This is a genomic window from Kitasatospora sp. NBC_01560, from assembly GCF_045208415.1.
Taxonomy (GTDB): Bacteria; Actinomycetota; Actinomycetes; order Streptomycetales; family Streptomycetaceae; genus Kitasatospora.
Genome location: NZ_CP109364.1, coordinates 7363203 through 7478545, shown reverse-complemented (window position 1 = coordinate 7478545; position 115343 = coordinate 7363203). Strand labels below are relative to the sequence as shown.

Sequence of the window (115343 nt, the reverse complement as noted above, 5' to 3'; positions counted from 1 at the left end):
AGCACGTCGGTGTGCGGGGGGATGTGGTCACTGGTGATCTTGCCGCCGGAGACCATGGTGAGCCGCGCCGACGTCACGTCGTCGGTGAGCGTGCGGCCGTTCGGGTAGGCGGCGGGGCGGGACCGGTCGTAGCGCAGGACGTCGGGCAGGACGAGCTTGAGCGTCTCGGTGGCCGCCTCGGTGGTGTAGTCCCCGGTGTGCTGGAGGACGGCCGTCCACGGCTCCCGGTACTTCGCCCAGTCGTCCGCCGGCTCGCCCGTGTTGTACGCGTCCTTGACCTCCTCCGCGTTGAAGTACGCGGTGAGGAAGGGGTGGGCGCCCCGGTCGACGGAGAGCAACTGGCCGTCCACGTGCAGGCTGACCCGGGCCCAGACGCCGATCGTCGGCTCCGGACCGAGCTCGGCGTCCGGCACTTCGAGGGCGATGCCGAACACGTTGGCCTCGGCCATCGCGTCCTTGCCCGTCCAGGTGAAGTTGTTGACGATCCCTTCGAGGTCGGCGAAGAACGGATCGCTGCGCAGCCCCACCGAGAGCTTGTACCCGCCCGCCGCCACGACGTCCGGCGCGTCGCCGAAGGCCACCGGCACGTCGGCGAAGAGCACGTCGCCCGTCGCCTCGTGCTTCTGGGCCGCCTCACCGGTGGCGCGGTGCACGGTGACCGTCTGGCCACCGGTGTGCGGGGCCGAGAAGGTGAACGAGTAGGCGACGTCCGCGCGGTCGTCCCCGTCGCTGTCGACGTTGATCCGGTAGACGGCGTCCGGGTGGAACTCGGCCGCCTGGGTGGGCGCGTACGGGTTCACGTTCATGATGAGGACCGTCCGGCCCGAGGCGTCCGAGGCCGGGAACGCGAAGACGTCGGTCAGGTCGAGCCGGGCGTCACCGCGCGGCGAGCGGAGATTCGGACCACTGAGGTGGTGGGACATGCGCTGCGCTACCTCGTCTCTGCGTACCCCCCATGGGTGACGGGCCCAGTGGTACCAGCGCGACCGGTACAGCGGGGGGAGGCCACCCGTACAGCACGCGGCCGTCCGCCGATTGGCGGACGGCCGGGAGGTGCGCGCGGGGCAGGCTTCAGACGGAGCGGACGGAACCCGCGAAGTCCACGAACGCCTGCCAGGCGGAGGGGGTGAAGGTGAGGTGCGGGCCGCTCTTGTCCTTGGAGTCACGGACGAGGACGGCGGCGGTCGAGGGGGCGACCTCGACGCAGGCGGTACCCTCGTTGCCGCTGTAGCTGCTCTTGTGCCAGGCGATCTCGACGCACTCGGTGCCCTCGTTGCCGCTGTAGCTGCTCTTGAACCACGCCAGCTCAGTCATGCTCACCGCTCTCCCAGCATCTTCTCGATCAAAGCCAGGGACTCCCTCAGGCCCAGCGCCTGAGCCCTGATGCTGCTGTACCGTGCGGCCATGATACGGACCTCCTCGGGGTCAGTGATCAACCTGTTGACGTGCTGCACCTCCACGAACGCAACCTGCGACCTCCCCTTGGGCGTCAGGAGCGTGAACGAGCCGCCCATGCCGGCATGCTGCGTTCTGTCCAACGGCATCACTTGTAGCTCCAGTCCCCTCATCTCACCGACCTTGAGCAAGTGGCGCAGCTGCTCCTCATGCACCTCCCAGCCACCCATCGGACGCCGAAGCACACTTTCGTCGACGACCCAACTCATCATCGGCAGGGGCGAACGCGTCAAGACCTCCTGACGGGCCATCCGAGCTGCCACCCATTTCTCGACCACATCATCGGGGAGGACGGGCTTTCGCATCTCGTAGAGAGCACGTGCATGCGCTTCGGTCTGCAGCAGCCCCGGGACATCGAGCGTGCTGTAGTTGTGGATCTCCACGGATTGCGCTTCCTCAGCGGTGAAAGCCTTCGACCACGCCGGGTGCCGCGTGCTGACCCTCACCTTTGCTTTCATCACATCCGGCGCCATGGCCTTCAAGATGCCTCCAGCGCCCAGGAGTTCATCCACAGCTTCCAGGAATTCCACTCTCGGGGTCCGCCGTCCGCGCTCCACCGAACTCACGTGATCCTCGCCGTACCCCAGCCTTTCGGCCATCTCACGCTGCGTCATGCCGACGCGTTCGCGCAGCAGCTTCACCACCTTCCCCACCGCGCTGTAGAACTCGGCGACGCCCTCCGACCCCTCCGGCAGCTCGCCGTCCTCGAAGGCCGCCCGCTCGTTCCCGCCCATGAAGTCCTCCCCTTCCGCACCCGGCCGCGCTGTTCGACCGGTTGATCCGCACCGACCCGACCCGCCAACGCTTCGACGCACGGCCGGGTGCCGGGCCGGCGGTTCGAGCTGTCGCTCGCGCTCACCGCCGGACCGGACGGCCGGGCCCTGCTGCGGATCGAGGTCTCGGACTGCCGGGGCGACCGTCACCCCCGGCTGCCGGCCGCCTGCGGGGCCGACTCCCAGTCGGGGCGCGGCCTCGTCCTGGTCGACGCCCTGGCCGATCGCTGGGGCAGCGTGCCCCGTAGCCCCGGCGCCAAGACCGTCTGGGCCGAACTCGACCTGCCCGCCCACCCGTTCCCCCATGCCGCCTGAGCCCCGCCGGCACCCGCGGGCGGCCGCCGCCGCCTACACCGTGCTTCCGCTCGCCCTCCTGCTGGCCCTGGTCGCCTGGGCACTCCCGCTGATCACCCGGCACCACCCCGTCCACCGTCCCCCGTCCACCGGCCCGTCCGCCACGACCACCGCCCCCACCCACCCGTGACCTGTGGATCCCGCCGAGCCCGCTGGTCCTGGCCCTTCAGGAGGACGCCAGGACATGGCGGTCGCGGCTCGCACCGAAGGCCGCGACGGTCTGTGCGACGAGCACGGCGAGCAGAACGGCGACCGGCAGGGACCATCCCCCGCTCGCGGAGTGCAGCAGGCCGAGACCGAGCGGGCCGAGGCAGGCGATGAGGTAGCCGATCCCCTGGGCCATCGTCGAGAGCCGGCCGGTGTGGTGCGCGTCGGGCGAGCGGGCGACGATGTAGCCGAGGGCGAGACCGATGGCGAGGCCCTGGCCCAGTCCGAGGGCGGTCATCCAGAGGTAGGCGCCCGACTCGGGAGACGTGAGCAGGCCGACGAAGCCGGTGGCGCACAGCAGGGCGGCCGCCAGGGGCGGGACGAAGGCCGGGCGCAGAGGCTGCTGCAGCCAGGGGGCCGCGAAGGATGCGGCCATGCCGGGGAAGCTGGAGAAGGAGAGCATCCACCCGGCCCGGCTGTCGCTCATGCCGTGGTCCTGAAGGAGCGTCGGCAGCCAGGCGAGGATCGCGTAGTAGCCGAGGGACTGCAGGCCCATGTACAGCGTCACCGCCCAGGCGGTTCGGTCGCGCCACAGCGCCCCGAGTCCCGGTGCGGGTGCGGGTGCGGGTGCCGGTGCCGGTGCGGGTGCGGGTGCAGCGGCATCGGCTCCTCCTCGGTTCACCGGCTCCTGTCGCCGGCGGTTCGGGAAACGCCGCTCCGGCACCAGCAGTTCGGGAAGCCAGGCGAGCGCGGCGACGAGGGACGGGACCGCCCCCAGCGCGAGCACCTGCCGCCAGCCCCAGCCGGTGGCCGACTCCAGCGGGACGACCACGCCCGCGGCGAGTGCGGCTCCGCCGGACAGGGCCAGGGAGTAGCAGCCGAGCATCAGCCCGGAGCGGCCGGCGAAGTCGTGCTTGATGAGCTGCGGCATCAGGACGTTGCCGACCGCGATCGCCACACCGGCGATCAGGGTGCCGCCGAACAGGGCGAACACTCCCGGGACCGACCGCAGCACAATGCCGCCGGTCAACGCGAGCAGCGCGTACCACAGCAGGTGGTGGGGTCCGAAGCGGCGGGTCAGCCGGGGTGCGAGGAACGCGAACGCCCCGAAGCAGACGACCGGCACCGTCGAGAGGGCTCCGCCGCCGAACGACGAGAGGTGTTCGTCGTGCTCGACCTCCGTGAGCAGGGGGGACAGGGACGCGACGGCGATGCGCAGGTTCAGCGCAGCCAGGCTGAACGCGAAAGCGGCTCGTACCGTGCGCGCCCCGGCCGGTCCGGGAAGGGACGGCTGCCGGGACGCCGACGGGCGGGCCGCTGGGGCCTGATGGGTCACTGGGCTGTTCATGCCGTCCACTCTCGGGCGGGGCCGGGATGGCGGGCTACCGATAGGATGCCAATCCATGAGGGAAACCCGCCATCTTGATCCCGCGGAACGCGGTCGCATCGTCCTGGCGCACGGGCAGCGGCTGCCCACCCACGCCCACGACCGCGGCCACCTGGTCCATCCGGCCACCGGCGTGCTGTCCGTGACCACCGCCGGGGGCACGTGGATCGCCCCGCCGACCCGGGTGGCATGGACTCCCGCGGCCTTCGAGCACCACCACACCGCGCACGGCAACGCGGACATGCGGATTCTGTTCCTGTCCGACGCACTCGCCGCCCGGCTGCCCGCGCACCCCGCCGTGCTCACCGTCTCCGGGCTCGCCCGCGAGGCCCTGCTCGCCCTCACGGCCGAGGAGGCGGCCACCGGCGTCGGCCGGGCACCGGAGGCGGTCGACCGGCTGCACGCGGTCGTCGTCGACGAGCTCACCGCGGCGCCCGAGCAGCCGCTGCACCTGCCCGAGCCGGCCGACGACCGGCTCCGGGCGCTGACCGGCATCCTCTGCGCCGACCCCGCCAATCAGCAGACCCTCGCCGAGCTCGGCGCGCGCGTCGGGGCGAGCGAGCGCACGCTCAGCCGGCTCTTCGGGCAGGAACTCCGGATGAGCTTCCACCAGTGGCGCACCCAGCTCCGCATCCACCACGCGCTCACCCGGCTCGCCGCGGGGAAGTCCGTCACCGACACCGCTCTCGCCTGCGGCTGGGCCAATCCGACGACGTTCATCGAGGCCTTCGCCGCTCTCGTCGGCGAGACCCCCGGCCGCTACCGCCACCGTCAACTCCCCACCGGGGGCGGCTAGGAAGCCGCACCGAGCAGGACGCGCAGCCCGGCAGTGTCGATGACGTGGGCCCGGGTCGGGAGGACGCGGCGGAGCAGGACGTCGTGGACTTCGGCGTCCGGGTCGGCGATGCCGTCGGACAGGACGTGGATCCGGTAGTCGCGGTCGGCCGCGTCGAGGACGGTGGACAGGACGACGCCGCCGGTACTGATGCCGGCGACGACCAGCGTGGTGATGCCGCGCTCGCGCAGCTGCCGGTCGAGGTCGGTGGTGGACAGGGCTCCGAAGCGGGTCTTGCGCACCACGATGTCGCCGTCCCGGGGCACCAGGCGCTCGTGCACCGCGGTAGCCGCGTCCTCGTGGTGCATGGCCCGGTAGTGGGCCACCGGGGCGAAGGCCTTGTTGGCCGGCGGGATCGCGTCCCAGTCGGCCTCGGTGAAGCCGACGCGGACGTGGGCGACGGTGCCACCGTGGGCGCGTACGTCGGCGACGGCCCCGGCCACCCGGCCGAGCAGGGCTTCGCCGTCCGGCTCCGCGGGCAGCAGCGCCAGGATCGCGGGCTGGAAGTCCAGGACGAGAAGGGCGGTGCGCGCGGGGTCGAGTGCGGGGGTGGTGGTCACTCGGGGGTTCTCCTTGCTCGGTGGTGGCCGGTCGGCGTGGACGCGGCCGGCGGACCGGGTGGGGGCTCGGGGCAGCACGGGCGGGGTGAGGTGTGGTGCGTCACGGGTGGCTGGGGGCGGGTTCGGGTTCCGGTTCGGCCTCGGGCTTCGGCTTCGGCTTCGGCTGGGGCAGGCGTCGTCCGTGGCGGGGCAGGAGCAGCAGCGGGGTCGCCAGCAGGAGCACGCCCGCCAGGCCGATGGCCGTCCGCAGGCCGAGCAGACCGCCCAGCACCCCCCACGCGGCGGTCAGCAGCGCGGTCGTGGCCCTGGTCGTCACCGCCCAGGCGGAGAGCGTGCGGGCGACCCGGTCGGCCGGGGTGCGTTCGAGGCGGTAGGTGGTGCAGACGGGGTTGAAGACGGCGCAGCAGAAGATCAGCCCCAGCTCGATGCCGATCACCTGGACCAGCCCTGCGGTGCCCGCCCCCACGAAGGCCAGTCCGACCGGCCAGAGGGCGCGCAGCGCGCCGGACCGGAGGAGGACGGGGTGCTGTCCGAACCGGGTGACGAGCGGTCGGGCCAGCCGGGCGCCGAGCAGCCCGCCGATCGCGGGCGCGGCGAAGGCGAGGCCGTACTGCCAGGGCGCGAAGCCGAGCCGGCCGAGCAGCAGGACGGTCAGCAGCGGCTGGGTCGCCATGAGCAGACCGTTGAACAGGGCGGTGTTGACGAACAGCGGGCGAAGCGTCGCGTCGGCGAGGATGAACCGCCAGCCGTCGAGGACGTCCCCGGCCCGCATCCTCGGGGCCTCCCGGGGCGCGGGCGGCGGCTCGCTCCGGCCGGTCGCGCGGATGCCCAGGGCCGACAGCAGGTAGCTGACCGCGTCGGCCGCGACCGTCACCACCGGCCCGAGGAGCCCGATCGCCGCGCCGCCCAGCGGCGGGCCGACGATCGTCGTCGTCCAGGCCGTGGCTTCGTACCGGGCACTGGCGACGAGCAGGCCATCGGCCGGCAGCAGTGACTTCAGGTAGGCGCCGGACGCGGCGCGGAAGGTGATGTCGGCCGCCGCGACGACGACCGAGACCAGCAGGAGCTGGAGGAGGGTGAGCCCGCCGAGCGCGTACGCGACGGGGACGGTCAGCAGCGCCGCGCACCTCACCGCGTCCATCGCGATCAGCACCGGCCGCTTGCGGCGGAACTCCACCCACGGGCCGAGCGGCACCGCCACCACCGCGCCCACCGCGGCCCCGACGGAGGCGAGCGCGGCGACCGCAGCCGGCCCGGCGTGCAGCACCCGGACGGCGATCAGCGGGAACGCGCCGAAGGCGAGCCAGCTGCCGAGCTCGCTCGTCCCGTACGCCGCCCAGAGCCACCCGAACGGCCGCCCCAGCCGGTGCCTGCTCCTGCTGCCGGCCACCAGGCCACCTCCCACCCGTACAACCAATGAGCAACTCGGAGCATCAAAGCGGGCGCACCAGCCCGGCAGCAAACAACCGAGGAGGCCGTACGACACAACCACGGGTTGTACCCCTACGCTGTCCGCATGGATCTCGACACCGTCCGGACCTTCGTGGCCGCCGCCGACGCGGGGCAGTTCCAGGAGGCCGCCGCCGAGCTGGCCGTTACCCAGCAGGCCGTCTCCAAGCGCATCGCCGCCCTGGAGCGCCACCTCGGCGTCCGCCTGTTCACCCGCACCCCGCGCGGCGCCGCGCTCACCATCGACGGTCAGGCGTTCCTGCCCCACGCGCGCGAGCTGCTGCGCGTCGCCGAGCGGGCGGCAACCTCCGTGCGCCCCGGCCGGCGCCCGCTGCGCGTCGACGTCCTCACCTCGCGCAGCGCGCAGTCCGGCCTGATGCGCGACTTCCACCGCGCGCACCCCGACGTCGAGCTCGACGTGGTGATGCTCTTCGACATCGAAGCGGCCGTCGAGGCCATCCGCTCCGGTGCGATCGACGCGTCGTTCCGGGCCGTCGCCGCGCCCGGCCGACCCCTCCCCGAGGACGTCGCGTCCGCCCGGGTGCTCGACGAGCCGCTCCAGCTCCTCACCGGCCCCGCCCATGCCCTCGCGGCCGCACGGTCGGTCTCCCTCGCCGAACTCGCGAGCCACCGCATCTGGATGCCCGGCCTCACCCCCGGCACCGAGTGGACGGCCTACTACGACGACCTCGTCGCCGCGTACGGTCTGACCATCGAGGCGACCGGCCCCAACTTCGGCTCCGACGCCCTGCTCGACACCATCGCCGACACCCCGGCCCTCGCCACCTTCATGGGCGCGCATACCCGCCTCATCTGGCCCGCCGGCCACGGCCTGCGCCGCATCCCGGTGACCGACCCCACGCCGGTCTACCCGCACTCGCTGCTCTGGCAGCGCGACAACCCGCACCCCGCCCTGGCCACCCTCCGCACCCACCTGGCGACGTCGGCACCGGGCCACGGTGCGGCCGGGGCGTGGGTGCCGGGCTGGGTGCTGCCGGACTGAGGGCGGCGGGCCCGAACGGGCTGCCGACAGCGGTGCTCCACCGTCAGCAGTGCTTCAGCGCCTCGGTGATGTACGGGTCGGCGGACCGGTAGGAGAACGTCCGCACGGGCGCGGCCTGGGCCTTCTCCGCCGCGTCGGCGAGCGCCTGGTGCGCACTGTCGGCGAGGGCTGCCGCGTCAGCCAGCTCCCGGGCCGCGCCGAGCCGGTTCATCACCGAGTCCGCGGCTGCCTGCCCGGCCCGGTCGGCGGAGTCGGTCGGCACTTCCGGCAACGGGCGCGGGAGGCCCTGCAGCACCGCGCACGCGGCCCGCGCGTCCTCCGAGCCCTTCGCCGACCCGCCCGAGGAGCAGGCCGAGCAGGCCAGCAGCACGACCAGTACGGCGGCAGCAGCAGCCTTCTTCACGGTTCCCCCCAGTAGGCCCGGTCCCCTCCGCCGAGGCCTCGGACCATCGGACCCGAGGGCCAGGCGCGCGACAACAGCGCAAGGGTGACCACCCGGGGGCGCGAAGTCAAGGCCGCGTCCCACCAACGTCATTGACATGACGTCAGCTCACCGGCGGGCGGCCGGTCCCGGGAGGTGGCCACGGGCCGGCGCCACGACCTCCGGGGGCGGGCCCTGCCGCACCTTCGCGACCGCGCCGGACACCGTGGCGACCACCCTCGCCGACCGTGCTATTTTTTGGTGAGCAATCGTTCAACTACGGAGGCCGGGATGGGGCGCAAACAGCTCTGGGACCAGGACGAGGTGCTGGCCTCGGCCATGCGGCTCTTCCGCCACCGCGGGTACCTCGGCGCCTCCCTGCGGGACATCGAGGAGGCCACCGGCGTGCACCCGGGCAGCCTGTACCGGACGTTCCGCAACAAGGACGGCCTCTTCCACGCCGCCCTGGACGCGTACAACGAGAAGGTCGTGCAGGGCCGGGTCCGCACCCACCTGCTGGAACCGGCGGACCCACTGGCCGGCATCCGCGCGTTCTTCACCACCGCGATCGAGACCGGCCCCGAGCCCGACCCGGGCTGCCTCCTCACCAACACCGCCGTCGAGTCCTTCGCCCTCCCCCAGACCGCCGCCGACGTGCACCACGGCCTGGCGGCCATCCGAGGCGGCTTCGCGGACGCGCTGACCCGCGCCGGGCGGCGCGGCGACACCCCGCCGGACCTCGACACCGAGGCCACCGCGGCCCACCTGCTCGCGCTCTACCAGGGCCTGCTGGTGCTCGTCCGGGCCGGCCTCCCCCGCACCACTCTGCACAGCGTCACCGACGGCGCGATGGCGTCGATCGGCTCCCTGAGAACCTCACGAAAGCAGGACGACCATGAGTGACACCCAGCAGCTGTGGAACGACTACGCCGCCTGCTGGTCGGCCGACCCCGCCGACCGGCCCGCCGCCCTCGCCGCCGTCGCGGTGGACGAGGTGGCCTACCGCGACCCCGGCACCGAGGTCGGCAGCCTGACCGAACTCGCCGCCTACATGGCCGGCTTCACCGGCGCCTTCCCCGGCCACCGGTTCCGCATCGACGAGGTGCTGGAGCACCACGACCGCTCCCTCGCCCGCTGGACCCAGCTCGACCCGCAGGGCGGAACGGCGTCGACCGGCATCAGCACCGCTCGCCACCACCAGGACGGCCGCCTCAGCGACATCACCGGGTTCTTCCTCCCGGCCTAGCCGCACGGCGCAGCAGGCGGGCGGCGGCGCGGCGGCATGGCGGCGCGGCGGCAGGATGTGGACAGGGCGCAGCCTGGTTCGTGACGGTCCGCCCCCTTGGCCCCCTCCCGCCCGCTCCCTACGATGGGGCGGACTCGACGTCGGACCGGGCGTCGGATCCCGAGGCAGGGGTGGTGGCGTCGGTGACACGATCGTTGGGCGGCAGAGTGGTCTGGCTGGTGCTGGCGGGCCTGGCTGCCGCCACGGCCTGTACGTCCTCCGGCGCGCCGCAGCCCGCCTCGGCCGACAGCGGCGAGACGGCGTGCTCCGTGCTGCGGCGGATCCCCGATCCGTTCCCCGACCTGCCGACGGGCGGCGCGACCGGCACCCCGTACGACCTCAACGCCCACCGCCTCGCCGCCGCCAGACTCCTGGCAGCCGACGCCGCCGGCACCGACGCCGCCCGCCGGCCGCTCGCCGATGCCCTCGAAGGTGCGTTCCGGGCCCTGACGCAGTCCCAGGAGATGTCCGAGGGGCAGACGCATCTGGCCGAGGCCCGCCGCCACTGCTGAACGGGCGGCCGGGGGCCGTCCGGTCGGTCTTGCCGAACCGGCTGCGCAGGCCTCGGCCGGCCCCGCACAATGACCAAGGCCGGAGAGATCACCTTCCGGCGTGGGGGGCGTGGCCGAGTAGGGGGCGGTAATGACGTACGCGGAATCCAACGGCGGCGCGGGGGGACTGCTCGCCTTGTGCTTCGGGGTCTTCACGGCGGTGCTGGGTGGCCTCCTGGCCACGAACTGGCATGGCTTCGCCGCGCGGTTCCTGCCCGACGCCAGGACGCCGGATGCGGGGCAGCGGCAGATCCCACCGTGGCGCCGGGCGCCCGGGCCCCGGGGCGAGGCCGCCGTGCCGGTACTGCTCCGCGTACTCGGAGGATTCTTCGCCGTCGCCGGCGCCGTCATCACGGTGGTCGGCATCTCCCTCCTCGCCCATGGCGACGCGGGTTCGCTGTTCACGCGCGGCCGGCAGCCCGAGGGCGTCACCGCGTTCATCTACCCCGCGTTCGCCGTGCTCTGGTTGATCCGGTTCTGGCGCCCCGGCGGCCTGTCCGCCGCCGCCTTCGCCGACGGCGGCTCCGGCCGCCGCCTCGCTGCCGCCCTCGGTACGGTGTGCATCGTCGGCTTCGCTCTCCTGTGGTACGAGGGGTTCACCGGGCTGACCTCCCTCACGTTCCTCGTCGGGGTGTCGTGCTTCCTGTGGCTGGCGTTCTCGCGCAGCCGCCCTGCCGGCGCTGCCGACGCCGCGGACCGGGCCCGCCGGGGAGAGTCCGACTCCTGACCGGCGCCGACACCGGAGCCTTCTCGCCCGCCGCCACCCGATCGGGGCGGCGGCGGCATCCCCGCCGACCGCGCACCGAACGTCAACCCTGTTGTCGTAGTCTCCGATGCCCTAGGCTGCCCGGCATGACGGAGCGCGTGGTCCCCGAACCCGACCGGCGACGCCGGCGGCCGACCAAGCAGGGCACCGTCCTGTCCGAGCAGGTCATCGTGGATACCGCCCTGCGGCTGATCGGCCAGCACGGCGCCGCCGCGCTCACCGTCCGCCGCCTCGGAGCCGCCCTCGGCGCCGACCCGAGCGCCGTGTACCGCTACTTCCACAACACCGACGACCTCATGCTGGCCGTCGCCGACGAACTCATCGGTCGCGCCCAGCAGGGCCTGCGGCTCACCGGCGACTGGCAGGCCGACCTCCGTGAGATCGGCACCCGCATCCACACCGCCTACCTGGCGCACCCGCAGGCCGCCCAACTCGCCGCCCACCGCACCACCGGACGGGACCACGAGACGCGCGCCGTCGAGACCATCGTCGGCGTCCTGCGCACCGCCGGCTTCCCCGACCCCGACGCCGTCCGCGTCTACCACGCCTTCGTCGACCAGGCCCTCGCCTTCGCCGGCCAGGACGCCGCCGCCCTCGCCCTGCCCGCCCCCGCCCGCGCCGCCGACCTCGCCGTCTGGCGCATGCGCTACGCCCGCCTCGGCGCCGACACCCACCCCCACATCGCCGCCACCGCCGAGCTGCTGATCGCCGACATGGACCGCAGCGGCTACCCCTTCGCCCTCGACCTCCTCCTGGAGGCCGCCGCCGCGCGGCTCGCGGCCCTGCGCCCGGACGTCACGCCGTCCTGACTCCAGCCTCGGTGGTGGCCGCGGCCCCCGGGAGCTTCTTCAGGAAGCTCTCCAGCTCGGGACGGGAGTGCGACGAGACGTTCAGCCGCAGCGGCCGGGCCCGGCCGGGGAGCTTCAGGAACAGCGCGTTCCAGACCTTCCCCCGCTTCACCTCGTGCACCAGGCCACCCGCCTCCCCCAGCGGGACGACGGCGACCAGCTCGGACGGCGCACTCTTCGTCCGCGGCCCACGGTGCACGTACACCGCGCGGTCCGTGACCGTGACGAAGTACGCGTGCTGCACCAGCATCCCGAGCAACCCGATCGCCCCCATCAGGTACTGACTGGGCCCGTCGATCGCCAGCAGTACCAGCCGCGGCCGCTCGGTCGGGTCGATCTTCAGCACCGCCCGCCGGGCCTGCGACTGGAGGTTGAGCTTCTTCTCCGACATAGCTTTTCCTGCCCCTTCGGCACCTGTGCCCCCGTGTCCCCGTGGGCATCGCAGGAGACCCTAGCGACCACACAGGCCACCCCCACACCCGGGGCGGCCTGCACAAACACCCGCCCACCGGGAGCGGGGCCACCCGCGGCGAACCGATCAGAGCGCCTTGACGAGGGACTTCACGGGAGAAGGAACATAGCTGAACCAGAGCTCAGCCTCACCGTCGTGCGACAAGTAGGCCACCCAAAAACTGCACCGCCCACGCCCGTCGTTCCTTGCCGCATCGATCCGAACACCATCGCCCGCATCCGTGACGTATTCCTTCGCCCAACTCCCCCCGACCAGGACCACCGGGTCAGCCACGGCCCCTGAAGTACCACCGCAGACACTCACCGGGAGCTGCGAGCCGCCGACCGTCCCGTCGGGCTTCAATTCCAGAAAAAATGATCCGTTCCGCCATGTCCCCTCCGGATCGGGCGTACCGGCATGCCCCACGACCCACCATGCGACCCCGGCCACACCGACCACGATCAGCGCCGAAACCGCCGACAACACCGTCTTCCACCTGGAAGCCACCAACTCTCCATCCCCCGCCGCACTTTCGCTCCCGTGACGGGAGAAGACCGCCGACCACAGCACAGCGCAGGGGCCGCTCCAGGCCGCGCCCGCCCCGACGAACTACGCCTTCGAGAACCACCGATCCTCGCTCCCCCGTGGCTGGGCGCCCAAACCGGCCACCTGCCCCTTGCGTTGCTCCTGCAAGAAGATCTGACAGTCCCGACCTACGTTGTAGCCCCGAAGGGTGACGAAGACCCCCGGCCCGGCGTCATCCACACTCCCGGCCTTCCAAGTCCCCTGGTACTCACCGAGCGGATCGGCGGCCACCACCGGAACCTTCGAGCAGAAGTAGCCGTCGAGCCGCACCTCCCCGAGGCTCCCGCCCTCCCGCAACTCGATCACCTCGTCCCGCGCAGCCCAGCGGCCCACGTAGTCCTTCGCCGCCGGCCCCGGCCTGAGCTTGACGTACGTGGTCACCCCGACAATCAGCAGGAGGCCCACCACCAGGACCACCCCCTCGCGCGACCTCAAAAAGTCCTTCACCCGCATGACTCCTGACTCCTCGAAACAGCCGGGACCGGACCGACAACTCGACCGGTCCGGCCCCGCGCAACTGTGCACCGGCGGGTTCGCCCGTGGATCAGACGGATACCGAGGGGGCGGTCGTGCTGCCAGCGGGAGCGTCGTGGCGGTCGCCGAAGGCGACGGGGGTGACGGGGGTGACGGTGAAGGTGGCCGCGCTGCCGGTGCAGTCGGTGAAGGTGAGGCTGTGACAGTTCGTGCCTGGCACACCTCGCCTGCCCGGGCGTCCGCCCTCAGGAATTAGGTCTCGCCCCCCGGCCGCAGGCTCCTCCCATCCGTCGCATTCCTCCACCCTCGGCCGAACCCATGACTGCCAACGACAGCACGGGCGCAAGGCCGATGCCAAGCCGCGCCCGTCCCGACCAACTACGCCTTCGAGAACCACCGCTGCTCGCTCCCCCGCGGCTGGGCGCCCAGACGGGCCACTTGCCCCTTACGTTGCTCCTCAAGGAAGATCTGGCAGTCCCGACCTTCGTCGTAGCCCCGAAGGGTGACGAAGACCCCCGGCCCGGCGTCGTCCACGCTCCCGACCTTCCAGGTCCCCTGGTACTCACCGAGCGGATCGGCGGCCGCCACCGGAACCTTCGAGCAGAAGTAACCGTCGAGCCGCACCTCCCCGAGCCTCCCGTCCTCCCGCAACTCGATCACCTCGTCCCGCGCGGCCCAGCGGCCCACGTAGTCCTTCGCTTCCGGCCCTCCCGGCCTGAGCTTGACGTACGTGGTCACCCCGACAATCAGTAGGAGGCCCACCACCAGGACCACCCCCTCACGCGACTTCAGAAAGTCCTTCACCGCCATGGCTCCTGATTCCTCGAAACGGCGGAGACCGGACCGACGCTTCGACCGGTCCGGTCCCGCACAGCTGTGTACCGGCGTTCATCACTCCGGCTTGAAGTCGTCCCTGCGGCCGTAGTCGCCATTCCTGATGTCCGACCGGACGGTTTCCAGGATGAACTGCAAGGTCGCCTCCTCGCTGTGACTGTCCCGGTACTTGACGGCCTCAACACCAATGTTGCGACCTCGGGCGTTGTTCAGCAGGTCGGTCAGGTGGTCACGATAGTTGGCGTCGGTCAGGTCGGGTGGAGATCCGAAGGCCTCATGCGCGGTCGCCCAGGCCTTGGCCTGCCTCGCGCCCTGCTCGTAGGCAAGCCGCGCCTGCCACATAAGGTGCCGGAAAGAGTTGACCCTGTCGTCCTCGTCTGGCACGTCGGGGTACTCCTGGTTCTGCATCCTACCGGCCCACTCCTCAATGCCCTTCGCCTGCATGCACCCTTCGTACCCGATACCGATGCAGACGTCGAACTCCGCCGAGTTCGCCTTGTTGTACTTGTACGTCGTCTGGCCCCCGCTCAATGAGGTCGGGTAGGGCGATTCCGCGAGGTACTCCTTCTCAAGTTCCAGGCCCCGGGCACGACGTACCTGCTTCATCGCCTTCTCCATGTCCTCCGTCCTCATCGGGCCGCCGGTCGCCCAGGTCCTCATGATTCGCTCGTGTTGCTCGAACTTCTGGTAACCGGCCTGCCGAATCGGTTCCGCGGCGTTGGTCTCCGCAACGATCCTGTCGTAGTTCCGGCCGTCCCCCTCGATCTTGGTTCCCATGTGTGAGCACTTGGCCATCCCGCTCGCGCACTCCTCAAGCGCCATACCTGTGGGGTCGGTCTTGTTGACTGGGTTGTTGTTGCTGTACACGTATGCGTTCCACTGCTGCGGGTCCTTGGGAAGGATCAGTGGATCCGGGCTGAGGAAGCGGCCGGTGGTGGGTTGGTACTGGCGGGCGCCGAGGTTGGTGAATCCGGTGGCGTCGTCCTTGAGGCCGCCGACGTAGCCCTTGTCGCCGGCCCAGGTGGTGGCGAGGGAGCCGGGGCCGCGGGTGGCTCCGAAGGGGTCGGATGCGCGGCGGGACTCGTCCAAGGTGTCGGAATCGATGGACAGACTGTTGGTGCCGTGGTGGTCGGAGAACTGGTAGCTGAGCTTGGTCGGGCCCTGGCGGACCAGGGTAATGCCGCCGGGGATGCTGTAGTAGCGGGCGCCGGTGCTGGCCCCGGTGCTTGTGTCGTAGGTGAGTTCGTCACCACCACCGAGGTTGACCGTCACCTTGCCGGGGTTCCGGCGCACCAGTTGGTTACCCTCGGCGTCGTACACGTACGTCGTGGTGGCGGTGCCCTGGGTGAGCGAGGCGAGCTTGCCCTCGACGTCCCAGGCGAGCGTGGTGCTGTTGGCGGCGTCAGTGGCGTTCCAGGTGGGGGTGCCGAACTTCGCCACCCAGCCCGGCGTGTAGACGATGAACTTGCCGTCGTCCTGGATCACCGCGAAGTAGCCGCTGTTGTTGCCGACCCAGGTCTTGGAGGACCAGAGCGGCACCCGCTGCGGGTCGTAGACGACGAAGTTGCCGTCGTCCTGCATGGTCGCCCAAGCGCCGGGGTGGTTCTGCGTGTTGGTGGACCAGAGGGCCTGGCCGGTGCGCAGCGAGCTGAGGACCAGGTTGCCGTCGGACTGCATGGCGAACTGGACGCTGTTGGAGCGCACCGACTCACCGGACTTGAGGACGAAGCCGGCACCCAGGGTCTTGAAGCCGCTTGGGTTGTTGATCTTCGTGGTGTTGCCCGCTGCGTCATACTGGTCGGTGCCCGGCGAAGCAGCGGTGGCGCCGTAGGTGTACTTGCCGGTCGCTAGCGCGTGCGGGCCGCCCGTACCACCACCCGTACCAGCCGCGGTGGTCGGCGTGTTGCGGGCACCCACGGCCGGGAACGTCTGGTCGGTCCTCAGATCCTTGGTCGGGTCGCCGGCCGGATCACGGTTGACCAGCTTGGTGCGGTTGCCGGTCAGGTCGTAGCCGTACTCCTGCCAGTAGGCCGCGCTGCCTCCGACGGTCGTTTTGGCGGGCGCGACCGCGCCGCCGGTCGGAGTCGAGTTCGCACAGGCACCCTGGCCGGCGAGCGACGGGGTGGGCTGGTTCAGCTGTCCGGTGTCGCTCCATGCCGTGGTGAGCCGGCCGAGGTAGTCGTAGGTGAAGCACTGCAGGTCGGTCGCGCTCGGGGTGTTGTTCGGGATCGAGCGGATCGCGGTGACCTGCCCCGCCTGGTTGTAGGCGTAGGTGGTGTTCTGGACGGTGCCGGTGGTGGCGGTCTGCTTGTCGATGTACTGGGTCAACAGGCGGGAGGTCGACTCGTCGTAGGTGTTGGTCGCGACTATCTGGGTGCCCCACGGGTTCATCGTGGAGCGGATGTTGCGCCCGTAGGCGTCCCAGTCGGCCTGCCGGAGGTAGGTGACCCCGGCCCCGGACATGTCATTGAGGGTGCCGCTGACCTCGTAGTTGTAGCTGATGTACTCGTCCGCCAGGTCGCCGGCGGCAGCCCGGCCCTCGGTCGCGATCGCGCCGCTGATCGGGTTGTAGTAGGCGTAGTACTCGAAGGTCGCCTGCCCGCTCCGGCCGATCTCGCTGCCAGGGATCGAAACGGTGCTCCTCTTCGGCCGGTAGGCGATGTCGAGTTCAGTGACCGCCTTGGTGTAGGCGTTGCCGCTCGCACCGGTCACGTAGCGGGTCGAGCTGGTGGCCTGCCCCTTGGCGAGGGTGTCGTAGGTGTAACCGGTCAGCTGGTTCGCCGGGGTCACCGTGCCGCTGTAGGTACCGGTCTTGCGTCCGAGCAGGTCGTAGGTGATCGCGACCGTCTGGTTGCGCGCGTCGGTCGTGGACGCGAGGCGGCCCGCGCTGTCGTAGCCGCGGGTCGAGACGCCGGTGTCCGGGTCGTCCGCCCGCACCTGGCGGCCACGCTGGTCGTAGCCGTAACTCCAGGTGTTCCCCGCGGCGTCCACCCGGGTAGCGGTCTGGCCGCCCGGGGTGAACGTGTAGGTGATGACGTCGGCGTCGGTCGGGCTACCGGTGGCTGTGGCCGTCCTGTACTGCCACAGCTGGGTGGTGCGGCCGCGGGCGTCGGTGACGGCGCTGGTAGCGGTGGCTCCGGTCGGCGGGGTCACGTCGGTCCGGTCGGCGCCCGGGTAGGCGGTGGTCGTAGCGTTCTGGAACACGCCCAGCGCGATGAACTGGGTACTGGTCGGCCTGCCACGGCCGTCGAAGACGGTGTACGTCTGGTTCGGAACCATCGCGGCGTCCGGCCGCCACCGCGCGGTGGTCGGGCCGGTCGTGTCCTCGTAGTAGGTGTTGTAGAGCCGGTTGGCCCGACCGAGCGAGTCGTAGAGTGTATCGGTCACCATGCGGCCGTGGTAGCTGGACACCGCAGGCATACTCTGCGTCTGCACCACGCGGCCGAGGCCGTCCATGATCTGCGTCGACACCGCGTACGTTTCGTCCGGCCGCAAGGTCCTGCTGGTGATCGTCGACGGCGATGAGGTGCCGTTCACGGCGTAGTCGTACGTGAAGCTCGCGGTTGCGCCGGTATCGCGGCCGGGGATCCAGACCGCCTTCAGCCGGCCGAGGGCGTCGTAGGACTGCGTGGCCTTCCGGTCGTTGGGGTCGGTCGTGGTGATCGGCAGACCTCGCGCGGGGTTCAGGGTGACGGTGGTGTTCCGCCACGCACCCGCGTCGGGGGCGCCCGCCGGCGCCGCCGTTCCTGTCACCGTCCGGTCGGGCAGCTCACCAGCGGCGGGAGAACCGTACGTGGTGGTCACCACGGCACCGTTGGGGTTGGCGGTGTCGGTGACCGTGGGGTCGGTGGCGGTCACGGCCCGGCCGTAGGAATCGAAGGTCGCGGTACCAGTGGTCGTGTACTGGGCCGTGCCCGCCGCGTCGTAGCGGTCGAGTGATTGTGCCCCGGTCGGCTCTGCCTTGTCCCCGGCGGTGCCGAAGGCCTGGCCGTCGTAGAGGGTGCGGACACCGGAGACGGTGTTCGCCGCCGTCGGCGTCGCCGTGCAGGCGCTGCTGCCGGAGACGGTGAGCACCTCACTCACCAGGCCCGTCAGCTGGGGGTTACCGGCGGTCGCGTACTTGGTGCGCGCACACACGTCAGGTGTGCCGTCGGCCGTGCTGAGCGAGGTGAGCACGCGGTTGGCGTACGCCGGATCGCTGATCGTCGTGGTGGCCGTGGTCCGCCAGCCGCTGGTAGTCCGGGCCTTGGCCACGGTGCTGGTCTTCGTCGCCGGGTACTGCGCCAGCAGGTCGGGCAGTCCGGTCCGCTTGTGGGTGGCCGTGGTGTACGGGTCGCTGCTGGTGTTGACGGTGTAGGCGTCCGGCTCCGCGGCCTCGGCCTTCGGATAGCTGTCGGTCTCCAGGACCCGGCCCGAGAGCCAGCCGGAGTCAGGCTTGCTGCCGCTCATCGGTCCGGCCACGGTGGCCGGCTTGGCCTGGTTGTTGGCCTTGTAGTCGCCGTCCATGCCCTGGTAGTAGCTGGTGGACGTCTTGATCTGCTCGCCGTCCTTGCCCGAGCCTGCGACAGCGGTGACCGAGGCGTAGCCGTGGAACTGGTCCCAGGTACGGGAGTCGGCCTCGGTGAGTGCGCCGTCGTTGCGGTGCCACGCGGCGTCGCCGTAGGTGTAGTTGGTGGTCTGCGCCAGCGCGCCCGTGATCAGATTCGCGTTCGGGTCCACCGAGACGGACGCCACCGGGTAGCGGAGGAACCAGTCGTCCACCATGCCCTGCACGCCGGTGTCGTACCACTTCACGTTGTAGCAGCTCAGCGCGTTGTTGTCGGCCGAGGCCGGCATCAGGCCGGTCGTCCGCCGGCACGAGTTCTCGCCGTACTTGACGGTGATCGTGCCGCCCGTCTCGGTGGTGATCAGGTTGATCCGGGGGCGGGTGTAGGCGGGCCGCGCCGGTACCAGGCCGTCGACGCGGTTCGCCAGCATCTGGTCGGCGAAGGTCACGGGCTTGAGTTCGGTCTCGGTCTGGTTGTTGAACGTGTCCTTGCCGAAGCGCTGGACGCTCTGCAGCCACGGGATCTTCGTGTTCTCGGACACCCCTGAGTTGGCGGGCGTCTTGAACACGTGCGTCAGGACGTAGCTGTCCACCGGACGGTAGGAGCCTCCGGAGCGCACCTTGGTGGTGATCTTGTTCAGCCACTTGGCCGACCAGAAACTCGGTGCGGTGTTGGCGCAGGCCCCCTGCGCCGCGCACTGCTTGTCCAGCGGCACGTCCGGCCAGTTGGCCGCGTTCGCACTCGTCCGCTGCGACTCGACGCAGAGGGTGTCATTGGTCAGGCACCGCTCACCGGTCTCGAACTCGATCGACGAGGCCGACCGGTAGCTCCCTCCGGCAGCCAACTGGTCCGAGAGCGTCTGACCGTAGGCGATCGAGGCGATCGAGCCGCTCCGGGTGTAGAGCTCGTTGGCGCCCGCCCCGGGGTTCTGGCCACCGCCGCGCGCGTAGTAGTTGGTCTCCGGCGCGTAGGTGTACGTCGTGAGGTTCTTGTGCGGGTCGACGACGTAGTCGAGGTTCCACCGCCACGCCATCTGGCACCACGAGCCCTTGCCCTTGGCACTGTCGTAGCAGGGGTCACCGGAATTGGGTGAGTAGACCGGCACGGTCCAGGCCGACTTGGTCTCCGGCCCGGTCGTGGTCGGGGTGCCGTCGGCAGCCGGCAGGTGGTTCAGGCCGAAGTAGTAGACGGTTCCGGAGGTGTCGGTAACCTTGAGGTAGGTGTTGTTCCTGGTCCCGTTCGTGGCACCGGTCAGGAACTCGACCTTCGTGCCGTCGTCGTTCTTCAACCGCCAGGTGCACTTGGACTGTTCGTCCGCGGCGTTGCCGCTCGCGCACGACGCGTCGTGCGGCACCAGCTCGCCGGAGTGTCCGCCGAGGGAGAGCGTCAGGTTCGCCCCGCCCCAGCACTGGTCGCCGGAGCCCGCGATCCCCGCCTTGCTGCATGGCTTGTACGAGCGCTCCACGAAGCCGGAACTCAGATCCCAGCCGTCGCCGACCCAGGACGCCTGCGCGTTGGTGGAGGAGGTCCTGCCGTCCACCGACGCGGAGTCGTAGCCCAGTGCAATCTGCGGCGCCGCGCCACCCAGTGTGGGGGGCGACTGGATCGGATAGTTGTACGTGAACGAGCCCGAGGAGCTCCCCGCCGTCCAAGCCTGACTCGGCGACAGAGAGGTCGCGCTGTACGTCCCGAGTGAGCCGCCGTTGGCGGCCTGCGCGGCCAGCACGATCGCGGGCGCCGACGCCGCGCCGGCCGACTTCGACTCGGCCTTGGACGCCTGTACCGGAAGATCGACGTCGGCGACCAGCCGCTTGGCCTCGGCGTCGTAGTGCGAGGGCACCGGTGTCGGGGTGAGGCAGCCGGGCCCGTCCGGTGTGGTCAGCGAGCACGCCGGAAACGACACGAGTGTCGCCCGCTCCGCGAAGTCCCCTCCGAAGCCGGCACTCTCAAGATCGAGGCCGACCCGCACCCTCCCGGGGCCGCCCTGGTCGGCGCGCGACAGCGAGACCACCGGGCCCTGCGCACCGGCAGCGGCCGCCACGCTCGGCGCGGCGACCTCCACCCGCAGCTGCGAGGCCGCGGACTCCCCCACCCCGGCCTCCGGTGCCACCGGCGCCAGCCAGGCCGGAAGGTCACCGGCCCGCTTCGACGCGCCGGCGGCCGGCTCCTGGACCGCTGCGCCCTGCGCGGCCGCCCGGGAGGACTTGGCCCCCGGTGCCGGTGGCGCGTCCAGTACCACCAGTGCCGCGCCCGTCGCCGCCTTGACCGGCGTCTTCGGCGGCAGCCAGTTCGGCGAACCCGTCTTCGGCGCTTCCGCCTTGGGCACGTCCTTCTGACCGGACACCGACTTCGTCCTCTGCAACGGGGCACCCGGCGGCGACCAGATCTTGTCGGCGTCCTTGCCCTTCCCCCCGGCGGGGGCCGCTATTGCAGGCACGGCGGGCGCCACCAGAGCCCCCAGCAGAGCCAACGAGCTCACCAGGGCGACGCGTGATCTCCGCCGTAACCCCGGCGGGGCCGCCCCCCGTCCGATGAGCCAGGACATGCTTGAACGACGAGCGGACATCGGTTACCCCCCACAGGTCGCCGCACCTCGGTCGGATGCGGACGGACGGCTCTGCGCCGGACCTTACGGCCCGATGGCACCTCACCGGAGGGGTTTTTCGCGCCCACAGCGAATGTGATCCACGCAACTCGCAAGGCAAAGCGGTCAAGCCCTTTGCAAATCGGGACAACCGTACGAATTAAGTGAGTTGACGAACCGCTCGGCCCTGAGCGAGCTTTCTGGCAAGCCCTGCACGCCTCCGAACCGGACTGACCGCGTGCGGCCGATTAGAACCCGTGGGGGGATCTCGTCATGCCTGCTGCTCCACCCGGAGCCCGCACAACCACCCGGCACCGACCGCGACACCCGTCTCGACGGGCCGCGCTCGCCGCTGCCGCCACGCTCGCCATCGTGCTGTCGTCCGCGGCACCGGCCGCGTTCGCCGACACCGCACCGACCGCACCTGCCGTCCCGCCCGGCTTGGCCGAGACCATGGCCAGGGCCGACGCCGCGCACGCCAACGACAAACCGCCCGCCACACCCGTCGAGAAGGCCCTCGACCAGGCAAGGGCCACCGGCAAGCCGGTTCCCGTACCGGAACTGACCGACGAGTTCAGTGAGACGGTCGCCACTCCACAGGGCCACCTCGCCCGCAGCCAGCACCCCGAGCAGCAACGCATCAGGCTGAACGGCGCCTGGACTGCTCTCGACGCCAGCCTCGTCACAGACCCGGCCGGTGGGTACCGGCCCAAGGCCTCCGCCGCGGGGGTGCACCTCTCCGCGGGCGGGCCGGGCCCGCTCGCCACCCTCACCAGCGAGGACGGCCGCACCCTCACCATCGACTCACCGTTCCCGCTCACGGTCGCGACCGTGGATGCCGGCGGCAACGGCCTGCTCTACCCCGAGGTCGCTCCCGGGATCGACCTCAAGTCCACCGTCACCAAACAGGGCGGTCTCAGCACCGTCCTGATCGTCAAGACTCCCGAGGCCGCGTCGAACCCGAAGCTCAGGACCGTCCACTTCGGGACGGCCACCAAGGGTGTCACGCTCAAGGCCGACGCGGAGCACAACCTCACAGCCACCGCCGACGACGGCACCGTCCGCTGGCACGCCCCCGCACCCCAGATGTGGGACAGCTCCAAGGACGCCACCGCTCCTTCCGCCACCGGCTCACCCGCCGCGGCCGACACCAAGCCCGCAGCCGGTGGAGCGGCCGCCCAAGCCGCCCCGGCGCAGGCGGACGCCGGCGCTCCGGCCCCACCGAAGAGCACGGTCGCCACGGACAGCACCACCGACAACCCCGGCAAGGGAGCCAAGGTCGCGGTCATGCCGACCACTGCCACGGCCGAGGGCGTCGACCTGACCACAGATCAGGACATCCTCCGTACCGGCCAGGGGCCCTGGTTCATCGACCCCGGCTGGATCTACGAGACCCGCAGCGGCAGCGCCTGGACCTGGACCCAGTCCGGTTACCCGGGCAAGGCCAACATCGGGTCCACGGTCGACAACGGCGGCGGGCAGTACGCCCGCCCCGGCGTCGGCTACCAGGGCTACCTGTCCACCAAGGGTGTCGAACGCTCCTACTTCCAGCTCGACACCCGCGGCTTCGCCGGCACGCACGTCAACAAGGCGACCCTGTCCCTGTGGGAGTACGAGTCCTCGGACTGGTCCTGCACCACCAAGTACTGGCTGGACGCTTACCTCACCGGGCCCATCAGCAACAGCACCACCTGGAGCAACCCACCCGGCATCGTGGGCGGCCGACTCGGCGAGGCCCAAGTGGCCGGCTCGGGGCAGAACGGCTGCCACGACAACGTCCAGTTCAACTACGACGTCACCGCCGCCTACCAGACCTACTCGGGCGACCACGACGCGCTCACGTTCGGCGTCTTCGCGCGCGACGAGAGCAACGCGATGGGCTTCAAGCGGCTGACCTACAACCCCGTCGTCGTCGTCGAGTACGACCGGCAGCCGACACCGCCGACCAACCCGTACGTCTCCCCCAGCCCCGGCACCACGTTCCCGTGGGCCGACAACCAGGGCTGCGACGGTTCGTCGATCGGCTGGCTGAGCGCGGGCAGCAACTTCAACGGAGCCGTCACGCTGAACGCCACCGTCCACAGCCCGGTCCAGAACGACCTGTACATGTGGACGCACATCTGGGACTACAGCCTCCCGAACTGGCCCGTCGTCGACGAGGGCTACTCCACGGCAGTGGCGCGGGACACCACAGCATCGTTCAACGTCAGGTCCGACGTGATCAAGGACGGTCACGTGTACGGCTGGGGCGCCCACTCGGCCGATCGGCTGGAAGGCGTCGGCATGTCCGGCTCGGCGCCGAACTGCCGGTTCGGTGTCGACCTGACACCGCCGACCCTGACCGTTCCCAACGTCTCGCGGGTCTTCTCCGACGCCGAGCTCACCGACCAGTACCCGCCGTCCGGGAACGGCCAGGTCACCAAGAAGCGCACAGGCGAATGGGGCATCGTCCCGTTCACCGCGGTCGACACCCCCGCCGACAACGGCACCGCCTCCGGCATCGCCTGCGCCCGCTGGTCCTGGGACCCGAACTTCGCGGACGCCCAGGGACAGGACTGGATCTGCGGTGGCCGGCTGCCCGGCAACGGAGTCCCCGTCCTGCCCAACCGCTGGGGCACCAATATCGTCTACCTCCAGGTCATGGACCAGGCGCGCAACTTCTCGCCGAAGGCCCAGTACGCCTTCTACGTACCGTGGAACCCCGATGGCCCTCCGCCGGTATTCGGGGACATGACCGGGGACTCCGCACCCGACATCCTCACTGCCGACCAGGCAGGTAACCTTCGCACCTACACGGTGCCCGGGAACCCGCTCGCCAAGAGCCCACCGATCACGCTCGTCTCCGACTCCAGGGACGCCCCGGACGGCCTGAGTTGGGCGAACGCCCAGATCACCCACCGCGGCACCCTGACCGGCGGCAACCACATCGACGATGTCATCGCGCACGCCCCGGCATCCCCCAAGATGTACGTCTACGGCAACCCGGGCAACGACGGCTACTACGGCCATGTCGGCAAGAAGGTCGAGCTCGCAAAGCCCAGCTGCACGGTACGCACCGCGGACCCGGTGACCGGAATCCCGGCTGAGGACTGTGCCTGGTACGGCGCGTCCGACTACAACGCGGCCGACTGGTCGAAGACTCTGCGGATCGCCGCACTCGGCGACCCCGTCAACACCAATCTCACCACCGCGCTGAAGTTCAAGAACAAGACCGGCCTCCTCACCATCGAGAGCACCAACAACGGTACGGACGCGGCGCTCTGGTACTATCCGGCGACGGCGGGCAACTTCCTCGGCAAACCTGTCCGGCTGTCCGCGTCTGGCTGGAAGGACAAGGAACTACTCAGCCCCGGTGACTGGGCCAAGCAGGGCCACCCCGGCCTGTGGGCCCGCAACCTGCAGCCGGCTCCCGACGGCGCCCAGGGAGACCTTCGCGCCTACACCTTCACCACCGGCACGGTCGTTTCCACCACACGCGAGGGCGTCCCCGAGAAGGACCCCTCCAACAAGGCCCTCTACGTACCGACGCTCACCCAGATGTCGGGCGGCCTGAAGATCGACAACATTCCCGTGGACGGCTGGCCGGTGCTCGGCTCCGACGGCGACCTTACCGGCAACGGGTCCCCAACCCTCTGGGGCAAGCGCCTCGATGGCCAGATCGACCTCTGGTGGGGCCAGACCACCAATCCCGGAACCGCCAACCCCGGCTTCACCTGGCAGGTCGGCCCCGAGCGGGTCGCCGACACCGCGATCAACCCGCTCTGGTGGAGCCTGGACGGCAAGCCCACCACTGACGGCAAGCCCCTCGACAGCAGCGCCGCCGACCCGCTCTACCCGACGGCCTTCACTCGCACCGCCGACCACAACGGTGTGGCCGACCGGGCGACGGTCTTCACCGGTTCGACTCTCTACCGGAGCTCCAACCGGGCACCTCTCAACACCGCCAAGAGCTACAGCGTCGCTGCCTGGGTGAAGATCAACAACACCAACGGCTTCCAGACCGCCGTCTCACTGGCCGGCAATGAGCGCAGCCCGTTCTACCTTCAGTTCTCCAAGGCGTTCGGCGCCTCCGGCCGCTGGTCCTTCACCATGGCCGCCAGCGACCAGTACAACACCGGCGCCTACTACTCCGCCGTCGACGACAACGAACCACAGGTCGGGGGCTGGACCCACCTGGTCGGCGTGTACAACGCGGAGACGCGGACAGCCACCCTGTACGTCAACGGCCGCGCCGCCGGCGCCACCGTCGTGCCGCAGGTCTGGAACACCAACGGCACCGTCGTCATCGGTGGCGAGACGACCAGCAACTACCCCGGCCCGGACAGCCGGCTGAACGGTGCGATCGGCGACGTACGGATCTATCCCTACGCGTTCACCGACCAGCAGGCCAACGCCATTGCCACCAGCGGCTCCCGCGTACAGATCCACAGCGCCCAGAACACCGGCAAGTGCATGGACGACATGGGTGGCGCCGTCGGGACCCTCGCCACCGTCTACGACTGCTGGAACGGCGACTCCCAGCACCTCACGCTGACCTCCGACAACCGGATCAAGGTCCGTGGCAGCGAGGACCGCTGCCTCGGCCTCAGTGACAAGCCCGGCAGGGCGGGATCCAGGATCCAGATCCAGACCTGCGGCAGCGACCTCGGGCAGATCTGGGAGCGCCGCAGTGACGGCACCCTCTACAACCCGGAGAGCGCCGGGTGCCTGGAGATCCCCGGCTGGAACACGACCAACGGATCCACCCTGGGCATCTGGAACTGCAACGGCACCGACAGTGCCAACCAGCGCTGGTTCCTCCAGGCCCAGACGACGTCCTGAACCACTGAGGTCGTCACACGTCGGTGCCCCCGAGCAATGGCTCGGGGGCACCGGCGCGTTCGCCTGTGGATCAGACGGATGCCGAGGGGGCGGTCGTGCTGCCGGCGGGGGCGCCGAGGGTGTGTTCGGCCTTGGCGACGGCGGCGCGGTAGTAGACGGAGGCCAGTTGGGAGGAGTCACTGTCGCGCTGGAAGAAGCCGTAGGCCATCGCGGTGGGGCCGAAGCGTTCGACGGCGAGGTAGCCGTTGAGTTGGACGCCCGCGAGGTTGCCGTCGAGGCGGACGGCGGGGGCGTCGTGGCGGTCGCCGAGGGCGACGGGGGTGACGGTGAAGGTGACGGCGCTGCCGGTGCCGTCGGTGAAGGTGAGGCTGTGGCAGTCGGTGAACGCGTCGGTGACGGTGGCGAAGTCCGCGGTCAGCTTGGCCGGGTCCTCCGCGGTGAGCGATTCGGTGACCATCGGGTTGCCGCCGGGGCCGTCGAACTCGGCTTCCTGGTGCGGGGATTGCGAAGCGGCGGTGCTCTGGCGGTTCAGCAGGGCGCGCAGCGCGTCGCAGCCCGCCACCGGGGAGGCGCCGTCGCTCGGCGAGGGGCTCGCGTCGGCGGGGACTTCGGTGAAGTCCGGGCCGAGTTCGGCGGCGGTGAGCAGGGCCGCCTTCAGCTGGTCGGCCGTGGGCAGTTGCTCCGCCGGGACGGGCTGGACGGTGATGGCCCGGGGAGGGGCCGCCGAGCCGGCGGCGATGTCGGCCGCGCCGAGGGTGACGACGGTGGCCACGGCCGCGGCGCCGAGCGCGAGGAGAGACCGCGAGCGGTGCATGCGGGCCCCCGATCAGGAGTCGGACAGGGACAGGCACCCAGTGTCGCACCGGGGCTGCCCAGCCGCCCGCCCGCACAGCATCACCGCAGGTCAGGATGGGTTCGACTGCTCCATGGACAGTGCGGCGAGGGTCTCGGTGAGCCACTCCACCCAGAACGTCTCCAGCCCGATCCCGGCCCGCAGCACGGCGTGCTGGAGCCGGTTCTCCCCGGCCGCCCGCCCGGGCGGGAAGTCCCGCTGCTCGATCTCCAGGTAGTCGGCCAACTGCGCCCGGTGCAGTGCGAGATGGCGGGCCAGATCGGCGTCGAGTCCGGCCGTGCCGACCACGGCGGCGGCCCGCAGGCGCAGCAGCAGCGGCTCACGGATGCTCTTGGGCTCGCCGGCGGCGGCCGTCCACCGTTCGAGTTCGGCGCGGCCGGCGGGCAGGACGTCGTACTCCTTCTTCTGTCCGCGCACCGGGCCGGGCTGCGGGAGCGTGCGGATCAGGCCGGCGGTCTCCAGGCGGCCGAGCTCGCGGTAGATCTGCTGGTGGGTGGCGGACCAGAAGAAGCCGATCGACTTGTCGAACCGCCGGGTCAGCTCCAGCCCCGAGGACGGCTTCTCCAGCAGAGCGGTGAGGATGGCGTGCGGCAGTGACATGGGCCGATCCTAGGGCGCGCGGGCCGCTCAAGTAGTCCACAAAAAGGTAATCCGATTCGGAACCTTTGCATGCGCCGAGGAGTTGGACCGGTCATGACCCAGCGACCAGGCCCCCGCGCCCTCTCCGACCAGGCCCTGTCCGACCTGCTCGGCGCCCAGCAGTTCGGCACCCTCGCCTCCGTCAAGCGCAGCGGCCACCCCCACCTCACCACCATGCTCTACCGGTGGGACCCTGCCGAGCGGATCGTGCGGTTCTCCACCACCGCCGACCGCGTCAAGGTCGGCCACCTCCGCCGCGACCCCCGCGCCGCCCTCCACGTCCAGGGCCCCGACCCCTTCTCCTTCGCCGTCGCCGAGGGCGAGGCCGACGTCTCCGAACCGACCGCCACCCCTGGCGACGCCGTCGGCCGGGAACTGCTCGCCATGCTCCCCCCGGAGCTCCGCCCCGAGGACCCGCACGCATTCCTCGCCGACCAGGTCACCGAGCGCCGCCTGGTGATCCGCCTCCGCGTCCAACGGCTCTACGGCACCGCCCTGGACATCAGCGGCTGAGCCCGCTGCCGACCGGCGGCGGCCGGCCGAGCCCGACCACCCCGGGCAACGCCGGTCGGATACCGGTGCGGGAGCGGGAAGTCGGCGGGCCCGACTTCCCGCTCCCACACCCGAACTGCCGGGCCGCCGGGCCGCGTCGGTCCGTGGCGTGGGCCAACCGGCTGCCGGCGTAGGCGCGTTCGACGCGTCCCCGGCCGATGCCGGGCCGCGCCCGCCCCGGCGAACTACGCCCTCGCGAACCACCGTTCCGCACTGCCCCGCGGCTGGGCGCCCAGGCCGTCCACCTGCCCCTTGCGCTCCTCCTGCAGGAAGATCTGGCAGTCCTTACCGTCGTCGTAGTTCCGAAGGGTGACGAAGACCCCGGGCCCGGCGTCGTCCACGCTCCCGGCCTTCCACGTCCCCTGGTACTCACCGAGCGGATCGGCCGCCGCCACCGGAGCCTTCAGGCAGAAGTAGCCATCGAGCCGCACCTCGCCGAGCCCCCCGCCCTCCCGCAGCTCGATCACCTCGTCCCGCGCGGCCCAACGGCCCACGTAGTCCCTCACCTCCGGCCCCGGCCTCAGCTTCAGATACGCGGTGCCCCCGACGATCAGCAGGAGACCCACCACCAGGACCACCCCCTCGCGCGACTTCAGAAAGTCCCTCACCGCCATGGCTCCTGAGTCCTCGAACGGCCGGGACCGGACCGGCACTTCTACCGGCTCGGTCCCGCACAGCTGTGCACCGGCGCTCGTCGCTCCGGCAAGAGGTCACCCTGCGGGCGCAGTGGTCACGATAGTTGCAGTCGGCCGGGGTCGGGCGGAGATCCCGAGGCCTCATGCACGGCGCGGCCGCCACGGCCGCAGCGCCGTCGCGCCCGGCGGTGGCTCGGGGCGGCGGCGCTGCGGTGGGAGGGCCAGGAATCAGAGGGTGGCGGCGAGTTCGGTGCCCTGCTTGATGGCGCGCTTGGCGTCGAGCTCGGCCGCGATGTCGGCGCCGCCGATGAGGTGGGGGGTGAGACCGAGGGCGCGCAGGGCGGTGTCGAGGTCGCGGCGCGGCTCCTGGCCGGTGCAGAGGACGACGGTGTCGACGGGGATCAGCTGGCGTTCGCCGTCGATGACGACGTGCAGGCCGGCGTCGTCGACGAGTTCGTAGCTGACGCCCGGGACCATCACGACGCCGCGGTGCTTGAGTTCGGTGCGGTGGATCCAGCCGGTGGTCTTGCCGAGGCCGGCGCCGACCTTGGTGGTCTTGCGCTGGAGCAGGTGGACGCTGCGCGGGGGCTTGGGCGGCTCGGGGCGGGTGAGGCCGCCGCGGCTGCGGTACTCCGGATCGATGCCCCACTTGCGGTGGAAGACGGGCGGGTTGAGGCTGGCGGCGTCGCCCTGGTCGGTGAGGTACTCGGCGACGTCGAAGCCGATGCCGCCGGCGCCGAGGATGGCGACGCGGTCGCCGACGGGTGCGCCGTCGCGCAGCACGTCGAGGTAGCCGAGGACCTTCGGGTGGTCGACGCCGGGCAGGTCGGTGGGGGTGCGCGGGGTGACGCCGGTGGCGAGGACGAGTTCGTCGAAGCCCTCGGCGGCGAGCTGTCCGGCCTCGACCACCGCGCCGAGCCGCAGCTCGACGGCCAGCTCGGCCAGCCGGGTGCGGTAGTAGCGCAGGGTCTCGTCGAACTCCTCCTTGCCGGGGATCCGCCGGGCGATGTTCAGCTGTCCGCCGACGGTGTCGGCGGCGTCGAACAGCGTGACGGCGTGGCCGCGTTCGGCGGCGGAGACGGCGAAGGCGAGGCCGGCCGGGCCGGCGCCGACGACGCCGATCCGCTTGCGCAACCTGGTGGGGGCGAGGACGAGCTCGGTCTCGTGGCAGGCGCGCGGGTTGACCAGGCAGGAGGTGATCTTCCCGCTGAAGGTGTGGTCCAGGCAGGCCTGGTTGCAGCCGATGCAGGTGTTGATGGACGCGGCGCGGTCGTCGCGGGCCTTGGCGACGAAGTCGGGGTCGGCGAGCAGCGGGCGGGCGAGCGAGACCAGGTCGGCGTTGCCCTCGGCGAGCAACTTCTCGGCGATCTCGGGGGTGTTGATGCGGTTGACGGCGACCAGGGGCACGCCGACCGAGCCCATCAGCTTCTTGGTCACCCAGGCGTAGGCGCCGCGCGGCACCGAGGTGGCGATGGTGGGGATGCGCGCCTCGTGCCAGCCGATGCCGGTGTTGATGACGGTGGCACCGGCCGCCTCGACGGCCTGGGCGAGCTGCACGACCTCGCCGAGGGTGGAGCCGCCGGGGACGAGGTCGAGCATGGAGAGGCGGTAGATCAGGATGAAGTCGGTGCCGACCCGCTCGCGGACGCGGCGGACGATCTCGACGGGGAAGCGCATCCGGTTCTCGTACGCGCCGCCCCACTCGTCCTCGCGCCGGTTGGTGGCGGCGGCGATGAACTCGTTGATCAGGTAGCCCTCGGAGCCCATGATCTCGACGCCGTCGTAGCCGGCCCGGTGGGCGAGGGCGGCGCAGCGGACGAAGTCCTCGATGGTCTGCTCGACCTGCTCGGCGGTGAGCTCGTTCGGCACGAAGGGGCTGATCGGGGCCTGGAGGGCGCTCGGGGCGACCAGGCCGGGGTGGTAGGCGTAGCGGCCGAAGTGCAGGATCTGCAGGGCGATCCGGCCGCCGGCGGCGTGGACGGCGTCGGTGACGACGCGGTGCCGGTCGGCCTCCTCCTCCGTGGTGAGCATGGCGCCGCCGTCCCAGGGGCGGCCGGCCTCGTTGGGGGCGATGCCGCCGGTGACGATGAGGCCGACGCCGCCGCGGGCGCGCTCGGCGTAGAAGGCGGCCATCCGCTCGAAGCCGCCGGGCGCCTCCTCCAGGCCGACGTGCATCGAGCCCATGATCACGCGGTTGGGGAGGGTGGTGAAGCCCAGGTCGAGCGGGCTCAGCAGGTGCGGGTAGGGCGGCTGGAGGTCGGTGCTCATCGGGCGTCTCCTGGGCGGGCGGCGGGCGCGATCGGCGGGCGGCGCGTGGTTACTCCACGGTAGGCGAGGGGATCGGGGTTATGCAACCAGTTGCATAAGGGGCCGCGTCACCGGACCGGTTCGGGGTCGGGTCGCACACGGCGGCACCGGGGGCCGGGCGACCCCCGGCCGCGGCGGACCGCCGGGGGAATGCGGGGCCACCGGGGATCGCGAGGCCCCGGGAAGCGCGGGGATCACGGGGATCGCGGGGGCCCGAATGGCACTGACGGTGCATCAGCCCGCGGCGTATGGTCGTTCCCGAACGGGGCCGCCGCAGGAGCGGCCCCGGGAGAGGGGACGATCGTGCGGGGTGGATCGATCGCCGTGGTCGGCGGCAGCATCGCGGGGTGCGCCTTCGCCCGCGCGGCGGCGCGCAACGGCGCGGAGCAGGTCGTGGTGCTCGAACGCAGCCCCGGCCGGCTGGAGGACCGGGGCGTGGGGCTCTGCGTCGTGCTGGACCGGTACGCCGAACTCGTCCGGGCCGGCCACCTCGACGACGGCATCCCGCACCACCCGCTCACCGAGCGGCACTGGCTGACCCGCGAGCCCGGCGGGGCCGGCGGGCCGCGGGGCCGCACCCTCTGGGCCCAGCCGCTGCCCATGCACGCGTTCCACTGGGGCGTGCTCTGGCAGTCACTGCGCGAACGCGCCCCGGCCGGCGTCGAGTTCCGGACGGGCAGCACCGTCACGGCGGTCGACGGGGGCACGGACGGCAGCAAGGACGGGGGCCGGAAGGGCGGCGAGGACAGGGGCGGCCGCAGCGACCGAGCCCGGGTGCGGACCGCGGACGGACAGCAGGCGGAGTACGACCTGGTGGTGGGTGCGGACGGCCACCGCTCGGTGGTCCGCGCCGCTGTCTGCCCCGAGGCGCGCCCCGAGTACGCCGGGTACGTCTGCTGGCGCGGCAGCTTCGACGCCGGGCTCCTGGACGGGCTGCCCGGCGGGGCGGCCCGCTGGCCCGAGCACGAGGTGATCACCGTCTGCTACCCGGGCGGGCAGGTCGTGCTCTACCGCATCCCCGGTCCGACGCCCGGCTCCACCCAGGTCAACTGGGTCTTCTACGCACCCACGCCCGGCTGGCTCCGCCCGGCCGACGGCGGGCCGGACAGCACCCCGACCGGTGGGCCGGACGGCACCGGCCACGTCGCGGCCGATCCCGGCGGCATCCCGGCCGGCTCGCTCGACCCCGCCCGCTTCGGCGAGCTGGCCGCGCTCGCCGAACGGCACCTGCCCCCGTACTGGGCGGGGGTGGTCGGCCTGACGCCGGTCGGGCGGACCTTCCTCCAGCCCATTCAGGACCTGGCCGCCCCACGCCTCGGCGCGGGCCGCCTGCTGCTGGCGGGCGACGCGGCCACGCTCGTCCGCCCGCACAACACCAGCGGTGCGGCCAAGGCGCTCCAGGACGCCTGCGCCTTCGAGGAGGCCTGGAAGGCCTCCGACACGGTGGCCGGCCTGCTCGCGGCGTACGACCGGGAACGCGGCGCGGCCGGCCGTGCACTGGTGGACCTGGGCCGCCGCCTCGGGCGGGCCCAGGTCACCGGGGCGCCGGACTGGTCGGTGATGGACGGGCCGGCGATGACCGCCTGGTGGCGCGAGCAGCTGGCCGGCACGGGAGGGTTCGGCGGCCTGGCCCTCACCCACCCGCCGGCCGCCGAACCCTCCGGTGCCGCCTGACCCTCCCGTGCCGGCGGGGCCGGCAGTCAGCCGACCGGGCAGCCGACCGTCAGACGTTGACGCCGTAGTCGGTGGCGATGCCGCGCAGGCCGGAGGCGTAGCCCTGGCCGATGGCGCGGAACTTCCACTCGGCGCCGTTGCGGTACAGCTCGCCGAAGACCATCGCGGTCTCGGTCGAGGCGTCCTCGGTCAGGTCGTACCGGGCGATCTCCTGGCCGTTGGCCTGGTTGACGACCCGGATGAAGGCGTTGCGGACCTGCCCGAAGCTCTGCAGGCGCGCGTCGGCGTCGTAGATCGACACCGGGAACACCACCTTGGCCACGTCGGCCGGCACGCCGGCGAGGTCGACCTTGATCTGCTCGTCGTCGCCGTCGCCGCCACCGGTGAGGTTGTCACCGCTGTGCTCGACCGAACCGTCGGGGCTGCGAAGGTTGTTGAAGAAGACGAAGTGCTGGTCCGACACCACCTTGCCGAGCGCGTTGCAGAGCAGCGCGCTGGCGTCCAGGTCGTAGTCGGCGCCGGTGGTGGTCCGCACGTCCCAGCCGAGTCCGACGATGACGGCGGTCAGGCCCGGTGCCTCCTTGGTCAGCGAGACGTTGCCACCCTTGGCCAGTGAAACTCCCACGTTGCCCTCCTCGGCTGCTCTCCCTGGAAATGAATCTACAACACTGTAGAGATCACGAGAATCCACCCGGAACGGTTCCCGCCACCTGCCACCCGCCGTCGGCGCCCCCGCACCGGCCCGGCTACGCGGCCGCCAGCAACTCGGCGACGTGCGGCGGCAGCAGGCAGGCCTGCCGGGCCAGCAGCTCGACGAAGGCCGCCGTCAGCGGATCCGGCCTGGTGCGGGTGTACGCGGCCAGCGGGCGCCGGACCGGCGGCTCGGGGCGGCGGATCACCCCGTCGAAGCCCGGCGGGACGAGGTTGGCGGGCACCAGCGCGGGCCCCAGCCCCGCGGCGGCCAGCAGCGGCGCCGCCGCCGTCTGCTCGGTCCGCACCGCCGCCCGCGGCCGGAACCCGGCCTCGGCGCAGACGCCGTCCAGGAGGTCGGCCAGGCCGTTGCCGGGCGCGTAGTGCACCCAGTCGTGCCCCGCCAGCTCGGCCAGGGCCACCGGCCGCCCGGCCAGCAGTTCGCCGTCCGCCGGCAGTTCGCCGTCCGCCGGCAGTTCGCCGTCCGCCGGCAGTTCGCCGTCCGCCGGCAGTTCGCCGTCCGCGGGCAGGGCGAGGTCCGCGGGCAGGGCGAGGACGAACTCCTCCACCCCGAGCTCCCGGATCGGCCCGTCCCAGTCCGGCGGCGGAGTGCCGATGGCGACGTCCGCCTGGCCCGCCACCGTCGCGGCCCGCAGCTCGTCGTTGTGGGCGTACTCCCGCAGGCGGATCCGCACCTGCGGGTGGAGCGCGCGCCAGGCCCGGAGCACCGGCGGCAGGACGCCCAGGCTGATCGAGTAGACGGTGGCCACCTCCAGTTCGCCGCCCGCCAGCCCGGCCGCGGAGCGGGCGGCGGCGCGCAGCCGCTCGGCGTCGGCAAGCGCGGCCCGGGCGTGCGGGAGGACGGCCCGCCCCATCGGGGTGAGTCGCACGGCGCGCGGCAGCCGCTCCAGCAGGGCGCCGCCGACGGCCTTCTCCAGTGCGCGCACCTGGTGCGAGAGCGCGGGCTGGGTCACGTGCAGGAGCTCGGCGGCGCGGGTGAAGGAGCCGGTGTCGACGACGGCGACCAGGTATTCGAGCTGTCGGAGCGTAGGCATGCAGAGAGTTTATGGGTCAGGGAGAAAACAAGCCTTGGACGCATCCTTGCTGGTCGTCGGAGGGTGGTGTCAACACCGCCCCTTCGCCTCCCCGGAGCGCTTCATGACCGCCACGCCCCCCGCCACCGCTACCGCCCTCGACACCACCGCCGACACCTCGCTCGCCGGACGGCGCGTCGTCGTGGTGGGCGCCGGCTCGAACACCGGCCGCGCGCTGGCCCGCGCCGCCTCCGCCGCCGGCGCCGAACTCGTCCTGGCCGGCCCCGACCCGCGCAAGCTCGAATGGACGGCCGGCGAGCTCGCCGGCCCGGTCCGGGTCGTCCCCGTCGACCTCGCCGACGAGGCCTCCGTCGCCGCCCTCGCCGCCACGACCGGCCGCTTCGACCACCTCGTGTCGACCGCTGCCATGCCCGCCAACGGCCCGCTCGCCGATCTCGAACTCGCCGACGTCCACCGCGCGTTCGCCGCCAAGGTGTACGGCCCGCTGCTGCTCGCCAAGCACCTGGCCGGCCAGGCCGTCACCGACGGCCCGGACGGCGCCTCGTTCACCTTCTTCTCCGGCGTCGCCGCCTGGCGCCCCGCCCCCGCCCGCACCGTGATGGCCACCACCAACGGTGCGCTCGCCTTCCTGGTGCAGGCGCTCGCCGTCGAGATCGCCCCGGTCCGGGTGAACGCCGTCTCGCCCGGCATCGTCGACAGCGGCGCCTGGGACGGCATGGGCGCCGACAAGGCCCCGTTCCTGCGCAGCGTCGCCGAACGCAACCCGGCCCGCCGCGTCGGCACCACGGAGGACCTCGTCCGCGCCGTCCGCTTCGCGATGGCCAGCCCGTTCGTCACCGGTACCGTCCTGCACGTGGACGGCGGCGGCCGCCTGGCGTGAGGCGCGCGGGCGAAGCGACAGGAGCCGGGCGGGCGCGGGCGAACCGACGGAGGCCGGGCGGGCGCGGCCGGGCGGGGGCTGGGACACTGACCGTGCGGGCGAACTCCCCGCACGGGAGGTCCCATGCGCCAGCGGCACAGCTTCCACCTCGACCAGGGCGACCACTCCGTCACGGTGAACGTCCGCTCGGGCTGGATCACCGAGACCGAGGTGCTCGTGGACGGCCGGGAGTGCGCCTTCCACCGCGTCCGCGGACACGGCGCCTACCCGCTCACGCTGGCCGCCGAACTGGCCACGGACCTCGCCGCGGAACCGCCCGTGCCGCTCTCCGTCCGGCTGGAGCGCACGGGCGCGCCGGAGCACCCGCTCGCCTGCACCCTGGAGCTGGCCGGCGCCGTCCGCCCGATGCCGGAGCGCGTCACCCGCTGAGCGGGGGCCGGGGGCGTTCCCGGGCCGGCCCGGCAGCCCCGCCCGGCACGCCCCGCCCGGCTCAGGCCCGTTCGCAGCCCGCCAGCGCCTCCCCGACGATCTCCTCGACGGCGGCCCGGGCCCGTTCGGCGTCCTCCGCCACCAGGCCGATCCTGGTCCGGCGGTGGAGCACGTCGTCGGCGTCCAGGGCGCCTTCGTGCGTGACGGCGTAGGCGATCTCGGCGCGGGTGACGTCGATGCCCTGCGCGACCGGCCGGGCCTCCCCCGCGGCCAGCACCTCGCGGGCCGCACCACCGTGCCGGGCCAGCAGCGAGGCGGGCACCTCGCCGGCGGCCACCGGGCGGCTGTCGCCGTGGGCGGGGGCGCCGACCAGCGGCAGGCGGGCCGTCCAGCAGCCGCGGGCCGACAGGCCGCGCAGCCGGACGGCGGTGTCCACCGCGTCCTCGGCCATCCGCCGGTACGTGGTGAGCTTGCCGCCGACCACGGTGATCACCCCGGACGGGGACTCCAGCACGGCGTGCTGCCGGGAGAGGTCGGCGGTGGCACCGTCGCCGGTGTCGATCAGCGGCCGCAGTCCGGCGTACGCGCCGCGGACGTCCGCCCTGGTCAGCGCCGTCTCCAGGGCGGCGTTGACGGTGTCGAGGAGGAATCCGATCTCCGTGTCGGTGGGCTGCGGCTCGTCCGGGATCGGGCCGGGTGCGTCCTCGTCGGTGAGGCCGATCGCGACCCGGCCGAGCTGCTGCGGCAGCGCGAAGACGAACCGGCTGGTGGAGCCGGGCACGGGCACGGTGAGCGCGGCCGCCGGGTGGCCGAGGGCCGCGGCGTCCACCACCAGGTGGGTGCCGCGGCTGGGCCGCAGCCGGATCGATGCGTCGACCTCGCCCGCCCAGACGCCGGTGGCGTTGACCACGGCGCGGGCGCCGAGAGTGAGGGACTGCCCGGTGCGGGTGTCGGTCAGCCGGGCCGAGCCGCCGGTGACCTGCTCCGCCCGCACGCCGGTCAGCACGGTCGCACCGTACTGCGCGGCCGTCCGGGCCAGCGCGACCACCAGCCGGGCGTCGTCGACGAGTTGGCCGTCGTGCGCGACGAGTGCACCGGCCAGGCCCGCCGTGCGGACGCCGGGCACCAGCTGACGGGCGCGGGCGGCGTCGACGCGGCGCATCCGGGGCAGCACCGCGGCCGGGGTGCCGGCGCTCAGCCGCAGCGCGTCACCGGCGACGAACCCGGCCCGGACCAGCGAGGCCTGCCCGCGGCGCAGCAACCCCGGGAGAAGCGGGACGAGTTGGGGCAGCGGGCGGACGAGGTGCGGAGCGGTGCGGGTCATCAGCACGCCGCGCTCGACGGCGCTCTCCCGGGCCACGCCGACCCGCCCGGAGGCGAGGTAGCGCAGACCGCCGTGGACCAGCTTGGAGCTCCACCGGCTCGTCCCGAAGGCAAGGTCGCGGGCCTCCACCAGCACGGTGCGCAGCCCGCGCGAGGCCGCGTCCAGGGCGACCCCGGCGCCGGTCACCCCGCCGCCGATCACCAGCAGGTCGACGCTCGGGGCACCGGCGAGCGCGTCGAGCTCCCATGCGCGCCGCCCGGCGTCGAGTCGGGTGGTTCCGGCGAAGGGCCCGGCGGTGCTGTTCATGGCGCGAGGTGTCCGTTCGTCAGGGCGTGGCGGCGGCCGAGGGCTCCGGCCGCCACGGCGCGGGGTACCGGTTTCCGTGGGCGAGGTGTCCGTTCACGGTGCGAGGCCGTCCGTTCACGGCGCGGGGCATCCGTTCACAGTGCGAGGCCGTTCACGGCGCAGGCCGTCCGTTCACGGTGCGAGGTATCCGTTCAGGGCCCGGGCCAGTTCGCGCCGCCAGGCAGCCTCGGGGAGCAGCGCGGCGACCATGCGGGACGACTGCACGGTGGACTGGGCGATCAGCAGCACCATCGCGGCCAGTTCGGCCGGTGCTCCCGCCCGTACCGAGCCGTGCTCCTGTCCCTGCTCGATGCCGGCCTCCAGGGCCTCCAGCAGGCCGCGCTGGCTGGTGCCGAGCCGTTCGACGACGTACTCGAAGAGCGTGTCGGAGTCGGCCGAGCGCAGCAGCGCGCCGAGCACCGGGTGGTCGCGCAGCCTGACGGCGACCTCGACCACGCCCTCGACGAAGGCCTCCCGGTCCCCGCCGGTGAGCGTGACCGTCTCCTGGGTGGCGCGGATCTCGCGGGTGAGCAGCGCCCCGATCACCGCCCGGACGTCCGGCCAGCGCCGGTAGACGGTCGGGCGGCTGACCCCGGCGCGGCGGGCGATCTCGGCCAACTGGGTCCGGCGCACGCCGAGATGGACGATCAGCTCGGCGGCGGCGTCGAGGATCGCGTCGTCGGTGCTGCGGGGCTCCGGCACGTCGTCATGGACGTTACTACTTGACATGATGTGTGAAACTGTAACGCATGGCACCTGAGAAGCAAGCGGGACCGGCCGGCGCCGCGTTGCCGCTCCCCCCGATGAAGTGGGACGCCTGGGGCGACCCGGACCTCGCCAAGGAGCTGTCCGCCGACATCAAGGCCCTGCTCGCCGCCGCCCTCGGCGTCACCGGCGACGCGGCCCCCGGCCCGGCCGCCGACGAGGTCGTCCTGCGGCCCTCGGCCCTGACCGAGGCGGACCTCGACGCCCTCGCCGCGATCGTCGGCGAGGCCCACCTGAGCGCGGCCGATGCCGACCGCCTCCCCCGGGCCGGCGGCAAGTCCACCCCCGACCTGCTGCGCCGCCGCAGCCGCGAGCCGCAGGACGCGCCCGACGCCGTCGTGCTGCCCGGCAGCGAGGACGAGATCGCCGCCCTGCTCGCGCTCTGCGCCGAACGCCGGATCGCTGTCGTCCCGTTCGGCGGCGGCACCAGCGTGGTGGGCGGTCTGGACCCGGAGCGCGGCGCGTTCGCCGCCGTCGTCTCGCTCGACCTGCGCCGCTTCGACCGGCTGCTCGACGTCGACGCCGTCTCCGGCGAGGCCGTCCTCGGCGCCGGGCTGACCGGCCCCGCGGCGGAGGAGCTGCTCGCCGAGCACGGCCTCGAACTCGGGCACTACCCGCAGAGCTTCCGCTTCGCCACCATCGGCGGCTTCGCGGCCACCCGCTCCTCCGGCCAGGACTCGGCCGGCCACGGGCGGTTCGACGAGATGGTGCGCGGCCTGCGCGTCGTCACCCCCGCCGGTGTCCTCGACCTCGGCCGCGCCCCCGCCTCCGCCGCCGGCCCCGACCTGCGCGAGCTGTTCCTCGGCTCGGAGGGCACGCTCGGCGTGATCACCGCCGTCCGCGTGCGCGTCCACCCGGTGCCCGCCGTGAAGGCGTACGAGGCCTGGTCCTTCCCCGACTTCGCCACCGGCGCGGCCGCCCTGCGCACGGTCGAGCAGCAGGAGACCGGTCCGACCGTGATCCGGCTCTCCGACGAGGCCGAGACCATGGTCAACCTGGCCATGACGGAGAAGATCGGCGGCGAGCCCGCCGTCACCGGCTGCCTCGGCGTCACCGTCTTCGAGGGCACCGCCGACCAGGTCGCCGACCGGCACCGGTCGACCCGCGCCGCCCTGCTCGCGGCCGGGGCCACCTCGCTCGGCGAGGCACCCGCCCGGGCCTGGGAGCACGGCCGGTTCAACGCGCCGTACCTGCGCGACTCGCTGCTCGCCGCCGGCGCGCTCTGCGAGACCCTGGAGACGGCCACGGACTGGCGACGCCTCGCCGACCTGCGCCTCGCCGTCACCACCGCGCTCACCACGGCCCTGCCCGGGGCGCTCGTGCTCTGCCACATCTCGCACGTCTACCCGACCGGCGCCTCGCTCTACTTCACCGTGGTCGCCGCCCTCGGCGAGGACCCGCTGCCCCGCTGGGGCGCCGCCAAGCGCGCCGCCTGCGACGCGATCGTGGCGACCGGCGGCACCATCACCCACCACCACGCCGTCGGCGCCGACCACCGCCCGTGGATGACCGACGAGATCGGCGACCTCGGCGTCCGCATCCTGCGCGCGGTCAAGGCCGAACTCGACCCGGCGGGCATCCTCAACCCCGGCAAGCTGATCCCGTGAGCGAGCGGAGAACCATCGCCCGGGTCGTTCTCCTCACCAACCCGGCCGCGGCCGCCGGCCACGCCGAACCGGCGGCCCGCCGCGCCGCCGACCGGCTGCGCGCGCTCGGCGTCGAGGTCGACGAACAGGCCGGATCCTCGGCGCAGGAGTCGCTCGGCCTGGCCCGCACGGCCGTCTCCGCCGGCTCCTGCGACGCGCTCGTGGTGGTCGGCGGGGACGGCATGATCAACCTCGGCCTGCAGGCGGCGGCCGGCACCGGCGTCCCCCTGGGCGTCGTTCCGGCCGGCACCGGCAACGACCACGCCCGCGCCTACGGGCTGCCGCGCGACACCCCCGAGGCCGCGGCCGAGGTCGTCGCCGCCGGGCACACCCGCGCGGTCGACCTCGGGCGGGTCACGTCGGCCGACGGGACGGAGCGGTGGTTCGGCTCCGTCCTCGCCAGCGGCTTCGACTCGCTGGTCAGCGACCGCACCAACCGGCTCCGCTGGCCCCGCGGCCGGATGCGCTACAACCTCGCCATCCTGGTCGAGTTCGCCAACCTCCGCCCGCTGCCGTTCCGGATCACCCTCGCCGACGGGACGGTGATCGAACGCGACCTCACGCTCGCCGCCGTCGGCAACACCAGCAGCTACGGCGGCGGCATGCTCATCTGCCCCGCCGCCGACCCCGCCGACGGCCTGCTCGACGTCACCCTCGTCGACGCCATGCCCCGGCTGCGGATCGCCCGCTTCTTCCCCACCCTGTTCAAGGGGACGCACGTGGCGCGCTCCGAGGTCACGACGTACCGCACGGCGGGCCTGCGGATCGAGTCGGCGGGCATCACCGCGTACGCGGACGGCGAGTTCATGGCCGCCCTGCCGATCGACGTCTCGGTGGCCCCGCAGGCCCTCCAACTGCTCGCCCCGGCCTGACCGACCACCCGGGCGGGGCGGCGTACGCGGCGGCCCCGCCCGGAGGGGTGGATCGATGATCGGATCAAGTGCAGCCAGTTTCCCGCGTCGTGATGCACCAACAGCTCCAGCCTCAGTAGACTCCGGCCTCGACTTCGTACATCCGCAGGCCATTTGGGGGGCGCTGTGAACGTGCAGATTTCGGTCACGGGGGAACGGACCGCCACGGAGGCCGAATCCCTCGCCGACTGGCTCCGGGGGGAACCGGGCCTGACCGGCGTCACCCTGACCGGCGCCGCGCCCGCCCGCGGCGAACTCGGCTCCGTCCTCGATCTCGTGACCGTCGCGGTCGGCGCCGGCGGCGCCGTCTCCGTGCTCGCCGCCTCGCTGCGCACCTGGTTCGCCCAGCCCAAGCGCAGCGACATCCGCCTGAAGGTCCGCCGGCCCGACGGCGAGACGGTCGAGCTCGACGCCAAGCGCGTCCGCGGCAAGGACCTCAAGGAGCTGGAGGCCGTCCTGCGCCAGGTCCTCGACCGTGACGAGGCCGGACAGGAGTAACGTGCGCCTCCCGGATCCCCAACGGTCCCGGATCGTCCTGATCGGCGCGGGCAGCTACGCCGACCCGCAACTGCCCGACCTCGACGCCGTCCGGCGGACGATCACCGACCTCGCCGCCCAGTTCACCGACCCGGCGCACGGCCTCGTCCCCGACCACCACTGCACCGTCCTGCTCGACGACGGCGACATCCGCACCGTCGGCCGCCGGCTGCGCGCCGCCACGCAGGAGGCCGAGGACCTCCTGCTCGTCTACTACGCCGGGCACGGCCTCGTCGCCGGGCGTCGCCACGACCTCTACCTCGCCCTGCCCGACAGCGAGTTCGAGGCACCGGAGTTCGGCTCGCTGGAGTACGACAAGCTGCGCAGCGCCGTCCTCGACAGCCCCGCCGCCGCCAAGCTCATCGTCCTCGACTGCTGCTTCTCCGGCCGCGTGGTCACCGACTCGATGGCGGGCGGCGGGGACGGCGACCAGCTCAACCGCCTTGGAGTGGAGGGGACGTACGTCCTCACCTCCGCCCAGCGCGACCAAGTCGCCCTCTCCCTCCCCGGGGAGGCCCACACCGCCTTCTCCGGGCGGCTGATCCGCCTGCTCCGCGAAGGCGTGGTCGGCGGCCCCGAACTCCTCACCGTCGACGACCTGTACCGCCGGCTCACCGCCACCATGACCGCCGAGGGCCTGCCCGTCCCTCTCAACCGCGCCACTCGGACGGCCAGCCTGATCGCCCTCGGCACCAACCGCGCCTACGCGGCGGCAGCCGGCCCGGAACTGCGCAAGCGCGTGATCGTCGCCGTCGGGCAGGGCAGGTCCGGTGACTGGCACGGCGCTTCGGACCAACTGCGGAGCATCCTCGACGAGCAGACCCGCATCCTCGGCGCCGAACACGAGGACACCCTGCGCAGCCGGCAGTGGCTCGCGCACAGCCTCGGCGGCGCCGGCGACCCGGCCGAGGCCGCCCGGCTGCTGCGACTGCTCCTCCCCGACCAGCTGCGCCTGCTCGGCCCCGACCACAAGGACACCCTGCGCACCCGCCAGTTCCTCGCCGTCAACCTCGGCGAGGCGGGCCACCGGGACGAGGCGGTCGCCATGCTGCGCATCCTGCTCGCCGACCGCAGCCGCGTCCTGGGCCCCGAGGACACCCACACCATGCGCACCCGCCACCTGCTCGCCCGCAACCTGACCCTGACCGGGGCGGTGGACGAAGCGGAGGCACTGCTGCGGCAGTTGGTGACGGAGCGGGAACGACTCCTCGGTGTCGACCACGAGCACACCGCACGGACGCGGGCGGACCTGGCAGAGATCGACCGGAACAGCGCGGGGGAAAGCCGTGTTTGAGAGGTTCACCGAAGGCGCTCGGCAGGTTGTCGTCCTGGCTCAGGAGGAAGCCCGGAGGCTCAACCACAACTACCTCGGCACCGAACACCTCCTCCTGGGCATGCTCCACGAGGGTGCAGGCGTAGCCGCCGAAGCTCTGGGGAGCAGCGGGATTTCCCTCCAGGCCGTTCGTGAGAAGGTCGAGGAGATCATCGGACTGGGCCAGGAGGCCCCGGCCGCATTATTGCCCTTCACCCCACGGGCGAAGAAGGTCCTGGAGCTGTCGCTCCGCGAGATGACGCAGGCCGGCCGCAGCCACATCGGCACCGAACACCTCCTGCTCGGCCTGATCCGCGAGGGCGAGGGCGTCGCCGCCCAGGTCCTGCTCAGACTCGGTGCCGACTTCAAGCGGGTGCACGGGGAAGTGATGCAGATCCTCGCGCGCCCCGTCACCGAGCCCTCCCCTCCACCGCCCTCCCGGACTCCGCTCCTGGACCGCCTCGGTCGCGACCTCACCCACGACGCCGCCGCCCAGCAACTCTTCCCCGTCGTCGGGCGGACAGCAGAGATCGAGCAGATCGCCCTGACCCTTTCCCGGCGGAGGCGGAACGTCCCGCTGCTGGTCGGCGATCCCGGGGTGGGAAAGGCCAGCGTGATTGCCGGGTTGGCCCACGCCGTCGCCGCCGGCACGGCGCCGGTCGTCGTCGCCGGCCGTCCGGTGCACTCGCTCGACGTCGGCGCGCTGTTCACCGACCCCCAGTACCACGGCCGCTTCGCGGAGGTGATCACCGGCCTGCTCACCGAACTCCGGCACACCACCGGCATCGTCCTCTTCCTCGACAACGCCCTGACCCTCCTGCACACCCCCGACGGCCGGGCCGAGGCGCTGGCCTTCTTCCGGCCCGTGCTCGGCACCCCGGGTGTCTCCGTCATCGCGGCCTGCACCACCTCGGAGTACCGTCGCCGGGAGCCGGCCCCGGGGCTCGACGACCACCTCCAAGTTCTGGAGATCGGCGAGCTGTCAGCCGACGAGGTACAGGAAGTCCTCGCCCGAACACGCCCCCGCCTGGAGAGTCACCACGGCGTGGCGATCACCGACGAGGCGCTCCGGGCCGCCGCCGAGCTGGCCCGGGAGCACCTGACCGGCCAGACCCTGCCCGGGTCGGCCATCGACCTGCTCGACCAGGCCGGCGCGGTGGCGGGAGCCCGCCCGGTCGTCCGCCAGACGGACCCGTTCGCCCAGGAGTACATGCAGCAGCTCGCCGAGCGCCGGCGCTACCTCGACTCGGCCACGGCCTCCCAGGACCTCGTGCTGGCACGCCACTACGCGGACGAGATCCAGCAGCTTGTCACCGCCCTGGCCGAACACCGCCGCCGATCCACGCCGGACAGCCGGCAGGTGACCGCCGCCGAGGTGGCGGAGGCCCTCAGCGCGTACGCCGGTCTGCCCAGCACCCTGGCGCCCCCCAGCCCTCCTCGCCCCCGACAGCCCCAACCCGGCCCGCACGACCCCTCGGTCTGGTCGATGAGCTGATCCCCCGGACGCACTTCCTCAAGAACGGGTAATGAGGGGAAAACCGCCGTGACCTCGGGGAATCCGATCCACTAGGGTGACCGCTCGGGCAGCCGGGGCCGATCGTGGCCGCCGTCGACACGCCCTCCCAGCTCACTCATCTTCCTGACGGGGAACCACCACTTTGGCTCTCAAGACCCGCATAGCCGCCGCCCTCCTCGGCGCCGGCCTCGCCCTCACCGTCGGCGTGCCCGGTGCCGGCGCCGACGCCTACCACCCGGCCGGTATGCCGAACGTCATCACCCTCGGCAGCACCACCGGCCCGCACTGCCTGGAGGTCGCCGGCTGGAGCGCCGACAACGGTGCGGCCACCCAGATGTGGTCCTGCCACGGCGGCGCCAACCAGAACTGGAGCCTGGTGGGCGGCTCGCTCGTCAATGCGAGCAGCGGCAAGTGCCTGGAGATCGGCGGCTGGAGCACCGACAACGGCGCACTCTCCCAGCAGTGGGACTGCAACGGCGGCGCCAACCAGAAGTGGATCTGGACGTACATCCCGGGCTCCGGCTACACCCTGCGCAACGCCGCGAGCGGCAAGTGCCTGGACCTCCCCGGCTCGCAGAACACCAACGGCGTCCGCGTCCAGCAGTGGGACTGCTGGAACGGCAACAACCAGATCTGGGCCGGCTTCGCGGCTGGTCAGGGCTGGCCCCCGGTCGACTACTGATGCCGCCCGGGGCAACTCCTGCCCCGCGGTGACGTGACGCGCCGTCCGGGCGATGCCCCGGACGGCGCCGTCGCCTCAGGGCCCGCCGGGCCGCTCACCGGCCCGCCGGTTCACCAGCCGCGCTGTCGGCCCACCGTGGCCTGCAGGCGGCGGACTTCGGCGATGAGCCGGGGGACGTCCGCGCGGGCGGCGGCGATGAATTCGAGGTCCGCGTGGAGCCGCGGATCCCGTGACGGCACCGCGTCGCCCTCGACGAAGCGGCGGAGGTACATCTCGTCCTCCACGTCCGACGCGGGCTGCACCTGGATGAAGCTCTCGCCGCCGATGCCCTGCCCTTCGAGCCAGGCTTGCCACGGCCCCGGGGCGGCCGCGGCCGCACGCCGCTCCATCGCGGTCAACTCGTCCTCGGTCAGCGGACCGTCAGCAGTCATGCCGTGATCCTCCCGTGACCGCCGCCGAATGTCCACGGCCTCCCCCGGCCACCCCGCCCACCGTGCCGGGCAGGCAGGTGGGCGGGGTGACGAGGAGGCGACGGGCAGCTGTACGGCAGCTCAGGCCGGACGTACCGAGACGAGGTGCGCCCGGCCGTTCAGCGCGACGGAGAGGGCCAGGCCGCCGTCCCGTCCCATCACGCGGGCCGCACGATCGACGGCGCCGGGCCCGGAGAGGACGTGCCCGAAGGCGTCGTACTGGACGGCGCCGAGCGGGAGCATCCGGAGCAAGTCCCAGACGGCGCCGAGTGCGTCGTTGAGGCGGCCGAAGGTCGCCGGGGCGGTGATGCCCTCGATCTCGACGACCACCGCGCCGGCCGGTTCGGGCCGCCGCGGCCTCGGCGGCAGCTCCACGGGCGCCCGGTCGCTCCCCGCAGGCTCGACGACGCACCAGACCAGCTTGCCGATGGCGTCCGGCCGGGGATCCGCCCCCCAGGCGGCGGACAGCCGGTCGACCAGCCAGAGCCCCCGCCCGGACTCCTCGCCGTCGGACGGCTCGCGGAGCACGGGCCGGACGGCGCTCGCGTCGTGGACCTCGATGCGGAGGCGGTCCCCGGTGAGGAGGAAGCGCGTCCGGATCAACCGGTCACGGGGCACGCAGGCGTGGTGCACCGCGTTGGAGCAGTTGCGTTACCTGACCACCGCCGCCGAGCACTCGAACATCAATCTGCGGATCCTGCCGGAGGCCTCGGAGGTCCATGCCGCACTGTTCGGCCCCGTCGCGATCCTCAGCTTCCCGGAATCGACCGAGTCCGACGTGGCCTACGTGGACAGCCTCCGCAGCACGCTCTACATCGAGGAGCCCGGCGAGGTCTTCAAGTACTCCGAGCTCTTCCGGCGTGCCCTGGCGGAATCCCTGCCCCGCGCGGAGTCGATCACAGTCCTCCAGCGCATCGCGAAGGAGATGTGAATCATGGCAAGCACCGAAAGTCCCAACCCTCGCTCCTGGCACAAGTCGAGCTACTCCGGTGCACAGAGCAACTGCGTCGAGGTGTCCGACGGGCTCGGCCACGCGATACCCGTCCGCGACTCGAAGGACCCGGCGGGGCCGGTGCTCCTCTTCGAGCGCGCGGCGTGGGCGGCCTTCGTCCGGGGCCTGAGGGCCGGCGACTTCGCGACCGGCTGAGCCGGGCGGGCCCCGCGACCCGTCACGGGGCGGACGAGGTCGGGACCCTGACCTCAGGTGCCCGGGACTCCGGGCGAAGCAGCATGGATGCATCCGCAGGACGCGTTCCCACCGACCGGGGACCTGTCCGGAAAGGAGACACCATGGCAATCGTGGGTCAGTCCAACTGGCGCTACTGCAACAAGTGCTTCGGTCTCTGGTTCAACGGGAACCCGACGAACGGCTTCTGTCCGGCCGGCGGCTCGCACAGCTCCTCGGGCAGCTTCGACTACCTGCTGGCGGCGAACGACCTCAGGGGCGTCGCAGCCGCGGACACCGAGGAGGCCTCGGCGGGCGACGCCGGCTGACGCGGAGGCCCGTCGAGTCGAACCGCGTGACCGGGAACCCCGGGCCGGATTCCCCGGCCCGGGGTTCCCGGTCTCCGCCGCCGGCTCGCCACCGGCCGGAGCCGGTGCCCGAGGTCAGCGGGGGCTGAGGAGGCAGAACTCGTTGCCCTCCGGGTCGGCCAGGACGGTCCAGGAGATCGCGGACTGGTCGATACCGGGGTCGGTGGCGCCCAGCGCGCGCAGACGGGCTGCCTCTGCCGCTACGTCGTCACCGCGGTAGGGAGCGACATCGAGGTGGACGCGGTTCCAGCCGCTCTTGGTGTCGGGGGTGCGAATGAACTCCAAGTAAGGGCCGATGCCCTGGGCGGAGCGCAAGCTCGCGTGGTCGTCGGCGACCTCGTGCAGCGTCCAGTCCATCGCCTCGTCCCAGAACCGGGCCATTCCCCGCGGGTCGGTGCAGTCGACCACCACCGCGGCGATCGGCCCGGTGTCCTGGTAGACCGGGCGGGGCTCCAGGACGCAGAACTCGTTGCCCTCCGGGTCGGCCATCACCGTCCAGGGGACGTCGCCCTGACCCACGTCGGCGAGCGTCGCGCCGAGGTCCTTCAGGCGCGCGACCAGCTCCGCCTGATGGGCGGTCGAGGTGGTGGCCAGATCGAGGTGCACCCGGTTCTTCACCGTCTTGGGTTCCGGCCGGGCGATGATGTCGATGCACACGGCCACGGGGTCGGGGTAGGAGAAACCTACCGGTTCGAGGTTGGTCACACCGGGGCCCTCGCTGTCGACACCCCAGCCGAGCGCCTCCGCCCAGAACCGGCCGAGCGCGGAGTCGTCCTGGGCCTTCATGTTGATCTGCACGAGTCTTGTTGCCATGCGCAGATCATAGAAGCCGCCGCCGGCCCCGGGCCTCCGGTGATGCCGTGAGGAGCGCGGCCGGGGCGGGCGACGTGCTGACGGGGGGAACGGCCACGCCCTGCCCGGTCCTGGACGGGGACCGGGCAGGGCGCGTCGGGCAGGGGCTGCCCGGGAGGGTGGCTCAGCCCTTCGGGGTGGCCGACGGGAGGGCGCCGGTCAGCAGCGGCCACTCGCGGTGGAACGGCGGGAGGGGGAGCTTGCCCTCCACGATCGGGGTACCGAAGACCTTCAGGTGCGCGGAGAGCGCACCGTTCAGGTCGACGCCGCCGAGCAGGGCCCAGCTGCCCTGCAGCTGCGGCGTGCCGCCGGGGACGTCGACGGCGAGCGAACCGTCCGCCTGCGCGCGCAGGTAGGGGGCGACGGTGGCCTCGACGCCGACCGCGTCGTAGAGGCCGACGCTGACCTCGGCGGCGAGAGCGGCGCGGACGGCGGCCTTGCCGGAGAGGCGGACGTGCACCGGCGACACCTTGGTGTCGGCCGCGTCGGTGGACGACGTCCAGCCGCGGCCGCCGGTGTAGTCGGCGTGGACGGCCCAGGTGCCGGTGATCTCCTGTTCGGCCTCGACGTGCACCTTGCCGTCGGCACCGATCTCCAGGTAGCAGGTCAGGCCGAGGTTCACGACGATCGGCAGGCCCGCCACGGTGATGACGGGGCTGGCCTGGAGCTTGGCGAACGGCAGCCGGATCGGCGCGGCCCCCGTGGAGCGGGCGAGGTCGCCGGTGACCTTCCACTGGGCGTGGGCCCCGAGGTCGAAGCCGATCGACGCGGTGCGCGGGCTGCCGATGCCGGCGCCGTGGTAGGCGAACCGCAGCGCGGGGTGCAGCTGGAGCGAGGCGGAGGCGTCGGCGCTCAGGCCCTCGGGGAGCGGGATCGGCGCCTTGACGTCGACCTCCAGGGTGCCGGAGGCGTCGGCCCTGGTCGTGCCGCTCTCGTGGGAGACGGTCGCCTTGAGGTCCTTGACCAGCGGCGTCACCTTGATCGCCTTCGGGTCCACGGGGACCTGGCCGTCCGCCTCGGCCTTGCCGAGCAGTTCGGAGAGCGTGGCGGGGCGGGTGGCGACGGTGACGGCGCCTCCGGTCACCGACTTGACGGCGGTGACGGCGACGAGCGCGCCCTGCGGCGCGGCCTCGGTCGGCGGGCTGGCGAGGAGCTGGCCGGGCTTGACCGCCTCGGCCGGGGTCGGCGCCGCGCCGGGCGTGGTGGCAGCCGGCGTGGTGGGCGCCACCGACGGCGCGGCCGAACCAGTGGTGACCGGCCCGGCCGGGGCGGTGGCCGACAGGACGGCCGTGCCGGCGGCCGCGTCGTACCCGGTGAGCTGGAGGTTCTTGGCCTCCGGCGCGACGGCCGCGCCATCCTTGCCGGGCGTGCCGATGGCGGCCTGCTGGGCGCCGGGCTGGGCGGCCGTCACCGGCAGGGTGGCGGCGGGCGGGGCGCCGGCGGGTGCCGGAGCTGCCGGGGTGGCGGCTCCGGCCTGCGGCGCGCCGGACGGCGGGGCCGCCGGGGCGCCGGCCTTGGCGGGGCCGGCCGCACCGGCCGGGTTCGCGTGGGAGGTCGCGGTGGCCGTGGCGGTGGCGCCGGGGGCGCCGTCCACGGTGGCCGGGATGGCCTGCTGGGTGCCCGAGGTCGGGCCGCACGCAGCGACTCCGAGCAGCAACAGCGAAACGAGGGCAGGGCGGACCGCCGTGCCGAGGGGACTCTTCAACGAAGCTCTTTCGAAGCGGCGGGCGCGCACACGGGCGCCCGGGACCAGGGGCTTCAGCGGCGGCTCGAACAGCCGCACCCGTGCCATGTTACTGACGGGAAACAAGCTTGTCGAAGACATGCAAATGGTGAACGAATCGTCAAGACCGCAGTAATTCACCTGACCTGACGAGCAGTTGGAGAACGGACAGAAAACCGCCCCGGACCTTCGGCGGGTGTCCACGCCCCACCATTCCATCGTCCGGCGGGTGGCCACCCCCGCCGGTCGACCGGGTCATGCCCCGCGGGGAATTGCCGCCCTCACCGGCCCCCCGCAGGATGAGTGCCGTCCGGATACACCGCCGACACAACGTCGGCCGACACCGCACGAGGAGCGCACCATGGCCACCACCGCCACCCCGCAGGACATCGCCGACCGCTACGTCGCCCTCTGGACCGAGCCGGACCCCGCGCTGCGCCGCAAGGCGATCGAGCGGATCTGGACGGAGGACGGCGTCCACCTCATCCAGCCGCCGGAGGAGATCCGCGACCGGGCGGCCGCGCTGGGCTTCGACGACACCGTGCTGGAGGTGTCCGGGTACGACGCGATCGAGACCCGGGTCACCCGCAGCCACCAGGAGTTCATCGCCCCCGGGGAGTTCACCTTCCGCGCCGGGGCGGCGGCCGTCCGGCTGCGCAACTGCCTCCGGTTCACCTGGGAGATGGTCCCGGTCGGCGGCGGGGAGCCGGTCGGCAGCGGGCTCGAAGTCCTGCTGCTCGACGAGGACGGCCGCGTCACGGTCGACTACCAGTTCCCGGGGGCCTGATCCTGCCCGCCGTGCCTCCCGGGCACGGTCAGCCGGTGGCCCCCGCCAACGCCGACGCCACCACCGACGCCGCCCCCGATCCCGCCTCCTCCGCCGCCCGGCCCGCGGCCCGGAGCGCGGCGGCCGTCGGTTCGTCGGCCGGCAGGAAGGCCTCCAGCTTCAGCTCGGCGAGCGTGATGTCCACGGCGGTGGCGAAGGTGGTGACGGTCGTCATCAGGTGCAGGTCTCCGTACGAGCTGCGGAGGCGCAGCGGCACGGCGAAGCCGAGGTGATCGGCCGCCAGGTCCACCGTCTCCGGTACGTACGTGGCGAGTTCGGCGTGCAACTCGCCCAGGTGCGCCGTCCGTTCGACGATGTGGCGGGCCCAGGCCGCGAAGTTGAGGATCCGGGGGGCCAGGCCGTCGGGGTGCAGGGCGAGCCGGTAGGCGTTGGTGCCGGGGCCGACCAGCTCGGGCGCCGCCCCCTCGGTGATCAGGTCGAGGGCGCGGTTGGCGGCCACCACGGTGCCCTGCCGGTCCACCACCACGGCGGGGTAGGGCAGATGGCCGGTGAGGATGTGGTCGATGGCGGCGCGCACCGGGGCGAGGTCGGGGCCGTCGAGCGGGCTCTCGGGGTAGGCGGGGGCGAAACCGGCCGACAGCAACAGCGCGTTGCGCTCGCGCAACGGCAGGTCGAGCGATTCGGCGAGCCGGACCACCATGCCCCGGCCCGGTGCCGACCGGCCGGACTCGATGAAGCTGAGGTGGCGTTGGGTCGTTCCGGCCCGGGTGGCGAGGTCGAGTTGGCTGATCCGGCTGCGGGTGCGGCGCTCGCGGAGCGCTTGGGGAAAGTTCACCCGCCCGTTGTAGCCGGTGCGGTGGCGGCCCGGCCATTCCCCGGCGGGAATTGTCGCCGTGCGGGCCGGGCAGGAGGATCGTCGGCATGGACATCGGCGTACTTCTCCCGACCGGCAAGGCCCAGTGGGGCACCGACGGCGACCCGCGCGAGCTGATCGCCTTCGCCCGCGAGGCCGAGGAGTTGGGCTACTCCTCGCTCTTCGCCAACGACTCGCTGCTCAGCCCGCGGATCGAGCCACTCACCATGCTGGCCGCGCTCGCCCCGGTGACCGAGCGGGTCACCCTCGGCACCGGCGCCCTGCTGCCGTTCCTGCGCCGGCCGGTGCAGGCCGCGCAGTCGCTCGCCTCCGTCGACCTGCTCTCCGGCGGGCGGCTGGCCGTGGCGGTCGGCGCCGGGTTCCCCGGGCGGTTCGGCCGGCCGCTGTACGAGCTGTCGCAACTGCCCTGGGAGCGCCGGTTCGCACGGCTGGACGAGACGGTGGCGCTCTGGCGGGCACTGTGGAGCGGCGCAGACTCCTTCCGGGGCGAGTTCCACGACTTCGCCGCGCTCCCGCCCGCCACCGCGCCGTTCCGGCCCGGCGGCCCGCCGGTCTGGCTCGGCGGCGGCGCCCCGGCCGCGCTGGCCCGCACCGGCCGGCTCTACGACGGCTGGCTCCCGTACCCGCCGGACCCGGCCGACTACCGCACCGGCCTGGCGGACGTGCGGACGGCGGCGCAGGAGGCCGGGCGCACGGCGGCGGACATCACCCCGGCCCTGTTCGTCTCGGTCCGGATCGACGACCGGCCGGAGCAGGGGCGGCCGGTGCTGGAGGCGTACGCGAAGGCCAACTACGGCCTGCCGCTGGAGGAGTTGGAGAAGATCCAGGCGGTGGTGGCCGGCGCGCCGGAGGACGTCGCCGCCGGGCTGGCCCGCTACCGCGACGCGGGCGCGCGGCACGTCGTCGCCCGGCTGGGCGCGCTCGACCTGCCGTCCCAGCGCGAGCAGCTCCGGCGACTCGCCGCGATCCTGCCCGAGCCGGGGCGGCCCACCGGCGGCAACGCGGCGCAGTGCAGCGCAGCCTGAGGCAACGTCAAATATCGTGCTGCGCCGTGATCGTGCCGTCCTCGATGGCGGACAGCAGCTCGGCATGGTCGATCTCGGTCTGGTCGGCGTAGCGAACGGCGAAGTCGGCGATCGCCTCGGCGAAGGTGTCCGCGCGGCCGAGGTACCCGGCGATGGCGAGGCGGTCACCGGACCGGGCGTGGGCCCGGGCGAGGGTGCGGCCGCAGAGGTCGGCGTAGGCGCGCAGGTCGGCGGGCCGCATGTCGGCGATGTCGGCCGAGCCCTTCATGTCGCGCAGCTGGCGGCCGTAGAAGTGCCGGCCGGCCGGGCCGGTCGTCCAGCCGAGGAAGATGTCGCTGGCGGCCTGCATCAGGTGCTGGCCGGTGACGACGCGCCGGCCGCCGTGCACGATCGGCGCCTCGCCGTGCGGGCGGGTGAGGGGCAGGTGCTCCTCCAGGACGGAGCGGCCCGCCTCCTTGATCTGGAGGAAGAGCGGGTCCTGCTCGTCCCGGCCCTCCAGCAGGATGATGAAGCAGCGGGTGCCGACGCTGCCGACGCCGACCACCTTGCGGGCCGCGTCCACGAAGTGGAACCGGTCGAGCAGGACGCGCCGGTCCTCGGCCAGGGTGGCCCGGTAGTCGCTGAAGATCTTGCCGACGCGGCGGAGTTCGTTCCTCGGCAGCGGTTCGATCAGCGGCGGGTCGCTGATGATCCGGCGGCGGCCGTCCCCGGTGGTCTCGGTGAGCTTGCCGAAGGCATGGAGGCTGGTGCGGCGCCGGGCGTGCGCGAGGTTGGCCTCGACCTGCTTGCGGCGCTTGGGCTTGCGGACCATCGCGGGCAGGTCCTCGCTGTCGATCCGGGCGTACCAGACGTCGAGCTCGCCCCTCCCCGCGAGGGTGCGGATCGCGGTGGCGTAGCCGAGCGCGGCGGTGAGTGCGGCCCGGCGGACCTGCTCCTCGTCGTGGCGGTTGTCGCGGGCGGCGACGGCCACGCTGGCGGCGAGCCGCTTGAGGTCCCACTCGAACGGGCCCGGGTAGGTCTCGTCGAAGTCGTTGACGTCGAAGAGCAGGGCCCGCTCCGGCGAGGCGTAGACGCCGAAGTTCAGGAGGTGCGCGTCGCCGCAGAGCTGGACGGTGATGCCGGTGTCGGCGCCGGCCGCGAGGTCGGCCGCCATGACGGCGGCGGCGCCGCGCAGGAAGGTGAACGGGGAGTCGGCCATCCTGCCGTAGCGGATCGGCAGCAGCTCGGCGATCCGGTCGACGCCCTGCTGCTCCAGGACGGCGACCGGGTCGGGGCGGTCGGCGGCGGGGATCCACGGGCCGTGGGCGGAGCGCGGGACCAGCTCGCGGGCGGCCCGGCCGCGCCGGCGGCGTTCGGCGGGAGTGGTCATGCACGGCTCCTCGGTCGGCGGATCCCTGCTCGCGACGCTAGGTCAACCGCGCCGCCCCGGCACCTCGGGGCGCGGCGGCGCGGTGAAGCACCGGGGCGGGCCGGGCGGCGGGGCGCCCGCGCTCCTCCGGACGGGTGAGGAGGGGCGCGAGCGGTCTGCTCCAGCAGCTCCGGGGCAGCACCCGGGGCCTACTCCACGACGAAGTCCGCCATCATCGCCATGTCCTCGTGCTCCAGGTTGTGGCAGTGCAGCATGTACGTCCCCGGGTACTCGGTGTACCGGACGAGCACCTCCGCCGTCTCGGCCGGCCGCAGGTCGACGGTGTCCTTCCACCCGCCGTCGTACGGGCCCGGGGCGGCCCGGTTGCGGGAGAGCACCTGGAACTGGCCGAGGTGGACGTGGACGGGGTGGTGCACGTCGGTGAACAGCCGCCAGATCTCGGTGGTGCCGAGGGCCGGGCGGGCCAGCACCCGGCCCGGCTGGTACGGCTGATTGTTGATCGTCCAGCCGTCGTTGCGGCTGCGGCGGAAGCCGAAGGTACGGGTGGTGACGGCGGCCGCCGGGTCGAGCCGTTCGACGGTGGCGAGCCGGTCGGGGACGGCGGAGTCGTCGGTGACGCTGCGGGAGGAGACGTCGAACCGCATCACGTCCCGGTCCCGGTCGGTGCCGAATCGGTTCATCAGGCGGACGGAGGTGCCCGGCGCGAAGCGGGAGAAGTCCACCACGACGTCGAAGCGCTCGGCCGGGGCGATCTCGATCCCGTCGTGCGCGACCGGCGCCGCCAGCAGGCCGCCGTCGCTGCCGATCTGGACGAGTGCGCCGCCGCCGGAGGGCTGCGGGTCCAGCTCCAGGCGGTAGAGGCGGGCGTTGGAGGCGTTCAGCAGGCGCAGCCGGTACCGGGCGCGGTCCACCGCCAGCCGGGGCCAGGGGGCGCCGTTGACCAGGATGACGTCGCCGAGCACGCCGTTCATGTAGTCGTCGGTGACGCCGGGGACGGCGAGCGTCGGGTCGAGGGCCGGGTAGCGGAAGGAGCCGTCCTCCTCGAAGGCGCGGTCGGCGATCATCAGCGGGAGGTCGCGCTCGCCGCGCGGCAGCGGCAGGGCGTCCTCCTCGTCGTCGTGGACGAGGTGGAAGCCCGACAGGCCGCGCCAGACGGCGGGGCCGGTGAAGCCCATCCGGTGGTCGTGGTACCAGAGGGTGGCCGCGCGCTGCCGGCCCGGGTAGGTGTAGGTGCGCTCGCCCTCGCTGGTCCGCCCGGCGCCGTGGTCCATGCCGGGCATCCCCGCCATGCCGGCCATCCCCGGCATCCCGGTCGTGCCCGCCGTCCCCGGTGCGCCGCCCGTACGGGCGGCCGGGCCCGCCGGCAGGATCAGGTCGATCGGGTAGCCGTCGCTCTCCGCCGGGGTGTGGCCGCCGTGCAGGTGGACCACCGACGGCACCGGCAGCTCGTTGCGGTGGCGCACCACCACCTGCCGCCCGGCCCGGACGGCCAGCGTCGGGCCGGGGTAGCTGCCGCCGTACGTCCAGGCCTCGGTCCGCAGGCCGGGCAGGATCTCCAGCCGGGCGACCTGCTGGGTGATCTCGTAGTAGTCGGCGCCGGCGTCGCTGCGCACCGGCTGCAGCACGGGCGGCACCGGCAGCGGCACCTGGTACGGCGGCGGCGGCTCGTTGACGCTGAGGAGCAGCCGGCCCGGGCGGGCCTCGGCGAGCAGCCGGGCGGCGGCCGGGAGCGCGAAGGCGCCCACCGTGCCGGCGCCGAGCGCGGCCGCGCCGATCTCCAGGAACCGGCGGCGCTTCACCGGGCCACCTCGACGGGCTCGCCCGGCCGGGGCAGCAGCCCGGCGCCGTCCGGGCCGTCGGGCCCCTCGGCGCCGCCCGCCCGGCCGGGCAGCGGCAGCCGCCAGGCACCGGCCAGGCCGAACAGGGTGCCGCTGACCAGCAACGCGCCGAGCACCACGTGCAGACCCAGGGCGCGCTGGTAGCCGAGACCGGTCTGCAGCACCACCGCCGCCGTCAGCACCAGCGCGGCCGCGAGCGGCCCGCGCGGCCCGCGGCCGGCCCGGCCGACCAGCAGCGCCGCCACCAGCTGGGCGAGCGCGGCGGCGGCCAGCGCCGTCGCCCCCGCCGCGTGGAGCGCGAGCGACTCGTAGTGGCCGTTGAGGAAGCTGCCGGCCAGCACGGTCTGCCCGAGGGCGAGGGCGGCCGACACGGTGGCGGCCGCCCTCAGCAGGATCAGCGGCCGGCGGGGCGCGGGGGCCACGGGAGGACTGCTCATGAGTGGGCTTCTCTCTGCTCGGCCGGGAGGCGGTGCGGGCACGGGGAGCGCCCCCGGAGGGGAACGGGAAACGCCCCCGGAGGCGGCTCTGCCCCGGGCGGCGCGGCGGCGAGCGTAGCTGATCGGACATCACGATCAGTGGTTCTGCGGCGTGTTTGAACCGGAGGCCACTCCGATGCACCGGCCAGCGGCCCGGCCGCTCACCCGGACGGGCGGTGCGCAGCCCTCGCGCACCGCCCGTCCGTCCCCGGCCCCCTTCCGTCCTCGGTCCCTGCCTCCCCTGCTCCCCCCGTCCGTCCGCCCCTCCCCCGTCCGCGGGCCGGTGCGGGGCCGGCCCGCGGCCCGGCGACACCCCCGTCGCCGCCGGGCCCCGGGCCCCCTCGCCCTCGCCCTCGCCCTCGCCCGGTCGCCCTACTGCTTGCCGCCGCCGGCCGCGACCGGCCGGGAGCGGAGCAGCGCCCGGGCCGGCAGGCCGGTCGAACCGAGGCAGAGCAGCACGGCCCCGGCGGCCAGCGGCAGTGCGATGCCGGCCGGGATGTGCGGGGCGGCGCCGGTGAGGCCCCGGGCGACCGGGACGAGCGTGATCCAGGCGATCAGCGCACCGACGGTGAGGCCGGTCGCCGCGACCAGCAGCGCCTCCCAGCGCAGCATGCCGCGCACCTGGCGCCGGGTCGTCCCGGCCAGCCGCAGCAGCGCCACCTCGCGGCGCCGGTCCAGCACCGTCATCACCAGGGTGTTGGCGGCGGTGACGGCCGCGAAGCCGCCCAGCACGCCGGCCATCACGGTGTTCGCCCAGGCACTGAGCTCCTGGGCCCGGTTGACCTGCGCGGCGTAGCCGGCCCGGTCGGTGACGGTCACGCCGCCGGCAGCGGTCAGCCCGGCCAGCTTCGCCGCGACGGCGGCCCGGTCGGCGCCCGGCGCGTCCGCGACCAGCAGTTGGCTGTCGTACCCGGCGGTGACGTGCGCCGCGACGGCGGCCCGGGGCAGCAGCACCTGGCCGAAGCCGAGGCCGCGCTCGTAGGTGGCGACGACCGTCGGCCGGGCCGGGGTGCCGTCGCCGAGCCAGAGCGGCGCCCGGTCGCCGACCTTGACGCCGAGCGTGTCGGCGAGCCCCGCGTCCAGGGCGACGGTGTCGGCCGAACCGCCGAGCGCGGCCAGCGAGCCGCTGCGCACCCCGAGGTCGAGGACGCGCGGCAGCTTCGCCGGGTCGCCGTCGATGCCGAGGGCGGTGGCGGTGCCGAACATGCCGCCGTCGCGGTAGACGGCGCCGGTGCGCAGCACGCCGACGGCGGCGTCGACGCCGGGCACCCGGCCGGCCTCCTCGGCGGTGCCGGCCGGCAGGCCGGGGCCGGTCGGGGCGACCACGTGGTCGGCGGTGATGCCGGTGCGGACCTGCTCGCCGGTGACGTGGCGGACGGTGGTCTGAAGGAAGAGCAGGGTGCCGCAGAAGGCGGTGACCATCACGATCGGCGTGATCGCGGAGGCCAGCCGGCGGGCGTTGGCCCGGGTGTTGTCGGCGGCCAGCGAACCGGGTGCGCCGGCCGCGGCCCGCAGCGGGGTGCCGAGCACCCCGGCGGCGGCCCGGGCCACCCAGGGGCCGAGCAGCGCGACGGCCGTCAGGAAGCACATCACCACGCCGAGCGCGGTGTTGGCGGCGTTGCTGCCGTCGAGGCCGGCCGCGACGGCGGCCAGCGACACGCCGCCGGCGGCGAAGAGCAGCCCGGCGATCGTCCGCACCTTGCCCGGCCGGCGGGGCTCGACGGCGGCCGCGCCGAGCGCCTGGCTCGGCCGCAGCCGGGCCGGGCCGCGGGCGGCGAAGAAGCCGGCCGCGAGCGCGGCGAGCGTGCAGGTGCCGACGGCGGCGAGCATCGGCAGCGGGCCGACGGAGAGCCCGACCGCCGTGGGGACGGCCCCGCGGGACACCATCTCGTCGAACCACCAGCGGGCCAGCGCCAGCCCGGGCAGGATGCCGAGCGCACCGGCCACGGGCGCGACGAGCACGGCCTCGGTGGCGATGGTGCGGCGGATCTGCCGCGGGGTCGCGCCGATCGCGCGGAGCAGGGCGAACTCGCGGGCGCGCTGCCCGGTGGCCAGGGCGACGGTGCTCATCACCACGAAGACCGCGGTCATGGTGGCGGTGCCGCCGAAGGAGCCGCCGAGGGCGGTCAGCATCGTCCGGCTCTCGGCCAGCTCGGGCTGCTCGACGCTGCCGCGGCCGTCACCGGTCAGCACCTTCGCGTCGCCGCCGACGGCCTGGCGGACCTGCGCGGCGAGGGCCTTCGCGGTCACCCCGTCGCGGGGCTGGACGGCGATCGCGTCGACCCGGCCGGGGTGGCCGGCGAGGCGGTCGGCGACGGGGTCGGCGAACCAGGCCTGCGCCGCGCCCGGGGAGGCGGCGAGGCCGGAGATCCGGTAGCTGCCGGTGCCGCCGGGCGCGGTCAGCGCGACGGTGGCGCCGGGGGCGAGGCGGGCGGCGCGTGCGGTGTCCGCGTCGAGGACGACCTCGCCGGCGCCGGGGGCGCGGCCCTCTGCCAGCTTCTCGCCCGCGCCGGCGATGCCGAGCGAGGCGAAGCCGCGGCCGGTCAGGCCGGGCAGGCCGGCCCCGTCCTGGCCGGGTGCGCCCGGGCCGGCCGTCGCGGGGATCGGGAAGGCGGTGTCGGGGCGGGCCGCCGCGACACCCGGCAGGGCGGCGATCCGCCCGGCCAGCGCCGCGTCCACCCGGGCCCGCTCCGGGACGGCCTGCTCCTCGGTCTGGGTGTCCTCGCCGACCTTGTGGGTGAACGAGACGGTCGGATCGGCCGCGACCACCACCGGCGTCGCCGCGTACCGCACGGGCGGCACGCTCGCGGTGATCCCGGTCTGCAGGAGGGTGCCGCAGGCCATGATGACGGCCGCGCCGAACAGCAGGGCGATGAAGGTGCCCGCGAAGGAGGCGGGCCGGAACCGCACCGAGGCGCGGGCGAGTCCGTTGCTCATGCGGCCACTCCGACCGGGCGGGCGGCCAGGCGGACCATCCGGTCCGCGACGGCCTGCGGGTCCGGGTGGTGCAGCTCGCCGGCGAGCGCGCCGTCGGCCAGGAAGACCGCGCGGTCGGTGAAGGAGGCGGCCACCGGGTCGTGGGTGACCATCACGACGGTCGCGCCCAGGCTGTCCACGGCGTTGCGGAGCAGGCCGAGCACCTCGTGCGCCGTCCGGGTGTCCAGGGCGCCGGTCGGCTCGTCGGCGAAGACCACGTCCGGGCGGGTGATCAGCGCGCGGGCGATCGCGACGCGCTGCTGCTGGCCGCCGGACAGCTGGCCGGGCCGCCGCCCGCCGTGCTCGCCGAGTCCGACCTGGGCCAGCAACTCCTTGGCCCGCGTGCGGTCCTGGCGCTCGCCGGCCAGCCGCTGCGGCAGCAGCACGTTCTGCAGCACGGTCAGCGAGGGCAGCAGGTTGAACGACTGGAAGACGAAGCCGATCCGGCTGCGGCGCAGCTTGGTGAGGTGGTTCTCGCTCAGCCGGGTGATCTCCTCGCCGCCCAGGTACACCTCGCCGGCGTCCGGCCGGTCCAGGCCCGCCGCGCACTGCAGGAAGGTGCTCTTGCCGGAGCCGGACGGGCCCATCACCGCGGTGAAGGTGCCGCGGTCGAGCGCCAGGTCGACGCCGCGCAGCGCGTGCACGGTCTCGGCGCCGCGGCCGTAGCTGCGCCGGACGGCCCGCAGCTCGATCGCGGCGTGGGCGGGCCGCCCGTACTGCTCGGTCTGCCCGTACTGCTCGGTCGCTCGGCGGTCGCGGCGGGGTGCCATGGTGGGGCCTTCCTTCGGGAATCATCGCTGGTCATCGACGTGTTCCAGCCTAGGAAGGCGGCCGGGCGGTCACCATGGAGGCCGCTGGCGGACGCGGGGTGGGGTTATCCCCACCCCGCCGCTGCCCGTTCGGTCCGGGGCCCGGCCACGGGGCCCGGCCACGGGGCCGGGGCCGGGCCGGGGGCCGGGTCAGACCTCGTCGCCCGCGATCCCCTCGTACGCGGCGCGCAGCGCGGCGAGGCCGGGGTGGGCCGAGTCGAAGGCCGTGCCGTCGATCGCCGCGACCGGGCGGACGCCGACGCCCGCGTTGAGGGCGAAGGCCGCCTCGAAGCGGCCGGGGCCGTCGGGGGCGTGGACGGCCTCGCGCCGTTGCGGGCCGGGGTGCGCGCCGGCGAGCAGCGCCGCGGTGACGCCGGGCAGCACGGCCGCCTCCGGCCAGACGACCCCGCCGCCGTCGAGGAAGCCGACGTTCCAGGTGGCGCCCTCGGTGATCCGGCCGTCCGGGTCGGTGAGCAGGACGTCGTCGTAGCCGTCGAGTTGGGCCAGCCGGCGGTGCCGGACCAGGCCGAACAGACCGACGTGCTTCACCTCCGGCAGGTCCCGCCGGTACGCCGCGGTGCGCACCCGCAGCGGGGCGGGGGCCGCCGCCGCAGCCGGGCGGGTGGTCACCAGCAGGCGGGGCGCCGCGGGGGCGCCCGGGCGCTCCAGGCCGAGCCCCGGGTCGTACACCGTGACCCGGACGATCACCGCACCGCCGTCGGGCGGCAGCACCGCGCGGATCCGCTGCCGCAGCACGCTCCGGTCCAGGTCCGCGGCGAACAGCACCCGGCAGTCGCGCACCAGCCGGTCCAGGTGCAGCGCGAGGCCGCGCACCCGGCCGGACTCGGCCCGCAGGGTGGTGAAGTGTCCGTAGTTCAGCAGCCCCAGCGCGGCCAACTGCCCTGCCTCGGCGGGCCCGCCGTCGATCTCGATCTCAGCCATCCCCCGAGTCTCCCAGCCGCTCACCGGGCCGGCCCACCGCGGCCCCGGCGGTCGGGGCGACGGCGGTCGGGGCGGCGGCGGTCGGGGCGGCGGCGGTCGGGGCGGCGGCGGTCGGAGCGGGGGCCGGGATCGTGGCGGGCCGGGGGCCGGTTCCGCCGGGCTCGGCCCGCAGCTGCTCGATCCGGTACGCCAGCCCCTCCGGCTCGCCGAGCTCCGCCCAGCGCCAGGCCTCCGCCCACCACTGCGGGCCGCGGACCATCGGCCGGCCGGCGAGCGCGAGGTGCAGCGCCAGCGTCGACCGCGCGAAGTCGTGCACCCAGCCGTCACTGGCCCGGTACGCGGCCGTCTCGTCCAGCCGCAGCCGGCCGCCCTCGCGCCCGGCGGAGAGCAGCGGCACCCAGTCGTCCGGCCGCCCGGCGACCAGCAGGACCAGCCGGTCGCCGTCCTCCACCACCCGGTAGGGCGGGAGTTGGGGCATCCGGGCCAGGCCGATGGCGCGCTTCCAGGAGACCACCCAGAGGCCGCGCCGCAGGTAGTAGCGCACGGCATGCCGCCAACTCCAGTGCGCCTCCAGGCAGAACCCGGGCAACCCCTCGGCGGCCGCCGCCCGGTACACCTCGTCGAGCGCGGCGGCGGCCAGCCCGCGCCCCCGCACCGAGGGGCGCAGGTAGAGCGAGGAGACGGCCAACTGGCCGGGGCCCTTCGTCCAGTTGTCGACGGCCAGGGTGCCGACGGGCGCACCGCCCGGGCCGCCCGAGCCGTCGTGGCCGCTCGAACCGTCCGGTCCGCCCTGGCCGCCCTGGCCGCTCGAACCGTCCGCGCCGGGCGGGGCGCCCGGATCGAGCAGCCAGTACCTGCGCCGGTACAGCTCGCCGTCCGGCCACTCCCGGCCGGGCTCCCCCAGCCGCTCGCGCAGCCGCCGTTCGGCGGCCGGGTCGAGCGCCTCCGGGTCGAGCCGCTCAGCCAGCTCCCCCTCGGCCCGGGACGCCAAGTCCCAGCGGGCGAACCGCCGCCCGTCCTCCGCCGCCACCGCCCGCAGCCCGGCCACCGCCGTCAGCCGCTCCTGCGCCCGCTCCACCGCCGCATCCCAGGACCTCACCACGGCACCCACCCTAGCGATCACCGGCCACCGAACGTGATTCGACGGTCACCGAACGTGAGCGCGAACGGCGATGGTAGGGGAAACCCGACCACAGGTCTCGACCTGGCCGTCATGACCGCGTTGATCTGCGCGGCTGCAATGGAACGGTGCTGATTCACCGAGGCCACCGCAGAGTCCGGGGGCGCCGACTCCCCCTCCCCGACGCCGGGTTCACCGCCGTGCGCAGCTGGGCCGACCACCCGTCCGGGTGGTGCGCCGGCTGGCTGGCGGCCGCCGTCTTCGCCGGCGCGTTCCCGCTCGTCTCCGGCCTCGGGCCGCACCGGGTGTGGGGCGTGTTCGCCGCCACCGGCTACCTGGGCGCCGCCGTTGCGGCGCTCGTCCTGCCCCGGTCACGGGCCCTGGCCGGCTCGGCGGCGGTCGCGGCGGCCGGGGCCGTCGCCGTCCCGCTGCTCCTGCTGGTCGTCACCGGGCAGGGCCAGAGCGAGGTCGGCGTGATCGAGCGGTCCGGCGGGCTGCTGCTCCGGCAGGGCTCGCCCTACCTGCCCGAACCGCACACCGTGGCGGAGTACACGCCGTACCTCCCGGGCCTGGCCCTGCTCGGCCTGCCGCGCGCACTGGCCGGGTCGGACGGCTGGGCGGCCGGGCTGCTCGGCGACGCCCGGCTCTGGTGCGCCGCCGTGTTCCTCGGCTGCCTGCTGGCCACCGGCCGCCCGCACCGGCGCGGCCTCGCCCTGCTGACCGCCTCGCCGCTGGTCGCGCTGCCGCTCTGCGTCAGCGGGGTGGACCTGCCGATGACCGGCCTCTGCTGCCTCGCCCTCGCCGCCGCCGCGCGGGGCCGCGCCACCGGCGCCGGCCTGGTGCTCGCCGCGGCCTGCGCGCTCAAGTGGACGGCGTGGCCGGCCGTTCCCGTCGCCGCCGCCCTGCTCGCGAGTACGGCCGGCCGGCGGGCCGCCCTGCGGGCCGCCGCGGTGGCCCTGGCCGGCACCGCCGCCCTGGTCCTGCCGGTGGCGCTGCGCGCACCCGGGCCGCTGGTCCAACAGGTGTTCGCCTTCCCCACCGGGCGCGGCGCCCTGCCCACCCCGGCCGGCAGCCCGCTGCCCGGTCACCTGCTCGCCGGGCTCGGACCGGCCGGCTGGTACGCCGCCGTCGCCCTGCTGCTGGCCGGCGGGCTCGCCGTCGCCGTCTCGCTCGTCCGGCACCCGCCCCGGGACGTCACCGGCGCCGCCGACCGCCTGGCCCTCGGCCTCGGCCTGGCCTTCCTGCTGGCGCCGGCCGGGCGGTTCGGCTACCTGGCGCTGCCGCTCGTGCTGGCCGTCTGGGCCCGGCTGCCGGCCCGCGCCCGGCCCGCGGCCCGCCGCTCGCGCCTCCCGGCCGGCGTGCCGGGCGCCCCCGGCATCGCTGCCGTCCCCGCCGTCCACGCCGTCCCGTCCTTCCGGACCCGCACGACCGGCCCGGACCGCCCCCGCACGACCGGCCCGAACCGCCCCCGACCCGAGGTTGCACCCGCCCCATGAACACCACACTCGTCGTCACCAACGACTTCCCGCCCCGCCAGGGCGGCATCGAGACCTTCGTCCACGCCCTGGCCACCCGCCTGCCGGGCGGCGTCGTCGTCCACACCTCGTCCGAGCCCGGGGCGGCCGCCTACGACGCGACGCTGCCCTTCCCCGTCGTCCGCGACCGGGCCCGGACGCTGCTGCCCACCCCCCGGACCACCCGGCGGACCGCCGAGATAGCCCGCGCACACGGCTGCGACCGGGTCTGGTTCGGAGCCGCCGCCCCGCTCGCCGCGATGACGCCCGGGCTGCGCCGGCAGGCCCCCGGGATCGCGCGGACCGTCGCCACCACGCACGGCCACGAGATCTGGTGGGCGCGCACGCCCGGCGCCCGCCGGCTGCTCCGCCGGATCGGCGACAGCGTGGACGTGGTCACCTACCTCGGCGACCACACCCGGGCCCGGATCGCGCCCGCCCTGGGGCCGCGGGCCCGGCTGGAGCGGCTGGTGCCCGGCGTGGACACCGAACTGTTCCGCCCGGGCCGCGCCGGTGACGGCCGGGCCGCGGGCGGGCCGGTGATCCTCTGCGTCGCCCGGCTCGTGCCGCGCAAGGGCCAGGACACCCTGATCCGCGCACTCCCGCTGATCCGGCGCAGCGTGCCCGGAGCGGTCCTCGTGCTGGTCGGGCAGGGCCCGGACGAGCGGCGGCTGCGCGCGCTGGCCCGGCGTCACACCGGGCCGGGCGAGGTGGTCTTCGCCGGCGGCACCGAGCACGCCGCGACCGCCGCCCACTACGCGGCGGCGGACGTCTTCGCCATGCCGTGCCGCACCCGGCGCGGCGGCCTGGAGGCCGAGGGCCTGGGCATCGTCTTCCTGGAGGCCTCGGCCGCCGGGCTGCCGGTGGTCGTGGGCCGCTCGGGCGGCGCACCGGACGCCGTCCTCGACGGCACCACCGGCACGGTCGTGGACGGCCGGAGCCCGGCCGCCGTCGCGGCGGCGATCGGGCGCCTGCTCACGGCGCCCGCCGCCGAGCGGGCCCGGATCGGGGCCGCCGGGCGGAGCTGGGTGCGGGAGGAGTGGTCCTGGGAGACCTCCGCCCGCCGGCTGGCCGAGCTGCTCGAACCGACCGGGGCGGCGCGGGGAGGCGGCAGTGGCACCGACGCGGGCGCCCGCACCGCGCGCGGGGCCTACTCGCCCCGCAGGTGAGCCAGGACGGCGAGCACCCGCCGGTTGCCCTCGGCCGGATCGAGGTCCAGCTTCATGAAGATGTTCCCGCAGTGCTTGACCACCGAGGCCTCCGTGATGCTCAGCCGCCCGCCGATCGCCTGGTTGTTGAGCCCCTCCGCCATCAGCGCCAGCACCTCCCGCTCGCGCGGGGTCAGCCGGGCCGGCGCCCGGTCCACCGCCTGCTGCCGGAGCAGCACCCGGACCACCTCCGGGTCGATGACGGTGTCCCCGGCCGCCACCCGGCGCAGCGCGTCCAGGAACTCGGCGACGTCGCCGACCCGGTCCTTGAGCAGGTAGCCGAGCCCCGCCGGCTGCGCCCCCACCGCGCCGAGCAGCCGGGTCGCGTACGGGGTGGCCACGTACTGGGAGAGGACGAGGACGGGCAGGCCGGGGTGCCGCTCGCGCAGGTCGAGGGCGGCACGCAGGCCCTCGTCGTGGAAGCCGGGCGGCATCCGGACGTCGGTGATCACCACGTCCGGCCGGTCCGCGTCCACCGCGGCGGCCAGCGCGGTCGCGTCGCCCACGGCGGCGACCACCCGGTGGCCGCCCAGGGTGAGCAGCTCGGCCAGCCCGGCACGGAGCAGCACCGCGTCCTCCGCGACGACTACCCGGAGCACGGCACCTCCACCCGGAGCCTGGTCGGCCCGCCGATCGGACTGGTCACCATCAGCCTTCCCCTCAGGATCGCCACCCGGTCGGCCAGCCCCTGCAGGCCGGCCCCGGCGGCCGGGTCTGCCCCGCCGCGGCCGTCGTCCGTCACCTGCACCACCAGCCGGCCGTCCTCGACCCGGCCCCGGACGGTGACCGCGGTCGCGGCGCTGTGCTTGGCGGCGTTGGTCAGCGCCTCGGTGACGGTGAAGTACGCCGTCGTCTCGACCGGGCCGGGCAGCCGCCCGGGAAGGTCGATGTCCACCTCCACCGGGATCGGATGGCGCAGCGCGACCTCGGCGACCGCGGCGGCCAGGCCGTGGTCGGTGAGGACCTGCGGGTGAATGCCGCGGACGAGCCCGCGCAGCTGCTCCAGCGCCTGCCGGGCCTCGCCGCGCGCCCGGTCGACCAGTGCGGCGGCCCGGTCCCCGCCCGCGCCGCCCGCGCCGGGCGCGCCCCGCCCGCCCAGCTCGTACGCGGCCAGCCCGAGCGTCATGCTGAGCGCCACCAGCTGCTGCTGGGCGCCGTCGTGCAGGTCCCGCTCGATCCGGCGCCGCTCGGCCTCGAAGGCGTCCACCAGGCGGGCCCGGGAGCGCGTCAGCTCCAGCACCCGGGCGGGGTCCTCCTCCCGCGGGCCCAGCAGGAGCCGCGCCAGCCGGACCCGGCCGGAGGTCAGCAGCGCGCCCGCGTAGGCGCAGAACACCAGGCCGGCCAGCCCGACGGCGGTGGCCGGCAGCGCCTCGACCGGGCCCGGCACCGCCCGGCCGGGGATCAGCATCACCGTCTCCGGAGCCAGCGCCCAGACCACGACCGGCGAGCCGACCAGCAGTGCGGAGAACGCCAGTACGGCCGTGAACCCGAGATCGGCGGCGGTCAGCACCGACGCGAACAGCACCGTGTAGCCGAGCTCGCGCCACGTCGCCCGCTCGCGCAGCCTGGTCCGGAGCCGGGCCCCGCGGCCCGCACCGGGCAGCGCGCGGTGCGGATCGGGCACCGGCAGCGGCTCGACCAGCCGGAGCCGGCGGCGCTCCAGCGCCCCCACCGGCACACCGGCGAGCGCGACCCCGAGCAGGACCAGCAGGCCGATGCCGACCACGGACAGCGCCAGCCCGGCCGCCAGCAGCAGCACCAGCACGACCAGCAGCAGGAGCCCCAGCACGGCGCCGCTCACCAGGTGCGCCCAGCAGCGCAGCGGGGCCGCCGACCGCAGGAACCGCAGCGGCCCGGACCGGAGGGCGTCCCAGACGGCGACGGGCCGCCGCTCCTCGCCCGCCCGCTCCTCGCCCATCCGGCCACCCTAACCGACCGGCTGACGCGCCCTCGGAGAGCGGCGGCGGAGAGCGCCCTCGGAGAGCGGCGGCGGAGCGGGCACCGTGCCGTGAGGCGGGCCGCGGGGTGCGGGCGCGTCACCGGCGCAGGGCCGCTGCGGTGCGCCAGGCCGCCGCGCCGGCGCCGAACCAGGCGAGGCCGCCGGCGTCGCCCTCGGTCAGCAGCGCGACCGCGCCGGCGAAGAAGCCCAGCCCGGCGGCGACGAGTCCGTACACGGCGGTGACGCGCGCTGCGCGCCGGGCCGCGCGCAGCTGCTCGCGGCGGCGGATGCGGCGCTCGGCGCGCCTGAGCCCGCGCAGTGCGGCCGCGGCCCGCGTCACCGCGGCCCGGTGGCCGGCGAGGTCGCGCTCGGCGGCCGCCAGGAGCTCCCGGCGGCCGGTGGCGGCCGGCTCCTGCGGTTGCTGGGTGGTGGTCATGGCTGACTCCTCGGTGGACGGCTGCCGCGCGCGCTCCGCGCAGCTGCCCGGAATGACGGAGGCCGGTGCCCCGGCTGTGAAAGCCGTGGCACCGGCCACTTCAGGAGGCGCTCTCCAGGCGCCCGGTTATGTCGGTCACCGCACGTCCCCCCGGGATCCGTCGGCGGTCATCGCCGCACGCCGCGGGGAAGCGGCCGTTCCCAGCTCGGCGCGGACGGCAGCCCGGCCCGGGAGGGTGTCCCAGACCGGCCTGGAGCTGCGCAGGCCGTCGGCGAAGCGGACCACAGCGGCCCAGAACACCTCCAGCGCAGCGACGATCGTCAGCACGACCGTCCTCAGCATGTTGTTCACGCGGTTCCTCTCTCTCCTGACCTACACAGCACGTGTACGGGCTGTGCCGGGGTGTGTTCAGGACCCCACTCGGACCTGCGTCGGTCGCCCGGCGAGGGGAGCCGGGCGACACTGCACGCGCGCCCTGGAAGGGCCCTGGCTCACATGCGCGGCTCCCGGGGCCGGTAGTCGAAGCGCGCACGGACATCGGGGCGCGAGAGGATCCTCCTCGCCTGACTGAGGTCCTTGCGCACCGTCGCGTGCTTCAGGCCCGTCGCCACGGCGATCTCCCTGGCGTTCAGGCAGAAGACGTGGGTGAGGACGTAAGCGCGGTGCTGGCGCCCGGTCAGGACGAGGTCCAGCACCTCCTTGACGGCGAGGTAGCCGGCGCTGTCGGAGAGTTGGACACCCGTCTCCAGCACGGAGAGGTCGTCACCGATGAGATTCTCGGCCCGCTTGTTGATCTTCGCGAGCTCGTCCGCCACGCAGGTGCGGCACACCTCCCACATGTAGGCACCGGGCTTCTCCGGGGCCTCACCGTTCGTCAGACGGGTCATCATCTTCAGCCTGGCCTCGCCCCAGACGTCATCGACGTACTCCCGCGGGATCCGGGCACGGATCCTGCGCTTGTACACGGAGGACCGGCGCTCCAGGTCCTCCATGATCTTCCTCGTGCTCTCCGCGGACTCGTCCCGCAGCCCCCGGAAACCACGCTTCACCGTTTCGGACACCTGCTCGTTCTCCGTTCGCGTCCCGACCACGCCGGTACGCACCCATGCCCCTCCTGGACGTGGACGCTCCCTCACTACCAGCACACCGGAGGTGACCGGCCGAAGGACGCGAAGTGTGAAACCGGCCGGCGGTCGGCGGGATGACGTGTACCGGCGGGCGACCGCCGACCGCAGCGGCCCGGGCGGGCGGACGGCAGGGACCGGTGGGGCCGGCGAACTCGGTTTGACCTGTTCGGGGTTGACTGACTTCTGGGACAGGTCTATACCAGTGAGGGCCTTCGGTGACTCGGCTTCGCCGTCGGCTTTCCCCGGGCCCGGCGCGTCTCCCCCACTGTTGGCGCGGGTGGGCCCCCTCCTGCCGTTTCCTGGAGAGGTTTCCGATGGAACGTGCTCTTCCCCCACAGCATTCGGGGCAGCAGGTCAGAGAACAGAAGCACCGGCGCACCGCGCGCCGGACCGCGGTCGCGGTCGCCGGGGTGCTCGGCCTGGTGGCCGGCGGCCTCGCGGCGCTGGCCGGGACCGGGTCCGCACTGGCGGCCACGGACACGGCGGCGGCCGGCACCGGACTGGGCAGCAACTGGTACGCCTCCGCGCCGTACCTGATGCCCGAGGACAACAGCCCGCCCGACGCGGCGGCGGTGATGGACGCGACCGGCCAGAAGGCGTTCCAGCTGGCGTTCATCCTGGACAAGGGCGGGTGCTCGCCCGCCTGGGGCGGCACCTCGTCGATCGACACGGACACCACCATGCCGGCGGTCATCCAGACCGTCCGGGCCAAGGGTGGTGACGTCTCGGTCTCGGTCGGCGGCTACGGCGGCACCAAGCTCGGCCAGACCTGCGGGACACCGGAGGCGACCGCCGCCGGGTACCAGAAGGTCGTCACCAAGTACGGGTTGAAGGCGATCGACTTCGACCTGGAGGAGCCGGAGTACGAGAACACCGCCGCGATCCACAACGAGATCGGCGCGGCCCGGATCCTCCAGCAGAACAACCCGGGCCTGTACGTCTCGATCACCACGGCCGGGACCAACGCGGGCACCGGCTGGTTCGGGCAGCAGATGCTCAACGAGGCCAAGTCGCAGGGCTTCACGCCGGACAACTACTCGATCATGCCGTTCGACGGCGGCTTCAACGGGGCCTCGGCGCAGACCGACGCCCTGGTGAAGTTCAACCAGATCCTGCAGACCACCTTCGGCTGGACCGAGGCCAACGCCTACGCGCACGAGGGCGTTTCGCTGATGAACGGGCGCACCGACGCGGCCGAGTACTTCCGCCAGGCGGACTTCCAGACCGTGCTGGACTTCGCCCTCGCCCACAAGCTCGCCCGGTACACGTACTGGTCGGTCAACCGGGACCGCCAGTGCCCCGGCACGGTCGACCCGGGCCTCTCCGGCTCGTGCTCCAGCGTGGTGCAGAGCGACTGGGACTTCACCAAGTACACCGTCCGCTTCGCCGGGGCCACCCCGCCCACCACTCCTCCGACCAGCCAGCCCCCGACCGGCCAACCGCCCACCAGCCAGCCGCCGACCTCGCCGGGGGCGTGCGCCGACCCGGCGTGGAGCGCCACCACCACGTACACCGGCGGCAGCAAGGTGTCGTACAGCGGCCACAAGTACCACGCCAAGTGGTGGACGCTGAACGAGAACCCGTCTGCAAGCGGCCAGTGGGGCGTCTGGTCCGACGACGGCCCCTGCTGATCCGGCCCGACCGCAGGAACGGGGCCCCGTCGCACCGGCGGGGCCCTGCCCGGGCACCGTGCTCCGGGGCGGCCGCCGCACGGTCGTCCGGAACACGGGTGACCGGTTGCTGCCAGGCAGATGTGTGCCAGACGCGCCGGCCACCACCACGGCCGCCGATCGGCCAGGCTGTGCAGTGTGTACATGATTCGTGTCCGGCTGGAGGCGCGGGGCGGACGGCAGCCCGGCGAGCCGGCGGTGGCACCGGCCGTCCAGGACGGTCTGGAGCGTGCGCTCCAGGGGCCCGCCGCCCGGCTGAGCCACGCCCGGATCCGGATGGCGGCGGAGGCGCCCGCACTGGACGCGGTGCTGTTCGTGACGGCCACCGGACTGCTCGCGGCAGAGGCCGGGGCGCGCGCCGCCTGCCTGGAACTGACCCGCACGGGCGCCGTCCTGGCGGGCTGGCGGGTGCGCCACTGCGAGGCGGACAGCTGGCTGGCGCTGGGCCTGCACGAGCTGCCGACGCACCGCTGACGGACCGCTGACGCGTCGGCTCCTCCGCCGGGAGCCCCGCCACAGCCGATCGGGCCCGGTCGACCGCCCGCCCGCCCGGCGCACACCGGCTGCCCCGCGCCTGGCAATCCGCCGCCCGCACGGCTCCGAACAGCGGACGGGCCGCTTCCCCACCCCGGTTCGGGCCCGAGGTGTTTCCCCTGCTGGCCACGCTCGTTGTTCCGGGTATGAGCTCCGACTTCCGGGCCCTCGGCGGTGCCCAAGATGAAACGATTCTGCATGAAACGATCCGGCTCGAATCCCCGATCTTCGCCCATCTCGCCCTGGTCTGGCGCAACTCCGGACGGATGGTGCCCGGCCGGCCGGACCACGAGTGGAGCCACCTGACCGAGCCCCCACCCCGGTTCCGGCCCGGCCGTCCGTTCGCCCAGCAGCCCGGGGAGGGCGCGTGACCCACTCCGACGCCCCGCGCGTCCCCGCCCAGCGCACGCCTGCCGAGGCCTGCGCCGTACCGCTGGAGCTCCGCGCCGTGGTCTGCCCCGGTTTCACCGTCTCGGTGGCAGCCTGTCTGCGCTACGACCGCGCCGAGCCGTACGCGGTGTACCTGGACAACCACGTCGACCTGGACGAGCCGATCACCTGGATGTTCGCCCGCGACCTGCTGGCCGCCGGCCTGAACGGCTGGGCGGGCCTGGGCGACGTCTCCGTCCACCCGGGAGCCGGGGCGAGCTCGGAGACGCTGTTCATCGCCCTCGGCGGCGACACCGGCGCGGTCGTCCTCCGGGCACAGGCCGTCCTGGTCCGGGCCTTTCTCGACGCCACCGAGAGGATCGTCCCGTCCGGCACCGAGGGGCAGCACCTCGACCTGGACGGGCTGCTCCACCGGCTGCGGGACGAGCACCCGCCGGAGCCGGGCCGGTGAGGCGGTGACGGCCCACGCCCACCGGCGCCCACGCCACCACCGCGCCCGCCACCGCCACCGCCACCCCGACCCCGGCCGGGCCGGTGCAGGAACACCTCGGCACCGACCTCGTGCAGGGCGGCCTCGATGTCGGAGCCCGCGAAGCCCTCGGAGAGGTCCACCAGCCGGTCCAGTTGGTCCGGTCCGGGCTCCCGCGCCACGTAGCGCCGGTAGTACAGGTCGATGATCTCCCGCCGGTCGTCGGGGTCCGGCAGGTCGACGAAGAAGAGTTCGTCGAACCGGCCCTTGCGCAGCAGCTCCGGCGACCCCGCCCGGCCGGCCGGCCCGACAAGTCGCCTCCCCTCCGCTCCCATTGAACCGGCCTGCCCGGTCGGCTGCCGGTCGGCTCCTGGTCGTTTTCCGCCCGCGCTCCGGCAGCCGCTGCCCGTCCTGCGGGCGTCCTCCGCCCGCCACGGGCCGGACGCACGCCGCACGGCCCCGGCCGGTCCGGGCCGGTCGCCGCGATAAATGCGGGCGTCCCGCCGCCCGCGTGCCGCAGACTCGAACCGCGCACTGCGCACTGCGCTTGGAGAACGGTGCACCTCGCACCGGGCACGTCGCGGACCTGAGGACGGATATTCATGACTGATCGACCCCTGACGCTCATGGCGGTGCACGCCCACCCCGACGACGAGGCCACCGGGACGGGAGGCGTCCTGGCGCGGTACGCCGCCGAGGGCATCCGTACCGTCCTGGTCACCTGTACCGACGGCGGCTGCGGCGACGGCCCGGGGGGCGTCAAGCCGGGCGAGCCCGGGCACGATCCGGCGGCCGTCGCCGCGATGCGCCGCGAGGAGCTCCGGCAGAGCTGCGAGGTCCTGAAGGTCGGTCATCTGGAGCTGCTGGAGTACGCCGACTCCGGGATGATGGGCTGGGAGGCGAACGACGCGCCCGGCTCGTTCTGGCGGACGCCGGTGGCGGAGAGCGCCGCCCGCCTGGCCGAACTGCTGCGGCACTACCGGCCCGACGTGGTGGTGACGTACGACGAGAACGGCTTCTACGGCCACCCCGACCACATCCAGGCGAACCGCATCACCACGGCGGCGCTGGAGATGACCGGGATGACGCCGAAGGTGTACTGGACGGCGGCGCCGCACTCGATGATGCGGCGCTTCGGGGAGGCCATCCGCGAGTTCGCCACGGACGCGGAGCTGCCGGATCCCGCCGAGGAGGACGTGCTGCCCGACATCGGCCTCCCCGACGAGGAGATCACCACCTGGGTGGACACCACCGCGTTCGGCGGTCAGAAGTTCGACGCCTTGGCCGCGCACGCCAGTCAGGGCGAGAACATCTTCTTCCTGAAGATGGGCAAGGAGCGGTTCACCGAGCTGATGGGCATGGAGACCTTCGTCCGGGTCCGGGACACCACTGACGCGGCCGTACCCGAGAACGACCTCTTCGCCGGACTGCGCTGACCTCGGCACGGCAAGGGCGCACACCGGAACGGCCCGGGGCCGGCCGTCACCCGCCCGGCCCGGCTGGCCGGAACCGGACCCGAAGGACGCGGTCCGGTTCCGGCCGGCCCGTCAATGGCACATCAACTATCTTGATCAGTAAGGCAGTTGAAGCAATCGTGGAAGCACACCCGTTCTCCATGGATGTGTCGGCCCTGTGAACTCCGCGTCTTCCGACCTCTTGTCAGGCCGTTCGTTCGAACCTACCTTCGGGGACCAGGACCGGGCCCCATCGGGCCCCGCGGTCCGTGGCGGCCGCGACCCGCGACGCCGCCGCACGCGCGACAAGACCTGGAGGCGTCACATGCCCGTAGCCATGCTGAACGAGATCCGCGACGCGGGTCCGCTGGTGGTCGACGACGAGGCCGTCCTGTTCGAGGACGACGACCGCACCGAGCACAGCGCCGCCCCGTGTCTCGCCGACCCGTGGGTCACCGCCACCACCCGCTTCGCCTGCGACCTCAACACCTGACGGTGACCGGCCCCATCGCCGGCCGCAGCGGGTGGTCCGACGACACCTGGTCGTACCTGAACGACCCGCGGATGCCGGCGATGGCGCACGGTTGGAAGCTGCACGTCTCGGCCCGGCCCGGCGATCTGGAGGCCGTGACCGCCCTCGTCCTGCCGGTGCTGCTGCGCCACGTCTGCCACGCGAAGTGGGCCCGCAGCCCCGAGACCCTGCGGGCGATCAACTCCGGTGCGTCGAGCGCCGGCGCCGTCGGCAAGGCGATCACCGTCTATCCGGGACCGGGCGCCGTCGTCACGCTCGCCGAGGAGCTCGTCGCCGTGCTGCGCGACCGGGAGGGCCCGCAGATCGTCAGCGACCGGCGGGTCGATCCGCGCTCCCCCGTCTACTACCGCTACGGGCCCTTCACGGGCGACTACCGGACAGGGCGCAGCGGGCGGCTGGAGTCGGTGATGACGGGCCCGGACGGCCGGGTCTTCGACGGCCTGGCCGGCGGTTCGTACCGCTGCCCGCCGTGGGCCGAGGATCCCTTCGGGCACCGACCCGGGGCGGACGCCCGGCCCGGCTCCGCCGCCGGGTTCGGCGACGGACGCTACCTGCTCACCGGCGGCATCGTGCGCAAGCCGCAGGGCAACGTCTACCGCGCCGCCGACCAGGTCACCGGGCTGCCGGTGGTCGTCAAGCAGGCGCGGGCCTTCGTCGCCGAGGAGGAGTCGGGTGCGGACACCCGGGACCGGCTGCGTCACGAGCAGGCCGTCCTGACCGCGCTCGACGGCGTCCCGGGGGTGCCCCGCGCGCTCGACTACTTCCGGCACCGGTCGGACGAGTACCTGGTGATGACCGACTGCGGCCACCGCGACCTGCGCCGGGACGTCGAGGAGAACGGCCCGTACCGGGACGACGACGCCCGGCCCGCGCGCACGCTCACCGGGCTGGCCGGCCGGCTCCTGGCCGTCCTGGACGACATCCACCAACGGGGCGTCGTCGTCCGCGACCTCAAGCCCGCCAACGTGGTGCTCGACGCCACGGGCCGGTGCCACGTGATCGACTTCGGGATCAGCGCACTGGCCGGCACCGGGCCCGACGGCTCGACCCCCGGCTACAGCGACCCCGTCCGACGCACGACCGGACCGGCCGAGCCCGCCGACGACCACTACGCCCTGGGCGCGACCCTCTGCTTCGCCGCCACCGGCCTGGACCCGGTGATCGTCGACGCCGACACCGCCGTCAACCGCGACCGCACCCTGGCCGGCCTGGCGTGGGCACTGCCCGGCGCGGAGCACCGGCTGATCCGGGCGGCGATCGCCGGGCTGATGAGCCTCGACCCGGCCGGGCGGACCGCCGCCGCCGACCAGCTCCGCACCGGTGCGTCCGGTGCACCCGATGCACCCGATGCGACCGGTGCACCCGATGCGACCGCCACCCGCGAGCTGCCCGGGGCGCCAGTGGCAACCGCGGTGCCTGGTAGGCCGGGGAAGCCCGAGCGACGCCGGTTCGACGACGGCCTGCTCGCCGGGATCGTCGAGCACACCACCGCGTTCTGCGTGGCCGAGGCCCGCCGGATCGCCGACCCCGTGCTCGCCGCGCGCGCGGCCGTCCCGACGCCGGCCGACGTCTACGGCGGGAGCTCGGGGCTCGGCCTGGAGCTCCTCCAGCACCTGCACCGACCCGGGGTCCGCGCGGCCGTCGCCGAGCTGGCGCACTGGACGGCGGGGCGGTCCGCAGGCCTCGGACCGGGCTTCTACTCGGGCCGCACCGGCGTCGAACTCTTCCTCGCCGGCGCAGCGGCGAGCGCCGACGCCGCGGCGGACGCGAACCGCCCCAGGGGCCACCCGGACCACGCAGACCCCGCAGACCACCCGCACCGCCCGGACCTCCCGACCCGGGGCCCGGACGGCGGACCGCCGGAGGCGGACCAGATCGAGGGCGTCGCGGGGATCGGCACCGGCCGTCTGCTGCTGGCCCGGGCGGCCGCCGCGACCGGCGACGCCCGGCTCGCCGAGCGGCACCTGGCCGTTGCCGCCGCCTGCAGTCGGATGCTGGCCTCCGGCGGGGCCCGGCTGACGCCCGCGGGCGCCGACCGGGCCGGCAGCGCCGCCCTGCGCGAGGGGCTCGCACACGGCGAGGCGGGTGTCGCGTACTTCCTGCTCGAACACGGGGCCGCGACCGGGGATCCCGACGCGCTGCGCCGCGCCCGGCAGGCCTGCGCGCAGCTCGCCGCCCGCACGCCGGGCCTGGTCGCGGCGGCGACCGCCCCCGGGGCGACCCGCCGCTACGGCTCCTGGTGCCGGGGCCTGGCCGGGATCGGCGCGGTGCTCGTCCGGGCCGCCGACCGCCTCGGCGAGCCCGGGTACCTCGACCTCGCCCGGCAGTCGGCGCGGGCCTGTGCCGCACTGGCCCCGCGCATGCCGCTGGTCACCCAGTGCTGCGGGCTCGCCGGGGTCGGCGACCTCCTGGTGGACGTCGCCCTGGCGTCCGGCTCCGACGGGCCCGCGAGGGTCGGCGGGCCCGCGAGGGGCGACGAGCCCGCGAGGGGCGACGAGCCCGCAAAGGCCGACAGGCCCGCCGACACCGACGGGCCCGACGAGTTCTGGACGGCCGCCGAGACCGTCGCCGCGATCATCCTGAGCCGCAGCGGGGGCACGCCCGCCCGCCCGCTGTTCCCCGACGCCGGCCTCACCCGGTCGAGCGCCACCTGGGCCGGCGGCTCCGCCGGCGTGCTCGCCTTCTTCCGCCGCCTGCACGAGCGGGGCGGGCCGCGGCTCGGCCTGATCGGCTGACCCGCGCCGGAACGGCCCGGTCGGGCACAGTCCGGTCGGGCACGGCCCGGTCGGGCACAGTCCGGTCGGGCACAGTCCGGTCGGGCACGGCCCCGCCGCGTCCACACCCCGGGTGTCCGGCGAGCACGACCGAGAGCGCTCTCTCCGTCACTCCGGGCCCCACCGGCACACGCCGAACCCTAAGAGACGCTTAAGTCTTGAGGCCTCGTCAGAACATGCTGGTCACAGGGGTACGAGAGTTCCCGCATGACATTGCCATGCCGACCGCACGCCCGTAGCATTCTGGGCCACCGGCGACGCCACGTCAGCAAAGAGAGCGCTCTCACACTTTCGACACCCCATCCCCCAGAACAAGGGTGCATTCCATGGCAGCTGCACATCGCAAGCGCCGTTGGTCCTTCGGCGGCCTCGTCCTCCTCCTCACCACCGCACTGGTGGCGGCCGCCCTGCTCACCGGCCTCTCCCCCCACACCTCCCAGGCCGCCGACCGGCCGGGCGGCTCCGCCCCCGCGGACACCGCCCCGCTCGCCGCGCAGACCTGGAACGACGACTTCGACGGACCGGCCGGCTCGGCCGTCGACCCGGCCAAGTGGACCTTGGAGAACGGTGGTTCGGGCAACGGGAACCACGAACTCCAGTACTACACCGGGGGCACGAACAACGCGGCCCTGGACGGCCAGGGCCACCTGGTCATCACCGCCAAGCGCAACACCGACCAGGGCCTGGGCTGCTGGTACGGCACCTGCCAGTACACCTCGGCGCGGCTGAACACCGCCCGCACCTTCACCCAGGCGTACGGGCACTTCGAGTCCCGGATCAAGATCCCGCGCGGCCAGGGCATCTGGCCCGCGTTCTGGATGCTCGGCAACGACATCGGCACGGCCGGCTGGCCCACCAGCGGCGAGATCGACGTCATGGAGAACATCGGCCGCGAGCCCGGCACCGTGCACGGCACCATCCACGGCCCGGGCTACTCCGGAGCAGGGGGCATCGGCGCCCCGTACAGCCTGCCCGCCGGGCAGTCCTTCGCGGACGCGTTCCACGTCTTCGCGGTGGACTGGAGCCCCTCGGCGATCACCTGGTCGGTGGACGGCCGGGCCTACCAGACCCGCACCACCGCGGACCTCGGCGGCAACCGCTGGGTGTACGACCACCCGTTCTTCCTGATCCTCAACCTGGCGGTCGGCGGTGACTGGCCGGGCAACCCGGACGGCTCCTCGGCCTTCCCGCAGACCATGGTGGTCGACTACGTGCACACCACGGGCTGGAACGGCGGCGGCACCCCGCACACCGGTCCGATCACCGGCCCCGGCGGCATGTGCGTGGACGTGGTGGGCGCCACCGGCACCGACGGCGCCCCGATCCAGCTGCACAACTGCACCGGCAACGCCGCCCAGCAGTGGACCACCGGCACCGCCGGCACCGTCCGGGCCCTGGGCAAGTGCCTGGACGTGGCCGCCGCCTCGCACACCGACGGCGCGGTGGTCCAGCTCTACACCTGCAACGGCACCAGTGCCCAGCAGTGGACGTACACCTCCGGGCACGACCTGGTGAACCCCGGTTCGAACAAGTGCCTCGACGCCAAGGACGGCTCCTCGGCGGACGGCACCCGCCTGCAGATCTGGACGTGCAACGGCACCGGCGCCCAGAAGTGGACCCTGGGCTGACCCCTCACAGCCCCTGATCCACCGTCAACCCGCGCGGTCGGCCGTCGCAGCGTCCGGCCGGCCGCGCCCACACCCTCGCCGCACCCGCATCGCACCGCCCTCCCCACTCCCCCCACTCAGCGGAGAACGGACCCCACCCATGACCCCACGCCACCGCGCACCGATCTCGCGCCGGACGCTGCTCACGGCCGCCGCCGGCGCCGCCCTCGCCCTGCCTGCCACGGCCACCTGGCTCAGCTCCAGCGCCGGCGCACAGACCGCCGCCACCCTGCCGATGGACCTGCTCAACACGACCGGCAACAACACCGCCTACGCCTACGTGCTCGGCCGCGACCCGGCGGCGGGCGGCAACTGGGCCTTCGTGCAGGCCGACGGCGCGAGCCTCCACCACCCGCCGGCCCCGGCCGCCGACGGGACGCCGCTCGGCGTGGACTGCGCCATCGCCCTCAACGCCTCGGGCGCAGGCCCGCGCCGGGTGACGCTGCCGCACCTGGACAGCGGCCGGATCTACTTCTCCGTCGGGGCGAAGCTCACCTTCCTGATGAACCGCGGCGGCGGCCTGGCCCTCCCCTCGGTGGCCAACCCGACCGACCCGAACATCGACGTCCGGCACGACTTCTGCGAATTCACGTTCAACAACGAGCAGTTGTTCGCGAACATCACCTTCGTGGACATGGTCTGCCTGCCGATCGCCTTCCAGCTGGAGACGGCCCAGGGCACCCAGACGGTGCGCGGGCTGCCCTCCGACGGCCTGGCCCGGGTGGCCGGCGCGCTGCGGTCGCAGTCCGCCGCCGACGGCAGCGACTGGAGCCGGCTGGTCGTCAACCGCGGCGGTGCGGACCTGCGCGTGCTCAGCCCCAACCTCGCGATCCGCGGCAACGGCGCCCTGTTCGCCGGGTACTTCGACAGCTACGTCGACCAGGTGTGGGCCAAGTACCGCACCACCGACCTGCGGATCGACACCCAGTACACCTGGGGCACGCTGACCGGGCGGGTCAACGGCGACACCCTGGCCTTCCCCGGTGCGGGCAGCTTCGCCCGGCCCTCGACGCTCGCCGTGTTCTCGTGCAGCGACGCCCCGTTCACCACCGGCAACGACCTGATGGGCAATCTGAGCGCCCGCCTCGCCGCCGCGTTCAACCGCACCACCCTGCTGGACAACGCCCTCCAGCCGACCGGGGAGAACCCGGGCGCGTTCTACGCCAAGCCGCGCACCAACCACTACGCCCGGATCCTGCACTCGACCACGCCCGACGGGCTGGGCTACGCCTTCCCCTACGACGACGTGCACCCGTCGGGGGTGGACTTCGAGGGCAAGGTGCAATCCGGCAGCCCGAACCGCTTCGTGATCACCGTCGGCGGCGTGGCCGGCCCGCCCGGCGGCGGCACCCCCTCACCCTCGCCCACCCCCAGTACCCCGGGCGGGGCGGTGAGCGCCTTCTCCACCATCCAGGCGGAGTCGTACCGGGCGCAGTCCGGCACGCAGACCGAGGCGTGCTCGGACAGCGGCGGCGGCTCGGACGTCGGCCGGCTGGCCAACGGCGACTGGCTGCGCTACACCGTCGACTTCGGCTCCACCGGCGCCACCCGGATCGACGCCCGGGTGGCCTCGGGCGCGGCGGCCGGGGTCAGCGGCCTGGTCCAGGTCCGGCTGGGCAGCGCCACGGCGGCCCCGGCCGGCAGCTTCGCCGTCGGCAGCACGGGCGGCTGGCAGTCCTGGCGCACCGTCCCGGCCGACCTCGGCAGGATCACCGGCGTCAAGGAGGTCTACCTGACCTTCGACAGCGGCCAGCCGGCCGACTTCGTCAACCTCAACTGGTTCGTCTTCTCCTGACGGACCACCCGTGCGGCCCGCACCGCCGCAGACCCGCCCACGAGGCCGCCGAGGCCTCGTGGGCGGGCGGCTGTTGTACCGTCCAACGGTGACCGGCTCCTCGGTGGTGCGCCTCGCGACCTTCAACGTGCTGCACGGGCGGCAGCTCCTGGACGACGGCCGCCCGTCCCCGACGGCCCCCGGCGCCGCCGGCGTGCACCGGCTCGTCGACGCCGTCGCCTCCCTGGACGCCGACGTGGTGGCGTTGCAGGAGCTCGACCGGTTCCAGGAGCGATCGGGCGGGGTGGACCAGGCACGAGTGATCGCCGAGGCGACCGGCGCCGTGGACTGGCGCTACGCCTCGGCGTTCCATGCCCGGTCGATGCCGGGCCGGACGTGGACCCCCGACCGGTCGGAACCGGGGCTGCGGGTGTACGGCCCGCAGGGCACCGGGCACGACGGTGAGGTCCCCTCGCACGGCATCGCGCTGCTGTCACGACTGCCGGTCCTGAGCTGGCGGGCCCTGCGGTTCGGCGCGCCTCCTGTCGCCCTACCGCTGCGCGTGGCCGGGCGGGCGGGCCTCACGGTGATCCGCGACCATCCGCGCGCGGCCCTGGCCGCCGTCCTGCGGGGGCGGCTCGGCCCGTTCACGGCGGTCGCGCTGCACCTGTCGTACGTCCCGGGGTGGAACGTCCGTCAGCTCCTGGCCGTCCACCGCTGGATCGCCGGCCTGCCCCGACCGCACGTCCTGCTGGGCGACTTGAACCTCGCCGGGGCGATTCCCTCGGCCACGCTCCGCGCGGCCGGGCTCCTCGCCCCGTCGAGGTCCTCCGCGCCCCGGTCCCGCTGGCACCGGCCGGCCCGGGTCCGGACCTTTCCGGCGCACCACCCACTGGTGCAGCTCGACCACATCCTCGCGGCCGGCCTCGGACCGCAAAAGCCCGGCTCGGCACGGGCGCCCAGGATGCCGCTCTCGGACCACCGGCCCGTGGTGGCCGAGCTGCGGTTGTAGACGACCCGGCCGGCCCGCTTCTCCTCCGCGCGGCATCGTCACTCCCCGTGGTGGCTCACAGGCGCAGCCCGCTCGCGCCCATCCGGGCGGATGGCGATGATGGGTGGATGCGACGAGATCTCGTTGTGGTGGGCGCACCGACCAGTGCCGGCAGCTACGCGCCCGGCCAGGAGGCCGCACCGAGCGTGTTGCGCGAGCTGGGCCTGATCGATCGCCTGAGGGCGGCGGGCCGCCGGGTGCGGGATGCCGGGGACGGGCCACTGCACGTGTGGGCCCCGGACCGGCAGCACCCGCGGGCCCAGAACCTCGCGGCCGTGGTCCAGGCCGTCCAGGCGGTCGCCGAGCACGTCGCCGGAGCGCTGGAGGAGGACGGGGACGTCCTGGTCATCGGCGGCAACTGCACCGTCGCCCTGGGCGTGATGGCGGCTCTCACGGCACACGCCCCGGACGCCGGCCTGCTCTACATCGACCGGCACTTCGACCTCAACACCCCCGCGAGCACCCACGAGGGCGCCCTCGACTGGATGGGGCTCGCCCACGCACTGGACCTGCCCGGAGCGGCGGAGCCGCTGGCGGCCGCCTTCGCCCGCCGCCCGCTGCTCACCCCGGAGCAGCTCCACCTCCTCGGCATCGACCCCGGGGCGGCCACCCCCTGGGAACGCGAGCAGGCGAGCATCCTGGGCCTGCGCTGGGGCTCGTACACCGACCTTGCCACGTTGCCGGGAGCCGAGGCGGCCCGGGCGCTCGGCACGCTCCCGTCCGGCCCCCTCGCCGTGCACGTCGACGTCGACGTCCTGGACTTCACGGACGCGCCGCTCGCCGAGAGCACGGACGGCCGCAACAGCGGCCCCACGCTCGACGCCCTGTCCGAGGCGCTCGACACCGCCTGCCGGGACCAGCGCTTCCGCGCACTCTCGGTCTGCGAGCTCAACCCCTCCCGCGCCGCCGGAGCCCCCGCCGTCCTCGACCGGTTCCTCGCCAGCCTTCAGCACACCCTGCGCGCGACTCCGTGACCGGCCGAGGAGGCCTCACCACTCAGCGGTTCACCGGTGCTCGGGGTTCTCGAAGTCGAAGCGGCAGCCGGCGTCCCACTCGGAGCGCTGGTTCCCGTGGGCGGGGATGCCGCCGGCGTCCTTGAGCAGCCGGGCCAGGTGGAGGAGGTTCCAGGTCATGAAGGTGGTGTTCCGGTTGGTGAAGTCGTTCTCCGGTCCGCCGGAGCCCTCGTCCAGGTAGGACGGGCCGGGCCCGGCCGCGCCGATCCAGCCGGCGTCGGCCTGCGGCGGGATCGTGTAGCCGACGTGCTGGAGGCTGTAGAGGACGTTCATCGCGCAGTGCTTGACGCCGTCCTCGTTCCCGGTGATCGGGCAGCCACCGACCCGCCCGTAGTAGGCGTACTGGCCGGCCTCGTTCAGGACCGACGAGCAGGAGTAGAGCCGCTCGACGACCTTCTTCATCACCGAGGAGTTGTCGCCGAGCCAGACCGGCGGAACACTCTGGCACCCTATCTGACCAGCGGCAAAGGTACACCCGTGGTAGTGAGCGTGGTTGTCCCAAACTGCGCTACCCCATAAAACCCGTATGACAGTCCGTGCTCGACGCGGCACCCGAGTCCTGTCCCCGGCGTCAAGCCCCAGTACCGGCTCGGCCGCGCTGTCGGCACTACCGCATAGGCTGCTCACGAACACGAGCGAGCCGAGCCCGAAGGTGCCACCGATGTCCGACCGCACCCCGACCGCCCAACCTCCGGTGGCCGACCCGAAGATCCCGCTCCTGCCCTTCGACTCCCAGAACTGGGCCGACTTCGAGCGGTTGGCCTGCGAACTCGTCGAAGCCGCCGAGGGGCTCACCCGGGTCGCCCGTTACGGAACCGCCGGCCAGGCGCAGGGCGGCATCGATGTGGTCGGCCGTGCTTCCGACGGTCGTTGGTCAGCCTTCCAGGTCAAGCACGTCGCCGAGTTCTCTGTCGCCGCAGCCCGAAAGGTCCTCAACCGCTTCGTCCACGGCAACCGTCCCCATCGCGCGACCAGGCTCGTGATCGTCACCTCATGCCGGGGCACCAACACCCAGGTACGGGAACTCGCGCTCGAGTGCCAGGCCGAGTTCCCAGACCTACAGCTCGGCCGAGGTGTGGGACGCCGAGCACTTGGGCCGCCTGCTGCGGCCCCTGCCGTGGATTGTCGCGCGGTATTTCGGTGACCAGGTCGCCCACCGCTTCTGCGACGCGGACGCGGTGGCCGCCTACTACGCTGGTGCCTCCGGGCAAACAGACACGCCCGAGGACACCGTAGGGATCGCCGTCACGGACGCCGACCCGTTCGACTTCGAAGTCCAGCAGGCGATCCGGACCGAGGACGGCACCTCGGCCGACGATCCGCTCCCCCGCTACCTGCGGAGGCCCTTCGACGACGAGCTCGCCGCTGTCCTGGACCGCGCTGCGCATGGCAACAGCGGTACGGCTGTCCTGCTCGGCGACTCCTCCACTGGCAAGACCCGGGCGCTCTGGGAAGCGGTCCAGCATCTGTCTGCCGGCTGGCGCCTGTGGCAGCCGCCGTCGACCGACGCGTCGCTCGGTTCCCTACGTTCGGTCGGGCCGCAGACGGTCCTGTGGCTGAACGAGATCCACCGGTACCTACTCACCACCGACCGCGGCCGGGACGAGAACGTCGCCACCGGGCTTTCCGCACTCGTCCGTGACCCCGACCGAGCACCAGTGCTCGTGCTGGGTACGTGCTGGCACGAGTATCAGCAGCCGATGACCAGGGCACCGGGCACCACCGACGAGACCGAGGAACGTCGTGCGTTCCTCGCAAACCGGTGGATCCCCGTGCCCTCCCGCTTCACCGAGGACCAGGTGGCCTCGCTCTTCACGATGCCCGGCCCGAGTGACGAGCGCCTGTGCCAGGCGGCGCGGTCGGCCGAAGGCCGTCACATCACCCAGTACCTGGCAGGCGGTCCCGCGCTCCAGGAGCGGTACGCCAACGCTTCCCCCACTGCTCGCGCGGTCCTCGAGGCCGCGATGGACGCCCGCCGGTTCGGCTACGGCCTCGAACTGGCCGCAGGTTTCCTGGAGGAGGCGGCCACGGATTACCTCACCGAGCTCGAACTCGACCTCGCGCCGGAGGACTGGTTCGCGAGGGCGCTCCACTACCTCTCCGAGCCGTGCCGAAGTGTGCGCGGACCCCTTTCACCCGTCCGGGGCACGAAGGGCGACAGGCTCCGGCTCGCCGACTTCCTCGAACAGGATGCACGTCGTGCCCGTGGCCTCCACTGTCCTGGTGACGCCTTCTGGCGTGCTGCCGAACGGCATGCGACCGCCACCGACCGATCGGCCCTGTCCCGCGCTGCAGCGGCTCGCGATCGAATCTCTGATGCCGCATCCCTCGCCCGGTCAACGGCGGCCAGCGACGGCGGGGAGGCACTGAACGCTCTGGCCTGGCACTTCGAACAGCGCCACAACGAGCGCGACGCCGCCCCCTACTATGCCCTCGCGGCCGAGGCGGGTCATCCTGGAGCACAGGCCCGACTGGCCTGGCGGCTCGAACAGGACGGGAGCCTGGACGAGGCCGAGGCATGGTACCGACGAGCCGTCGGCTCCGACGTCAACACGGACGCCACCGTGGGCCTCGCATCCATCGCCTGGGAGCGCGGCGACCGGCAGACAGCGCTGGATCTCTACGACGAGGCCCTCTCCTCAGGCGGTGCCCGCAGCGTCGAGTACCAGGCCCGCTGGCTGGCCGAGAAACGCCGACATCGGCTGGCCCTCGCCCTGACCAGCTGCGCCTTCCGAGCCGGCAACACCGGGGCATTCACCGGACTCGCCTGGACGTACATGACCCCGGAGGAGAAGCCGAGGGCTATCGCCATCCTCAAGCACGCGCTCCACGTCGAAGGTGACGTGAACGCTCCTCGGGAACTGGCCTGGATCCTGGCCGATGACGGTGACCGAGCGGGAAGCGAGGAGTACACCAAGATCGCGCTTGAGCTCGGCGAGGCAAATGTGTTGCGCGGGCTGGGAATGAAGCACGCCTCCGAGGGCAACCATCGCGCCGCCGCAGGGCTGTACTGGCACGCCTACAACCTGGGCATGACCTGGATCCTGCTCGACCTTGCCAACCTCCGGGAGAAGCAGGGTGACCTCCGCCGCGCTGGACGCCTCTACCGACGAGCGCTCCGTGACGACCAGTCGTACGCCGCCCACGGCCTGGTCCGGGTTCTCGAACTCGCCGGACAGGGACGGGCTGCCGAGGAGCTGGCGAACAGCTCCCACGAAACCGTGCAAACGCTCGCCCGTGTCCGTGCGGCGAACGGACATCGGGAGAGTGCCGAACTGCTTCTCCGCACCCTGGTCGTCAAGGGACACGCCGAAGCCCTCCTCACCTTGGGGCAGCTCCGCCGGGCAGCCGGGGACCGTGTCGGAGCCGAGTTGGCTTTCCGTCAGGCCATTGCCGCCGGCGTTGACCGAGCCATCCAGGCGCTCACCGATCTGCGCGCCAGCCCGCAGGACAACGCTCACTGAACCCAGGCGCCGTTAGCAGAGTAGGCGATGGTCCCGTACTCCGCGAGCCCGGAAAGGTCGAGCAGCGACGCGTCGTCGTAGTGGGGACAGACGGCAAATCAGGTGCTGGCGTGAGGCCTTCATCTCGTGAAGGTGAGCCACAAGCCCCCCATATCCCCCTGACTCAAACCGGTTCGCTGCACGGCACATTCAGAGGCCAACCGCTCTCCGCAGACGCCCGGTCGCTCGTGAGGGGTCGGACGATCAGTCAGTCCTGGTTCGTACTCTTCTCTCAACCGGGGCAGTAGTGATATCACTTGACCCCGAGTGATCGACTGGTCACGGATGCGCGGGACTCGGGGGGTTGGGAGAAGTGTCTGACGGTGTCGACATCGGGGCGGACGACAGCGAACCGCCGCCGCTCACCCTCATCGGCCCCTGGCTGAGAACCCATGCCGTACCGTCCCCGAAGAAGATCGTCTTCTCGTACGACCCTGACGAGTTCGAGGAGTTCGTCAAGGAGTGGGTTCCCGCCCTGACGACCAAGTACGTCGCGGTGCAACGGCACGGCGGTTCCGGGGATCACGGAGTCGATGTCGCCGGCTACCTGACCCCATACGGGCTTGAAGGCACCTGGCACAACTACCAGTGCAAGCACTACGGGGAAGCCCTGACGTGGTCGAAGGCCGCTCCGGAGATCCGCAAGATGTTCGCGTCGGTGGTTGGCGGGTACTTCACCATGCCCCAGCAGTACGTCTTCGTCGCACCGATCATTGGCCCCAGCCTCGTCCGGCGCTTGTCTAAGCGCAGTGAGTCCCAAGCCGAATTCCTCAAAGAACTGGCTTCCACCAGCGATCCCGTCATCGCGTCGCTCACCCCCGAGAAACGGCGCGAACTCCAGGAGCTCGCCGAAGCCACGGACTTCTCCATGTTCACCACCCTGGACCTGGACGACATGTTGTCGTTGCACCAGACCACCCCGCACTGGGCGGTGCGATTCCCCCAACCCCCGGCACCACGTCCGCGAAGGATGCTTCCGCCTGACGCCCACGCCCCGACGGAGGCCCGTTACATCCAGCAATTGGTGCGAGCGTACGGCGAAGTCTGGGGCGAGCAGGCCAATACCCTTGACCGCATCGCCGAGCACGACGAGGCGCGGAATCACCTGCGCAGGCAGCGTGAGGCCTTCTACAGCGCGGAATCACTGCGCCTGTTCGCCCGCGACTCGACCTCGGACGGGCACTTCGACGCCGTCCTCGACGACGTCCACGACATCGTGGTCGAGGTCGCAGCCGGCAGGTTCGAGTTCGGATACGACCGCATGCAGGCGGTCCTGGCCGCCTCCGGGAACGTCGAGCTCACCAAGACGATCCTCACCGAGTTCGTGCGACCGCTGGACCGCAAGGGGGTCTGCCACCACCTGGCGAACGCCGACCGTTTGACCTGGTGCCGCGGAGGTGCCGCGTGAATCCGCTGAACAGCCCCCTCGAGGTCGGGATGCGTGCACTGGTCCTCCTCGCCGAGAGCCATCCCGAACCCCTGGATCTGGCCCAGATCACCCTCCTCGACTACGCGCTGCTGCACAGCGGGGATTTCGACGGCCCACCCAGCCTTCATCCCGACCTACCCGCCCGGTCCGGCGAACTGGGCGCGAAGCGAGGCCTGTTGGAGAAGGCATTGCTCGTCCTGATCCGCGCCGAGCTGGCCCGGCTGGAACCCACGGACGATGGCCTCGTCTACCGCGCGACGGAGCGAGGGCCCGCGTTCGTCGAACTTCTCGAAGCCCCGTACGTCGAGCGCCTGCGCGAGCGCGCCGAGTGGGCTGTCCACCAGTACGCGCCCGGCGCCGACGTGCGGGCTGACACCCGTGCGCTGCTCAACCGCCCCGCCGAGACGCCCCTACCCCCCGAGGTTCCCCGTGGATGACCTGCGACTGACCCACCTGACGTACGCGGGCTCCGGAAGGCCCACCGCCAGCGTGGCCTTCGGCGCCGAACTCACCGTCATCTACGGCGCATCCGACACCGGCAAGTCCTTTATCGTCGAGTCCGTCGAGTACATGCTCGGTGGTGCGCGTCTGCCACTCATCCCCGAAGCCGAGGGTTACAGCCAGATCCTCCTCGGGCTGAAGCTGCCGGACGGGGCGCCAATCACCCTGGTCCGGCGACCGGGCGCTGGCACTGTCGCCGTCCACTACGAGGACCTGCGCGACCTGGTCACCCGGAGGTCCGACCGGGAACTGACCGCGGTCCATCGCTCGGGCAGCTCTCGCAGCCTCTCCGCCATGCTCCTCGCAGAACTCGGTTATGCCGACACCCGAATCCGTAAGAACGACGCCGGCGGTACTCGCGGACTGTCCCTTGCCGACCTCGTGTACCTGTCTCTGGTGACCGAGACCCGCATGGGCGACGCCCTCTCCCCTGTCCTGCGGTCGAACGCAGCGAACGGCAAGACCGCTGCCGCCTCGGTGATGAAGTACCTGCTGACCGGCGAGGACGACCCGGTGGTCGACACCGGTCCGAACGCTGAACAGCGCCGGGTTCACAAGGGCCAGATCGGGCTCCTCGACCAGATCGTCGTCGAACTCTCCGCCAAGCTGACGACCAGGGAGAACGCCTCCCAGCTGCGCGAACGACTGACGCGGATCCAGACCACCATCGACGGCCAGTCCCGTTCCCTTCGGGTAATCACCGACCGCCACGTCGGCGCGGTCTCCGCCCGCATGAATGCCGCGCAGGAGCTCGCCGCCGTCGAGTCCCGCCTAGCCGAGGTCCACGACCTGCTCACCCGATTCGGGCTGCTGGAACAGCAGTACCGCTCCGACCTCGACCGGCTCGCGATGGTCAGCGAAGCCGGCAGCATCCTCGGCTACTTCCGCGTCGGCACCTGCGTGTTCTGCGGCGCCGAACCGGAACACCAACACCACGGCCATGGGGAGCAGGAGACGACCCAACTGCACGCGGCCGTCGAAGCTGAAGCCGCCAAGACCGGCTCGCTCCTCGCCGATCTCCTCCCGACCATCGCTGACCTGCGGACCCAGCTGGACGAGCTCGTCGGACGAAGGGGCGTCCTGCTCCTGCGGGCCAGAGAGCTCGACACCGAGATCTCCAAGGCCGAGGAGCGCCTAGCGCCCCTGCGGACGCACATGGACGAACTCCTGGGGGCCCGCTCAACCGCCGAACGCGAGCTCGAACTCCACGCGCGAATCGAGGAGTTGGACGACCGACGGTCCAAGCTCGACGGGGCGGGTGCGGTCCGGTCCCAGCGGCCCGCCAGCCACATTCCCGCCCGGGTGCTCTCTAAGTTCGACGATGTCCTGAGGCGGACACTGAACGCCTGGTCAGTTCCCTCGGTCGAGTTCGCTGAGTACGACCAGTACGGCATGGATGTCCGGGCTGGCAGCCGCCCCCGCTCCGGCCGCGGCCAGGGTGTGCGCTCGGTCCTGCACTCAGCGTTCACAACCGCCCTCGCCCGGTACTGCCTCAGCGGGGGCCTGCCCCACCCCGGCTTCGTCGTCCTCGACTCCCCCGTGGTCACCTACCGCGAACCGGTAGGAGAGGACGTCGACATCACCTCGAATGTGGTCGACCACTTCTACCAGGACATGCTGACCTTCCCCGGCCAGGCCATCGTCATCGAGAACGGCGACCCGCCGAGCAGCGTGCTCTCCTCGGCCACAACGTACCGCTTCACCGGCCCTGGCGGAGGCCGGCCCGGCTTCTTCCCGTCCTCCCCGACCAACAGCGAGGCGTGATCATCGGCGGTCAGACGGTCAAGATCCACGTCTCCCGGATCCTGGCCGCCCTGAGCCTCCTCGACCAGTTCAAAGGGGCGCTCAGGCCCGCGTGACTCGCGGCTCGCCGTCATGAACATCGGGATCCGATAGCAGAAGCTGCCGTCGCATGTCCCGCCACGGCCGCACACGAGAGGTTTTCGCCCGATCAGGCAGGTCACCGGTGCTCGGGGTTCTCGAAGTCGAAGCGGCAGCCGGCGTCCCACTCGGAGCGCTGGTTGCCGTGGGCGGGGATGCCGCCGGCGTCCTTGAGCAGGCGGGCGAGGTGGAGGAGGTTCCAGGTCATGAAGGTGGTGTTGCGGTTGGTGAAGTCGTTCTCCGGCCCGCCGGAGCCGGGGTCGAGGTAGGAGGGGCCGGGGCCCGCCTCACCCATCCAGCCCGCGTCGGCCTGCGGCGGGATCACGTACCCCAGGTGCTGGAGGCTGTAGAGGACGTTCATCGCGCAGTGCTTGGCGCCGTCCTCGTTCCCGGTGATCAGGCAGCCGCCCACCCGGCCGTAGTAGGCGTACTGGCCCTCGGCGTTGAGCAGCGAGGAGCAGGAGTAGAGCCGCTCGATGACGCGCTTCATCACCGAGGAGTTGTCGCCGAGCCAGATCGGGCCGGCCAGGACGAGGATGTCGGCGGCCATCACCTGGCTGTAGAGGATCGGCCAGTCGTCCGTCTCCCAGCCGTGCTCGGTCATGTCGGGCCAGACGCCGGTGGCGATGTCGTGGTCGACCGCGCGCAGGACGTCGACCTGGACGCCCTGGCGCTGCAGGATGCCGGTGCTGAGGTCGATCAGGCCCTGGGTGTGGCTGCGCTCGGGCGAGCGCTTGAGCGTGCAGTTGATCACCAGGGCGCGCAGGTCGTCGTAGCGGGGCGGGGTGGACATGACGGGGCCTTTCGACGTGGCTGGGGATTGGCAGACTTGACGTTGCGTCAGCTCGTGCGGTCGGCAGGTGGGAGGACCGGGGTGAGCAGCATCCGGCCGGCCGTCGCGGTGCCGGCCATCACGGTGGTGAGGGTGGCGTCGAAGAGCGGGCGCAGGTTGCGCTCGTGCCAGAGGGTCTGCGTGGTGGCCCGGACGGCGTCGCGGGCGCGGGCGACGGAGAAGCCCTCGACGAGGTGCTTCAGCGGCTCGGCGGCGGGGGCGGTGACCGGGTCGAGCTGCGCCTCGAAGGCGGCCCGGGCCTCCACCTCGGCCTCGGCGAGCAGGTCACCCACGGTGCGCAGGTCGGCGTGCACGGGTGGGGTGTCGGGGGTGGTGCGGCACTCGATGCAGGTGGTCACGACGGCGAGCGGCAGATCGTGGCCGAGGTGGGCATTCAGCCCGGCGAGGGCGTACTGGACCGGCCAGAGCGCCCGGTCGTCCCTGGCTTCGAACAGCGGCTGCCAGGCCTCGTTCACCGGGCGGCCGGACTCGGCGGCGTCCACCGCGTCGAGGTAGAGATTGGCGAAGGCCACGTCCAGCCGCTCGACGAAGACCCGGTCGTGGAACCGGCCGGCCGCCAGGCCCTCGCCGGTGAGCTCGCTGATCCGCAGGCGCAGCCGGTCCACGCAGGCCACGCCGTCGCGCGGGTCCAGCCGGGCCTCGTGCTCACGCAACCGCTGGACGACCTCGGCGGCGCTCTGTGCGGCCCTGGCCCGCGACTGGGTCATGGCTTCCCCTCTCCGAGGCGTTGGTGGTGCCGTCCGGTCCGACTGCCAGCTATACACACGGCCCGCCGCCACCGGGCGGGGGCGCGTCCCGGACACACCGCGACGAGTCACCCGAACCGCCCACAGGGCAGCCACCGCCGGACCGGGGACCGGCCGCGGACGCCCGACGGGGCGGGGATGCCGGAAAGCCCGACGGGCCGCCCCCGCCGGTCGGCGGTGGGCGGCCCGTCGGGCGGGAGCGCCGGTCAGGGGTGGGCGGCTCCGCGTGCGGAGACGTCCACCCAGTCCACCCGCATGGGGTGGCCGGGCTCGGTGGCCGGGCCGGGGGTGCCGCCGAAGGCGGCGGGGAGGTTGCCCCCGACGGCCACGTTGAGGATGAGGAACAGGCCGCGGTTCACGGCCCGGTCCCAGGCCGCACGGTCCGTGCGGGCGGCCGTCACCCGGTGGTACTCGGTGCCGTCGAGGTACCAGCGGACCTGTTCGGCGCCGGGGGTGAGGTCGACCTCCACGGCGAAGCGGTGGAAGCCGCTGCGGCAGTCCGGGCAGGGCCGCTCACCCGAGCCGAGGCCCTTCGGCTCCTGGCAGGGGCCGCCGTCCAGGGTGCCGCAGTGCATGGTGCCGAAGACCGCGTCGCGACCGTTGACCTGCTCCATCACGTCGAGCTCGCCGATGGCGGGCCAGCCGGTGTAGCCGTTGCGCAGGTCGGCGCCGAGGGTCCAGAAGGCCGGCCAGTAGCCCGCGGCGGCAGGGCCGGTGACGTCGGGCAGGGCGATCGAGGCCTCGATCCGCAGCACGCCGCCGGGCGGGGGCGTGAAGTCGGCACGGCGGGACTCGATCCGCCCGGAGGACCACCGGCCGTCGGCGGCCCGGGTGGGGACGATCTCCAGGGCGCCCCGGCCGTCGAGGCGGACGTTGTCGGTGGAGTCGGTCATCGTCTCGACCTCGCCGGTGCCCCACTGCGGGGCCGGGCAGCCGGGGTAGCAGGTACCCAGGTCGTACTGCCAGGTGGCGGCGGAGGGGCGGCTGCCGGCGGCGCCGTCGAAGTCGTCGCGCAGCAGCCTGGTCCAGCCGTCGGCACCGGGGCGGCCGGTGGCCGGGGCACCGCCGGGAGCGGTACCGACGGCGGGAACGGCGCCGCTCTCGGTGAGCAGCCGGTCCAGCCGCGGGGTGAGCACCACGGCGGCCACGTTGGTCAGGTGGGCGTCGTCCCGGTAGAGCAGGATGCGCTCCAGGACGGCGGGGCAGCTGCGGCCGCTGCCGGGGCAGACGACCGGGTTGACGGAGACCGACTGGACGCCGGGGACGCGCCCGGCGGCGATCTCCTCGGCGAGCGGGTCCGCCCAGAGGGCCCGGCCGCGCTCGAACTCGCAGGCCGCCGGGTCGTCGGTGTGGCCGGAGACGCAGGCGGGGACGTCCGTGCCGGGGACGGGCGTGTCCTGGAGGTAGACGATCGGCACGCCGAGCGCGCGCAGCGGTGCGAGGGTCTTCTCCCATCCCTGGAGCAGGAGTTCGCGGTCATCGGTGTAGCGGTTGAGGGTGGAGACGGCGATCAGGCGGGGCTTGGGGCCCTGCTGGATCCGGGCCAGGCTGTCCGCCCGCCAGGTGTCGCACTCGCGGTAGGTGCGGCCCAACTGCGGGTTGGCCACGGTGATTTCCGGCAGCGGGCAGCCCTGCTTGACCAACTCCTGCAGCGCCCAGTGGCGTTCGGCCGCGATGGCCAGCATCGGGGAGAACCACTGGCCGGCGTGCGAGTCGCCGAGCAGCACGATCCGGTCGGGGCTGCCGGTCTCGCCGAACAGGCAGGCCGGGCTGGTGGTGGTGGCGGGTGCGACCTCGCACTCGCCGTCGGGCGGGAAGTCCTGGCGGGCCTGGACGGCACCGGGGACGATCGGGCCGCCCTTCACCGGGCCGGCGGTGCGGACCAGCAGCGAGGTGCCGTCGGGCGAGCCGGGCGGCAGCCCCTGGAGGTCGACGGGCGCGGCCGGGCCGAGCAGGCGCAGCGTACCGGTGCCGACCACCAGCGCGAGCACCACCGGGAGGACCACCGCGGCGAGCCCCAACGAGAGCCCGCGGCGCGGGAGTTCGGAGACGGTCCGGCTGCGGCGCAGCGGCCGTTCGACCCAGCGCATGACGGCGGCGGCGGGCAGGGCCGCGGCCGCGGTGAGCGCCACCTTGACGGGCCAGTCGAGGGTGCCGAGCTTTGCGCCGGCGAGGACCAGCACCGGCCAGTGCCAGAGGTAGAGGTTGTAGGAGAGCCGGCCGAGGGCGCGCGGCGCCCGGGTGCCGAGCACCCGGTCCACCCCGAGGGGCGCGGTGGCACCGGCCCGGTCGGGGGTGCCCGCCAGGATCACGGCGGCGGTGCCGAGCGTCGGGACGAGCGCCGCGACGCCGGGGTACGGAGTCCCGGTGTCGTACGCGAGCACGCAGCCGACCACGGCGAGGGCGCCGCCCCAGCCGACGAGCAGGCGCAGCGGCCGCGGTCCGCGCAGCAGGTGCCAGGGCAGCAGGGCGAGGAGCGCACCGACCCCGAACTGCCAGACGCGGGACGGCGTGCCGAGGTAGGCGAGCGAGACCGAGTCGTGCGTCCAGTGCAGCGAGAGCGCGAACGAGCCGACGGTCAGGGCCGCGGCGAGCAGGGCCGCCACGGGCCGGACGGACCGGCCCCGGCGGTCGGTACGGCCCTTGCGGACCACCCGGAGCACCAGGTAGCAGGCGAGCGCGAGCAGCGGCCCCCAGAAGAGGTAGAACTGCTCCTCGACGGCGAGCGACCAGAAGTGCAGCAGCGGGCTCTCGTCCCGGCCGGCCGCCAGGTAGTCGGTCTGCTGGGAGACGAAGCGCCAGTTGGCGACGGAGAACGCCGCCGCGAGGACGTCGTGCTCCAGGTCGGCGCGCCGGAGCGGGACGGTGAGCCAGGCACCGATCAGCGCGACCGCGCCGAGCACGACGGCGGCGGAGGGCAGCAGGCGCCGGGCCCGCCGGGAGAAGAACTCACCGAGCCGGATCCGGCCGGTGGTGACGGCCTCGCGCACCAGCAGGCCGGTGATCAGGTAGCCGGAGATGACCAGGAAGACGTCCACGCCGACGAAGCCGCCGGCCAGGCCGGGGACGGAGGCGTGGAAGGCGAGGACGGCGAGCAGGGCGACCGCGCGCAGGCCCTCGATGTCGGGCCGGAACCCCGGCCGGGGCGCCGGGCCCGGGGAGTCGGAACCCCGGGAGGCGGCACTGCGGGAGACGGCACTGCGGGGCACGGGCCCCCGGGCTCCGGCGCCGCCGGGCGGCGGGCCGGGAATGGTGTAGGCGTCCGGACGGATTTCCGGTACCGCGGGTGTGTCCATGGGTGGTGACGACCTTTCAACCCAGCCAGGGCAGCATCGGGCGGACCCAGCCGGAGGCGAGCAGGGCGGTGAGCACGAGCAGGGCGGTGGCGGCCAGCCCTTCCGGCCAGCGCCGGGGGAGCATGCCGACGCGGCTCACCGCGGTGGTGGACGCACTGGTGGACGCACTGCTTCGGGCGTCCCCCCTGATCTCGCCCACGAGGTCCCGGATCAGCGGGAGGCCGATCTGGGCCTGGACGGCGACGTAGAGGCCGAGGCCCCAGGTGGGCTCCCAGCCGTTGCGGGCGACGGCGAGGGCGAGGCCGGCCGTGGCGGCGCCGAGCGAGGCGATCAGCCAGCCGAGCGAGAACAGCACCACCCGCCGGGCCAGTCCGCCGGGCTTGGCCCGGCCCGCGCCGGTGGGCACCCAGGCGGCGCTGCGGCCGCGCAGGGTGTGCCAGAAGGCGGCGCCCGCGGCGACGCTCATCAGGACGTTGGCGCGGATCACCTCGATCCGCCAGCGGGTCCGGCTGATCCGGGGCAGCAGCACGTGCCAGAGCCAGAGCGGCGCGAGCAGCGGCAGCACGTGCCACGGCCGGATCTCGTCCGGGTACCAGAACATCATCACCAGCGGCGGCAGCGGGGCGGCGAAGGTGTTCACCACCGCGGCCAGGTAGCCGACGATGCCCTCCTGGAAGCAGAGCCGCATCCGCCAGGGCGCGCCGATCCGCTTCAGCACGGGCGAGCCGAGCAGGTGCAGGTTGCCCATCGCCCAGCGGTACTGCTGGTTGACGAAGGAGGCCAGGGTGTCGGGCGAGGTGCCCTTGGCGACCAGCACCGGAACGTAGAGGGTCCGGTACCCCTGCTCGTACAGGCCGAGCCCGGTGAACAGGTCCTCGCTGTGGTCGAGTTTGGCGAAGCCGCCGGCCGCGTCGATGGCCGTGCGCCGGTAGACGGCGTTGCTGCCGCAGCAGATCGCGGCGTCGCTGGCGTCCCGGGAGGGCTGGATCCAGCGGAAGAACCACTCCTGCGCCGAGCCGGCGGCGCGCTGGATCCAGCTCATCGTCTCGTCGGTGTCGAAGCACTGCGGGCTCTGCACGATGCCGATCCGCGGGTCGGCGAAGTACGGCACGAGGTGGCGCAGGAAGTCCGGCCGGGGCGCGAAGTCGGCGTCCAGGATGGCGATGTACTCGGCCCGGCTGACGGTGAGCGCGTGGTTGAGGTTGCCGGCCTTCTTGAGGTGGCCCCGGTCGGGGCGCACCACGTACGCGTACCCGTGGGCGGCCGCCAGGTCGGCGACCTCGGCGCGGTCGGCGTCGTCCAGCACCCAGACGGTCAGCGCGCCGGGCCAGTCGAGGGCGCCGACCGCGCGGTAGGCGTTCTCCAGCACGTCGAGCGGTTCACCGCAGGTCGGCAGGTAGAGGTCGACGGTCGGCAGCTCGCCGGGGTTCCAGGCGTGCACCAGCACTTCGTGCGACTGCCTGGTCAGGCGGCGCTGGCGCAGGCTGTTGACGGAGGAGATGACGAGGGCGACGACGTTGAGCCCGAGCACCGCGAGGAAGGCCCAGAGGGCCGGCGTCCGCAGCGCGAAGGTCAGCATCGTGACGGCGGTGAGGACGAAGGCGAGCGAGGTGGCGACGAGCACCCACCGCCGCTGCGGTCCGAAGTACCAGTAGAGCTCCTGGTCGGAAGGAGGTTGCGGAAGGTGCGACGAAGGGTCCGGACGATGCGAAGGAGACTCCGAACGATGCGCAGGAGGAGAGAGATGTTGGACAGTCATGTGGCCCCCACAGCCGTGGATCTGACAGCTCCGGCCGCCACAGTACCGCATTGGTATAGACCATTTGTTACAGCCGTCCGCGCCTCGGAACAGCTCTGCCCGGACCGCCCACCACCCCGTGATCATTCGACCCGTCCGGGCAGGCCGAAGCGGGAAGCACCAGGTCACACGGGGGTTAACAGCCGCCCAACATCCCCACGCCCGGTACTTCCCGCCGCTCTCGTCCCGGCTGTCGCTGCTACCCCACCGGCCAGCCGTCGACGGTGGTGACGGCACGGTGGTACGGGCCGTCCGGCCCCGTGCTGCGGTAGTCCTCGACCGAGCCGCCGGTCCGGACGGTGGAGTCGCCGTCGTGCCGGTGCGCGGTCGGGCGCAGGGTGTGGTCGACGCCGGAGCGCTCGGTGGTCCGGCCGCCGACGGTGGCGGTGGCATCGCGGTGGTAGCCGAGGTCCATCGCCGTCCGCTGGTCGCTGTTGCCGGCTGCGTCCCGCGTCACCAGGTAGCTGACGTCCAGCGGCTCGCCCTCGTGCACGGTGCTCGTCCGGTACGGGCCTCCGCCCCGGGTGGCGGTGGTCCGGGTGAGGTCGGTGCGGTTGTGCAGCGTCAGGTCGTTCCCGCTGTCACGCAGTCGCTGGGTCGAGCCGAACGCCAGGTCGTCCCGGACTTCGGTGGTGACCCGCCCGTGCGAGGTCTGCACCCAGCCGCGGGCCAGGTCGTGCCGAGCCGCGGTGACGCGCCAGTCGCCACTGCCCCCGCCCCGGTCGGTCAGCGCCGTGCTGACGGCGGCCTCCGGAGCGACCCGGTACTCGGTGAGCTGGCCGGTGGTACGCGCGGCACCGTGGTCCACGTCGGCGAAGAGGTTGACCTGCCCGCTCCAGAGGTCGTTGCCCTGCGCCTCGGCGGCGTTGACGGTGACCCCCACCACATGCGGGCGCCCGTCCAGCAGCAGGCCGACGTACGGGGTGAGGTCGATCCGGTAGGCGGGCAGGTCGAAGGCGAAGATGCCGGGGGTGGGCCGCCAGAGCAGTGGGTCCCAGCCGCCGGTGTAGATCACGGGGTACGGCCAGACGGCGCCGGCCGTCCGCCCGTCGATGCTCAGCCGCAGCTCCCGGAACGGCCCCTTCCCGCAGGCCCCGATCCCCGGATTGGCGCGCACGAACTCGTCGGGCGCGGAGGCGTACGCGAACTCCTCGCACGCTCCCCCGCCCCGCGCGTACACCTCGGCGGTCAGCCGCTCCAGGTTCGGCGGGAAGGTGAGTTCGCGCGCCGCCGTCGGGGCGGCCTGGGTCAGCCCGAACGCCCCGGTGGTGAGCACCTGGTCCGCGGTGCGGGCGGCCGGCCAACGCGGCGAGGTGGCGTAGAAGGTGAGGCTCGCCGAGATCCGGAAGACCCCGGTGTAGGTGGCGTCCGTGACGTTGGCGAGGTCGAAGGAGAACGGCTGCGGCCCGGCCGCGAAGAGCGGCGCGTACCGCGTGACGTCCCGCTCGACGGCCCACTCGATGCCGTCCTTGGACGGCTCCGGCGTGGACGAGAGCAACACCTGCACCCCGCCGACCCGCACCCCGAACAGCCGGTCGAACTGCCGCCCGGCCACCTGCCCGTGCAGGTCCAGCACCACCGCCGACCACGGCCCGGCACACCCGGCGGGCGGCGCGACCGTCGCCGTGTACGGCGTGTCCGGCGGGTTCCCGTATCCGTCCTGGAACGCCCGGTCGTGCATCACCTCCACCGTGCACGCCGGGGTGTCCGGCCTGGTCAGCGGCTTCGCCGCACTGACCGGGTCGTGATAGTCGGTCCCGAAGTCGGCCTGCGCCGGCCCGGCCGCGGCCACCGCCCCGGCCAGCACCAGCACCAGGGCCCCGGCCACCCGGCCGGCCCGGCGAATCAGCGTACGGACAGCCACGGCGTCCCCTCCTCCACCCGGTCGAACAACCCGGGCATCCTCCCGACACTGGCATGCCACCGTCAAGAGAGCATTCAGGGTTCCGCGGGAGTCTGCGGGAAAGCCCGCGGGTCACCCCGCCCGAAAGGGCACCCCGCGCCCGGGAACGCCCGCGGGGCGGCCACCGGAGAACCGGTGGCCGCCCCGCGGTGGGGAGTCTTCGCCGATCAGACCGCCGGGGCGGGGAAGGTCGGGTACTCGACGCCGGAGACGTGCTGGACGACCCGGATGACCTGGCAGGAGTAGCCGAACTCGTTGTCGTACCACAGGTAGAGGATCGCGTTGTCGCCCTCGACCTTGGTGGCGCCGGCGTCGACGATCGAGGCGTGGCGCGAGCCGATGAAGTCGTTCGACACCGCGTCGGGGGCGGTGGTGAAGTCGATCTGGCGCCGCAGCGGCGAGGTCAGCGAGATCTCCCGGAGGTACTCCAGGACGTCCTCGCGGTTGGTCTCACGGGCCAGCTGCAGGTTCAGGATGGCGATCGAGACGTCCGGCACCGGCACGCGGATCGAGCTGCCGGTGATCTTGGCCTTGAGCTCCGGCAGCGCCTTGGCGACGGCCGAGGCGGCACCGGTCTCGGTGATCACCATGTTCAGCGGCGCCGAGCGGCCGCGACGGTCGGCCTTGTGGTAGTTGTCCAGCAGGTTCTGGTCATTGGTGAACGAGTGGACCGTCTCCACGTGACCGCGCAGCACACCGTACTGGTCGTCCATCGCCTTCAGCGGCGGGACGATCGCGTTGGTGGTGCAGGAGGCGCAGGACAGGATCTGCTCGTCCGGCTTGATCGTGTCGTGGTTGACGCCGTGCACGATGTTCGGGACGTCGCCCTTGCCCGGGGCGGTCAGGACGACCTTGTCGATGCCCGGGCGGAGGTGCTTCGACAGACCCTCGCGGTCGCGCCACTTCCCGGTGTTGTCGATCAGGATGGCGTCCTTGATGCCGTACGCCGTGTAGTCGACCTCGGACGGGTCGTTGGCGTAGATCACCTTGATCGCGTTGCCGTTGGCGACGATCGTGCTGGTCGCCTCGTCGACGGTGATGGTGCCCTGGAACTGCCCGTGGATGGAGTCGCGACGCAGCAGCGAGGCGCGCTTCACGATGTCCTGGTCGCCACCCTGGCGGACCACGATGGCCCGGAGCCGCAGGCCGTTGTCCGAGGCCTTCTCGATCAGCAGACGGGCGACGAGCCGGCCGATGCGGCCGAAGCCGTAGAGCACGACGTCGCGCGAGCCGGAGCGCTCGATCTTGTCGTCACCCGTGGCACCGGCCACCGCGCGGGCGGTGAACTCCTCGACCGACAGGCCGTGGTCGTCCGCACCGTAGGTGGCGGCGAGCATGCCGATGTCGATCTGCGAGGGACCGAGGTCCAGCGTGGTGAGCGCCTGAAGGAACGGCAGCGTCTCGGTGACCGAGAGCTCCTCCCCGGCTATCTGGCGGGCGAACCGGTGGGTCTTCAGAATGCTGACCACCGACTTGTTCACCAGGGAGCGGCTGTGCAGCAGGACGGTGACGTCCTTTTCCCGGTGCAGTCGGCCGATGATCGGAATCATCGACTCCGCGATCTCCTCGCGGTTCTTCCAGTCCGTGAACACGTCGTCGTTGACAGTCACAAGTCCATCTTTCGAGCTAGGAGGGTATGCATCATCCTAGCTTCAGCCCGGGCCCTTCCTCGGGCGGACCCCCTCCGAGCAGCCGCTTCCCGTGGTGGCGCTCGCACAGCGAAAGGCCAATCGGCCGACGGGAAAGGCGGCTTGACGGCCGATCAGGCAGCTCCGGCCGAAACGCGAAGGTTCTGCGGCCGACGGCAGAGCGGGCAGGCAGACCGTGCAGGCCGTCCAGTCGGGCGCGGGCGCGGCGGGCCGTGACACGGCGCTCCCGCCGGCCACCGACCGCGACGGTGTGCACCGGAGCACGCAGCGAATAGCCCCGTACATGCAGAAAGACCCCCTCCGGAATCCGGAGGGGGTCTTTCTGGAATGATTGTTCGGCGGCGTCCTACTCTCCCACAGGGTCCCCCCTGCAGTACCATCGGCGCTGTGAGGCTTAGCTTCCGGGTTCGGAATGTAACCGGGCGTTTCCCTCACGCTATGACCACCGAAACACTATGAAACTTATCACCGCACCCACGACAGGCCATGTCATGGGGGTCGTTGTTTCAGAACAACACAGTGGACGCGAGCAACTGAGGACAAGCCCTCGGCCTATTAGTACCGGTCAACTCCACCCCTTACAGGGCTTCCATATCCGGCCTATCAACCCAGTCGTCTACTGGGAGCCTTACCCTCTCAAGGAGGTGGGAGTGCTCATCTCGAAGCAGGCTTCCCGCTTAGATGCTTTCAGCGGTTATCCCTCCCGAACGTAGCCAACCAGCCATGCCCTTGGCAGGACAACTGGCACACCAGAGGTTCGTCCGTCCCGGTCCTCTCGTACTAGGGACAGCCCTTCTCAACACTCCTACGCGCACAGCGGATAGGGACCGAACTGTCTCACGACGTTCTAAACCCAGCTCGCGTACCGCTTTAATGGGCGAACAGCCCAACCCTTGGGACCTACTCCAGCCCCAGGATGCGACGAGCCGACATCGAGGTGCCAAACCATCCCGTCGATATGGACTCTTGGGGAAGATCAGCCTGTTATCCCCGGGGTACCTTTTATCCGTTGAGCGACGGCGCTTCCACAAGCCACCGCCGGATCACTAGTCCCGACTTTCGTCCCTGCTCGACCCGTCAGTCTCACAGTCAAGCTCCCTTGTGCACTTACACTCAACACCTGATTGCCAACCAGGCTGAGGGAACCTTTGGGCGCCTCCGTTACTCTTTAGGAGGCAACCGCCCCAGTTAAACTACCCACCAGACACTGTCCCTGATCCGGATCACGGACCCAGGTTAGACATCCAGCACGACCAGAGTGGTATTTCAACGACGACTCCACAACAACTGGCGTTGCTGCTTCAAAGTCTCCCACCTATCCTACACAAGCCGAACCGAACACCAATATCAAGCTATAGTAAAGGTCCCGGGGTCTTTCCGTCCTGCTGCGCGAAACGAGCATCTTTACTCGTAATGCAATTTCACCGGGCCTATGGTTGAGACAGTCGAGAAGTCGTTACGCCATTCGTGCAGGTCGGAACTTACCCGACAAGGAATTTCGCTACCTTAGGATGGTTATAGTTACCACCGCCGTTTACTGGCGCTTAAGTTCTCAGCTTCGCCCCGACGAATCAGAGCTAACCGGTCCCCTTAACGTTCCAGCACCGGGCAGGCGTCAGTCCGTATACATCGCCTTACGGCTTCGCACGGACCTGTGTTTTTAGTAAACAGTCGCTTCTCGCTGGTCTCTGCGGCCACCCCCAGCTCGGAGTGCAAGACTCGTCACCAGGAATGGCCCCCTTCTCCCGAAGTTACGGGGGCATTTTGCCGAGTTCCTTAACCATAGTTCACCCGAACGCCTCGGTATTCTCTACCTGACCACCTGAGTCGGTTTGGGGTACGGGCCGCCATGAAACTCGCTAGAGGCTTTTCTCGACAGCATAGGATCATCCACTTCACCACAATCGGCTCGGCATCAGGTCTCAGGCTATTGTTGTGCGGATTTGCCTACACAACGCCCTACACCCTTACCCCGGGACAACCACCGCCCGGGCTGGACTACCTTCCTGCGTCACCCCATCGCTCACCTAATACAGACTTGGTCCGGCGGCTCCACCACGTCCCTTTGTCCGAAGACTCCGGGCCGGCTTCACGGCCTTAGCATCACCTGGTTCAGCGTTGGCGCTTCAAAGCGGGTACGGGAATATCAACCCGTTGTCCATCGACTACGCCTGTCGGCCTCGCCTTAGGTCCCGACTTACCCTGGGCAGATCAGCTTGACCCAGGAACCCTTGGTCAATCGGCGCAAGAGTTTCTCACTCTTGTATCGCTACTCATGCCTGCATTCTCACTCGTGTACCGTCCACGACTGGTTTCCACCGCCGCTTCACCCGGCACACGACGCTCCCCTACCCATCACAGCAGGCGTTGGCCCTATATGCTGCAATGACACGACTTCGGTGATGTGCTTGAGCCCCGCTACATTGTCGGCGCGGAATCACTTGACCAGTGAGCTATTACGCACTCTTTCAAGGGTGGCTGCTTCTAAGCCAACCTCCTGGTTGTCTCTGCGACTCCACATCCTTTCCCACTTAGCACACGCTTAGGGACCTTAGTCGGTGTTCTGGGCTGTTTCCCTCTCGACCATGGAGCTTATCCCCCACAGTCTCACTGCCACGCTCTCACTTACCGGCATTCGGAGTTTGGCTAAGGTCAGTAACCCGGTGAGGCCCATCGCCTATCCAGTGCTCTACCTCCGGCAAGAAACACGTGACGCTGCACCTAAATGCATTTCGGGGAGAACCAGCTATCACGGAGTTTGATTGGCCTTTCACCCCTAACCACAGGTCATCCCCCAGGTTTTCAACCCTGGTGGGTTCGGTCCTCCACGAAGTCTTACCTCCGCTTCAACCTGCCCATGGCTAGATCACTCCGCTTCGGGTCTTGGGCATGCAACTGAAACGCCCTATTCGGACTCGCTTTCGCTACGGCTACCCCACACGGGTTAACCTCGCTACACACCGCAAACTCGCAGGCTCATTCTTCAAAAGGCACGCAGTCACGAGACACACAGCAAGCTGCATGTCCGACGCTCCCACGGCTTGTAGGCACACGGTTTCAGGTACTATTTCACTCCGCTCCCGCGGTACTTTTCACCATTCCCTCACGGTACTATCCGCTATCGGTCACCAGGGAATATTTAGGCTTAGCGGGTGGTCCCGCCAGATTCACACGGGATTTCTCGGGCCCCGTGCTACTTGGGAGTTCTTCAAACGAGCCGTACAGATTTCGTCTACGGGGGTCTTACCCTCTACGCCGGACCTTTCGCATGTCCTTCGACTACCCATACGGTTTCTGACTCGTCGACCGGCCGGCAGACCGATCAAGAAAAATCCCACGACCCCACCAGCGCAACCCCTGCCGGGTCTCACACGCTGATGGTTTAGCCTCATCCGGTTTCGCTCGCCACTACTCCCGGAATCACGGTTGTTTTCTCTTCCTGCGGGTACTGAGATGTTTCACTTCCCCGCGTTCCCTCCACATACCCTATGTGTTCAGGTATGGGTGACAGCCCATGACGACTGCCGGGTTTCCCCATTCGGAAACCCCCGGATCAAAGCCTGGTTGACGGCTCCCCGGGGACTATCGTGGCCTCCCACGTCCTTCATCGGTTCCTGGTGCCAAGGCATCCACCGTGCGCCCTTAAAAACTTGGCCACAGATGCTCGCGTCCACTGTGCAGTTCTCAAACAACGACCAGTCACCCACCATCAACAACCCCGAACGGGCTGCCTCAAGTGAGACCGGCATCACTGAAGCAACGACCATACGGCCGTTCCCTCAGGACCCAACAACGTGCCCGACACAGTCAATCCCGAACCCACGTTCCACGCCCGAAGGCAGTACTTGTGACCCGATCTCTTCCTGTGCCGAATAGTCAACGTTCCACCCATGAGCGACCGTGCAGAACATTCGCCTGCAAGCGGCCATGTGCTCCTTAGAAAGGAGGTGATCCAGCCGCACCTTCCGGTACGGCTACCTTGTTACGACTTCGTCCCAATCGCTGGTCCCACCTTCGACGGCTCCTCCCCTTACGGGTTAGGCCACCGGCTTCGGGTGTTACCGACTTTCGTGACGTGACGGGCGGTGTGTACAAGGCCCGGGAACGTATTCACCGCAGCATGCTGATCTGCGATTACTAGCAACTCCAACTTCATGGGGTCGAGTTGCAGACCCCAATCCGAACTGAGGCCGGCTTTTTGGGATTCGCTCCGCCTCGCGGCATCGCAGCCCTTTGTACCGACCATTGTAGCACGTGTGCAGCCCAAGACATAAGGGGCATGATGATTTGACGTCGTCCCCACCTTCCTCCGAGTTGACCCCGGCAGTCTCCTGTGAGTCCCCATCACCCCGAAAGGCATGCTGGCAACACAGAACAAGGGTTGCGCTCGTTGCGGGACTTAACCCAACATCTCACGACACGAGCTGACGACAACCATGCACCACCTGTATACCGACCACAAGGGGGCGACCATCTCTGGCCGTTTCCGGCATATGTCAAGCCTTGGTAAGGTTCTTCGCGTTGCGTCGAATTAAGCCACATGCTCCGCTGCTTGTGCGGGCCCCCGTCAATTCCTTTGAGTTTTAGCCTTGCGGCCGTACTCCCCAGGCGGGGAACTTAATGCGTTAGCTGCGGCACCGACGACGTGGAATGTCGCCAACACCTAGTTCCCAACGTTTACGGCGTGGACTACCAGGGTATCTAATCCTGTTCGCTCCCCACGCTTTCGCTCCTCAGCGTCAGTAATGGCCCAGAGATCCGCCTTCGCCACCGGTGTTCCTCCTGATATCTGCGCATTTCACCGCTACACCAGGAATTCCGATCTCCCCTACCACACTCTAGCCTGCCCGTATCGAATGCAGACCCGGGGTTAAGCCCCGGGCTTTCACATCCGACGCGACAGGCCGCCTACGAGCTCTTTACGCCCAATAATTCCGGACAACGCTCGCACCCTACGTATTACCGCGGCTGCTGGCACGTAGTTAGCCGGTGCTTCTTCTGCAGGTACCGTCACTTGCGCTTCTTCCCTGCTGAAAGAGGTTTACAACCCGAAGGCCGTCATCCCTCACGCGGCGTCGCTGCATCAGGCTTTCGCCCATTGTGCAATATTCCCCACTGCTGCCTCCCGTAGGAGTCTGGGCCGTGTCTCAGTCCCAGTGTGGCCGGTCGCCCTCTCAGGCCGGCTACCCGTCGTCGCCTTGGTAGGCCATTACCCCACCAACAAGCTGATAGGCCGCGGGCTCATCCTGCACCGCCGGAGCTTTACACCACAGTCCATGCGGACCGTGGTCATATCCGGTATTAGACCCCGTTTCCAGGGCTTGTCCCAGAGTGCAGGGCAGATTGCCCACGTGTTACTCACCCGTTCGCCACTGATCCACCCCGAAGGGCTTCACCGTTCGACTTGCATGTGTTAAGCACGCCGCCAGCGTTCGTCCTGAGCCAGGATCAAACTCTCCGTGAATGTCTTCTCGACAGTGCTTAATGAAAAGCGGTCGAGCTGCACTCGCGTCGAGCGGCACGGCAACCACCGGAATAGGGCGGCCCCGCGCACTGCGTCCTCGCTAGTGTTTTACTTCAAAAGGAATCTCCAACCCCGATCAAGTGATCGAGGCCGGGGATTTCAACATATCTGGCGTTGACTTTTGGCACGCTGTTGAGTTCTCAAGGAACGGACACTTCCTTCAGGCGGCTTTCACACCGGCCCTCCGGGCGCTTCGTTCTTTCGTGTTTCCAGCTTATCAGATGTTTTCCGTGCCGTTTCCGGCGCTTCGCTCATCCAACTCGCTGCTGTCTTCTGCGGCTTGATGCCCCGTCCGACATTTCAAACTCTAGCCGATCCCCGCCCCGCAAGGCGAATCCGACCGCAATCCATATAAACGCGCATGCCGAACAGGACCCGAGCCGCGACGCCGAAAAGGCAGAACGCGACACGGCCCGAACCGGGCAGTGGTGTTTCGAGGGATTGGCCGCTCCGGGACCGTCCGCGCCGATGCGTGTCCGGTGCTCCCTGCCGAGCGACTAGGAAACAGTAGGTCGCCCGGGGGCCAGAGGCAAATCCCGGCCCGCCTCCACCGGCGGCGGCCGCTGCGGTCGTGGGGCCTGCCGCCGGACGGGCCCAGCGAATCGCAGCAGGCCCACCGACCGCGCCGGTCAGACGGTGCCGGTGCCGGCCGCGGCCGGGAGGGAGTCCTCGGGGGTCATGGCCTCGCGCATCTCGCCGATGGTGGCGCGGGCGCGGGCCGCGTCGATCAGGGCCGGCAGGACGTTGGCTCCGCTCAGGGCGGCCTCCCGGAGCCGGGCCAGTTCGGCGCCGCACTCGCGGCGCTCGGTGGTCCGCTCGACGGCCTGCGGCGCCTCGTGGCGCTCCCGGCGCAGGATCTCCCGTTCGAGGTCCGAGCGGAGCTCGTCGGTGACGCCGACGCTGGGGCCGCCGTCCCGGTAGGCGAGCTCCTCGACCTCGCCCTCCAGCCATCCGCTGCGGATGCAGCCGAGCATGCCGCCGTGGTCCTCGATCCGCTGCAGCCAGTCCTCGACCTCCGCGGTGAGCTCGGCGGTGATCTGCTCGATCACCGCCGAGCCGCCGAGCGGGTCGACGTGACGGGCGACGTCCGTCTCGTGGGCGAGGATCTGGTGGGTCCGCAGGGCGATCCGGGCGCCGAGCTCGCCGGGGGTCTGGTGCGCCTCGTCGAAGCTGCACACGTGCAGTGACTGGACTCCGCCGAGCACCGCGGCCAGCGCCTGGAGGGTGGCCCGGACGACATTGTTCAGCGGCTCCTGCTGGGCGAGCGCCGAGCCGAAGGTGTTGACCTGGATACGCATGCGCATCGCCCGCTCGTCGGTGGCGCCGTAGCGCTCCTTCAGCCGGCGCGCGTACACGGACCGCGCGACGCGGTACTTCGCGGCCTCGGCGAGGAGCTCCATGTGGGCGCCGAAGATGAAGCTGAAGCGCCGGGCCACCGCGTCGGCGGAGAGGCCGCGGGCCATCATGCCCTCCAGGTACGTCTCCGCGTCGGCGATGCCGCAGGCCACTTCGAGGCTGCGGTTGGCGCCGGCCTCCCGGGCGTGCCCGCCGGACAACGAGACCCCGTTGACCCCCGGCAGGTGGTGGATGCAGTGCTCCAGCACGTCCAGGGAGTAACGCATGCTGGTGTCGATGTCGAAGACGAACGCCTTGCGGGCGAGGAACTCCTTCAGCATCTCGTTCTGCAGCGTGCCGCGGAGCTTCGCCGGGTCGACTCCGGACTCCTCGGCCGCCACCACCCACATGGCGAGCAGCATCGGCGCGGTCGCGTTGATGGTCATCGAGACGGAGACCTGGTCGAGCGGGATGTCGCGGAAGACCTCGGCCAGGTCGTCGACCGTGGCGATGGAGACGCCGGTGCGGCCGACCTCGCCGAAGGCGCGGGGGTCGTCCGGGTCGAGCCCGAGCTGGGTGGGCAGGTCGAAGGCGAGCGACAGACCGGTCTCGCCGAGCCCGAGCAGGTACTTGAACCGCTCGTTGGTCGTCGTCGCGCTGCGCAGCCCGGCGAGCTGGCGCATCGTCCACACCTTGGTGGTGTAGCCGGTCGGGTGGATCCCGGCATCGAACGGGTACCGACCCGGCACGCCCATGGTTGCTCCTTCGCTGGACCGCTCGGATGTTCCGGACAACAACCTTCTGCGGTCGGTCACTTGAGCCAGTCAATGGCACAGCGGGTTGAGCCGGGGCGCGACGGAATGGTGTCGCCTGCCCACCATCCCCCGGCCGGGCGCCGGTGATCACCGGGAGGGGACGTCGCCTCGGCGCAAGGCAGGAATGCGACGGGAAACCATTCCGGGCCATTGCGACATCTGCTGCGAATCCACCGGCCGCCCGTGGCGGATGTCGATCGGATCCGGTCAAGCTTGATCACGGTATACGGATCCCGGAGGCACCATGACCACGCACACCCCTGTCCCCAGCGAGCCGATCCGCGTCGTGATCGGCAAGCCCGGCCTGGACGGCCACGACCGCGGGGCGAAGGTCATCGCCCGCGCCCTGCGGGACGCCGGCATGGAGGTCATCTACACCGGCCTCCAGCAGACCCCCGAGTCGATCGTGGACGCGGCGATCCAGGAGGACGCCAACGGCATCGGCCTGTCCATCCTGTCCGGCGCCCACCTGCCGCTGTTCACCCGCGTCCTCGAACTCCTCCGGGAGAAGCAGGCCGAGGACATCGTGGTGTTCGGCGGCGGGATCATCCCGGAGGACGACGTCCCGCTGCTCAAGGAGCTGGGCGTGGCCGAGATCTTCGGCCCCGGCACCCCGCTGCCCTCGATGGTCGAGTGGGCCCGGGAGCACCTCGCCGGCGCGGGCTGACCCCGCACCGGCCACCCCCGGCCACCCCGGTCCGGCCCAGCCACCTCGGCCGCCCAGGACACCGAGGCCGCCGGGGACCCGGACACGCGAAGAGCCCCCCGCCGTCGGCGGGGGGCTCTTCGGGGTCGGTGCCGGGGTCAGGCGTCGCCCAGCTCCAGGGTGCAGCACTTGACGCTGCCGCCGGCCTTGAGCAGCTCGCCCAGCTCCGTCCCGATCGGGTTGAAGCCGCGCTCCCGGAGCGCCGCGATCAGCCCGGTGGCGGCCGACGGCAGCAGGACGTTCAGACCGTCCGAGAAGGCGTTCAGGCCGAACACCGCGGCGTCCTCGTCGGAGGCCAGGACGGCGTCGGGGAACATCTCGCGCAGCACGGCCCGGCTGCCGGGCGTGAACGCGGCCGGCCAGTACATGATCTCGTCCGGCGAGAGCACCGCGAGCGCGGTGTCCAGGTGGTAGTGGTTCGGGTTGACCAGCGTCAGGCTGGTCACCGGGCGGCCGAAGAACTCCTGCGCCTCGGCGTGCGAGCGCTGGTCCGTCCGGAAGCCGGTGCCGGCCAGGATCCGGCGGCCGACCTGGAGGTAGTCGCCCTCGCCCTCGTTGATGAACTCCGGCCACAGCACGTCCTGGTAGCCGTTGCGGACGAACCAGTCCAGGTAGGCCGGGCCCTCGGCGGTCCGCTGCGCGTGCCGGAACCGGGCCGCGAGCACCTTGCCGTCCACCACGGTCGCGCCGTTGGCGGCGAACACCATGTCCGGCAGGCCCTCGACCGGGTCGATCAGCTCGACGGTGTGGCCGAGCGAGCGGTACTGCTCCGCCAGCTGCTCCCACTGGAGCACGGCGAGGTCGGTGTCGACCGGCTTCTCCGGGTGCATCCACGGATTGATCCGGTAGCTCACGTCGAAGTGCTGCGGACGGCACATCAGCAGGCGGCGCGGGGTGGCCCGGCGGGCCGGGGTGCCCGGACGCGGGCCGCCGATGACATCGGTGAGGGGCATGGCAGTTCCTCTGTTCGTGAGTGGGATGTGGGCCCGGCACAGCGCGGGTACGCGGCTGTCCGGGCAGCCCGGGGGCCGGCCGGGCGGCGGTGGTGCCGTCGCCCGGCCGGGAGGTGTCGGTGGATCCGCCCCGGCGCCGGTCGCGCCGGAGGCGCCGTCAGTTCCGCGCGGCGGCGGTGACCTCGGTCAGCAGCCGGACCAGCCGGGCGTGCTGGGCCGGGTCGCGGAAGTAGAAGTGCCCGCCGGGGAGGAGGGTCAGCGACGACTCCCCGGTGGTGTGGCCGGCCCAGGCCGCCAGCAGGTCGGCGGGGATGTCCTGCTCGCCGCCGACGACGTGCAGCGGCACGTCGAGCGGCTCCCCCGGTTCGTACCGGTAGGTCTCGTAGACGGTGAAGTCGGCCCGGTAGTAGGGCATGATCAGCTCCAGCAGCGCCGGATCCGCGGTGATCTCCGGCGGCAGGCCGCCGTAGCGCTCGTGGACGACGGCCAGCAGCTCGTCGTCCGGCAGGTCGTGCACCGTGGTGCGGGCGCGCCGGCGGTCGGGGGCCGGACAGGCCGACACCACGAGGGCGGACGGGCCGGGCAGACCGGCCGCGCGCAGTGCCCGGGCGGTCTCGAAGGCCACCAGGGCGCCCAGGCTGTGCCCGAAGAACACCGCGGGCTCGCCGAACTCGGCGGCGGAGACCAGGCCTTCGACCAGCTCGGCCATCCCGGTCAGCGGCTCCTCGACGATCCGCGATCCGCGGCCCGGGGCCTGGACGCCCCAGATCTCGACCTCCGGCAGCTGCTCCGCCCACCGGAGGTACTCGCCCGGCGAGCCGCCGCTGTGCGGGAAGAAGTACAGCCGGGCCGGGGTGCCCTCGATCCGCTTGCGCGCGATCAGCCAGGGCGAACCGGCGCGGCGCGGGGCCGATTCGGCGGGGCGCGTCATCGGGCCGCCACCTCCCGCCGGCTCAGCGGGCGCAGGTCGGTCCAGAGTGCGTCGACCGCGGCGAGACACTCGGCCCTGCTGCCCTCGGGGCCGGCGGCCGCCCAGCCGGCGGGCAGGCTCCGCCCGTCCGGCCAGAGCGAGTACTGCTCCTCGGCGTTGCGTACCACCCGGTACCGGCGGCCGGGGTCGTCGTCGAACATGGGTCTTCCCATCGGTGAGTGGGCGGGGTGGGGCCTCGGTTCAGCCGGCAAGGCGCTCCTCGACGACGGCGGTCAGGCCGGCGACGGTGGGCGCCAGGAAGACGTCCCGGACGGAGAACTCGACGGCGAACTGCTCCCGCACCCAGGCGGCGAGCCGGGTGGCGATCAGGGAGTCGCCGCCCAGGTCGAAGAAGTTCTCGTGGCTGTCGATGACGGACAGCCCCAGGATGTCGGCGAACGCGCCGGCGATCCGCTCCCGCGGCCCGCCGTCCGCCGGGGCCGGCCCGGCCGCAGCCGGTGCTCCGGCCGGCGCCGCGGCCCCGGGCTCAGAGGCAGTCCCGGCCGTGGACGGAGCCCCAGCCGTGGACGCAGCCGGTGCCGCTACCGCGTCCTGCGCGGCCGGCCCGGGTGCTCCGAGGTGGACGGCGCCGGGGGCCTGCGCGCGCACCGGCCCGGCCGGCTCCACCAGGAAGCGCCGCCGCTCGAACGGGTAGCCGGGGAGCGCGACCCGGCGGTGCGCACCCGCCCGGCGCAGCCGGGACCAGCCAACCTCGACGCCCGCCAGCCAGAGCCGGCCGGCCGCGGTGAGCACCGCCGCGTGGTCGGAGGCCTCGTCGTTGGGGTGCGGCAGCGACTGCACCACGCGGTGGCCGGGGCCGAGGGCCGGGTGCTGGCGGGCCAGCGAGGCCAGGGTGCGGCCCGGTCCGACCTCCAGGAGGATCCGGTCCGGATCGTCGAGGAGCGTGGTCAGCGCCTGGCCGAAGCGGACCGGCTGCCGCAGGTGCGCGGACCAGTACGCCGGATCGGTGAGCTCGTCGCCGGCCCACCCGCCGGTGGTGTCGGAGAGCACCGGGATCGTGGGCCGCTGCCGGGGCACGGCGGCCACCGCGGCCTCGAACTCGGCCATGATCGGCTCCACCAGCGGCGAGTGGCCGGCGGTCGCGATGTGCAGCAGACGCGCCTCGACGCCCTGCTCCTTGAGGTCCACCGCGAAGCGCTCGACCAGTTCGGCCCGCCCGGAGACGGTGCACCGGCCCGGCCCGTTGACCGCCGCGACCGAGAGGCCCTCCGGCAGCAGCGCGAGGGCCTCGGCCTCCGGCAGTTCGAGGGCCAGCATGGTGCCCTTGGGCAGGCTCTGCATCAGCCGGCCCCGCTCGACCACCAGGCGGACGGCGTCCGGCAGCGTGAAGACCCCCGCCAGGCAGGCGGCGGCCCAGGCGCCGAGGCTGTGGCCGACCACGGCGGCGGGGCGGACGCCCCAGGAGCGCCAGAGCGCGGCCAGCGCGTACTCGACCACGAACATCGCCGGCTGGCTGACCCGGATCGTGCCCAGCTGCCGCTCCGCCACGGCCGGGTCCGTCCCGCGCTCCTCGGGGAAGAAGACGTCCCGCAGGTCGAGCCCGAGCCCGGGGGCGGCCAGCGCGGCGCACTCGTCCAGCTGACGGCGGAACTCCGGCTCGCGGGCGTAGAGTTCGCGCGCCATGCCGACGTGCTGGCTGCCCTGGCCGGGGAAGAGGAAGACCGGGGCGGCCGGCCCGGTGCCGGCGGTGCCGGTCAGCAGGGCGCCCGGCTCCCCGCCGGCCAGGATCCGTGCCGCGTCCGCGGTGTCCCGGGCCACGGCGAACCGCCGCACCCGGTGCGCGGTGCGGCCGCTCTGCAGCGTGCGGGCGACGTCACCGAGCGGCAGCTCCGGGCTGCCGGCGAGGCGGTCGGCGAGGCGCCCGGTCGCGGCGTCCAGCGCGGCGTCGGTGCGGGCGGAGAGCGGGAGGAGCTGCGGGTGCCCGTCGGCCGCCCGCGCCGGGCGGGCCGGCGGCTCCTCCAGGACGGCGTGCACGTTGGTGCCGCCGAGCCCGAGGGCGCTGACGCCGGCCCGGCGCGGCAGGCCGGCGGGCCGCCACGGCGTCCGCTCGGTCACCACGTGGAACGGGCTCCGCGCCCAGTCGATCGCCGGGTTGGGCTCGTCGAAGTTGAGGCTGGGCGGCAGGATGCCGTGCTCCACGCAGAGGACGGCCTTGATGAAGCCGGTGACCCCGGCCGCGGCGTCGGCGTGGCCGATGTTGGTCTTGACCGAGCCCAGGGCGCAGAAGGCGTGGCCCTGGGCGCCGCCGGCGCGGAACGCCTTGGTCAGCGCGGCGACCTCGATCGGGTCACCGAGCGGCGTCCCGGTGCCGTGCGCCTCGACGTAGGTGATGGTGGCCGGATCGACCTCCGCCACCACGTGGGCGGCGCGGATCGCCTTGGCCTGGCCGTCCACGCTCGGCGCGGTGAACCCGATCTTGTCGCCGCCGTCGTTGTTGACGGCGGTGCCGCGCAGCACCGCGTGGATGTGGTCGCCGTCGGCGAGCGCGTCGCCCAGCGTCTTGAGCACCACCACGCCCACCGCACTGGCCCCGACGGTGCCGGCGCCGCGGGCGTCGAAGGCCCGGACCTTGCCGTCGCCGGTGACGATGCCGCCCTCGGCGTACGAGCCGCGCGGGGCCTGCGGGTGGACGGTGGCGCCGCCGGCCAGGGCCATCGTGCATTCGCCCGCCAGCAGTGCCTGGGCGGCCAGGTGGATCGCGACCATCGAGGTCGAGCAGGCGCTCTGCACCGTCGCGACGGGGCCGCGCAGCCGCAGCTTGTGGGCGACCCGGGTGGCCAGGAAGTCGGGCGCGGTGGCCAGCCGGATCTGCCAGTCGTCCAGGAAGGGCAGGGCGTCGCGCTGCGCCTCCAGGGCGGCCTGGTACCGGGTGGTGCTGCCGCCGGCGAACAGGCCGATCTCGCCCGGGTGGGTCGCGGGGTCGTAGCCCGCGTTCTCCAGCGCCTGGTGGACGCATTCGAGGAAGAGCCGGTGCTGCGGGTCGGTGATCAGGGCCTCCCGCTGGGAGAGGCCGAAGAACTCCGGATCGAACGCGTCCGCGTCGTCCAGCAGTCCGTAGGCCGGGACGTAGCCGCCGGCGCCGCCGGGACTGCCGCCGGGACCGCTGTCCGGGCCTGCGTCCGGGCCGCCGTTCCCGCCCCGGTCGAGGCGGGTGATCGACTCCACCCCGTTGCACAGGTTGGCCCAGAACTCGTCGACGTCGGCCGCGCCCGGGAACCGGCCGGCCATGCCGACGACGGCGAGGAACGGGCTGTCCTCGTCCAGGGTCGGTTCGGTCATGCTGTCGTTCTCCCTCACTGCGTCACTGCTCCATCGGGGCTTCGGCCAGACTGCGCCGCCGGGCCTGCGCGGCACTGCGCAGTCGGGACCGGCCGCCGAGCCTCGACTCGCCGGCGGCACCCGCGGGGTCGGCGGCGGTCGGCGGCGGGGGTGCGGCGTCGCCGTGCGTACGGCCGGAGAGGTACGCGGCGAGGGTGCGGGGTGTGGGGTGCTCGAAGAGAGCGACGAGCGGCAGCTCCGGCCCGTGCTCGGCGGCGAGCCGGGTGTGCACCTCGGCCAGCAGCAGCGAGTGGCCGCCGAGGTCGAAGAAGCCGTCGTCCGGGCCGACCGCGTCGAGCTGCAGGAGCTCCTGCCAGATCGCGACGATCCGGCGTTCGAGCTCGGTGCCGGGCGGTCCGCCGGCCGGCGCCCGGGCGGGGGCCGGCCGCTCGACCGGGGGCAGCGCCCGGCGGTCGACCTTGCCGCTGGCGTTGAGCGGCAGCGCGTCCAGCAGGACGAGGTGGCGCGGCATCAGGTAGTCGGGCAGCGCGGCGGCCAGCAGCACCCGGAGCGCGGCGGCGTCGCCCGCCCCGTCGGCGGGCACCACGTAGGCGACCAGTTCCGGGTCGGCGGACGGCCGCGGTGTGTGCACCCCGACGTGCGCGGCGGTCACGCCGGGCAGCCCGAGCAGCACGCCGGTGACCTCACCGGGCTCGATCCGGCGGCCGCGGATCTTCACCTGGTCGTCGTCACGGCCGGCGAACTCGACGCTGCCGTCCGGGAGCCGGCGGCCGAGGTCACCGGTGCGGTAGAGCCGGGCGCCCGGGACCGCCGCGTGCGGGTCCGGCACGAAGCGGTCCGCGGTGAGGTCGGGGCGCCCCAGGTAGCCGCGGGCGAGCCCGGGGCCGCCGAGCAGGATCTGCCCGACGGTGCCGTCGGCGACGGGCTCCAGCGCGTCGTCCAGGATCCTGAGCTCGGTGCCGGCCACCGGGTGGCCGATCGAGGGCAGTTCCCCGGCCGGGCCGCCCGGCAGGACGGTGCCGGCCGTGGCGACCACGGTGTTCTCCGACGGGCCGTAGTTGTTGACCAGCCGGAACGGCAGCCCGGGGGCCGGCCGCAGGTGGAGGCGGTCGCCGCCGGTGCGCAGCACCCGCAGCGCCGTCCCGTCGGCCGGCCAGTCCAGGCCGAGCAGCCGCTCGGCGAGCGGGGTGGGCAGGAAGCTCACGGTGATCCGCTCGCTCAGCAGCCAGTCCCGCAGGCGGGCGGGCAGCAGCAGCGTCTCGCGGTCGGGCACCGCGAGGGAGGCGCCGGAGGCCAGCGGCGGCCACAGCTCCCAGACCGAGGCGTCGAAGCCGGGCGAGGCGATCAGCGTGCAGCGCTCGTCCGGGCCGAGCCCGGCGGCCTGCTGGTCCCAGGCCACCAGGTTGCCGAGCGAGGCGTGCTCGACCAGCACGCCCTTGGGCTCGCCGGTCGAGCCGGAGGTGAATACGACATAGGCCAGATCGCCCGGCCGGGATTCCCGTCCGGGATTCTCAGCGGAGTACTCGGACACGTCCGCGGCGAGGATGTCGACCACCTCGGCGCGGGCTTCCGACAGGCCTGCCGAGAATTCCGCCACGGTCAGCACCAGCGGCGAATCGGCGGCATTGAGCGCGCGGACCGAGCGGTGCGACAGGTGCTCCGGGTCCAGCGGGAGGTAGGCCGCGCCGGTCTTCAGGACGGCGAGCGCGGCGACGGCCAGCTCCGGGCCGCGGGGCAGGCAGACGCCGACGATGATTTCTGGACCGGCCCCCCGGGCCAGCAGCGATCCGGCCAGCCGGTTGGCGCGTTCATTGAGCTCGCGGTAGGTGACGACCCGTCCGCCCTGGCGCACCGCGGTGGCGCCGGGCGTCCGGGCTGCCCAGTACTCGACCCTGCGGTGCACGGGAGCAGACCCGTCCCGGAGCCCGGTCGGATGTACGTCGGCCACAGTCCCCCCACTTCTCCCGAATCGAGTCCACTAATCATCGATTGAGATTTTCGAATTTCCCTGCCGGATTCCATGAACTGGTATCCGAATTCAAATATAGCGACGGTTCGGCAACGTGGGAAGTGGCACTGATCACAGCTGACCTGCACCGTCAACGCTTTCCCGGAAAAAACACCTCCCCGCACTCGCGCCGGGGGTGCGCGAGGGCGGGGAGGCGGGCCCCGGCCGCTGCCGGAAGGCTGCGGCCGGGGGGTACGGGTGTGGTGCGGGGTGCCACGGGGTGCCGCGGGGGTCCTGCACGGGTGGCACGGGGTCCTGCACGGGTGGCACGGGGTCCTGCACGGGTGGCACGGGGTCCTGCGGTCGGTACGAGGTGGTGCCCGGTGCGCCTAGGAGGCGGCGCCGGCCTTGGCCGGCTCGACCGGGGCCACCGGCGCGGGGGCCGGGGCGGGGCGCAGCAGCAGGACGGTGAGCGCGCCGATGGCCGCGATGGCGGCGGCGACGGCCCAGGAGTGCTGCAGGCCGCGCGCGAAGGTCTCGGCGACCGCCTCGGAGAGGTCCTTGGGCTGGATGGAGCCGAGCGCGGGGATCGTGCCCTCGGAGATCTCGTCGACGGCCCGCTGGGCCGCCTCGGCGTCCAGGCCGAAGCCGCTCAGCCGCTCCCGGAGCGCGTCGTGGAACCCGGCCGCCTGGACGGCGCCGAGGACGGCGATGCCGACGACGGTGCCGAACTGCATCAGCGTCTGGATGGTGCCGGAGGCCGCGCCGGCCGAGGTGGGCGGGACGGAGCCCAGGGCGGTGCTGTTGTTGTGCGGGATCGCGATGCCGAGGCCGGCGCCGATCAGCACCAGGGCCACGCCGACGACCACGAACGGCGTGTCGGTGCCGGTGAAGGCCAGGGCCAGCAGGCCCAGCGTGCCGGTGCCGACGCCGGTGACGGTGATCGTGCGGGGCTTGAACTTCGCGGCGAGCCTGGCGGCGTAACGGGCCGCCAGGGCCATCGCG

Annotated in this window: 95 protein-coding genes, 3 rRNA genes and 2 pseudogenes (2 of these 100 cut by a window edge); 44 read left to right on the top strand and 56 right to left on the bottom strand. The window is 72.6% G+C overall.

Going from position 1 to position 115343, the window contains the following annotated elements; translation table 11 throughout:
* The 3 genes from OH807_RS32260 to OH807_RS32250 all read right to left on the bottom strand — a co-directional run.
* Nucleotides 1-923, bottom strand: the 5' portion of a protein-coding gene (locus tag OH807_RS32260; protein ID WP_406206127.1) for a DUF4331 family protein. It extends 43 nt beyond the left edge of the window; 923 of the gene's 966 nt are visible here — the first part of the coding sequence; the start codon lies at nucleotides 921-923; its stop codon lies beyond the left edge, outside the window.
* Nucleotides 924-1071: 148 nt separating this feature from the next.
* Nucleotides 1072-1314, bottom strand: a complete 243-nt coding sequence (locus OH807_RS32255; protein WP_406206124.1) for a DUF397 domain-containing protein — start codon at nucleotides 1312-1314, stop codon at nucleotides 1072-1074.
* A gap of 2 nt (nucleotides 1315-1316) precedes the next feature.
* The gene (locus tag OH807_RS32250; protein WP_406206121.1) at nucleotides 1317-2189 is read right to left on the bottom strand and encodes a helix-turn-helix domain-containing protein; all 873 of its coding nucleotides are present in this window, start codon (nucleotides 2187-2189) and stop codon (nucleotides 1317-1319) included.
* Nucleotides 2190-2276: 87 nt separating this feature from the next.
* On the opposite strand from OH807_RS32250, the gene OH807_RS32245 reads away from it, so the two are divergent.
* Entirely contained in the window at nucleotides 2277-2543 is a 267-nt protein-coding gene (locus OH807_RS32245) for an ATP-binding protein (RefSeq protein ID WP_406206119.1), read from the top strand.
* Nucleotides 2533-2712 (top strand): hypothetical protein, encoded by a 180-nt coding sequence (locus tag OH807_RS32240; RefSeq protein WP_406206116.1) that lies wholly within the window; start codon nucleotides 2533-2535, stop codon nucleotides 2710-2712. Before OH807_RS32245 ends, OH807_RS32240 begins: the two co-directional genes overlap by 11 nt.
* Nucleotides 2713-2748: 36 nt before the next feature.
* Here OH807_RS32240 and OH807_RS32235 read toward each other — a convergent pair whose 3' ends face one another.
* On the bottom strand, nucleotides 2749-4077 hold the full coding sequence (locus OH807_RS32235; RefSeq protein ID WP_406206113.1) for a CynX/NimT family MFS transporter: 1329 nt from the start codon (nucleotides 4075-4077) through the stop codon (nucleotides 2749-2751).
* Between the two features lie 55 nt (nucleotides 4078-4132).
* Between OH807_RS32235 and OH807_RS32230 the strand changes: the two genes are divergently transcribed.
* Complete coding sequence (locus tag OH807_RS32230; protein ID WP_406206110.1) at nucleotides 4133-4912, top strand: AraC family transcriptional regulator; 780 nt, start codon at nucleotides 4133-4135, stop codon at nucleotides 4910-4912.
* Here the strand turns inward: OH807_RS32230 and OH807_RS32225 are convergent.
* Nucleotides 4909-5511 (bottom strand): cysteine hydrolase family protein, encoded by a 603-nt coding sequence (locus OH807_RS32225; protein WP_406206107.1) that lies wholly within the window; start codon nucleotides 5509-5511, stop codon nucleotides 4909-4911. The genes OH807_RS32230 and OH807_RS32225 overlap by 4 nt on opposite strands.
* A 100-nt stretch (nucleotides 5512-5611) precedes the next feature.
* Nucleotides 5612-6901, bottom strand: a complete 1290-nt coding sequence (locus OH807_RS32220) for an MFS transporter (RefSeq protein WP_406206104.1) — start codon at nucleotides 6899-6901, stop codon at nucleotides 5612-5614.
* Nucleotides 6902-7027: 126 nt separating this feature from the next.
* Between OH807_RS32220 and OH807_RS32215 the strand changes: the two genes are divergently transcribed.
* On the top strand, nucleotides 7028-7963 hold the full coding sequence (locus OH807_RS32215) for a LysR family transcriptional regulator (protein WP_406206102.1): 936 nt from the start codon (nucleotides 7028-7030) through the stop codon (nucleotides 7961-7963).
* Nucleotides 7964-8006: 43 nt separating this feature from the next.
* Here OH807_RS32215 and OH807_RS32210 read toward each other — a convergent pair whose 3' ends face one another.
* Nucleotides 8007-8366, bottom strand: coding sequence for a hypothetical protein (locus OH807_RS32210; protein ID WP_406206100.1), 360 nt, complete (start codon nucleotides 8364-8366; stop codon nucleotides 8007-8009).
* Nucleotides 8367-8675: 309 nt separating this feature from the next.
* Between OH807_RS32210 and OH807_RS32205 the strand changes: the two genes are divergently transcribed.
* The 5 genes from OH807_RS32205 (at nucleotide 8676) to OH807_RS32185 (ending at nucleotide 11795) form a co-directional block, all read left to right on the top strand.
* Nucleotides 8676-9287: a TetR/AcrR family transcriptional regulator gene (locus OH807_RS32205; RefSeq protein ID WP_406206097.1), complete on the top strand. Its 612-nt coding sequence runs from the start codon at nucleotides 8676-8678 to the stop codon at nucleotides 9285-9287.
* The gene (locus OH807_RS32200; RefSeq protein ID WP_406206094.1) at nucleotides 9280-9630 is read left to right on the top strand and encodes a nuclear transport factor 2 family protein; all 351 of its coding nucleotides are present in this window, start codon (nucleotides 9280-9282) and stop codon (nucleotides 9628-9630) included. The genes OH807_RS32205 and OH807_RS32200 overlap by 8 nt, the downstream gene beginning before the upstream one ends.
* Before the next feature lie 182 nt (nucleotides 9631-9812).
* Entirely contained in the window at nucleotides 9813-10181 is a 369-nt protein-coding gene (locus OH807_RS32195) for a hypothetical protein (RefSeq protein WP_406206091.1), read from the top strand.
* A 130-nt stretch (nucleotides 10182-10311) separates the two neighbouring features.
* A complete protein-coding gene (locus OH807_RS32190) occupies nucleotides 10312-10947 on the top strand; it encodes a hypothetical protein (RefSeq protein WP_406206089.1) in 636 nt (211 codons plus the stop codon).
* Between the two features lie 125 nt (nucleotides 10948-11072).
* Entirely contained in the window at nucleotides 11073-11795 is a 723-nt protein-coding gene (locus OH807_RS32185; RefSeq protein WP_406206086.1) for a TetR/AcrR family transcriptional regulator, read from the top strand.
* On the opposite strand, the gene OH807_RS32180 is transcribed toward OH807_RS32185, so the two are convergent.
* The 6 genes from OH807_RS32180 to OH807_RS32155 all read right to left on the bottom strand — a co-directional run bounded on the left by OH807_RS32180 (nucleotide 11782) and on the right by OH807_RS32155 (nucleotide 21069).
* Nucleotides 11782-12225: a hypothetical protein gene (locus OH807_RS32180; protein WP_406206083.1), complete on the bottom strand. Its 444-nt coding sequence runs from the start codon at nucleotides 12223-12225 to the stop codon at nucleotides 11782-11784. The two genes, OH807_RS32185 and OH807_RS32180, sit on opposite strands and share 14 nt — an antisense overlap.
* Nucleotides 12226-12372: 147 nt before the next feature.
* On the bottom strand, nucleotides 12373-12792 hold the full coding sequence (locus OH807_RS32175; protein WP_406206081.1) for a hypothetical protein: 420 nt from the start codon (nucleotides 12790-12792) through the stop codon (nucleotides 12373-12375).
* Nucleotides 12793-12894: 102 nt separating this feature from the next.
* A complete protein-coding gene (locus tag OH807_RS32170; protein WP_406206078.1) occupies nucleotides 12895-13323 on the bottom strand; it encodes a hypothetical protein in 429 nt (142 codons plus the stop codon).
* A gap of 91 nt (nucleotides 13324-13414) precedes the next feature.
* The gene (locus OH807_RS32165) at nucleotides 13415-13564 is read right to left on the bottom strand and encodes a hypothetical protein (protein ID WP_406206076.1); all 150 of its coding nucleotides are present in this window, start codon (nucleotides 13562-13564) and stop codon (nucleotides 13415-13417) included.
* A gap of 158 nt (nucleotides 13565-13722) precedes the next feature.
* Nucleotides 13723-14154: a hypothetical protein gene (locus tag OH807_RS32160; RefSeq protein WP_406206073.1), complete on the bottom strand. Its 432-nt coding sequence runs from the start codon at nucleotides 14152-14154 to the stop codon at nucleotides 13723-13725.
* Nucleotides 14155-14235: 81 nt separating this feature from the next.
* Entirely contained in the window at nucleotides 14236-21069 is a 6834-nt protein-coding gene (locus OH807_RS32155) for an RHS repeat-associated core domain-containing protein (protein ID WP_406206070.1), read from the bottom strand.
* Nucleotides 21070-21681: 612 nt separating this feature from the next.
* On the opposite strand from OH807_RS32155, the gene OH807_RS32150 reads away from it, so the two are divergent.
* Nucleotides 21682-26130 (top strand): LamG-like jellyroll fold domain-containing protein, encoded by a 4449-nt coding sequence (locus OH807_RS32150; protein ID WP_406206067.1) that lies wholly within the window; start codon nucleotides 21682-21684, stop codon nucleotides 26128-26130.
* 70 nt (nucleotides 26131-26200) lie between these two features.
* Here OH807_RS32150 and OH807_RS32145 read toward each other — a convergent pair whose 3' ends face one another.
* The gene (locus OH807_RS32145; protein ID WP_406206065.1) at nucleotides 26201-26944 is read right to left on the bottom strand and encodes a hypothetical protein; all 744 of its coding nucleotides are present in this window, start codon (nucleotides 26942-26944) and stop codon (nucleotides 26201-26203) included.
* A gap of 90 nt (nucleotides 26945-27034) precedes the next feature.
* Nucleotides 27035-27583 carry a PadR family transcriptional regulator gene (locus OH807_RS32140; RefSeq protein WP_406206062.1) on the bottom strand — a complete coding sequence of 183 codons (549 nt, stop codon included), beginning with the start codon at nucleotides 27581-27583 and terminating at the stop codon, nucleotides 27035-27037.
* Between the two features lie 93 nt (nucleotides 27584-27676).
* Here OH807_RS32140 and OH807_RS32135 point away from each other — a divergent pair, with 93 nt between their 5' ends.
* On the top strand, nucleotides 27677-28135 hold the full coding sequence (locus OH807_RS32135; protein WP_406206059.1) for a pyridoxamine 5'-phosphate oxidase family protein: 459 nt from the start codon (nucleotides 27677-27679) through the stop codon (nucleotides 28133-28135).
* 224 nt (nucleotides 28136-28359) lie between these two features.
* Here OH807_RS32135 and OH807_RS32130 read toward each other — a convergent pair whose 3' ends face one another.
* A complete protein-coding gene (locus OH807_RS32130) occupies nucleotides 28360-28782 on the bottom strand; it encodes a hypothetical protein (RefSeq protein ID WP_406206056.1) in 423 nt (140 codons plus the stop codon).
* Nucleotides 28783-29037: 255 nt separating this feature from the next.
* On the bottom strand, nucleotides 29038-31077 hold the full coding sequence (locus tag OH807_RS32125) for an FAD-dependent oxidoreductase (RefSeq protein WP_406206054.1): 2040 nt from the start codon (nucleotides 31075-31077) through the stop codon (nucleotides 29038-29040).
* Nucleotides 31078-31419: 342 nt separating this feature from the next.
* Between OH807_RS32125 and OH807_RS32120 the strand changes: the two genes are divergently transcribed.
* A complete protein-coding gene (locus OH807_RS32120; RefSeq protein WP_406206051.1) occupies nucleotides 31420-32790 on the top strand; it encodes an FAD-dependent monooxygenase in 1371 nt (456 codons plus the stop codon).
* 49 nt (nucleotides 32791-32839) lie between these two features.
* Here OH807_RS32120 and OH807_RS32115 read toward each other — a convergent pair whose 3' ends face one another.
* Together OH807_RS32115 and OH807_RS32110 are read right to left on the bottom strand one after the other, a co-directional pair.
* Nucleotides 32840-33415 carry a TerD family protein gene (locus OH807_RS32115; RefSeq protein WP_406206048.1) on the bottom strand — a complete coding sequence of 192 codons (576 nt, stop codon included), beginning with the start codon at nucleotides 33413-33415 and terminating at the stop codon, nucleotides 32840-32842.
* Between the two features lie 121 nt (nucleotides 33416-33536).
* On the bottom strand, nucleotides 33537-34535 hold the full coding sequence (locus OH807_RS32110; RefSeq protein WP_406206045.1) for a LysR family transcriptional regulator: 999 nt from the start codon (nucleotides 34533-34535) through the stop codon (nucleotides 33537-33539).
* 103 nt (nucleotides 34536-34638) lie between these two features.
* Here OH807_RS32110 and OH807_RS32105 point away from each other — a divergent pair, with 103 nt between their 5' ends.
* Nucleotides 34639-35415, top strand: a complete 777-nt coding sequence (locus OH807_RS32105) for an SDR family oxidoreductase (protein WP_406206042.1) — start codon at nucleotides 34639-34641, stop codon at nucleotides 35413-35415.
* 123 nt (nucleotides 35416-35538) lie between these two features.
* The gene (locus OH807_RS32100) at nucleotides 35539-35844 is read left to right on the top strand and encodes a hypothetical protein (protein ID WP_406206039.1); all 306 of its coding nucleotides are present in this window, start codon (nucleotides 35539-35541) and stop codon (nucleotides 35842-35844) included.
* 61 nt (nucleotides 35845-35905) lie between these two features.
* On the opposite strand, the gene OH807_RS32095 is transcribed toward OH807_RS32100, so the two are convergent.
* Entirely contained in the window at nucleotides 35906-37474 is a 1569-nt protein-coding gene (locus OH807_RS32095) for a glycerol-3-phosphate dehydrogenase/oxidase (protein WP_406206036.1), read from the bottom strand.
* 171 nt (nucleotides 37475-37645) lie between these two features.
* Nucleotides 37646-38242: a TetR/AcrR family transcriptional regulator gene (locus OH807_RS32090; protein ID WP_406206033.1), complete on the bottom strand. Its 597-nt coding sequence runs from the start codon at nucleotides 38240-38242 to the stop codon at nucleotides 37646-37648.
* Between the two features lie 20 nt (nucleotides 38243-38262).
* On the opposite strand from OH807_RS32090, the gene OH807_RS32085 reads away from it, so the two are divergent.
* From OH807_RS32085 to OH807_RS32060, 6 genes are all read left to right on the top strand, one after another.
* Nucleotides 38263-39885 (top strand): FAD-binding oxidoreductase, encoded by a 1623-nt coding sequence (locus OH807_RS32085; RefSeq protein ID WP_406206030.1) that lies wholly within the window; start codon nucleotides 38263-38265, stop codon nucleotides 39883-39885.
* Nucleotides 39882-40796 (top strand): diacylglycerol kinase, encoded by a 915-nt coding sequence (locus OH807_RS32080; RefSeq protein ID WP_406206027.1) that lies wholly within the window; start codon nucleotides 39882-39884, stop codon nucleotides 40794-40796. The genes OH807_RS32085 and OH807_RS32080 overlap by 4 nt, the downstream gene beginning before the upstream one ends.
* Nucleotides 40797-40961: 165 nt before the next feature.
* Nucleotides 40962-41333 carry a hypothetical protein gene (locus tag OH807_RS32075; protein WP_406206024.1) on the top strand — a complete coding sequence of 124 codons (372 nt, stop codon included), beginning with the start codon at nucleotides 40962-40964 and terminating at the stop codon, nucleotides 41331-41333.
* A gap of 1 nt (nucleotide 41334) precedes the next feature.
* Nucleotides 41335-42666 carry a tetratricopeptide repeat protein gene (locus OH807_RS32070; RefSeq protein WP_406206021.1) on the top strand — a complete coding sequence of 444 codons (1332 nt, stop codon included), beginning with the start codon at nucleotides 41335-41337 and terminating at the stop codon, nucleotides 42664-42666.
* The gene (locus OH807_RS32065; protein ID WP_406206018.1) at nucleotides 42659-44179 is read left to right on the top strand and encodes a Clp protease N-terminal domain-containing protein; all 1521 of its coding nucleotides are present in this window, start codon (nucleotides 42659-42661) and stop codon (nucleotides 44177-44179) included. Before OH807_RS32070 ends, OH807_RS32065 begins: the two co-directional genes overlap by 8 nt.
* A gap of 163 nt (nucleotides 44180-44342) precedes the next feature.
* Entirely contained in the window at nucleotides 44343-44882 is a 540-nt protein-coding gene (locus tag OH807_RS32060; protein WP_406206015.1) for an RICIN domain-containing protein, read from the top strand.
* Nucleotides 44883-44992: 110 nt separating this feature from the next.
* On the opposite strand, the gene OH807_RS32055 is transcribed toward OH807_RS32060, so the two are convergent.
* Complete coding sequence (locus tag OH807_RS32055; protein WP_406206012.1) at nucleotides 44993-45313, bottom strand: hypothetical protein; 321 nt, start codon at nucleotides 45311-45313, stop codon at nucleotides 44993-44995.
* 120 nt (nucleotides 45314-45433) lie between these two features.
* A complete protein-coding gene (locus OH807_RS32050) occupies nucleotides 45434-45970 on the bottom strand; it encodes an ATP-binding protein (protein WP_406206009.1) in 537 nt (178 codons plus the stop codon).
* Nucleotides 45971-45989: 19 nt separating this feature from the next.
* Between OH807_RS32050 and OH807_RS32045 the strand changes: the two genes are divergently transcribed.
* From OH807_RS32045 to OH807_RS32035, 3 genes are all read left to right on the top strand, one after another.
* A complete protein-coding gene (locus tag OH807_RS32045; RefSeq protein WP_406206006.1) occupies nucleotides 45990-46283 on the top strand; it encodes a Scr1 family TA system antitoxin-like transcriptional regulator in 294 nt (97 codons plus the stop codon).
* Between the two features lie 3 nt (nucleotides 46284-46286).
* Nucleotides 46287-46499, top strand: coding sequence for a DUF397 domain-containing protein (locus OH807_RS32040; RefSeq protein ID WP_406206003.1), 213 nt, complete (start codon nucleotides 46287-46289; stop codon nucleotides 46497-46499).
* Nucleotides 46500-46642: 143 nt separating this feature from the next.
* Complete coding sequence (locus OH807_RS32035; protein ID WP_406206001.1) at nucleotides 46643-46846, top strand: hypothetical protein; 204 nt, start codon at nucleotides 46643-46645, stop codon at nucleotides 46844-46846.
* 114 nt (nucleotides 46847-46960) lie between these two features.
* Here the strand turns inward: OH807_RS32035 and OH807_RS32030 are convergent, their stop codons facing one another.
* Both OH807_RS32030 and OH807_RS32025 read right to left on the bottom strand, forming a co-directional pair.
* Entirely contained in the window at nucleotides 46961-47698 is a 738-nt protein-coding gene (locus tag OH807_RS32030) for a VOC family protein (RefSeq protein ID WP_406205998.1), read from the bottom strand.
* A 163-nt stretch (nucleotides 47699-47861) separates the two neighbouring features.
* Entirely contained in the window at nucleotides 47862-49442 is a 1581-nt protein-coding gene (locus tag OH807_RS32025; RefSeq protein WP_406205995.1) for a hypothetical protein, read from the bottom strand.
* Between the two features lie 379 nt (nucleotides 49443-49821).
* Here OH807_RS32025 and OH807_RS32020 point away from each other — a divergent pair, with 379 nt between their 5' ends.
* Nucleotides 49822-50247, top strand: coding sequence for a hypothetical protein (locus tag OH807_RS32020; RefSeq protein WP_406205993.1), 426 nt, complete (start codon nucleotides 49822-49824; stop codon nucleotides 50245-50247).
* A 28-nt stretch (nucleotides 50248-50275) separates the two neighbouring features.
* Here OH807_RS32020 and OH807_RS32015 read toward each other — a convergent pair whose 3' ends face one another.
* Nucleotides 50276-51082, bottom strand: a complete 807-nt coding sequence (locus tag OH807_RS32015; RefSeq protein WP_406205990.1) for a helix-turn-helix domain-containing protein — start codon at nucleotides 51080-51082, stop codon at nucleotides 50276-50278.
* An 86-nt stretch (nucleotides 51083-51168) separates the two neighbouring features.
* Here OH807_RS32015 and OH807_RS32010 point away from each other — a divergent pair, with 86 nt between their 5' ends.
* The gene (locus OH807_RS32010; RefSeq protein ID WP_406205987.1) at nucleotides 51169-52146 is read left to right on the top strand and encodes an LLM class flavin-dependent oxidoreductase; all 978 of its coding nucleotides are present in this window, start codon (nucleotides 51169-51171) and stop codon (nucleotides 52144-52146) included.
* Nucleotides 52147-52153: 7 nt separating this feature from the next.
* Here the strand turns inward: OH807_RS32010 and OH807_RS32005 are convergent, their stop codons facing one another.
* The 7 genes from OH807_RS32005 to OH807_RS31975 form a co-directional block, all read right to left on the bottom strand.
* Nucleotides 52154-53515 (bottom strand): DUF2252 domain-containing protein, encoded by a 1362-nt coding sequence (locus tag OH807_RS32005; protein WP_406205984.1) that lies wholly within the window; start codon nucleotides 53513-53515, stop codon nucleotides 52154-52156.
* A gap of 188 nt (nucleotides 53516-53703) precedes the next feature.
* Nucleotides 53704-55314 carry a multicopper oxidase family protein gene (locus OH807_RS32000; RefSeq protein ID WP_406205981.1) on the bottom strand — a complete coding sequence of 537 codons (1611 nt, stop codon included), beginning with the start codon at nucleotides 55312-55314 and terminating at the stop codon, nucleotides 53704-53706.
* Nucleotides 55311-55790, bottom strand: coding sequence for a hypothetical protein (locus OH807_RS31995; RefSeq protein ID WP_406205978.1), 480 nt, complete (start codon nucleotides 55788-55790; stop codon nucleotides 55311-55313). The genes OH807_RS32000 and OH807_RS31995 overlap by 4 nt, the downstream gene beginning before the upstream one ends.
* Nucleotides 55791-56201: 411 nt before the next feature.
* Entirely contained in the window at nucleotides 56202-58766 is a 2565-nt protein-coding gene (locus tag OH807_RS31990) for an FtsX-like permease family protein (RefSeq protein WP_406205975.1), read from the bottom strand.
* Nucleotides 58763-59575, bottom strand: coding sequence for an ABC transporter ATP-binding protein (locus OH807_RS31985; RefSeq protein ID WP_406205972.1), 813 nt, complete (start codon nucleotides 59573-59575; stop codon nucleotides 58763-58765). The genes OH807_RS31990 and OH807_RS31985 overlap by 4 nt, the downstream gene beginning before the upstream one ends.
* Nucleotides 59576-59764: 189 nt before the next feature.
* Entirely contained in the window at nucleotides 59765-60556 is a 792-nt protein-coding gene (locus tag OH807_RS31980; protein WP_406205969.1) for an aminotransferase class IV, read from the bottom strand.
* Nucleotides 60549-61658 carry a GNAT family N-acetyltransferase gene (locus tag OH807_RS31975; RefSeq protein ID WP_406205966.1) on the bottom strand — a complete coding sequence of 370 codons (1110 nt, stop codon included), beginning with the start codon at nucleotides 61656-61658 and terminating at the stop codon, nucleotides 60549-60551. Before OH807_RS31975 ends, OH807_RS31980 begins: the two co-directional genes overlap by 8 nt.
* Nucleotides 61659-61921: 263 nt before the next feature.
* Between OH807_RS31975 and OH807_RS31970 the strand changes: the two genes are divergently transcribed.
* On the top strand, nucleotides 61922-63172 hold the full coding sequence (locus OH807_RS31970; protein ID WP_406211298.1) for a hypothetical protein: 1251 nt from the start codon (nucleotides 61922-61924) through the stop codon (nucleotides 63170-63172).
* A complete protein-coding gene (locus OH807_RS31965) occupies nucleotides 63169-64359 on the top strand; it encodes a glycosyltransferase family 4 protein (protein WP_406205963.1) in 1191 nt (396 codons plus the stop codon). Before OH807_RS31970 ends, OH807_RS31965 begins: the two co-directional genes overlap by 4 nt.
* On the opposite strand, the gene OH807_RS31960 is transcribed toward OH807_RS31965, so the two are convergent.
* The 5 genes from OH807_RS31960 to OH807_RS31940 form a co-directional block, all read right to left on the bottom strand.
* Nucleotides 64341-64997 (bottom strand): response regulator, encoded by a 657-nt coding sequence (locus OH807_RS31960; RefSeq protein WP_406205960.1) that lies wholly within the window; start codon nucleotides 64995-64997, stop codon nucleotides 64341-64343. The two genes, OH807_RS31965 and OH807_RS31960, sit on opposite strands and share 19 nt — an antisense overlap.
* Nucleotides 64985-66316, bottom strand: coding sequence for a sensor histidine kinase (locus tag OH807_RS31955; RefSeq protein WP_406205958.1), 1332 nt, complete (start codon nucleotides 66314-66316; stop codon nucleotides 64985-64987). The genes OH807_RS31960 and OH807_RS31955 overlap by 13 nt, the downstream gene beginning before the upstream one ends.
* 118 nt (nucleotides 66317-66434) lie before the next feature.
* Nucleotides 66435-66773, bottom strand: a complete 339-nt coding sequence (locus OH807_RS31950) for a hypothetical protein (RefSeq protein WP_406205955.1) — start codon at nucleotides 66771-66773, stop codon at nucleotides 66435-66437.
* Between the two features lie 135 nt (nucleotides 66774-66908).
* Nucleotides 66909-67124, bottom strand: a complete 216-nt coding sequence (locus OH807_RS31945; protein WP_406205952.1) for a hypothetical protein — start codon at nucleotides 67122-67124, stop codon at nucleotides 66909-66911.
* A 140-nt stretch (nucleotides 67125-67264) separates the two neighbouring features.
* Nucleotides 67265-67834, bottom strand: coding sequence for an RNA polymerase sigma factor (locus OH807_RS31940; protein WP_406205949.1), 570 nt, complete (start codon nucleotides 67832-67834; stop codon nucleotides 67265-67267).
* A gap of 380 nt (nucleotides 67835-68214) precedes the next feature.
* On the opposite strand from OH807_RS31940, the gene OH807_RS31935 reads away from it, so the two are divergent.
* From OH807_RS31935 to OH807_RS31920, 4 genes are all read left to right on the top strand, one after another.
* On the top strand, nucleotides 68215-69531 hold the full coding sequence (locus OH807_RS31935; RefSeq protein WP_406205947.1) for a chitinase: 1317 nt from the start codon (nucleotides 68215-68217) through the stop codon (nucleotides 69529-69531).
* A gap of 177 nt (nucleotides 69532-69708) precedes the next feature.
* Nucleotides 69709-70044, top strand: a complete 336-nt coding sequence (locus tag OH807_RS31930; protein ID WP_406205944.1) for a hypothetical protein — start codon at nucleotides 69709-69711, stop codon at nucleotides 70042-70044.
* A gap of 206 nt (nucleotides 70045-70250) precedes the next feature.
* Nucleotides 70251-70475, top strand: a complete 225-nt coding sequence (locus tag OH807_RS31925) for a hypothetical protein (RefSeq protein ID WP_406205942.1) — start codon at nucleotides 70251-70253, stop codon at nucleotides 70473-70475.
* Nucleotides 70472-70945: an SsgA family sporulation/cell division regulator gene (locus tag OH807_RS31920; RefSeq protein ID WP_406205939.1), complete on the top strand. Its 474-nt coding sequence runs from the start codon at nucleotides 70472-70474 to the stop codon at nucleotides 70943-70945. The genes OH807_RS31925 and OH807_RS31920 overlap by 4 nt, the downstream gene beginning before the upstream one ends.
* A gap of 86 nt (nucleotides 70946-71031) precedes the next feature.
* On the opposite strand, the pseudogene OH807_RS31915 reads toward OH807_RS31920, so the two are convergent.
* A pseudogene (locus OH807_RS31915) lies at nucleotides 71032-71259 on the bottom strand (ATPase); the annotation flags it as partial.
* Between the two features lie 306 nt (nucleotides 71260-71565).
* Here OH807_RS31915 and OH807_RS31910 point away from each other — a divergent pair.
* From OH807_RS31910 to OH807_RS31880, 7 genes are all read left to right on the top strand, one after another.
* Nucleotides 71566-72399, top strand: a complete 834-nt coding sequence (locus OH807_RS31910; protein WP_406205936.1) for a PIG-L family deacetylase — start codon at nucleotides 71566-71568, stop codon at nucleotides 72397-72399.
* Between the two features lie 343 nt (nucleotides 72400-72742).
* The gene (locus tag OH807_RS31905) at nucleotides 72743-72910 is read left to right on the top strand and encodes an SflA family class IV lanthipeptide (RefSeq protein WP_406205933.1); all 168 of its coding nucleotides are present in this window, start codon (nucleotides 72743-72745) and stop codon (nucleotides 72908-72910) included.
* Nucleotides 72911-72912: 2 nt separating this feature from the next.
* A complete protein-coding gene (gene lanL, locus OH807_RS31900) occupies nucleotides 72913-75684 on the top strand; it encodes a class IV lanthionine synthetase LanL (RefSeq protein ID WP_406205930.1) in 2772 nt (923 codons plus the stop codon).
* A gap of 365 nt (nucleotides 75685-76049) precedes the next feature.
* On the top strand, nucleotides 76050-77351 hold the full coding sequence (locus OH807_RS31895; protein WP_406205928.1) for a ricin-type beta-trefoil lectin domain protein: 1302 nt from the start codon (nucleotides 76050-76052) through the stop codon (nucleotides 77349-77351).
* A gap of 139 nt (nucleotides 77352-77490) precedes the next feature.
* Nucleotides 77491-79185, top strand: a complete 1695-nt coding sequence (locus tag OH807_RS31890; protein ID WP_406205925.1) for a beta-1,3-glucanase family protein — start codon at nucleotides 77491-77493, stop codon at nucleotides 79183-79185.
* A gap of 88 nt (nucleotides 79186-79273) precedes the next feature.
* Nucleotides 79274-80176, top strand: coding sequence for an endonuclease/exonuclease/phosphatase family protein (locus OH807_RS31885; RefSeq protein WP_406205922.1), 903 nt, complete (start codon nucleotides 79274-79276; stop codon nucleotides 80174-80176).
* 107 nt (nucleotides 80177-80283) lie between these two features.
* Nucleotides 80284-81189: an arginase family protein gene (locus tag OH807_RS31880; RefSeq protein ID WP_406205919.1), complete on the top strand. Its 906-nt coding sequence runs from the start codon at nucleotides 80284-80286 to the stop codon at nucleotides 81187-81189.
* 30 nt (nucleotides 81190-81219) lie between these two features.
* Here the strand turns inward: OH807_RS31880 and OH807_RS31875 are convergent.
* A pseudogene (locus OH807_RS31875) lies at nucleotides 81220-81660 on the bottom strand (flavodoxin family protein); the annotation flags it as partial.
* Between the two features lie 229 nt (nucleotides 81661-81889).
* On the opposite strand from OH807_RS31875, the gene OH807_RS31870 reads away from it, so the two are divergent.
* The 5 genes from OH807_RS31870 to OH807_RS31850 all read left to right on the top strand — a co-directional run bounded on the left by OH807_RS31870 (nucleotide 81890) and on the right by OH807_RS31850 (nucleotide 88425).
* On the top strand, nucleotides 81890-82372 hold the full coding sequence (locus OH807_RS31870) for a restriction endonuclease (protein ID WP_406205917.1): 483 nt from the start codon (nucleotides 81890-81892) through the stop codon (nucleotides 82370-82372).
* Nucleotides 82320-84692 carry a hypothetical protein gene (locus OH807_RS31865; RefSeq protein WP_406205914.1) on the top strand — a complete coding sequence of 791 codons (2373 nt, stop codon included), beginning with the start codon at nucleotides 82320-82322 and terminating at the stop codon, nucleotides 84690-84692. The genes OH807_RS31870 and OH807_RS31865 overlap by 53 nt, the downstream gene beginning before the upstream one ends.
* 352 nt (nucleotides 84693-85044) lie before the next feature.
* Complete coding sequence (locus tag OH807_RS31860; protein WP_406205912.1) at nucleotides 85045-86139, top strand: ABC-three component system protein; 1095 nt, start codon at nucleotides 85045-85047, stop codon at nucleotides 86137-86139.
* On the top strand, nucleotides 86136-86597 hold the full coding sequence (locus OH807_RS31855; protein WP_406205909.1) for an ABC-three component system middle component 2: 462 nt from the start codon (nucleotides 86136-86138) through the stop codon (nucleotides 86595-86597). The genes OH807_RS31860 and OH807_RS31855 overlap by 4 nt, the downstream gene beginning before the upstream one ends.
* Nucleotides 86590-88425 carry a hypothetical protein gene (locus tag OH807_RS31850; RefSeq protein WP_406205906.1) on the top strand — a complete coding sequence of 612 codons (1836 nt, stop codon included), beginning with the start codon at nucleotides 86590-86592 and terminating at the stop codon, nucleotides 88423-88425. Before OH807_RS31855 ends, OH807_RS31850 begins: the two co-directional genes overlap by 8 nt.
* A gap of 196 nt (nucleotides 88426-88621) precedes the next feature.
* Here the strand turns inward: OH807_RS31850 and OH807_RS31845 are convergent, their stop codons facing one another.
* The 10 genes from OH807_RS31845 to OH807_RS31800 all read right to left on the bottom strand — a co-directional run bounded on the left by OH807_RS31845 (nucleotide 88622) and on the right by OH807_RS31800 (nucleotide 106401).
* On the bottom strand, nucleotides 88622-89335 hold the full coding sequence (locus OH807_RS31845; RefSeq protein WP_406205903.1) for a flavodoxin family protein: 714 nt from the start codon (nucleotides 89333-89335) through the stop codon (nucleotides 88622-88624).
* A 47-nt stretch (nucleotides 89336-89382) separates the two neighbouring features.
* A complete protein-coding gene (locus tag OH807_RS31840) occupies nucleotides 89383-90102 on the bottom strand; it encodes a DUF5995 family protein (protein ID WP_406205900.1) in 720 nt (239 codons plus the stop codon).
* 245 nt (nucleotides 90103-90347) lie between these two features.
* Entirely contained in the window at nucleotides 90348-93350 is a 3003-nt protein-coding gene (locus OH807_RS31835) for an acyltransferase family protein (protein ID WP_406205897.1), read from the bottom strand.
* 103 nt (nucleotides 93351-93453) lie between these two features.
* Nucleotides 93454-95061 carry a glycosyltransferase family 2 protein gene (locus tag OH807_RS31830; RefSeq protein ID WP_406205895.1) on the bottom strand — a complete coding sequence of 536 codons (1608 nt, stop codon included), beginning with the start codon at nucleotides 95059-95061 and terminating at the stop codon, nucleotides 93454-93456.
* A 373-nt stretch (nucleotides 95062-95434) separates the two neighbouring features.
* Nucleotides 95435-97099 (bottom strand): peptide-N4-asparagine amidase, encoded by a 1665-nt coding sequence (locus OH807_RS31825; protein WP_406205893.1) that lies wholly within the window; start codon nucleotides 97097-97099, stop codon nucleotides 95435-95437.
* Between the two features lie 206 nt (nucleotides 97100-97305).
* Nucleotides 97306-98748: a glyceraldehyde-3-phosphate dehydrogenase gene (locus tag OH807_RS31820; protein ID WP_406205890.1), complete on the bottom strand. Its 1443-nt coding sequence runs from the start codon at nucleotides 98746-98748 to the stop codon at nucleotides 97306-97308.
* Nucleotides 98749-99120: 372 nt separating this feature from the next.
* Nucleotides 99121-99237, bottom strand: a 5S ribosomal RNA gene (gene rrf, locus OH807_RS31815).
* A gap of 85 nt (nucleotides 99238-99322) precedes the next feature.
* Nucleotides 99323-102443 (bottom strand): 23S ribosomal RNA (locus OH807_RS31810).
* A 284-nt stretch (nucleotides 102444-102727) separates the two neighbouring features.
* Nucleotides 102728-104251: ribosomal RNA gene (locus tag OH807_RS31805) — 16S ribosomal RNA — on the bottom strand.
* Together the 16S, 23S and 5S rRNA genes form the textbook arrangement of a ribosomal RNA operon.
* Nucleotides 104252-104940: 689 nt before the next feature.
* The gene (locus OH807_RS31800) at nucleotides 104941-106401 is read right to left on the bottom strand and encodes a methylmalonyl-CoA mutase family protein (protein ID WP_406205887.1); all 1461 of its coding nucleotides are present in this window, start codon (nucleotides 106399-106401) and stop codon (nucleotides 104941-104943) included.
* A gap of 304 nt (nucleotides 106402-106705) precedes the next feature.
* Here OH807_RS31800 and OH807_RS31795 point away from each other — a divergent pair, with 304 nt between their 5' ends.
* The gene (locus OH807_RS31795) at nucleotides 106706-107128 is read left to right on the top strand and encodes a cobalamin B12-binding domain-containing protein (protein ID WP_406205884.1); all 423 of its coding nucleotides are present in this window, start codon (nucleotides 106706-106708) and stop codon (nucleotides 107126-107128) included.
* 137 nt (nucleotides 107129-107265) lie between these two features.
* On the opposite strand, the gene ddaH is transcribed toward OH807_RS31795, so the two are convergent.
* The 6 genes from ddaH to OH807_RS31765 all read right to left on the bottom strand — a co-directional run.
* Complete coding sequence (gene ddaH, locus OH807_RS31790; RefSeq protein ID WP_406205881.1) at nucleotides 107266-108120, bottom strand: dimethylargininase; 855 nt, start codon at nucleotides 108118-108120, stop codon at nucleotides 107266-107268.
* 157 nt (nucleotides 108121-108277) lie between these two features.
* A complete protein-coding gene (locus tag OH807_RS31785; RefSeq protein ID WP_406205878.1) occupies nucleotides 108278-109051 on the bottom strand; it encodes a thioesterase II family protein in 774 nt (257 codons plus the stop codon).
* A complete protein-coding gene (locus OH807_RS31780) occupies nucleotides 109048-109251 on the bottom strand; it encodes an MbtH family protein (RefSeq protein WP_406205875.1) in 204 nt (67 codons plus the stop codon). Before OH807_RS31780 ends, OH807_RS31785 begins: the two co-directional genes overlap by 4 nt.
* Before the next feature lie 40 nt (nucleotides 109252-109291).
* On the bottom strand, nucleotides 109292-112390 hold the full coding sequence (locus tag OH807_RS31775; RefSeq protein WP_406205872.1) for a type I polyketide synthase: 3099 nt from the start codon (nucleotides 112388-112390) through the stop codon (nucleotides 109292-109294).
* A gap of 22 nt (nucleotides 112391-112412) precedes the next feature.
* Nucleotides 112413-114293 carry a non-ribosomal peptide synthetase gene (locus OH807_RS31770; protein ID WP_406205870.1) on the bottom strand — a complete coding sequence of 627 codons (1881 nt, stop codon included), beginning with the start codon at nucleotides 114291-114293 and terminating at the stop codon, nucleotides 112413-112415.
* A 434-nt stretch (nucleotides 114294-114727) separates the two neighbouring features.
* Nucleotides 114728-115343, bottom strand: partial view of an MFS transporter gene (locus OH807_RS31765; protein ID WP_406205867.1) — the end only. It continues 953 nt past the right edge of the window; 616 of the gene's 1569 nt are visible here — the last part of the coding sequence; its start codon lies beyond the right edge, outside the window — the gene reads right to left on this strand; the stop codon is at nucleotides 114728-114730.

What these genes read in the sequence shown, in the direction of transcription:
- ddaH (WP_406205881.1), bottom strand. Translation starts at nt 108,120, where the DNA reads ATGCCCCTCACCGATGTCATCGGCGGCCCGCGTCCGGGCACCCCGGCC.
- OH807_RS31985 (WP_406205972.1), bottom strand. Translation starts at nt 59,575, where the DNA reads ATGGCACCCCGCCGCGACCGCCGAGCGACCGAGCAGTACGGGCAGACC.
- OH807_RS31840 (WP_406205900.1), bottom strand. Translation starts at nt 90,102, where the DNA reads ATGACCCAGTCGCGGGCCAGGGCCGCACAGAGCGCCGCCGAGGTCGTC.
- OH807_RS32055 (WP_406206012.1), bottom strand. Translation starts at nt 45,313, where the DNA reads ATGACTGCTGACGGTCCGCTGACCGAGGACGAGTTGACCGCGATGGAG.
- OH807_RS32145 (WP_406206065.1), bottom strand. Translation starts at nt 26,944, where the DNA reads ATGCACCGCTCGCGGTCTCTCCTCGCGCTCGGCGCCGCGGCCGTGGCC.
- OH807_RS31935 (WP_406205947.1), top strand. Translation starts at nt 68,215, where the DNA reads ATGGAACGTGCTCTTCCCCCACAGCATTCGGGGCAGCAGGTCAGAGAA.
- OH807_RS31965 (WP_406205963.1), top strand. Translation starts at nt 63,169, where the DNA reads ATGAACACCACACTCGTCGTCACCAACGACTTCCCGCCCCGCCAGGGC.
- OH807_RS32020 (WP_406205993.1), top strand. Translation starts at nt 49,822, where the DNA reads ATGGCCACCACCGCCACCCCGCAGGACATCGCCGACCGCTACGTCGCC.
- OH807_RS32205 (WP_406206097.1), top strand. Translation starts at nt 8,676, where the DNA reads ATGGGGCGCAAACAGCTCTGGGACCAGGACGAGGTGCTGGCCTCGGCC.
- OH807_RS32170 (WP_406206078.1), bottom strand. Translation starts at nt 13,323, where the DNA reads ATGCGGGTGAAGGACTTTTTGAGGTCGCGCGAGGGGGTGGTCCTGGTG.
- OH807_RS31775 (WP_406205872.1), bottom strand. Translation starts at nt 112,390, where the DNA reads ATGACCGAACCGACCCTGGACGAGGACAGCCCGTTCCTCGCCGTCGTC.
- OH807_RS32160 (WP_406206073.1), bottom strand. Translation starts at nt 14,154, where the DNA reads ATGGCGGTGAAGGACTTTCTGAAGTCGCGTGAGGGGGTGGTCCTGGTG.
- OH807_RS31880 (WP_406205919.1), top strand. Translation starts at nt 80,284, where the DNA reads ATGCGACGAGATCTCGTTGTGGTGGGCGCACCGACCAGTGCCGGCAGC.
- OH807_RS32215 (WP_406206102.1), top strand. Translation starts at nt 7,028, where the DNA reads ATGGATCTCGACACCGTCCGGACCTTCGTGGCCGCCGCCGACGCGGGG.
- OH807_RS32095 (WP_406206036.1), bottom strand. Translation starts at nt 37,474, where the DNA reads ATGAACAGCACCGCCGGGCCCTTCGCCGGAACCACCCGACTCGACGCC.
- OH807_RS32230 (WP_406206110.1), top strand. Translation starts at nt 4,133, where the DNA reads ATGAGGGAAACCCGCCATCTTGATCCCGCGGAACGCGGTCGCATCGTC.
- OH807_RS31795 (WP_406205884.1), top strand. Translation starts at nt 106,706, where the DNA reads ATGACCACGCACACCCCTGTCCCCAGCGAGCCGATCCGCGTCGTGATC.
- OH807_RS32125 (WP_406206054.1), bottom strand. Translation starts at nt 31,077, where the DNA reads ATGAGCACCGACCTCCAGCCGCCCTACCCGCACCTGCTGAGCCCGCTC.
- OH807_RS31925 (WP_406205942.1), top strand. Translation starts at nt 70,251, where the DNA reads ATGAGCTCCGACTTCCGGGCCCTCGGCGGTGCCCAAGATGAAACGATT.
- OH807_RS31905 (WP_406205933.1), top strand. Translation starts at nt 72,743, where the DNA reads ATGCCCGTAGCCATGCTGAACGAGATCCGCGACGCGGGTCCGCTGGTG.
- OH807_RS31845 (WP_406205903.1), bottom strand. Translation starts at nt 89,335, where the DNA reads ATGTCCACCCCGCCCCGCTACGACGACCTGCGCGCCCTGGTGATCAAC.
- OH807_RS32035 (WP_406206001.1), top strand. Translation starts at nt 46,643, where the DNA reads ATGGCAATCGTGGGTCAGTCCAACTGGCGCTACTGCAACAAGTGCTTC.
- OH807_RS32105 (WP_406206042.1), top strand. Translation starts at nt 34,639, where the DNA reads ATGACCGCCACGCCCCCCGCCACCGCTACCGCCCTCGACACCACCGCC.
- OH807_RS32180 (WP_406206083.1), bottom strand. Translation starts at nt 12,225, where the DNA reads ATGTCGGAGAAGAAGCTCAACCTCCAGTCGCAGGCCCGGCGGGCGGTG.
- OH807_RS31995 (WP_406205978.1), bottom strand. Translation starts at nt 55,790, where the DNA reads ATGAGCAGTCCTCCCGTGGCCCCCGCGCCCCGCCGGCCGCTGATCCTG.
- OH807_RS31955 (WP_406205958.1), bottom strand. Translation starts at nt 66,316, where the DNA reads ATGGGCGAGGAGCGGGCGGGCGAGGAGCGGCGGCCCGTCGCCGTCTGG.
- OH807_RS32100 (WP_406206039.1), top strand. Translation starts at nt 35,539, where the DNA reads ATGCGCCAGCGGCACAGCTTCCACCTCGACCAGGGCGACCACTCCGTC.
- OH807_RS32030 (WP_406205998.1), bottom strand. Translation starts at nt 47,698, where the DNA reads ATGGCAACAAGACTCGTGCAGATCAACATGAAGGCCCAGGACGACTCC.
- OH807_RS32040 (WP_406206003.1), top strand. Translation starts at nt 46,287, where the DNA reads ATGGCAAGCACCGAAAGTCCCAACCCTCGCTCCTGGCACAAGTCGAGC.
- OH807_RS31785 (WP_406205878.1), bottom strand. Translation starts at nt 109,051, where the DNA reads ATGACGCGCCCCGCCGAATCGGCCCCGCGCCGCGCCGGTTCGCCCTGG.
- OH807_RS31890 (WP_406205925.1), top strand. Translation starts at nt 77,491, where the DNA reads ATGACCCCACGCCACCGCGCACCGATCTCGCGCCGGACGCTGCTCACG.
- OH807_RS32140 (WP_406206062.1), bottom strand. Translation starts at nt 27,583, where the DNA reads ATGTCACTGCCGCACGCCATCCTCACCGCTCTGCTGGAGAAGCCGTCC.
- OH807_RS32090 (WP_406206033.1), bottom strand. Translation starts at nt 38,242, where the DNA reads ATGTCAAGTAGTAACGTCCATGACGACGTGCCGGAGCCCCGCAGCACC.
- OH807_RS32110 (WP_406206045.1), bottom strand. Translation starts at nt 34,535, where the DNA reads ATGCCTACGCTCCGACAGCTCGAATACCTGGTCGCCGTCGTCGACACC.
- OH807_RS31870 (WP_406205917.1), top strand. Translation starts at nt 81,890, where the DNA reads ATGTCCGACCGCACCCCGACCGCCCAACCTCCGGTGGCCGACCCGAAG.
- OH807_RS32010 (WP_406205987.1), top strand. Translation starts at nt 51,169, where the DNA reads ATGGACATCGGCGTACTTCTCCCGACCGGCAAGGCCCAGTGGGGCACC.
- OH807_RS32235 (WP_406206113.1), bottom strand. Translation starts at nt 4,077, where the DNA reads ATGAACAGCCCAGTGACCCATCAGGCCCCAGCGGCCCGCCCGTCGGCG.
- OH807_RS32185 (WP_406206086.1), top strand. Translation starts at nt 11,073, where the DNA reads ATGACGGAGCGCGTGGTCCCCGAACCCGACCGGCGACGCCGGCGGCCG.
- OH807_RS32200 (WP_406206094.1), top strand. Translation starts at nt 9,280, where the DNA reads ATGAGTGACACCCAGCAGCTGTGGAACGACTACGCCGCCTGCTGGTCG.
- OH807_RS31990 (WP_406205975.1), bottom strand. Translation starts at nt 58,766, where the DNA reads ATGAGCAACGGACTCGCCCGCGCCTCGGTGCGGTTCCGGCCCGCCTCC.
- OH807_RS31800 (WP_406205887.1), bottom strand. Translation starts at nt 106,401, where the DNA reads ATGGGCGTGCCGGGTCGGTACCCGTTCGATGCCGGGATCCACCCGACC.
- OH807_RS32255 (WP_406206124.1), bottom strand. Translation starts at nt 1,314, where the DNA reads ATGACTGAGCTGGCGTGGTTCAAGAGCAGCTACAGCGGCAACGAGGGC.
- OH807_RS31910 (WP_406205936.1), top strand. Translation starts at nt 71,566, where the DNA reads ATGACTGATCGACCCCTGACGCTCATGGCGGTGCACGCCCACCCCGAC.
- OH807_RS31780 (WP_406205875.1), bottom strand. Translation starts at nt 109,251, where the DNA reads ATGTTCGACGACGACCCCGGCCGCCGGTACCGGGTGGTACGCAACGCC.
- OH807_RS31895 (WP_406205928.1), top strand. Translation starts at nt 76,050, where the DNA reads ATGGCAGCTGCACATCGCAAGCGCCGTTGGTCCTTCGGCGGCCTCGTC.
- OH807_RS32240 (WP_406206116.1), top strand. Translation starts at nt 2,533, where the DNA reads ATGCCGCCTGAGCCCCGCCGGCACCCGCGGGCGGCCGCCGCCGCCTAC.
- OH807_RS32135 (WP_406206059.1), top strand. Translation starts at nt 27,677, where the DNA reads ATGACCCAGCGACCAGGCCCCCGCGCCCTCTCCGACCAGGCCCTGTCC.
- OH807_RS32190 (WP_406206089.1), top strand. Translation starts at nt 10,312, where the DNA reads ATGACGTACGCGGAATCCAACGGCGGCGCGGGGGGACTGCTCGCCTTG.
- OH807_RS32250 (WP_406206121.1), bottom strand. Translation starts at nt 2,189, where the DNA reads ATGGGCGGGAACGAGCGGGCGGCCTTCGAGGACGGCGAGCTGCCGGAG.
- OH807_RS31980 (WP_406205969.1), bottom strand. Translation starts at nt 60,556, where the DNA reads ATGGCTGAGATCGAGATCGACGGCGGGCCCGCCGAGGCAGGGCAGTTG.
- OH807_RS32085 (WP_406206030.1), top strand. Translation starts at nt 38,263, where the DNA reads ATGGCACCTGAGAAGCAAGCGGGACCGGCCGGCGCCGCGTTGCCGCTC.
- OH807_RS31950 (WP_406205955.1), bottom strand. Translation starts at nt 66,773, where the DNA reads ATGACCACCACCCAGCAACCGCAGGAGCCGGCCGCCACCGGCCGCCGG.
- OH807_RS32005 (WP_406205984.1), bottom strand. Translation starts at nt 53,515, where the DNA reads ATGACCACTCCCGCCGAACGCCGCCGGCGCGGCCGGGCCGCCCGCGAG.